This window comes from Ruegeria sp. Alg231-54, from assembly GCF_900143525.1.
In the GTDB taxonomy this organism is placed as follows: domain Bacteria; phylum Pseudomonadota; class Alphaproteobacteria; order Rhodobacterales; family Rhodobacteraceae; genus Ruegeria.
Genome location: NZ_FREZ01000001.1, coordinates 339,760 through 452,341, shown reverse-complemented (window position 1 = coordinate 452,341; position 112,582 = coordinate 339,760). Strand labels below are relative to the sequence as shown.

The 112,582-nt window shown below is 56.5% G+C and carries 117 protein-coding genes and 1 other RNA gene (2 of these 118 running past the window's edge); 67 read left to right on the top strand and 51 right to left on the bottom strand.

The genetic code is table 11. The features are described from left to right. The 3 genes in view from DHN12_RS02315 to DHN12_RS02305 are tightly spaced (each overlapping or abutting the next) and all read left to right on the top strand, a layout consistent with a single transcriptional unit that may run on beyond the window. Window positions 1-600, top strand: the 3' portion of a protein-coding gene (locus DHN12_RS02315) for a hypothetical protein (protein WP_108858710.1). It extends 198 nt beyond the left edge of the window; the window shows 600 of its 798 coding nt (coding positions 199-798); its start codon lies beyond the left edge, outside the window; it ends in the stop codon at window positions 598-600. Next, window positions 600-995 (top strand): cell division protein ZapA, encoded by a 396-nt coding sequence (locus DHN12_RS02310; RefSeq protein ID WP_058277846.1) that lies wholly within the window; start codon window positions 600-602, stop codon window positions 993-995. Before DHN12_RS02315 ends, DHN12_RS02310 begins: the two co-directional genes overlap by 1 nt. Next, window positions 992-1,342 (top strand): MliC family protein, encoded by a 351-nt coding sequence (locus tag DHN12_RS02305; RefSeq protein ID WP_108858709.1) that lies wholly within the window; start codon window positions 992-994, stop codon window positions 1,340-1,342. The genes DHN12_RS02310 and DHN12_RS02305 overlap by 4 nt, the downstream gene beginning before the upstream one ends. Here DHN12_RS02305 and grxD read toward each other — a convergent pair whose 3' ends face one another. From grxD to DHN12_RS02275, 6 genes are all read right to left on the bottom strand, one after another. Then, complete coding sequence (grxD, locus tag DHN12_RS02300; RefSeq protein ID WP_108858708.1) at window positions 1,343-1,705, bottom strand: Grx4 family monothiol glutaredoxin; 363 nt, start codon at window positions 1,703-1,705, stop codon at window positions 1,343-1,345. It abuts the gene before it with no gap. Beyond that, the gene (locus tag DHN12_RS02295; RefSeq protein ID WP_108858707.1) at window positions 1,692-1,982 is read right to left on the bottom strand and encodes a hypothetical protein; all 291 of its coding nucleotides are present in this window, start codon (window positions 1,980-1,982) and stop codon (window positions 1,692-1,694) included. The genes grxD and DHN12_RS02295 overlap by 14 nt, the downstream gene beginning before the upstream one ends. 250 nt (window positions 1,983-2,232) lie before the next feature. Then, window positions 2,233-2,469: a BolA/IbaG family iron-sulfur metabolism protein gene (locus DHN12_RS02290; protein ID WP_108858706.1), complete on the bottom strand. Its 237-nt coding sequence runs from the start codon at window positions 2,467-2,469 to the stop codon at window positions 2,233-2,235. Between the two features lie 136 nt (window positions 2,470-2,605). Next, window positions 2,606-4,765 (bottom strand): phosphoribosylformylglycinamidine synthase subunit PurL, encoded by a 2,160-nt coding sequence (gene purL, locus DHN12_RS02285; protein ID WP_108858705.1) that lies wholly within the window; start codon window positions 4,763-4,765, stop codon window positions 2,606-2,608. A gap of 188 nt (window positions 4,766-4,953) precedes the next feature. Next, window positions 4,954-7,203 (bottom strand): mechanosensitive ion channel family protein, encoded by a 2,250-nt coding sequence (locus DHN12_RS02280; protein WP_108858704.1) that lies wholly within the window; start codon window positions 7,201-7,203, stop codon window positions 4,954-4,956. 277 nt (window positions 7,204-7,480) lie between these two features. Beyond that, window positions 7,481-8,386 carry a LysR family transcriptional regulator gene (locus DHN12_RS02275; RefSeq protein ID WP_058271530.1) on the bottom strand — a complete coding sequence of 302 codons (906 nt, stop codon included), beginning with the start codon at window positions 8,384-8,386 and terminating at the stop codon, window positions 7,481-7,483. A gap of 171 nt (window positions 8,387-8,557) precedes the next feature. On the opposite strand from DHN12_RS02275, the gene DHN12_RS02270 reads away from it, so the two are divergent. From DHN12_RS02270 to DHN12_RS02225, 10 genes are all read left to right on the top strand, one after another. Next, the gene (locus tag DHN12_RS02270) at window positions 8,558-11,977 is read left to right on the top strand and encodes an indolepyruvate ferredoxin oxidoreductase family protein (protein ID WP_108858703.1); all 3,420 of its coding nucleotides are present in this window, start codon (window positions 8,558-8,560) and stop codon (window positions 11,975-11,977) included. Between the two features lie 80 nt (window positions 11,978-12,057). Then, window positions 12,058-12,936 (top strand): lysophospholipid acyltransferase family protein, encoded by an 879-nt coding sequence (locus DHN12_RS02265; protein ID WP_108858702.1) that lies wholly within the window; start codon window positions 12,058-12,060, stop codon window positions 12,934-12,936. Between the two features lie 8 nt (window positions 12,937-12,944). Then, window positions 12,945-13,754, top strand: a complete 810-nt coding sequence (locus DHN12_RS02260; RefSeq protein WP_108858701.1) for a glutamate racemase — start codon at window positions 12,945-12,947, stop codon at window positions 13,752-13,754. Between the two features lie 94 nt (window positions 13,755-13,848). Further along, complete coding sequence (argC, locus tag DHN12_RS02255; protein ID WP_108858700.1) at window positions 13,849-14,877, top strand: N-acetyl-gamma-glutamyl-phosphate reductase; 1,029 nt, start codon at window positions 13,849-13,851, stop codon at window positions 14,875-14,877. Between the two features lie 7 nt (window positions 14,878-14,884). Next, the gene (gene ccmE, locus DHN12_RS02250) at window positions 14,885-15,331 is read left to right on the top strand and encodes a cytochrome c maturation protein CcmE (protein ID WP_108858699.1); all 447 of its coding nucleotides are present in this window, start codon (window positions 14,885-14,887) and stop codon (window positions 15,329-15,331) included. 123 nt (window positions 15,332-15,454) lie between these two features. Continuing rightward, the gene (locus DHN12_RS02245) at window positions 15,455-16,066 is read left to right on the top strand and encodes a holin-associated N-acetylmuramidase (protein WP_108858698.1); all 612 of its coding nucleotides are present in this window, start codon (window positions 15,455-15,457) and stop codon (window positions 16,064-16,066) included. Further along, window positions 16,057-16,635: a holin family protein gene (locus DHN12_RS02240; RefSeq protein WP_108858697.1), complete on the top strand. Its 579-nt coding sequence runs from the start codon at window positions 16,057-16,059 to the stop codon at window positions 16,633-16,635. Before DHN12_RS02245 ends, DHN12_RS02240 begins: the two co-directional genes overlap by 10 nt. Before the next feature lie 74 nt (window positions 16,636-16,709). Beyond that, entirely contained in the window at window positions 16,710-18,674 is a 1,965-nt protein-coding gene (locus tag DHN12_RS02235; protein ID WP_108859081.1) for a heme lyase CcmF/NrfE family subunit, read from the top strand. Next, on the top strand, window positions 18,671-19,126 hold the full coding sequence (locus DHN12_RS02230) for a cytochrome c-type biogenesis protein (protein ID WP_108858696.1): 456 nt from the start codon (window positions 18,671-18,673) through the stop codon (window positions 19,124-19,126). The genes DHN12_RS02235 and DHN12_RS02230 overlap by 4 nt, the downstream gene beginning before the upstream one ends. Before the next feature lie 75 nt (window positions 19,127-19,201). Next, complete coding sequence (locus DHN12_RS02225) at window positions 19,202-19,978, top strand: enoyl-CoA hydratase-related protein (protein ID WP_108858695.1); 777 nt, start codon at window positions 19,202-19,204, stop codon at window positions 19,976-19,978. 5 nt (window positions 19,979-19,983) lie between these two features. On the opposite strand, the gene bmt is transcribed toward DHN12_RS02225, so the two are convergent. Continuing rightward, window positions 19,984-21,000, bottom strand: coding sequence for a betaine--homocysteine S-methyltransferase (gene bmt, locus DHN12_RS02220; protein WP_108858694.1), 1,017 nt, complete (start codon window positions 20,998-21,000; stop codon window positions 19,984-19,986). A gap of 116 nt (window positions 21,001-21,116) precedes the next feature. Next, complete coding sequence (locus DHN12_RS02215; RefSeq protein WP_108858693.1) at window positions 21,117-21,434, bottom strand: DUF1476 domain-containing protein; 318 nt, start codon at window positions 21,432-21,434, stop codon at window positions 21,117-21,119. Window positions 21,435-21,621: 187 nt separating this feature from the next. On the opposite strand from DHN12_RS02215, the gene purC reads away from it, so the two are divergent. The 7 genes from purC to DHN12_RS02180 all read left to right on the top strand — a co-directional run bounded on the left by purC (window position 21,622) and on the right by DHN12_RS02180 (window position 30,724). Next, complete coding sequence (gene purC / locus DHN12_RS02210; RefSeq protein ID WP_108858692.1) at window positions 21,622-22,377, top strand: phosphoribosylaminoimidazolesuccinocarboxamide synthase; 756 nt, start codon at window positions 21,622-21,624, stop codon at window positions 22,375-22,377. 138 nt (window positions 22,378-22,515) lie between these two features. Next, window positions 22,516-23,184 carry a MarC family protein gene (locus DHN12_RS02205; RefSeq protein WP_058271543.1) on the top strand — a complete coding sequence of 223 codons (669 nt, stop codon included), beginning with the start codon at window positions 22,516-22,518 and terminating at the stop codon, window positions 23,182-23,184. A gap of 118 nt (window positions 23,185-23,302) precedes the next feature. Next, window positions 23,303-23,533, top strand: a complete 231-nt coding sequence (gene purS, locus DHN12_RS02200) for a phosphoribosylformylglycinamidine synthase subunit PurS (protein WP_058271544.1) — start codon at window positions 23,303-23,305, stop codon at window positions 23,531-23,533. Between the two features lie 23 nt (window positions 23,534-23,556). Further along, complete coding sequence (gene purQ / locus DHN12_RS02195; protein ID WP_108858691.1) at window positions 23,557-24,225, top strand: phosphoribosylformylglycinamidine synthase subunit PurQ; 669 nt, start codon at window positions 23,557-23,559, stop codon at window positions 24,223-24,225. A gap of 36 nt (window positions 24,226-24,261) precedes the next feature. Beyond that, window positions 24,262-26,040 carry an ATP-binding protein gene (locus DHN12_RS02190; RefSeq protein ID WP_108858690.1) on the top strand — a complete coding sequence of 593 codons (1,779 nt, stop codon included), beginning with the start codon at window positions 24,262-24,264 and terminating at the stop codon, window positions 26,038-26,040. A gap of 12 nt (window positions 26,041-26,052) precedes the next feature. Next, window positions 26,053-27,387 (top strand): sigma-54 dependent transcriptional regulator, encoded by a 1,335-nt coding sequence (locus tag DHN12_RS02185; protein ID WP_108858689.1) that lies wholly within the window; start codon window positions 26,053-26,055, stop codon window positions 27,385-27,387. Between the two features lie 508 nt (window positions 27,388-27,895). Continuing rightward, entirely contained in the window at window positions 27,896-30,724 is a 2,829-nt protein-coding gene (locus DHN12_RS02180; RefSeq protein WP_108859080.1) for an Rne/Rng family ribonuclease, read from the top strand. A 46-nt stretch (window positions 30,725-30,770) separates the two neighbouring features. On the opposite strand, the gene DHN12_RS02175 is transcribed toward DHN12_RS02180, so the two are convergent. Then, window positions 30,771-31,004, bottom strand: coding sequence for a sulfurtransferase TusA family protein (locus DHN12_RS02175; RefSeq protein WP_108858688.1), 234 nt, complete (start codon window positions 31,002-31,004; stop codon window positions 30,771-30,773). Window positions 31,005-31,109: 105 nt separating this feature from the next. Between DHN12_RS02175 and DHN12_RS02170 the strand changes: the two genes are divergently transcribed. From DHN12_RS02170 to DHN12_RS02155, 4 genes are all read left to right on the top strand, one after another. Continuing rightward, on the top strand, window positions 31,110-31,862 hold the full coding sequence (locus DHN12_RS02170; protein ID WP_058271899.1) for a cytochrome c biogenesis CcdA family protein: 753 nt from the start codon (window positions 31,110-31,112) through the stop codon (window positions 31,860-31,862). A 63-nt stretch (window positions 31,863-31,925) separates the two neighbouring features. Then, window positions 31,926-33,140: a hypothetical protein gene (locus DHN12_RS02165; protein WP_108858687.1), complete on the top strand. Its 1,215-nt coding sequence runs from the start codon at window positions 31,926-31,928 to the stop codon at window positions 33,138-33,140. Further along, a complete protein-coding gene (locus DHN12_RS02160) occupies window positions 33,137-34,486 on the top strand; it encodes a cytochrome P450 (RefSeq protein WP_108858686.1) in 1,350 nt (449 codons plus the stop codon). The genes DHN12_RS02165 and DHN12_RS02160 overlap by 4 nt, the downstream gene beginning before the upstream one ends. A 72-nt stretch (window positions 34,487-34,558) precedes the next feature. Further along, window positions 34,559-35,440 (top strand): fructose bisphosphate aldolase, encoded by an 882-nt coding sequence (locus tag DHN12_RS02155; RefSeq protein WP_108858685.1) that lies wholly within the window; start codon window positions 34,559-34,561, stop codon window positions 35,438-35,440. Between the two features lie 3 nt (window positions 35,441-35,443). Here the strand turns inward: DHN12_RS02155 and DHN12_RS02150 are convergent, their stop codons facing one another. The 5 genes from DHN12_RS02150 to fumC form a co-directional block, all read right to left on the bottom strand. Continuing rightward, complete coding sequence (locus tag DHN12_RS02150) at window positions 35,444-36,046, bottom strand: DNA-3-methyladenine glycosylase I (RefSeq protein WP_108858684.1); 603 nt, start codon at window positions 36,044-36,046, stop codon at window positions 35,444-35,446. 63 nt (window positions 36,047-36,109) lie between these two features. After that, window positions 36,110-36,328 carry a ribbon-helix-helix domain-containing protein gene (locus DHN12_RS02145; protein ID WP_108858683.1) on the bottom strand — a complete coding sequence of 73 codons (219 nt, stop codon included), beginning with the start codon at window positions 36,326-36,328 and terminating at the stop codon, window positions 36,110-36,112. Then, entirely contained in the window at window positions 36,325-36,501 is a 177-nt protein-coding gene (locus tag DHN12_RS02140) for a DUF4169 family protein (protein ID WP_108858682.1), read from the bottom strand. Before DHN12_RS02140 ends, DHN12_RS02145 begins: the two co-directional genes overlap by 4 nt. Next, window positions 36,498-37,022, bottom strand: coding sequence for a gamma subclass chorismate mutase AroQ (aroQ, locus tag DHN12_RS02135; protein ID WP_159089948.1), 525 nt, complete (start codon window positions 37,020-37,022; stop codon window positions 36,498-36,500). The genes DHN12_RS02140 and aroQ overlap by 4 nt, the downstream gene beginning before the upstream one ends. After that, the gene (gene fumC, locus DHN12_RS02130; RefSeq protein WP_108858680.1) at window positions 37,019-38,410 is read right to left on the bottom strand and encodes a class II fumarate hydratase; all 1,392 of its coding nucleotides are present in this window, start codon (window positions 38,408-38,410) and stop codon (window positions 37,019-37,021) included. Before fumC ends, aroQ begins: the two co-directional genes overlap by 4 nt. Before the next feature lie 207 nt (window positions 38,411-38,617). Between fumC and DHN12_RS02125 the strand changes: the two genes are divergently transcribed. Then, on the top strand, window positions 38,618-39,181 hold the full coding sequence (locus tag DHN12_RS02125; protein WP_306418387.1) for a hypothetical protein: 564 nt from the start codon (window positions 38,618-38,620) through the stop codon (window positions 39,179-39,181). A gap of 33 nt (window positions 39,182-39,214) precedes the next feature. Here the strand turns inward: DHN12_RS02125 and DHN12_RS02120 are convergent, their stop codons facing one another. From DHN12_RS02120 to DHN12_RS02090, 7 genes are all read right to left on the bottom strand, one after another. Continuing rightward, window positions 39,215-39,676: an SspB family protein gene (locus DHN12_RS02120; protein WP_058271556.1), complete on the bottom strand. Its 462-nt coding sequence runs from the start codon at window positions 39,674-39,676 to the stop codon at window positions 39,215-39,217. A 76-nt stretch (window positions 39,677-39,752) separates the two neighbouring features. Continuing rightward, on the bottom strand, window positions 39,753-41,006 hold the full coding sequence (chrA, locus tag DHN12_RS02115; RefSeq protein ID WP_108858679.1) for a chromate efflux transporter: 1,254 nt from the start codon (window positions 41,004-41,006) through the stop codon (window positions 39,753-39,755). Then, window positions 41,003-41,818, bottom strand: coding sequence for a chromate resistance protein ChrB domain-containing protein (locus DHN12_RS02110; protein ID WP_108858678.1), 816 nt, complete (start codon window positions 41,816-41,818; stop codon window positions 41,003-41,005). The genes chrA and DHN12_RS02110 overlap by 4 nt, the downstream gene beginning before the upstream one ends. 126 nt (window positions 41,819-41,944) lie before the next feature. Beyond that, window positions 41,945-42,376, bottom strand: a complete 432-nt coding sequence (locus DHN12_RS02105) for an ester cyclase (RefSeq protein ID WP_108858677.1) — start codon at window positions 42,374-42,376, stop codon at window positions 41,945-41,947. Window positions 42,377-42,475: 99 nt separating this feature from the next. Beyond that, window positions 42,476-42,821, bottom strand: a transfer-messenger RNA (tmRNA) gene (gene ssrA, locus DHN12_RS02100). Window positions 42,822-42,857: 36 nt separating this feature from the next. Beyond that, on the bottom strand, window positions 42,858-43,220 hold the full coding sequence (locus DHN12_RS02095) for a DUF4345 family protein (protein WP_058277883.1): 363 nt from the start codon (window positions 43,218-43,220) through the stop codon (window positions 42,858-42,860). Between the two features lie 10 nt (window positions 43,221-43,230). Then, a complete protein-coding gene (locus DHN12_RS02090; protein ID WP_108858676.1) occupies window positions 43,231-43,962 on the bottom strand; it encodes a FadR/GntR family transcriptional regulator in 732 nt (243 codons plus the stop codon). An 86-nt stretch (window positions 43,963-44,048) separates the two neighbouring features. On the opposite strand from DHN12_RS02090, the gene DHN12_RS02085 reads away from it, so the two are divergent. From DHN12_RS02085 to DHN12_RS02005, 18 genes are all read left to right on the top strand, one after another. Continuing rightward, the gene (locus DHN12_RS02085; protein ID WP_234416529.1) at window positions 44,049-44,840 is read left to right on the top strand and encodes a DUF2182 domain-containing protein; all 792 of its coding nucleotides are present in this window, start codon (window positions 44,049-44,051) and stop codon (window positions 44,838-44,840) included. A gap of 4 nt (window positions 44,841-44,844) precedes the next feature. Continuing rightward, the gene (locus tag DHN12_RS02080) at window positions 44,845-45,549 is read left to right on the top strand and encodes a DUF1326 domain-containing protein (RefSeq protein ID WP_058271563.1); all 705 of its coding nucleotides are present in this window, start codon (window positions 44,845-44,847) and stop codon (window positions 45,547-45,549) included. After that, on the top strand, window positions 45,549-46,055 hold the full coding sequence (locus tag DHN12_RS02075) for a DinB family protein (RefSeq protein WP_108858675.1): 507 nt from the start codon (window positions 45,549-45,551) through the stop codon (window positions 46,053-46,055). Before DHN12_RS02080 ends, DHN12_RS02075 begins: the two co-directional genes overlap by 1 nt. Then, a complete protein-coding gene (locus DHN12_RS02070; protein WP_108858674.1) occupies window positions 46,056-47,159 on the top strand; it encodes a dimethylsulfoniopropionate demethylase in 1,104 nt (367 codons plus the stop codon). A 58-nt stretch (window positions 47,160-47,217) separates the two neighbouring features. Then, entirely contained in the window at window positions 47,218-48,213 is a 996-nt protein-coding gene (gene acuI, locus DHN12_RS02065; RefSeq protein ID WP_108858673.1) for an acryloyl-CoA reductase, read from the top strand. 186 nt (window positions 48,214-48,399) lie between these two features. Next, entirely contained in the window at window positions 48,400-48,963 is a 564-nt protein-coding gene (gene frr / locus DHN12_RS02060) for a ribosome recycling factor (protein WP_058271567.1), read from the top strand. Between the two features lie 9 nt (window positions 48,964-48,972). After that, the gene (gene uppS, locus DHN12_RS02055) at window positions 48,973-49,704 is read left to right on the top strand and encodes a polyprenyl diphosphate synthase (protein ID WP_108858672.1); all 732 of its coding nucleotides are present in this window, start codon (window positions 48,973-48,975) and stop codon (window positions 49,702-49,704) included. Next, entirely contained in the window at window positions 49,701-50,483 is a 783-nt protein-coding gene (locus tag DHN12_RS02050) for a phosphatidate cytidylyltransferase (RefSeq protein WP_108858671.1), read from the top strand. The genes uppS and DHN12_RS02050 overlap by 4 nt, the downstream gene beginning before the upstream one ends. Further along, window positions 50,483-51,655, top strand: coding sequence for a 1-deoxy-D-xylulose-5-phosphate reductoisomerase (gene dxr / locus DHN12_RS02045; protein WP_108858670.1), 1,173 nt, complete (start codon window positions 50,483-50,485; stop codon window positions 51,653-51,655). Before DHN12_RS02050 ends, dxr begins: the two co-directional genes overlap by 1 nt. Window positions 51,656-51,659: 4 nt before the next feature. Continuing rightward, a complete protein-coding gene (rseP, locus tag DHN12_RS02040) occupies window positions 51,660-53,012 on the top strand; it encodes an RIP metalloprotease RseP (RefSeq protein ID WP_108859078.1) in 1,353 nt (450 codons plus the stop codon). A gap of 90 nt (window positions 53,013-53,102) precedes the next feature. Further along, window positions 53,103-53,231: a hypothetical protein gene (locus tag DHN12_RS25050; RefSeq protein ID WP_255415447.1), complete on the top strand. Its 129-nt coding sequence runs from the start codon at window positions 53,103-53,105 to the stop codon at window positions 53,229-53,231. A 124-nt stretch (window positions 53,232-53,355) separates the two neighbouring features. Beyond that, a complete protein-coding gene (gene bamA / locus DHN12_RS02035) occupies window positions 53,356-55,716 on the top strand; it encodes an outer membrane protein assembly factor BamA (RefSeq protein ID WP_108858669.1) in 2,361 nt (786 codons plus the stop codon). A gap of 7 nt (window positions 55,717-55,723) precedes the next feature. Next, window positions 55,724-56,308 (top strand): OmpH family outer membrane protein, encoded by a 585-nt coding sequence (locus tag DHN12_RS02030; protein WP_108858668.1) that lies wholly within the window; start codon window positions 55,724-55,726, stop codon window positions 56,306-56,308. Between the two features lie 72 nt (window positions 56,309-56,380). Then, window positions 56,381-56,854 carry a 3-hydroxyacyl-ACP dehydratase FabZ gene (gene fabZ / locus DHN12_RS02025; RefSeq protein ID WP_108858667.1) on the top strand — a complete coding sequence of 158 codons (474 nt, stop codon included), beginning with the start codon at window positions 56,381-56,383 and terminating at the stop codon, window positions 56,852-56,854. Continuing rightward, the gene (lpxA, locus tag DHN12_RS02020; protein WP_108858666.1) at window positions 56,851-57,636 is read left to right on the top strand and encodes an acyl-ACP--UDP-N-acetylglucosamine O-acyltransferase; all 786 of its coding nucleotides are present in this window, start codon (window positions 56,851-56,853) and stop codon (window positions 57,634-57,636) included. Before fabZ ends, lpxA begins: the two co-directional genes overlap by 4 nt. Window positions 57,637-57,639: 3 nt before the next feature. Then, entirely contained in the window at window positions 57,640-58,434 is a 795-nt protein-coding gene (locus DHN12_RS02015; RefSeq protein WP_108858665.1) for an LpxI family protein, read from the top strand. Next, on the top strand, window positions 58,434-59,600 hold the full coding sequence (gene lpxB, locus DHN12_RS02010) for a lipid-A-disaccharide synthase (RefSeq protein ID WP_108858664.1): 1,167 nt from the start codon (window positions 58,434-58,436) through the stop codon (window positions 59,598-59,600). The genes DHN12_RS02015 and lpxB overlap by 1 nt, the downstream gene beginning before the upstream one ends. After that, window positions 59,593-60,168, top strand: a complete 576-nt coding sequence (locus DHN12_RS02005) for a hypothetical protein (RefSeq protein WP_108858663.1) — start codon at window positions 59,593-59,595, stop codon at window positions 60,166-60,168. The genes lpxB and DHN12_RS02005 overlap by 8 nt, the downstream gene beginning before the upstream one ends. A gap of 10 nt (window positions 60,169-60,178) precedes the next feature. On the opposite strand, the gene mnmA is transcribed toward DHN12_RS02005, so the two are convergent. Beyond that, window positions 60,179-61,324 (bottom strand): tRNA 2-thiouridine(34) synthase MnmA, encoded by a 1,146-nt coding sequence (gene mnmA / locus DHN12_RS02000; RefSeq protein WP_108858662.1) that lies wholly within the window; start codon window positions 61,322-61,324, stop codon window positions 60,179-60,181. 129 nt (window positions 61,325-61,453) lie between these two features. On the opposite strand from mnmA, the gene DHN12_RS01995 reads away from it, so the two are divergent. From DHN12_RS01995 to DHN12_RS25045, 5 genes are all read left to right on the top strand, one after another. Further along, the gene (locus DHN12_RS01995) at window positions 61,454-61,747 is read left to right on the top strand and encodes a DUF1153 domain-containing protein (protein ID WP_108858661.1); all 294 of its coding nucleotides are present in this window, start codon (window positions 61,454-61,456) and stop codon (window positions 61,745-61,747) included. Window positions 61,748-61,829: 82 nt separating this feature from the next. After that, window positions 61,830-62,546, top strand: coding sequence for a response regulator transcription factor CtrA (gene ctrA, locus DHN12_RS01990; protein ID WP_108858660.1), 717 nt, complete (start codon window positions 61,830-61,832; stop codon window positions 62,544-62,546). A 124-nt stretch (window positions 62,547-62,670) separates the two neighbouring features. Next, window positions 62,671-64,797 (top strand): NAD-dependent DNA ligase LigA, encoded by a 2,127-nt coding sequence (gene ligA / locus DHN12_RS01985; RefSeq protein ID WP_108858659.1) that lies wholly within the window; start codon window positions 62,671-62,673, stop codon window positions 64,795-64,797. Further along, on the top strand, window positions 64,794-66,884 hold the full coding sequence (gene recG / locus DHN12_RS01980) for an ATP-dependent DNA helicase RecG (RefSeq protein WP_108859077.1): 2,091 nt from the start codon (window positions 64,794-64,796) through the stop codon (window positions 66,882-66,884). The genes ligA and recG overlap by 4 nt, the downstream gene beginning before the upstream one ends. 111 nt (window positions 66,885-66,995) lie before the next feature. Beyond that, a complete protein-coding gene (locus DHN12_RS25045; RefSeq protein WP_255414864.1) occupies window positions 66,996-67,118 on the top strand; it encodes a hypothetical protein in 123 nt (40 codons plus the stop codon). A 186-nt stretch (window positions 67,119-67,304) separates the two neighbouring features. Here DHN12_RS25045 and DHN12_RS01975 read toward each other — a convergent pair whose 3' ends face one another. After that, window positions 67,305-67,943, bottom strand: a complete 639-nt coding sequence (locus DHN12_RS01975) for a MarC family protein (RefSeq protein ID WP_108858658.1) — start codon at window positions 67,941-67,943, stop codon at window positions 67,305-67,307. Window positions 67,944-68,002: 59 nt separating this feature from the next. Beyond that, window positions 68,003-68,455 (bottom strand): iron-sulfur cluster assembly scaffold protein, encoded by a 453-nt coding sequence (locus DHN12_RS01970; protein WP_108858657.1) that lies wholly within the window; start codon window positions 68,453-68,455, stop codon window positions 68,003-68,005. A gap of 48 nt (window positions 68,456-68,503) precedes the next feature. Here DHN12_RS01970 and hisI point away from each other — a divergent pair, with 48 nt between their 5' ends. Then, the gene (gene hisI / locus DHN12_RS01965) at window positions 68,504-68,893 is read left to right on the top strand and encodes a phosphoribosyl-AMP cyclohydrolase (protein ID WP_108858656.1); all 390 of its coding nucleotides are present in this window, start codon (window positions 68,504-68,506) and stop codon (window positions 68,891-68,893) included. On the opposite strand, the gene gluQRS is transcribed toward hisI, so the two are convergent. The 4 genes from gluQRS to DHN12_RS01945 all read right to left on the bottom strand — a co-directional run bounded on the left by gluQRS (window position 68,890) and on the right by DHN12_RS01945 (window position 72,834). Further along, window positions 68,890-69,795: a tRNA glutamyl-Q(34) synthetase GluQRS gene (gene gluQRS / locus DHN12_RS01960; protein ID WP_108858655.1), complete on the bottom strand. Its 906-nt coding sequence runs from the start codon at window positions 69,793-69,795 to the stop codon at window positions 68,890-68,892. The genes hisI and gluQRS overlap by 4 nt on opposite strands. After that, window positions 69,792-70,406, bottom strand: a complete 615-nt coding sequence (locus tag DHN12_RS01955) for a class I SAM-dependent methyltransferase (protein ID WP_108858654.1) — start codon at window positions 70,404-70,406, stop codon at window positions 69,792-69,794. The genes gluQRS and DHN12_RS01955 overlap by 4 nt, the downstream gene beginning before the upstream one ends. Window positions 70,407-70,443: 37 nt before the next feature. Continuing rightward, window positions 70,444-71,784, bottom strand: coding sequence for a methylenetetrahydrofolate--tRNA-(uracil(54)-C(5))-methyltransferase (FADH(2)-oxidizing) TrmFO (trmFO, locus tag DHN12_RS01950; protein WP_108858653.1), 1,341 nt, complete (start codon window positions 71,782-71,784; stop codon window positions 70,444-70,446). 264 nt (window positions 71,785-72,048) lie between these two features. Continuing rightward, window positions 72,049-72,834 (bottom strand): enoyl-CoA hydratase, encoded by a 786-nt coding sequence (locus tag DHN12_RS01945; RefSeq protein ID WP_108858652.1) that lies wholly within the window; start codon window positions 72,832-72,834, stop codon window positions 72,049-72,051. Window positions 72,835-72,892: 58 nt separating this feature from the next. Between DHN12_RS01945 and DHN12_RS01940 the strand changes: the two genes are divergently transcribed. Next, on the top strand, window positions 72,893-73,336 hold the full coding sequence (locus tag DHN12_RS01940; protein ID WP_108858651.1) for a PaaI family thioesterase: 444 nt from the start codon (window positions 72,893-72,895) through the stop codon (window positions 73,334-73,336). 58 nt (window positions 73,337-73,394) lie between these two features. Here the strand turns inward: DHN12_RS01940 and DHN12_RS01935 are convergent, their stop codons facing one another. Beyond that, window positions 73,395-73,622: a DUF1127 domain-containing protein gene (locus DHN12_RS01935; protein WP_108858650.1), complete on the bottom strand. Its 228-nt coding sequence runs from the start codon at window positions 73,620-73,622 to the stop codon at window positions 73,395-73,397. A 99-nt stretch (window positions 73,623-73,721) separates the two neighbouring features. Between DHN12_RS01935 and DHN12_RS01930 the strand changes: the two genes are divergently transcribed. Further along, window positions 73,722-75,125 (top strand): PLP-dependent aminotransferase family protein, encoded by a 1,404-nt coding sequence (locus DHN12_RS01930; protein WP_108858649.1) that lies wholly within the window; start codon window positions 73,722-73,724, stop codon window positions 75,123-75,125. A gap of 4 nt (window positions 75,126-75,129) precedes the next feature. Here the strand turns inward: DHN12_RS01930 and DHN12_RS01925 are convergent, their stop codons facing one another. After that, window positions 75,130-75,492, bottom strand: a complete 363-nt coding sequence (locus DHN12_RS01925) for a nuclear transport factor 2 family protein (protein WP_058277912.1) — start codon at window positions 75,490-75,492, stop codon at window positions 75,130-75,132. 242 nt (window positions 75,493-75,734) lie between these two features. Here DHN12_RS01925 and rplM point away from each other — a divergent pair, with 242 nt between their 5' ends. Next, entirely contained in the window at window positions 75,735-76,193 is a 459-nt protein-coding gene (rplM, locus tag DHN12_RS01920; protein WP_058271592.1) for a 50S ribosomal protein L13, read from the top strand. Between the two features lie 5 nt (window positions 76,194-76,198). Beyond that, window positions 76,199-76,684 (top strand): 30S ribosomal protein S9, encoded by a 486-nt coding sequence (gene rpsI / locus DHN12_RS01915; protein WP_058271904.1) that lies wholly within the window; start codon window positions 76,199-76,201, stop codon window positions 76,682-76,684. Between the two features lie 74 nt (window positions 76,685-76,758). On the opposite strand, the gene DHN12_RS01910 is transcribed toward rpsI, so the two are convergent. The 9 genes from DHN12_RS01910 to DHN12_RS01870 all read right to left on the bottom strand — a co-directional run bounded on the left by DHN12_RS01910 (window position 76,759) and on the right by DHN12_RS01870 (window position 86,103). After that, a complete protein-coding gene (locus DHN12_RS01910) occupies window positions 76,759-77,919 on the bottom strand; it encodes an ABC transporter substrate-binding protein (protein ID WP_108858648.1) in 1,161 nt (386 codons plus the stop codon). A gap of 30 nt (window positions 77,920-77,949) precedes the next feature. Continuing rightward, complete coding sequence (locus tag DHN12_RS01905; RefSeq protein WP_108858647.1) at window positions 77,950-79,836, bottom strand: long-chain fatty acid--CoA ligase; 1,887 nt, start codon at window positions 79,834-79,836, stop codon at window positions 77,950-77,952. A 5-nt stretch (window positions 79,837-79,841) separates the two neighbouring features. Beyond that, window positions 79,842-80,615, bottom strand: coding sequence for an ABC transporter ATP-binding protein (locus DHN12_RS01900; protein WP_108858646.1), 774 nt, complete (start codon window positions 80,613-80,615; stop codon window positions 79,842-79,844). After that, on the bottom strand, window positions 80,612-81,376 hold the full coding sequence (locus DHN12_RS01895) for an ABC transporter ATP-binding protein (protein ID WP_058271596.1): 765 nt from the start codon (window positions 81,374-81,376) through the stop codon (window positions 80,612-80,614). The genes DHN12_RS01900 and DHN12_RS01895 overlap by 4 nt, the downstream gene beginning before the upstream one ends. After that, window positions 81,373-82,470 carry a branched-chain amino acid ABC transporter permease gene (locus DHN12_RS01890; protein ID WP_108858645.1) on the bottom strand — a complete coding sequence of 366 codons (1,098 nt, stop codon included), beginning with the start codon at window positions 82,468-82,470 and terminating at the stop codon, window positions 81,373-81,375. Before DHN12_RS01890 ends, DHN12_RS01895 begins: the two co-directional genes overlap by 4 nt. Window positions 82,471-82,473: 3 nt before the next feature. Continuing rightward, window positions 82,474-83,349 carry a branched-chain amino acid ABC transporter permease gene (locus DHN12_RS01885; RefSeq protein ID WP_108858644.1) on the bottom strand — a complete coding sequence of 292 codons (876 nt, stop codon included), beginning with the start codon at window positions 83,347-83,349 and terminating at the stop codon, window positions 82,474-82,476. A 75-nt stretch (window positions 83,350-83,424) separates the two neighbouring features. Continuing rightward, window positions 83,425-84,453, bottom strand: a complete 1,029-nt coding sequence (locus DHN12_RS01880; RefSeq protein WP_108858643.1) for an alcohol dehydrogenase catalytic domain-containing protein — start codon at window positions 84,451-84,453, stop codon at window positions 83,425-83,427. Between the two features lie 183 nt (window positions 84,454-84,636). Next, entirely contained in the window at window positions 84,637-85,098 is a 462-nt protein-coding gene (locus DHN12_RS01875; protein ID WP_108858642.1) for a hypothetical protein, read from the bottom strand. Between the two features lie 435 nt (window positions 85,099-85,533). Then, on the bottom strand, window positions 85,534-86,103 hold the full coding sequence (locus DHN12_RS01870) for a DUF882 domain-containing protein (protein WP_108858641.1): 570 nt from the start codon (window positions 86,101-86,103) through the stop codon (window positions 85,534-85,536). 353 nt (window positions 86,104-86,456) lie between these two features. Between DHN12_RS01870 and DHN12_RS01865 the strand changes: the two genes are divergently transcribed. From DHN12_RS01865 to DHN12_RS01850, 4 genes are read left to right on the top strand one after another with little or no spacing between them, the layout of a single operon-like run. Continuing rightward, window positions 86,457-88,061 (top strand): murein L,D-transpeptidase, encoded by a 1,605-nt coding sequence (locus tag DHN12_RS01865; RefSeq protein WP_108858640.1) that lies wholly within the window; start codon window positions 86,457-86,459, stop codon window positions 88,059-88,061. A gap of 36 nt (window positions 88,062-88,097) precedes the next feature. Then, a complete protein-coding gene (lpxD, locus tag DHN12_RS01860) occupies window positions 88,098-89,189 on the top strand; it encodes a UDP-3-O-(3-hydroxymyristoyl)glucosamine N-acyltransferase (RefSeq protein ID WP_108858639.1) in 1,092 nt (363 codons plus the stop codon). Window positions 89,190-89,221: 32 nt separating this feature from the next. After that, window positions 89,222-89,479, top strand: coding sequence for an acyl carrier protein (locus DHN12_RS01855; protein ID WP_058271604.1), 258 nt, complete (start codon window positions 89,222-89,224; stop codon window positions 89,477-89,479). A gap of 9 nt (window positions 89,480-89,488) precedes the next feature. Next, window positions 89,489-90,697 (top strand): beta-ketoacyl synthase, encoded by a 1,209-nt coding sequence (locus DHN12_RS01850; protein WP_108858638.1) that lies wholly within the window; start codon window positions 89,489-89,491, stop codon window positions 90,695-90,697. A 63-nt stretch (window positions 90,698-90,760) separates the two neighbouring features. On the opposite strand, the gene DHN12_RS01845 is transcribed toward DHN12_RS01850, so the two are convergent. Next, window positions 90,761-91,369: an invasion associated locus B family protein gene (locus DHN12_RS01845; RefSeq protein ID WP_108858637.1), complete on the bottom strand. Its 609-nt coding sequence runs from the start codon at window positions 91,367-91,369 to the stop codon at window positions 90,761-90,763. Between the two features lie 432 nt (window positions 91,370-91,801). Here DHN12_RS01845 and DHN12_RS01840 point away from each other — a divergent pair, with 432 nt between their 5' ends. Then, window positions 91,802-93,343: a helicase HerA-like domain-containing protein gene (locus tag DHN12_RS01840; protein WP_108858636.1), complete on the top strand. Its 1,542-nt coding sequence runs from the start codon at window positions 91,802-91,804 to the stop codon at window positions 93,341-93,343. A gap of 41 nt (window positions 93,344-93,384) precedes the next feature. Here DHN12_RS01840 and DHN12_RS01835 read toward each other — a convergent pair whose 3' ends face one another. The 9 genes from DHN12_RS01835 to DHN12_RS01795 all read right to left on the bottom strand — a co-directional run bounded on the left by DHN12_RS01835 (window position 93,385) and on the right by DHN12_RS01795 (window position 100,772). After that, window positions 93,385-93,636, bottom strand: a complete 252-nt coding sequence (locus tag DHN12_RS01835) for a hypothetical protein (RefSeq protein ID WP_058277955.1) — start codon at window positions 93,634-93,636, stop codon at window positions 93,385-93,387. Window positions 93,637-93,823: 187 nt separating this feature from the next. Continuing rightward, entirely contained in the window at window positions 93,824-95,137 is a 1,314-nt protein-coding gene (locus DHN12_RS01830; RefSeq protein ID WP_108858635.1) for a branched-chain amino acid ABC transporter permease, read from the bottom strand. Continuing rightward, complete coding sequence (locus DHN12_RS01825) at window positions 95,134-96,144, bottom strand: branched-chain amino acid ABC transporter permease (RefSeq protein ID WP_108858634.1); 1,011 nt, start codon at window positions 96,142-96,144, stop codon at window positions 95,134-95,136. The genes DHN12_RS01830 and DHN12_RS01825 overlap by 4 nt, the downstream gene beginning before the upstream one ends. 116 nt (window positions 96,145-96,260) lie before the next feature. Continuing rightward, window positions 96,261-96,614, bottom strand: coding sequence for a hypothetical protein (locus DHN12_RS01820; RefSeq protein WP_108858633.1), 354 nt, complete (start codon window positions 96,612-96,614; stop codon window positions 96,261-96,263). A 222-nt stretch (window positions 96,615-96,836) separates the two neighbouring features. Then, window positions 96,837-97,160 carry a hypothetical protein gene (locus DHN12_RS01815; RefSeq protein WP_058271611.1) on the bottom strand — a complete coding sequence of 108 codons (324 nt, stop codon included), beginning with the start codon at window positions 97,158-97,160 and terminating at the stop codon, window positions 96,837-96,839. 248 nt (window positions 97,161-97,408) lie between these two features. Continuing rightward, window positions 97,409-97,852, bottom strand: a complete 444-nt coding sequence (locus DHN12_RS24330) for a hypothetical protein (RefSeq protein WP_159089946.1) — start codon at window positions 97,850-97,852, stop codon at window positions 97,409-97,411. Then, window positions 97,845-98,675 (bottom strand): ABC transporter ATP-binding protein, encoded by an 831-nt coding sequence (locus DHN12_RS01805; RefSeq protein WP_108858631.1) that lies wholly within the window; start codon window positions 98,673-98,675, stop codon window positions 97,845-97,847. The genes DHN12_RS24330 and DHN12_RS01805 overlap by 8 nt, the downstream gene beginning before the upstream one ends. Then, a complete protein-coding gene (locus DHN12_RS01800) occupies window positions 98,672-99,460 on the bottom strand; it encodes an ABC transporter ATP-binding protein (RefSeq protein WP_108858630.1) in 789 nt (262 codons plus the stop codon). Before DHN12_RS01800 ends, DHN12_RS01805 begins: the two co-directional genes overlap by 4 nt. Before the next feature lie 130 nt (window positions 99,461-99,590). Beyond that, window positions 99,591-100,772 (bottom strand): ABC transporter substrate-binding protein, encoded by a 1,182-nt coding sequence (locus DHN12_RS01795; protein WP_108858629.1) that lies wholly within the window; start codon window positions 100,770-100,772, stop codon window positions 99,591-99,593. A 153-nt stretch (window positions 100,773-100,925) separates the two neighbouring features. On the opposite strand from DHN12_RS01795, the gene DHN12_RS01790 reads away from it, so the two are divergent. Continuing rightward, window positions 100,926-102,023, top strand: a complete 1,098-nt coding sequence (locus DHN12_RS01790) for a PQQ-dependent sugar dehydrogenase (RefSeq protein WP_234416528.1) — start codon at window positions 100,926-100,928, stop codon at window positions 102,021-102,023. 7 nt (window positions 102,024-102,030) lie between these two features. Here the strand turns inward: DHN12_RS01790 and DHN12_RS01785 are convergent, their stop codons facing one another. Then, complete coding sequence (locus tag DHN12_RS01785) at window positions 102,031-103,035, bottom strand: GlxA family transcriptional regulator (RefSeq protein ID WP_108858628.1); 1,005 nt, start codon at window positions 103,033-103,035, stop codon at window positions 102,031-102,033. A gap of 169 nt (window positions 103,036-103,204) precedes the next feature. Between DHN12_RS01785 and DHN12_RS01780 the strand changes: the two genes are divergently transcribed. After that, on the top strand, window positions 103,205-104,575 hold the full coding sequence (locus DHN12_RS01780) for a class II 3-deoxy-7-phosphoheptulonate synthase (protein WP_108858627.1): 1,371 nt from the start codon (window positions 103,205-103,207) through the stop codon (window positions 104,573-104,575). A 60-nt stretch (window positions 104,576-104,635) separates the two neighbouring features. Here the strand turns inward: DHN12_RS01780 and DHN12_RS01775 are convergent, their stop codons facing one another. Further along, on the bottom strand, window positions 104,636-105,256 hold the full coding sequence (locus tag DHN12_RS01775; protein WP_234416527.1) for a PAS domain-containing protein: 621 nt from the start codon (window positions 105,254-105,256) through the stop codon (window positions 104,636-104,638). A gap of 311 nt (window positions 105,257-105,567) precedes the next feature. On the opposite strand from DHN12_RS01775, the gene DHN12_RS01770 reads away from it, so the two are divergent. The 7 genes from DHN12_RS01770 to pstA all read left to right on the top strand — a co-directional run. Beyond that, the gene (locus DHN12_RS01770; protein WP_234416526.1) at window positions 105,568-106,446 is read left to right on the top strand and encodes a YicC/YloC family endoribonuclease; all 879 of its coding nucleotides are present in this window, start codon (window positions 105,568-105,570) and stop codon (window positions 106,444-106,446) included. A gap of 16 nt (window positions 106,447-106,462) precedes the next feature. Beyond that, window positions 106,463-107,104 carry a guanylate kinase gene (gene gmk, locus DHN12_RS01765; protein ID WP_058271617.1) on the top strand — a complete coding sequence of 214 codons (642 nt, stop codon included), beginning with the start codon at window positions 106,463-106,465 and terminating at the stop codon, window positions 107,102-107,104. After that, window positions 107,101-107,625, top strand: coding sequence for a gamma carbonic anhydrase family protein (locus tag DHN12_RS01760; protein WP_108858626.1), 525 nt, complete (start codon window positions 107,101-107,103; stop codon window positions 107,623-107,625). Before gmk ends, DHN12_RS01760 begins: the two co-directional genes overlap by 4 nt. Window positions 107,626-107,656: 31 nt before the next feature. Continuing rightward, window positions 107,657-108,703: an ATP-binding protein gene (locus DHN12_RS01755; protein WP_108858625.1), complete on the top strand. Its 1,047-nt coding sequence runs from the start codon at window positions 107,657-107,659 to the stop codon at window positions 108,701-108,703. Between the two features lie 196 nt (window positions 108,704-108,899). After that, window positions 108,900-109,940 carry a substrate-binding domain-containing protein gene (locus DHN12_RS01750; protein ID WP_108858624.1) on the top strand — a complete coding sequence of 347 codons (1,041 nt, stop codon included), beginning with the start codon at window positions 108,900-108,902 and terminating at the stop codon, window positions 109,938-109,940. Window positions 109,941-110,022: 82 nt separating this feature from the next. Continuing rightward, entirely contained in the window at window positions 110,023-111,495 is a 1,473-nt protein-coding gene (pstC, locus tag DHN12_RS01745) for a phosphate ABC transporter permease subunit PstC (protein ID WP_108858623.1), read from the top strand. Beyond that, a protein-coding gene (gene pstA, locus DHN12_RS01740) for a phosphate ABC transporter permease PstA (protein ID WP_108858622.1) crosses the window boundary here: on the top strand, window positions 111,492-112,582 show its 5' portion. It continues 271 nt past the right edge of the window; only the first 1,091 of its 1,362 coding nucleotides appear in the window; its start codon is at window positions 111,492-111,494; the stop codon falls past the right edge of the window. Before pstC ends, pstA begins: the two co-directional genes overlap by 4 nt.

The following is a 112,582-nucleotide window of genomic DNA, read 5'->3' as shown; positions in this document are numbered from 1 at the left end:
GCAGTCGACGCGATGCGCGCCGACATGGATGCGCTGAAAGCAACGCCAGCCGAAGATCCTGAAAACGGCGCGTTGCGTCAGCAGCTGTCAGAGGCCACTGCCAAATTGGCGGCGGTCGAAGCGGCCAGGGCCGAGTTGGCAGAGGCTAAAGCTGCATTGGAAAACCAGGACGAACTGGTTGTTCTCAAGACAGAAAACGATGAACTTAAAGCGGTTGTGAGCAAAACGCAGTCGCTTGAAGATGAGAATAAAAAGTTGCGGTCCGAATTGGCCGACAGCGAGCGTGTTGCGGAGTTAAGCGCAGAGCTTGAGATGTTGCGAGCGGAACGTGCCAGCCACGGCGCGGCCATGTCGCGTTTGGATGATGATCTTCAACGTATGCGCAAGGCGAACGAACAATTGCGCAACTCGGTGGATGAGTTGCGGGCGGCCAGCAAGGACGGCCTGGCCGATGCCGAGCTGTTGAACCGCGCCACCGTGGCCGAACTTGAGGCGACGAAGGCTGCACAGGCGACGGACGCTGCCGAAGCTCAGGCGGTACTGGCCCGGCTGGAGCCGTTGCTGTCGCAGGCAAAGCTGGCTGAGGGAGAGGTAGAGTAATGCCCGAATTGACCATTCATATCGGTGGCCGCGGTTTTGATGTTTCGTGTCAGGACGGTGAAGAGCCATTTCTGCAATCTGCGGCGAAAATGCTGGATGACGAAGCGCAGGTTTTGTCTGATCAGATCGGTCGGATGCCCGAAGCACGCATGCTGTTGATGGCCGGGCTGATGCTGGCCGACAAGACCGCCGCGACAGATGACAAGCTCAAACGGGCAGAGGCCAAGCTGGCCGAGGTTGAAGCCGAATTGCAAAGCCTGCGCAACCGTCCTGAGCCCGAGCCTGAAAGGATTGAAGTGGCGGTCGTCCCGCCTTCGGTCACGGACACACTGGCCGAACTGGCCGCACGCGCTGAGGCCTTGGCCTCGGTGGTTGAGGAGAATACGGCGAAATGAATGCGTTAAAAACGGTAGCGTTGGCCGGAATGTTCGGTCTACCAGGGGGCTTGGCCTGGGCGGACATGGATATCCTGCCGGTTACCTTCACTTGCCAGAATGGCATTGAGTTGCAGGTTGCGTATTTCAATGCGTCCGACGGCTCTGGTGCGGCGGCGATGATGGTAGACAACCAATTGGTTGCCCTGCAGCAAGTGCCCAGCGGATCAGGTATTCGCTATGAATCCAAAGGAGAGACCGGGTCGTATATCCTTCGGTCAAAAGGGTGGGATGCGACCGTCAGCTTTCTGGCGGCCAGTGGGGCCACCAGTGAGCAGGTTGTTCTGGAGAATTGCAGCAGTCGCTGATCAGGCGTTTGCTTCGCGAATTTTGTCAGCTGCTTCTTTGTTGAATTCGACACCATTTTCGTCAAACAGCGTGTCCAATTCGCCCGACAGGGTCATCTCGGTGATGATGTCGCAACCGCCGACGAATTCACCTTTGACGTACAGCTGTGGCACGGTCGGCCAGTCAGAATAATCCTTGATGCCCTGACGAACCTCTTCGTCGGCCAGAACATTAACATCGGCATATTCAACGCCCATGTAGTTCAGCACGCCGGCCACGCGGGACGAGAACCCACATTGGGGCATCTCTTTGGTGCCTTTCATGTAGAGCACCACATCGTTGGCTTTGACGGTTTCGTTGATCTGAGTCTTAACGTCGGTCATCTTGCTTGTCCTTTTCACCCGCGTCGGGGGCGGTCGTTTCATCCTTTGACGGGTCCGGGACCCATCCTTCTTCTTCTAGTCGCCGATGCTCGGCCTGTGCCAGGGCCAGCGGATCCAGCCCGTATCTTTCAATGCCGCCGACCTTGCTGATCTTGTCCGGGTCCGGGCGCATGTCGGCCAGCTTACGCTTTCTGTTGCGCTTCACATAGGCTTCGATAAGTGCCGCGGCAACTATCAATGCTGCAATGATGCCTATCCAGAAGAGCCAGCCGTTCATTTTTGGGGAGCCATTGTCTTTGCGTATTGCTGCGGATCACGCGGAACAACTATCGCACTCACCGCGCCCCCCCTGCCTCCGTCCATCGTTGAGGCGACCACGCTGGCATTCTGACTGGGGGTCGCCCCTTTGCGTCCACGCGTGATGGGTCTTCGTGCAGAGCGGCTACGCCTGACAATGGCGACGACATAAATTCCGACGATGCCGACAAACACGGCGCCCCAAAGCGAATATGCCCAAAAAGCCGTGCTCACTCAGGCACTTTCGTGGTCAGCGCCAGAGCGTGTAACTCTCCGTCCGCGCCGTCCATCTTGCCCTTCAGGGCCGAATAGACTGCGCGCTGCTGTTGCACCCGGTTTTTCCCGCGAAAGCTTTCGTCCACGACCATTGCGGACATATGCACGCCATCGCTTCCGCCAACCTGAATTTCCGCATCCGGAAAGGTTTCGCGCAGTAGGGCTTCGATTTCGTGGGCGCTCATCGGCATGTAGGTTTCTCCTGAAGGTCTTTCTCAAGATGTAGAGCGCCCGGGCGGGGCGTGCAAGGGGAGGATAGGGGCCCTGAAACGACAAAACCTGCGCCAGGACAGGCGCAGGTTTCATGTTGCAAAGATTGCTTCGGTGTTAGGCGACAGCCTCAGCAAAGCTGGTGCGGAACGTGGTAGCCAGATCCTCTAACGCGGCCTCAGAGCTGCCAACCCGAATGCTGTCGCCAGTGAACCGGCCTACGGACACCAAGGGGACCCCTGCCTGACCAGCAGCGATCATCAGTGCCTCGGCCTGATCAAAGTTGCACGCAACCAGATAACGGGCCTGATCTTCGCCGAACAGGAACTCAGTCGAGGCTTCATCGAGGTGAACGCCGACGCCTGCGGATTCCGCCAACTCAAAGGCTGCCAGCGCCAGACCACCGTCACCCAGATCCGTGCAGGCCTTGATCATCTCGCGGTTGGCCCGGATGAACTCGCCGTTGCGTTTTTCAGCATCCAGATCGACATGCGGCGCGTCGCCGTCTTCGCGGTTGAACACTTCGGCCAGCAGGGCGGATTGGCCAAGATGGCCATTGGTTTCGCCGATCACCAGCGCAACATGGCCCTCGCGAACCTCGTTGCCGATGATCTCGTCCGTGTGGTTTAGCAAGCCTACTGCGCCAATGGTCGGGGTCGGCAGGATCGCCTGACCATCGGTTTCGTTATACAACGAGACGTTGCCCGACACGATTGGCATATCCAGCGCGGCTACGGCTTCGCCGATGCCTTGGATCGCGCCGACGAACTGGCCCATGATCTCGGGCTTTTCGGGGTTGCCGAAGTTCAGGTTGTCGGTGGTCGCCAAGGGGTTGGCCCCAACGGCGGTCAGGTTGCGGTAGGCCTCGGCCACAGCTTGCTTGCCGCCCTCAACGGGGTTTGCCCGTACATAGCGCGGGGTTACGTCGCTGGTGAAGGCAAGCGCCTTGTCAGTGCCGTGCACGCGGACCATGCCTGCGCCCAGACCCGGCGTGCGGGCGGTGTCGGCCATAACCATGGTGTCGTACTGCTCATAAACCCACTGCTTGCCTGCGTAGTTTGGCGAAGCGAGCAGAGCGCGCAGACCGTCGATCGGGTCGATTTGCGGGACTTCGGCCAGCTCTTCGGCTTCCGGCGTGGCTTCCCATGGGCGGTCGTATTCCGGTGCCGTCGAGGACAGCTTGGACAGGACCAGATCGGCTTTGACTTCGCCGTTGTGAAGGATCAGGAAGCGGTCTTCGGCAATGGTTTCGCCGACGATTGCGAAATCCAGGTCCCATTTTTCGAACACAGCGCGGGCCTCAGCTTCAAGCTCGGGCTTGAGGACCATCAGCATGCGTTCTTGTGATTCAGACAGCATCATCTCATAGGCTGTCATATCTTCTTCGCGCTGAGGAACGTTCTCCAGATCCAGACGCACACCCAGACCGCCCTTGTCGCCCATCTCAACGGCGGAACAGGTCAGACCCGCTGCGCCCATATCCTGGATCGAGATCACGGCACCGGTCTGCATCAGCTCAAGCGTGGCTTCCATCAGGCGCTTCTCGGTGAACGGGTCGCCGACCTGAACAGTGGGGCGCTTTTCTTCGATGGTGTCGTCGAACTCGGCCGAGGCCATGGTTGCGCCGCCAACGCCGTCACGTCCGGTTTTTGCACCCAGATAAACAACGGGCATACCGACGCCAGAGGCCGCCGAATAGAAAATCTTGTCGCTGTCGGCCAGACCTGCAGCAAAGGCGTTTACAAGGCAGTTGCCGTTATAGGCAGGGTGGAACCGCACTTCGCCACCCACGCAAGGGACACCAAAGCAGTTGCCATAGCCGCCAATGCCTTCGACCACGCCGTTGACCAGTTGGCGGGTCTTGTGGTGGCCGGGCTCGCCAAATGACAGCGCGTTCATCGAGGCGATGGGGCGCGCACCCATGGTGAAAACGTCGCGCAGAATGCCGCCAACACCTGTGGCCGCACCCTGATAGGGTTCGATATACGAGGGATGGTTGTGGCTTTCCATCTTGAACACCACCGCCTGACCGTCGCCGATATCCACCACACCTGCATTTTCACCCGGTCCGCAGATTACCTGAGGCCCAGAGGTCGGCAGGGTACGCAGCCATTTCTTGGACGATTTGTAAGAACAGTGTTCGTTCCACATGGCCGAAAAGATGCCGAGTTCGGTAAAAGTCGGCTCGCGCCCGATGATCTCGAGGATCATATCGTATTCTTCGGGCTTCAACCCGTGTGCGGCAATCAGATCCGAGGTGATGGCGGGCTCTTGCATCGTGTGTCCTTGTCCAGGTTGGCCGGGATTGCGGGCCTTTTAGGGCAAGGTGCCGCTTGTGGAAAGGGTCAAGTCAGCGCAGGCCAATTGTGAAAGTAAAAACGGAACCGGCGATTGGGCCGGTTCCGTCTGTTGTTTGGACTTTGCGGGTGTCATCCGCTGACTTATCAGCGGATGATCCGATGTCGTTAAGCTGGGTTCTGAGCCTTTCTGGACGCATCTGCAGCCGCAGCGCCAACTGCTGCTTTTTGTTCTTCGGTCAGGTTTTCAGCTTCGTCCAGTCCCGGGATGGCGACACGAACTTCGCGACGGGCAAAGTCGATGCCGTTTTCCTTGAAGGCAGCCTTAACCCGGTTGAAGATCTCTTTGCGCAGGGTGAACTGCTTGCCCGGTTTGGCCATGAACTTGCCGCGGATGATCATGCCGACATCGTCAAAGTCGAACACGCCCTGAGATTTGAAGGGCTGCAAGAAGCCGTCCTTGTGAACTTCGTCCTCCATCATCTCGGCACCGATCTTCTTGAAGATCTTCTTCACCTTGTTCGGGTCTGTATCGAAGGGCACCGTGAATTTCAGCTTCATGATGACCCAGTCGCGGCTGAAGTTGGTGATCTTCTGAATCTCACCATAGGGGATGGTGTGAACCAGACCGCGGTGGTGGCGCAGTTGCATGGAGCGGATCGAGATCTTTTCGACCGTACCCATGGTGCCGCCGATATCGACATATTCGCCAACCCGGAACGCATCGTCGATCAGGAAGAAGATTCCACCGACAATGTCCGAAACAAGCTTTTGCGCACCAAAGCCGATGGCCAGGCCAAGAATACCGGCACCAGCAAGCAGCGGCGTGATATCCAGCCCCAGCGCGCCAAGCGCGAGCAGGACAAAGATAACCGCAATCGCGACCTGAGCGGTCACACGCAGCAGGGGCAGAACCGTCGCCAGACGTGATCCACCAGAACCGCCGCCTTCGCCCGCTTCTTGATCAGCACTTTGTTCAACGGCAGTTTGCTCTTTCGCAAGGCGACGGTTGATCCAAAGCGAAACGACCTCGTTCAGGATGTAGCCAACAGCAATGATGATGAAGAACTGGATGACCTTGCTACCGGATTCATCCCCACCACCCGCGATTTCACTGAGGTCGAGATCCCATGCCCGGGCAATCATCAGGATGACAAGAATGCCGGCCAAAACCCGACCAATCCGGATATAGCTGCGTTTAGTGGACTTGTATGCGCGTTCGGCCACCGGTCCTTCGCCAAGCATCGGCGGTTGCAGATGGCGAACCAGCCCACGTATCAGCGTATCCAACGCAGGTGCGATCAGCAGCCATGCCATGGTGGTGAAATGCGCCCCCTTGACCAGCAGCGCCAAGGACGAAGGATTGCGTTGCGCCACGATAAACTCGACCAGCAGCCAGATTACCGCCGACACGCCGATTGCGAAGTAGGGGTAGTAGTGGGCGACTTCCTCATCAAATTTGGAGTGATCAGGGTCGGTACCCAACATCATCTGAGACAGGCCTTCGCGCGCGGTCCAGGCGATGACGCCGATATAGATATGGATCGCTGCGTTCAGCCAGAAACCAATGCGTGTTTCGCCGCCGGTAATGCCGTTCAGCCTGTTGAAATGAAGCAGGAACAGCGTGAAACCGACCAAAATAAGCAGACCGATCAGGTTGCGGTGTAGGTATTTCGCCCAGTGATCATCAATGTTTACCAGCCGGTAGTGTGGTTTGCTTGGTGCAAGTACGAACCGCGAGGCCGCTGCGCCCAAGCGCGGAATCCAGATCAGGTAAAAAACGAAGGGTGCCGCGTAGGTGATTTGTTCCGGAGTCAGAAGCCCACGCCCGACCGCGCGGATGACGACATAGAACACGACCAATCCTGCGATCTCGCGGCAAAAACGGCGAAACAGGTACCTGACGGCGCCCCAAAGGTCATTTTCATCCCCAACTTCAGCATGTTCGTGCCACCGGCGAGTAAGGAATTCGAACAGCTTTTCCGCGAGGAAGCCGACGACAAGAACACTGAGGATCAGGCCCAGCAGGGTAAACGCGCCGGTTGTACCAAAGGTTGCCGAAAAGTTTTTGAAAGCGTCGGCTTGCGCACTGAAGATGTTCGGGACCGTGACGATAACCTGAGTCCACGACGCCACCATTTCGGCCCAGATCTCATTGATTTCTGTAATTGGGTCTTCGCGCTCTTCCGCTTCGGCGGCGTTTTTTTCCGCAACCGCGTCCAGACGCTCCAGCAAAATCGCGCGGACCTGGTCGTCGGACATACGTGCGACCATGTCATCGACTTGTTCGGGCGTCAGATCCTCGGGGATTGTGACGGTAGCCGGTGCACTAGAGGTACTAGTGACCTGGGCAAGTGCTGGCCCGGATAATAGCGCAATAGAGAGGAACGCCATTAACAGGCGAGTGAGGTGAAACATCGAATCTGTCCTCGACCATAAGTCTTAATGATTTTTTCGTGATCATAGGCTTAAGTGCAGGATTTTCCCAGATGTTTCACCCATTTCAGATATGAATTTAGTGTTGCGGGCAAAAAAAAGGCCGAGCACTAAGCTCGGCCGTAGTCCAACAGGGAGGTGAAGATGATGAGCGTTACAGCATCACCGCCTTCGATTGCTCATTTAGGGGGCGGTTTGTGTACTATCAAGGTTTTATAGACTGATCGCAGATCATTGCCGCTATGCTACTGGTGCATATCTACAGTTTTCCCATCTGCTTCAACTGCTTGCGCTGCGCAATGATCTCATCCTGAACAAAATCGCGGAATGCCGCGACGCGTTTGGAATGGCGCAGTTCCTCGGGGTAGGCGAGATAAACCGGGACATCGGCGGTTTCGATATCCGACAGGATCGACTGCAGATGCGGAAAGTCATGGGTCACGTAATCCGGCAACACGCCGATGCCGAGGTTGTGTAAAACACCCTGCAAAACGCCGAAATAGTTGTTCACCGTCAACAGAGAGGTCGGATTGTAGGTCATCAGGTGCCGGACCATCATTGCGCTTGCGCCGACCTGCGGGGCCGAGGGTGTCTGGCAGATCAACCTGTGTTTCGAGATGTCTTCGGGACTTTCCGGGCTGCCGCGTTCTTCCAGGTATTCCGGCGTAGCGTAAAGCTGCATTTGCACGGTCATCAGGCGTTTTCGCACCAGATCGGCCTGGCTGGGCTCTTTCATGCGGATGGCAACATCAGCCTCGCGCATCGGCAGGTCGAGAACACGCTCCTCCAGCATCAAGTCGATGTTCAGATCGGGGTATTGCTCGTACAGTTTTGGTAGGCGCGGCGCCAGCCACAGTGTACCGAAGCCAAACGTGGTGGTGACGCGCAAAACTCCGAACACTTCTTCTTCGCTGTCGCGAATGCGGGCAGCGGCGGCGTCCAGACGTTTCGACATGGCCGAAGTTGCGTCGAACAACAACTCACCCTGTTCGGTTAGAATCAGGCCGCGGGCGTGGCGATGAAAAAGTGTCGAATCAAGCGACTCTTCAAGCGCGCGGATCTGCCGGCTGACCGCGGATTGGGACAGATTCAGCTTGTCCCCCGCATGAGTCAGGCTGCCCGCATCCGCAACCGCGTGAAATATCCTTAACTTGTCCCAATCCATCGCCGCAACTTTCGTTATCCTTCCGAAGCCCTATATGAAATAGGTAACAAGTTCTACATTCAAACTGTTGAAACGTTACAATAACAGACTGGTAGGTCCTATACAGGTCAGCTTTTTTGACCTAAAATGCGTATGAATGAAGCACACTGATCTGACGAGGGGAGGCGTCCGATGAGTCAGCCACAAATATCGCTAAACGACCGGTTCGATCTTGAGAAAAACCCCGTTCTTTTGAACGGCACACAGGCGCTGGTGCGTCTTATGCTGATGCAAAAGGCACGGGACAATGAGGCGGGTCTGAATACTGCGGGTCTTGTGACCGGATACCGCGGCTCGCCCCTTGGGGCTGTAGATCAACAGATGATGCGAGCCCAGAAACATCTGGCTGAAAGCGATGTGACCTTTCAGTTCGGGCTGAACGAAGATCTGGCCGCCACGGCATTGTGGGGCAGTCAACAGGCCGGGTTGCGCGGCGACGGCAAGTTCGACGGAGTCTTTGGACTTTGGTACGGCAAGGGGCCGGGCGTGGACCGTTCCGGCGACGTGATGCGTCACGCGAACATGGCTGGGACCGCCAAACATGGCGGCGTTCTGATGGCAATGGGCGATGACCATACCGGCGAAAGCTCGACCGTTTTGCATCAGTCCGAGTGGTCTTTGGTCGACATGTATATGCCCGTGGTTAGCCCCGCTGGTGTGCAGGAAATCTTGGACTATGGCATCTACGGGTTCGCCCTCAGCCGGTTTGCAGGCGTCTGGGTCGGCCTGAAGACGATGAAAGACACGATCGAGGTTACTTCGGTCGTGGATGGCAGCCCGGATCGCATGAATGTTGTGGTTCCCGAATTCGACATGCCCGAAGGCGGTTTGAACATTCGGTTGGGTGATACACCGCACCTGCAGGAAGCACGGGTCATCGACTATAAGCGGTTCGCGGCCGAGACATTCTCGCGTGCCAACAAGATGGACAAGCGCGTATGGGGCAAGCCGGGTGCGAAAATCGGGTTTGTAGCGGCCGGCAAGAACTGGCTGGACCTGACGCACGCCATGTCACTGCTGAATATCGATGAGGCCGAGGCCGAGCGCCTGGGCATTACGACTTACAAGATTGGTCAGACATTCCCGCTGGATATGGCAGGGTTTCATGACTGGGCCGAGGGTCTGGACCTGATTGTAATCGTTGAAGAAAAACGAAAGCTGATCGAGGTTCAGGTCAAAGAAGCCATCTTTGACGACCGCCGCGGGCGTCGCGTCTACGGCTGGTACAAGGGCGGGGCCGGGACCTTGCATCGGGAAGAGCTGTTCCCGACACGCGGCGCACTGGACCCGATCATGATCGCCGAAAAACTGGGCGATATCCTGATCGAGGAAGGGCGCGATACGGACGGGGTGCGCGCCGGGATGGCCAACCTTTCCGAGGCGCGCCGGGCGGATAATGCAGAAGAGATTGCAACGCGTTTGCCGTATTTCTGTTCAGGCTGCCCGCATAACAGTTCGACCAAACTGCCCGACGGCAGCCGGGCCTATGCGGGGATCGGCTGTCACTACATGGTGCAGTGGATGGATCGGGAAACCACCGGGTTCACCCAGATGGGCGGAGAAGGTGCAAACTGGATCGGCGAAGCGCCGTTCTCGACGACCAATCACGTGTTTCAGAACCTGGGCGACGGTACATACAACCACTCGGGCGTTCAATCGATCCGAGCGGCGCTGTCGGCAGGCGCCAACATCACCTTCAAAATCCTGTTCAATGATGCCGTCGCCATGACGGGCGGACAGGACAACGAAGGAGACCTAAGCGCAGAGCGGATCGTGGCCGAGGTCAAGGCCATGGGCGTTCAGCACGTTGCGGTGGTCTACGACGAAAAAGAAGATGTGAACTTCAAGGCGATGCCGTCGGGCGTGGAAACCTTTGAACGCGCCGAACTGATGAACGTGCAGAAGAAATTCCGCGAGATTGAAGGTGTTTCGGTCATCGTCTATGTTCAGACCTGTGCGGCAGAAAAGCGTCGTCGTCGCAAACGGGGCACTTTCCCCGACCCGGACAAGCGCGTGTTCATCAACTCGGACATCTGCGAAGGATGCGGGGATTGCGGCGTGCAGTCGAACTGTGTCTCGATCGTTCCGAAAAAGACCGAACTTGGGCGTAAGCGCGCTATCGACCAGTCCAGCTGCAACAAGGATTTCTCTTGTCTGAAAGGATTTTGCCCGTCTTTCGTGACGTTGGAAGGGGCAAAGATCCGCAAGGAAGCCACGACCGAGATCGATTTGCCGGACTTGCCGATGCCCGTTCTGCCGACGATCAACGGTACACATAACGTGGTTATTACCGGTATTGGCGGGACCGGAGTGGTCACTCTGGGCGCTGTGATGGCGCAAGCGGCTCAGATCGACGGCAAGGGCGCCGGGATGATGGAGATGGCGGGTCTGGCCCAAAAAGGTGGCGCAGTGCACATCCACTGCCGTCTGGCCAACCGACCCGAAGATATCAGCGCCATTCGTGTGGCTACCGGCGAGGCGCATGCGCTGATCGGGGGCGACCTTGTTGTGTCCGCTGGGGCCAAAACCCTGGGTCTGACCCGCACGGGTCAAACCGGTGCCGTGGTTAACAGCCATGAAACCGTCACGGGCGACTTTACCCGCGACACAAACTTTCAGATCCCCGGCGATCGACTAGAGCTTGCGCTGCAAGCGCGGCTGAAAGAGGGCCTGTCGCTATTTGACGCCACTGATCTGGCGCGCGCGGTTATGGGCGACTCGATCTATTCGAACATGATGGTCTTGGGAGCGGCCTGGCAACGTGGCCTATTACCGATTAGCCATGAAGCGATGTTACAGGCGATCGAGTTGAACGGGACCGCGGTTGAGCGCAACAAACGCGCCTTTGATATCGGCCGTTGGGCCGTTCTGCATCCGCAGGACGTCACCGCGATTTTGAACCCTCAGGTGACTGAGCTGCCAAAAACTTTAGAACAGCTGATTGATTTCCGTGCGCAGCACCTGACCGACTACCAAGGCGCCCGTCTGGCAAAACGTTATCGTAAGCTTGTCGATAGCTTCGAGGATGAATCCGTCAAAGAGGCCGTCGCAAGAGGGTATCATAAGCTGTTGTCCTACAAGGACGAATACGAAGTTGCGCGTCTGCTGCTGCGTAGTCGCGAACAGGCTGCGGCCGAGTTTGACGGCGACTTCAAAATGACCCTGCACCTTGCGCCACCGATATTGGGTGGAAAAGACGCAGAAGGCCGGCCACGCAAGCGCGCATTCGGAGAGTGGATGTTGGGTCCGTTGAAGCTGCTTTCCTGGTTGAAAGGCCTGCGTGGTACTCCTCTGGACATCTTTGGCTACAGCACCGAGCGACGGATGGAGCGCGCCTTGATCCGGCAATATGAACATGATCTCAAAGAGATAACGCCCTTGGTTACACCACAAGCTCACGATGCGGTTGTCGCTTTGGCCAAGCTGCCGCTTGAGATTAAGGGCTTTGGCCCGGTTCTACTTGAAAACGAGGCTAAGGCCGCAAAAAGGCGCGAAGAACTGTTGGCGACCATTCGAAATGGCGGTCCTGAAATACAAGCCGCCGCTGAATAATCCGTCACAAGCCTGTCACGATAGCTAGGCAAAATTGTTACTTGGCACTATCTAGCAGGTGCCAAGTATCGGAGTTCGAAATGCCCTCGCGCCGCCATGTTGCTCGTGACATCTCTTATGCCTATTCCGCCGAAACCAAAGGCGGGCGTATGGTCATTAAGTTGATGGAGAACACAACGGGCCGCATGCGCCTGATCAAGCGTGCAGATGGGTATGAAAAAGTGGTGGCCGACGGGCGTGATTTCTGGTCGGTCATGGTTGAGAGGTACGGGCTTTCGCTGGATGTGGTCGGCGGGTCGTTGTCGAACATCCCCCGAACCGGGCCGCTGATCCTGATTGCCAACCACCCGTATGGCATTTTGGACGGAATGATGATGGGTCACATTTTGTCCGAAACGCGCGGCGATTTTCGCATTCTGGCAAACCATGTGTTTCGCAAGGCTGAAGACTTGGACAACATTGTCTTGCCGATATCGTTTGAAGAAACGAAAGAGGCGATGAAGCAGAATATTGAAACCCGGAAAACCGCGCTGAACTATCTTGGAAATGGCGGTGCAATAGGAATTTTTCCGGGTGGAACGGTCAGCACGGGTCTAAAGCCGTTCTCCCATCCGATGGATCCGGGGTGGCGTGGGTTTACTGCAAGAATGGTGGCCAAATCTGAGGCTGCCGTAGTGCCCGTTTTCTTTGACGGTCACACCTCGCGCCTGTTCCAGATTGCCAGCCATCTGCACAACACTTTGCGTATGGGACTGCTGATCAAAGAGTTCAAGAAACGCGTCGATACGCCGGTTAAAGTGGTCATCGGAGAGCCGATTTCCCGCGACGTTTTGGACCCGTTAGCCACCGACAAACGCAAGATGATGGATTTCTTGCGCAAAGCCACGTATGAGCTGTCCCCAAAGCCGCTGAAGTCCTATGACTACGGCTATGAATTTGAGGAACGGCATCGCGCCTGAAGGAGTAAATGGCAGTAGGCATCTTTGATTCCGGGTTGGGCGGTCTGACCGTCTTGAACGCCGCGCAGAAACGTCTGCCGGACGTGGATTTTCTGTATTTCGCGGACAGCGCACACGCGCCCTATGGGGTGCGGGACGCCGAAAACATCTATGGCCTGACACGCAAGGCTGTAAACGATCTGTGGAACCGGGGCTGTGATCTGGTGATTCTGGCCTGTAATACTGCAAGTGCGGCTGCATTGCGCCGGATGCAGGAAGAAGGTGTGCCCGAGGGCAAGCGCGTGCTTGGTGTGTTTGTGCCGCTGATAGAGGCGCTGACGGAACGTCAATGGGGCGATAACAGCCCGCCGCGGGAAGTCGCCGTCAAACACGTGGCCCTGTTCGCAACGCCTGCCACAGTGTCCAGTCGGGCCTTTCAGCGGGAATTGGCATTTCGAGCCATCGGTGTAGATGTCGAGGCGCAGGCCTGTGGAGGTGTCGTGGACGCCATCGAAGACGGTGACATGATCCTGGCCGAAGCGCTGGTGCGGTCGCATGTAGATGCGCTGAAACGCAAGATGCCCGAGCCGCAGGCGGCGATTCTGGGTTGCACCCATTACCCGCTGATGGCCGAAACCTTCCAACGAGCCCTTGGGCCGGATGTTCAGGTGTACAGTCAGGGTGATTTGGTCGCCGAAAGCCTGGCGGATTACTTGCAACGGCATCCGAGAATGCAGGGTGACGGCGACGGCGGCTTTCTGACCACCGGCAAGCCCGCGTTTGTCAGTGACAGGGCGACGCAATTCCTCCGACGAAAAATCACCTTCGACGCCGCCTGACTTAGGTCAAGGACGCAACCTGTTTGATCCCGTAGTTCAACGACCGTCACACCGGCGATCGTATCCTGTGACACACTGAAACAAGAGGTCTCACATGACCCATAGAATCGCAATTCTGGGCGCATCTGGTTATACCGGCGCTGAACTGGTGCGGCTGATCGCCGAACACCCGAATATGGACATCGTCGCGCTGGCCGCCGAGCGAAAGGCTGGTCAGTCGATGGCGCAGGTCTTTCCGCATCTGCGGCACATGGACTTGCCAGATCTGTGTAAAATTTCCGAGATCGATTTCTCGCAAGTCGACCTGTGTTTTTGCGCGCTGCCGCATAAAACCAGCCAAGAGGTCATTCGGGACTTGCCCAAAACCCTAAAGATCGTCGATCTGTCCGCGGATTTCAGGCTGCGCGACCCCGAAGAGTACGAGAAGTGGTACGGAAACCCGCATGTGGCAATGGAGCAGCAGGAAGAGGCGGTCTATGGCCTGACCGAGTTCTATCGCGATGAGATCCGCAATGCGCGCCTTGTGGCCGGAACCGGCTGCAATGCGGCGACTGGTCAGTACGTGCTGCGCCCACTGATTTCGGCCGGCGTCATTGATCTGGACGATATCGTGTTGGATCTGAAATGCGCTGTGTCCGGGGCAGGGCGGTCGCTGAAGGAAAATCTGCTGCATGCAGAGCTTAGCGAAGGTTACAACGCCTATGCGATTGGCGGCACGCATCGCCATCTGGGTGAGTTTGATCAGGAATTCTCGGCTCTGGCCGGGCGGACTGTTCATGTGCAATTCACACCACACCTGATCCCGGCCAACCGGGGTATTCTGGCAACGACTTATGTCAAGGGTGATCCGAGCAGCGTATATGAGGCGCTGGCAAAGGCTTACCTAGACGAACCCTTTATCCAGATGCTGCCCTTTGGCGAGGCACCCTCGACCCACCATGTGCGGGGATCGAACTTCTGCCATATCGGTGTGGTGGCAGACCGGATAGAACGCCGGGCCATCGTGATCGGCGCGCTGGATAACCTGACAAAAGGTAGCAGCGGGCAAGCCTTGCAGAACGCCAACCTGATGTTAGGTGAGGATGAAACCCGGGGTCTGATGATGGCCCCCTTGTTCCCGTGAGGACGGTATGAAAACGCTCAAGAAACGTCGTAGAATTCAGGTTATTGTGCTGGCAGCTGTCGCTTTGGCGCTGTCGACGGCGTTGATTGGGTATGCCATGCGGGACGGCATCAATTTCTTCCGTTCACCCAGCCAAGTGATCGCCGAGCCCCCTAAACCGACCGAAGTATTTCGGATTGGCGGGCTGGTCGAAGAAGGCTCGATAGTGCGGGGGCAGGGCAAGACGGTACGCTTCGTCGTGACCGATGGTGGCGATAGTGTTCCCGTAGCTTTTACCGGCGTTCTGCCGGACCTGTTCACAGAAAATCAGGGAATGATCGGCACCGGATCTTACGTAAATGGCGTTTTCGAAGCCACTGAAATTCTTGCCAAACACGATGAAACCTACATGCCGAAAGAGGTCGTTGATGCCCTGAAAGAACAGGGCGTCTACAAAGAGGTCGACGGAGGCTGATCCGGGACCGATACCTAACTTCAAACAGGGGCGTTGCGTGCACATGGCACACAGCGCCCATTTTCATTGCCACGGGTTAACTAATTTGCCCGAGCCTTTGCGCAATCAAAGGCGGAGGGTGCGATGCAAACGGTTCGGCAAATTGCGACTGAGATCGTAGGGCGAGAGGTCGGGTTCGTAGATGACCCGGATGATCCAAGCGGCGCAAGGAACTATGGTGTGACCGTTCATACCATGCGGCGTCTGGGTCTGGATTTGTCTAGTGATGGGGTGGTGGACCAAGCGGATGTGCGAAGGCTCACCAAAGCGCAGGCCATTGATATTTTCGTCCGACATTATTTTGAGCTTCCGCGCCTGAGACTGTTGCCCCAGGTGGTCCAACCCTCGGTTTTTGACATGTACGTCAATGCCGGTGCGCAGGCAGTCCGCAATCTGCAGCGATTGTTGTGCGAAATGGGATTCGACGTAGTCGTTGACGGTGTTGTCGGGCCACAGACAGCTCGGGCATGCCAAAGCGCGGCCAAGCCCGACCCGGTAACGTTCGCAGATGCCTATGGGGTCGCGCGCCGCAACTATTATTTCCGTCTCGCGGACCGAAGGCCCGCGTCCCGCAAATACGCGCGTAGCAGGGCGGGCGGTAAAGGGGGCTGGATCCGACGAGCGGAAGAGTTTGTTTCGCCCTCCTATCATCTGACGGATGCAGAGTTCCAAAAGAGGGTTTCACGATGGGATTGATCTCGGGCATTTTGGGTTTTCTGTTTGGAAACGAGCGCAACATCATACGCGAAACTGTCGAAGTCTTTCGGGAAAATGCCGAAAGCGGCGCCGAGAGGGGTTTGCAGGTCCGACAACAGGCCGTCAGTCAGTTCGCGGCAGAATTCCATGGCGCTGGAAAAGCTCCGTTTGATCGGTTTATCGACGGTCTTAACCGCCTGCCCAGGCCCGCGATGGCACTGGGAACGCTTGGTCTTTTCGTGGCAGCCATGGTCGATCCGGTCTGGTTTTCGGCGCGTATGCAGGGGATCGCCCTAGTACCCGAGCCGTTGTGGTGGTTGCTGGGGGTGATTGTGTCCTTTTATTTCGGCGCGCGGCATCAGGCCAAGGTGCAAGAATTGCAACGCGAAATTTCCGCCACTATGATGCGCACTCCGCAAGTGGTTGGGAACCTAAAGGCGCTGGCGGCGATGCGTAGCGACAGCGTGGGTGTGGCCAAACCCGGCCCGGACGCGGCACTGACAGCAGACACAATAAAATCCGACGAAAACCCTGCGTTAGAGACATGGCGGCGCAAAAGGGCCGGCTGACCCGCGACACTATGTTCGCGGCAAGAGGGCGAAAGTGATTGGTGCTTGTCACGCAACAGGATTATATCCGGGGCATGATTACAGAACTTGGCCATTTCGCCCTGATCCTCGCCTTCCTCGTCGCAATCGTGCAGTCGATCGTTCCCTTGATCGGCGCAGCCAAACGCTGGGTCGGCTGGATGGGGGTCGCGGAACCCGCGGCAATCGTCCAGTTCTTGCTGGTTTCTTTCTCGTTCGGAGCCTTGGTCTGGGCGTTCGTGACTTCGGACTTTTCCCTGCGTGTGGTCGTCGAGAACAGCCATTCGGCCAAGCCGATGCTGTACAAGATCAGCGGGACGTGGGGAAACCACGAGGGCTCGATGCTGTTGTGGGTTCTTATCGTGTCATTGTTCGGAGCGATGGCTGCGTTTTTCGGAGGTGGCTTGCCACCGACATTGAAAGCGCGGGTTCTGTCGGTTCAATCGATGATTGCGGTGGCGTTTTTTGCGTTCATCCTGTTCACCTCGAACCCCTTTGATCGGCTGATCGTCGCCCCGTTTGACGGTCGCGACCTGAACCCGTTGTTGCAGGATCCCGGCTTGGCCTTCCATCCGCCGTTCCTGTATCTGGGTTATGTGGGGCTTAGCATGGCATTCAGTTTTGCTGTGGCCGCCCTGATCGAAGGGCGTGTTGATGCCGCATGGGGCCGCTGGGTGCGTCCGTGGACCCTGGCCGCGTGGATATTCCTGACCATTGGCATCGCTCTGGGATCATGGTGGGCCTATTACGAGCTGGGTTGGGGTGGTTTCTGGTTCTGGGACCCGGTGGAAAACGCCTCGTTCATGCCATGGCTTTTGGCCGCTGCCCTGTTGCATTCCGCCATCGTCGTGGAAAAACGCGAAGCGTTGAAAAGTTGGACCATCCTGTTGGCCATCATCGCATTTGGCTTTTCGCTGATCGGGACATTCATCGTGCGGTCGGGCTTGCTGACTTCTGTGCATGCCTTTGCAAATGACCCGGAACGCGGCGTCTTTATCCTGATCATTCTGGTGCTTTTCATCGGTGGGGCACTGACCCTGTTCGCGGCCCGCGCACAAGCGATGGAGGCAAAGGGTGTGTTCAGCGTGGTCAGCCGCGAAAGCGCGTTGATTCTAAACAACATCCTGCTGGCGGTCAGCTGTTTCGTGGTATTCTTCGGAACGATGTGGCCGATGGTTGCCGAGATGGCGTTCGACCGTAAGCTCTCGGTCGGGGCGCCATTCTTCAACGCGGCCTTCACGCCCTTCATGGTGGCCTTGGGAATTGCTTTGCCGATAGGGTCCATGTTGCCATGGAAACGGGGCAAATTGGGCAAGACGGCCTATTCCCTGCGCTATGTGTTCATCTTGTCGGTCGCGTTGGCCCTGTTGGTCTGGGTTATGCAGACTGGGCGCAGCGCCCTTGGGCCAATCGGACTGTTTCTTGGGGCCTGGATCACTTTAGGTGCGGCTGTGGACTTGTGGAGCCGCACCGGTCGCAAGGGCAGTATCCAACGTCTGTTCCGCTTACCTGGCGCGGACTGGGGTAAAGCTGTGGCTCATACCGGGCTTGGCGTGACCATCTTTGCCATTGCCGGTCTGACCGCGTGGGAAGTTGAAGATATCCGCGTTGCGCAGCCCGGTCAGCCGTTTGAAGTTGGGCAGTTCACATTGACGCTTGAAAATGTCCGCGACGTGCAAGGGCCGAACTATTTTTCAACCACTGCGGATGTTCAGGTTGAAAAGAGCGGTCGGTCTATGGGCACGCTGCATCCCGAGAAACGCAATTACCCCGTTGCCCGGATGCCTACTACCGAGGCGGCGATCGACTATCGCTTTTGGGGCGACCTGTATGTCGTGATAGGGGACCAGCAAGCCGATGGTGGTTGGGTCATGCGGACTTACATCAAACCTCTGGCCAACTGGATCTGGGGCGGATGTATCCTGATGGCATTGGGCGGGCTTCTGAGCTTGACTGACCGCAGGTTCCGGGTGGCAGCGGGGGCGCGCAAAGCACCTTCGGGTGGAGTACCGGCGGAATGAAGCGTCTGATCCTGATTTTAGCCCTGATCGCGTCGCCCTTGTTTGCGGTGCAGCCAGACGAGGTACTGGAAGATCCGGTCCTGGAGCAACGCGCGCGTGACCTGAGCACCGGTCTGCGCTGCCTTGTCTGCCGTAACGAAAGCATCGACGAAAGCAATGCCGAACTTGCCCGCGACCTGCGTCTGTTGCTGCGCGAACGGCTGGTCGCGGGTGACACGGATGAAGAAGCCGTCGATTTTATCGTGGATCGTTACGGTGAATACGTTCTGTTGAAGCCGACGGTAACGGGGGCGAACCTGATGCTTTGGCTGGCCGGTCCGATCATGCTGTTGATCGCCGCCGTGATAGGCTGGAGTTTTTTACGCAACCGATCTCAGGCGGTGGGCACGGAAGTCAAGGACGGCCTCAGCGAAGCTGAGAAAGAACGCCTGCGCCAGATTCTTGATGACTGACCCACCGTATTTCTTTCCCTTCGTCTTGAATTGAGTCAGGGTTCCCTAATGCCGTGAGCATGGGGAGAGGACTACATGGACTATGAGGCTATACTGCTGGAAATCACTGACAATCTGGCAGTGGTAACCCTGAACCGGCCCGACAAGATGAACGCGTTGACCGCGCAGATGCGGGCCGAGGTCACCCATGCGATGACACATGCAGCCCGGCATGCGCGGGCAATCGTGGTGACAGGGGCAGGGGGCGCCTTCTGCTCGGGTCAGGACCTGGGCGATTCTTCCAGCACTGGCCGGATTGATCTGGAACGCACACTGCGCGACGAATACGATCCCATGCTGGAATCCATCTACAACTGTCCGGTCCCAACTATCGCAGCCGTCAACGGACCAGCTGCCGGGGCCGGGGCGAACATTGCGCTCAGCGCTGATGTGGTGATTGCGACTGAAAGTGCGTATTTCCTGCAGGCGTTTTCCCGTATCGGCCTGATGCCAGATGCGGGCGGCACATGGTTCCTGCCACGCCAGATGGGGTTCGCCAAAGCCATGGGTGCGGCGCTGTTTGCCGACAAGATCAGCGCTAAACAGGCGGATGAATGGGGCATGATCTGGGAAGCGGTGGCCGACGACAATTTCGACGCGCATTGGCGCAAGAGGGCCGCTTATCTGGCCAACGGTCCAACCATCGCATTTGGCGCGATCAAACGGGCGATCCGCGGAACTTACGACAACACTCTGCCGCAGCAACTGGAGATAGAGGCGCATTTGCAGGGTGATTGCGGCCGGTCGCGCGACTTTGCCGAGGGCGTCGTAGCCTTTATGGAAAAACGCCCCCCGAAATTCGAGGGGCGCTGAAGGCTTTAAGCGCGACGCCTACGGCGATTGCGCCGTTCGGGCACTGCCGCATCGTCTCCGGTACCGTCCGAGGCTGATGAGAACGGGCCCAAAGCATCCGTGATCTGATCCAGTGTCGGGCGCGTGGCGCGGCTAGTTGTATCCAGTGCCTCGCGCATTTTGCGCAGGTGATCTGGCATGGTGCCACAGCACCCGCCGATGATCGTGGCACCCGCATCCCGTGCCATCGCGGCGTACTGCCCCATCAATTCAGGTGTGCCGTCATAGTGGATATGGCCATCGACATATTTTGGAATGCCCGCATTACCTTTGGAAATCACCGGGCGTTCCGTGCCCTGCGCCGCAAATCCAAGCACAGTACGCAGGATGTCTGACGCACCGGTGCCGCAGTTGGCCCCAAAAGCGATCGGCGGATTAGGCAGGGTCTCGACCAGTTGGGCCAGTTCAGCAGAGGTCACACCCATCATGGTACGTCCGGCAGTGTCAAAGCTCATAGTGCCGCACCAGGGCATGTCGGCCAGCGCAAAAGCTTCTGCCGCCGCTCTGAATTCTTCGGGTGCGCTGATGGTTTCGACCCATAGAACGTCCGCGCCGCCAGCTTTGAGTGCTTCGGCTTGCTCGTGAAACATCTCAACAGCGCCGGCATGGGACAGGCTGCCAATCGGCTCCATGATCTCACCGGTGGGACCAACCGAACCTGCGACAACAACGGTGCGTCCAGACTTGTCCGCCACTTCACGGCCCAGTTCGGCACCGATCCGGTTCAACTCACCAACCCGGTTATGGGCGTCGTGCAGTTTCAGGCGCGCGGATGTGCCGCCGAAGGTGTTGGTCAGAAACAAGTCGCTGCCGGCGTCAACCGAACCTTGGTACAAAGCGCGGATTTTATCCGGTGCTTCGACATTCCACAGTTCGGGCGCGTCACCTGATTGCAGGCCCATATTGAACAAGTTCGTGCCCGTGGCACCATCGGCCAGCAAAGCATCATTTGTTTCCAGAAGTTTATTGAGCGCATTTGTCATGGGGGTATTCCCAAATAGCCGAATAGGGCCGTTATAAATTGAGACGCCCCGTGTCTCATGACCGGGGCATCAAATCAAATTCATAAAACTCATGAAGATCATGAGCCGAGTGTTTTTTATTCGGTTTCGCTCAGGACCTGTGCTTTGGCTTCAGGCAAAAGCTCGGCCATTTTTGCGCGGATTTCCTCGTCGGACGATAGCGCGCCCAAATCACCGGAAACCTTGCGCACAACATCTTCGTGCCCGGCCTCTTCGAAATCGGCGATTACTACGGTTTTGGCATAGGCTTCGGCGTCCTCGCCGGACTTGCCCATCTTTTCTGCGGCCCAGAGGCCCAACAATCTGTTGCAGCGCGCTTGTGCTTTGAACTGCATTTCTTCGTCATGAGCGAATTTTGCTTCAAAAGCGTTTTCGCGTTCGTCAAAAGTGGTCATTGTTTGCGGACCTCATAGCTTACATCTTCTTAATTGATGATATGACTATAGCTGAGCGCCTGTGCAAGGGAATTGCGCTGCGTCAAAGCCTCTCGGTCCGCTGAACTTGCGGGAAAGGGGGGCTTGGACTATGAGGGCGCCAACGCGAAGGGACTCATTCCCTCGCCCCGGACTGGAAAGGTCGCTCATGGCGCGTCGCAAAAAGATCTACGAAGGTAAGGCCAAAATTCTGTATGAAGGCCCAGAGCCTGGCACCATTGTGCAGTATTTCAAGGATGATGCCACCGCGTTCAATGCGGAAAAGAAAGACGTCATCGACGGTAAAGGTGTGCTGAACAACCGTCTGAGCGAGTTCTTCATGAACGGCCTCAACCAGATTGGTGTTCCGACCCACTTCATCCGTCGCCTGAACATGCGTGAGCAATTGGTGCGCAATTGCGAGATTGTTCCGCTTGAAATTATCGTTCGCAACTATGCCGCGGGAACAATGTCGAAACGTTTGGGCATTGCCGAAGGTACACAACTGCCGCGCCCGATTGTCGAATATTGCTATAAAGACGACGCGTTGGGCGATCCGCTGGTTACCGAGGAACACATCGCTGCCTTTGGTTGGGCCAGCCAACAGGACATGGACGATATCCTGAGCCTCGCGCTGCGCGTCAATGACTTTATGAGCGGCATGATGCTGGCTGTCGGCATTCGTCTGGTCGATTTCAAGATCGAGATTGGCCGTGTTTATGACGGGGATTTCCAGCGTTTGATCGTAGCCGATGAAATCAGCCCCGACAGTTGCCGTCTGTGGGATATCGAAACCGGTCAAAAACTGGACAAAGACGTATTCCGCCGCGATCTGGGCAGTCTGACGGACGCCTATTCCGAAGTCGCACGCCGGCTGGGCGTTTTGCCGAAAAGTAACGTCGCTAAGCCTACGCTGATCAACTGATCACACAGGCGAACCGCATATTGTTAAAAGCACCGCTTTACCCAAAGCGGTGCTTTTTTCTTTGTATCTAGCGGTTTGACAGGGTTACCGGTTGTCCGGCATTGTCGGGCAAATACGAAAACGAGGGTGGCGCTATACATGGCCGAATTGTTTGATCAGGCAGTTTTTCTAAAATTCCTTGCAGCCCTTCTGGCTATTTTCAACCCGCTCTACGGAATCCCGATTTTTCTTAGCATGACAAAAGGATATTCGGCCCCCGAACGTCGGCGGGTAGCGTTTATCGTGACAGGGACGGTGATTATAGTCGGTTTGATAGCGGTTGTGATCGGAGAAGAGATCCTGGCTGTGTTTGGGATCGACATACCTTCGTTCCGTATTGCCGGGGGGCTAATCATCTTCGGAATTGGTATGTCGATGCTGAACGCGTCGGACAGGCCGCAAGGGGATCAGCAAGCTGTAGAGGATGGGCATAGGAAAAAAGAAAACATCGCCGTTGTACCACTTGCTATTCCGTTGACTATCGGGCCTGGCACTATTGCGATAACAATCGTTTACTCTCATACGCTTAGCGATGGTGCCGAAGTAGTAACCCTTGGAACGGCAATCGTGATCGCCTGTTTGATCGTTGGCCTTGGCTTGTTGTTCGCCGATCCGATCTCGCGCCTATTGGGTATGACGATGATTAATGTCATCACCCGGGTCATGGCTCTCATACTTGTGGCGGTCGCAATCGAGATGGTTTTGACAGGCACGTTCAATGCAATCGACGCGCACTATCCCGGTTTGAATTCCGGTGGTGGCGGGTAGCGGGTGTAAGTGCGGTCATCTGCCCACTTCAAGAAGGGTTGTCGAACGCCTTCCAGCGCGTTATCCCCCGCGCAACGGAACGGGCCGACAACATCGGCCCTCAGGTGGAGTTGCGCGAATGAAAGCACGTGTGCATGTAATGCTCAAGAACGGGGTCCTCGACCCGCAGGGTGAGGCGGTGCGTCACGCATTGGGTGCCATGGGCTTTGATCAGGTCGAAGGTGTGCGGCAGGGCAAGGTGATCGACCTTGAGCTGGCCGAAGGCGCGACCGAGGCGGACATCACCGAGATGTGCGAAAAGCTGTTGGCCAACACGGTCATCGAACGCTACGAAGTCGAACTGGTCTGAACCTTATCCCCGGAGGCCCCGCCATGCGCGCAGCTGTCATCGTATTCCCAGGGTCCAATTGTGATCGGGATCTTGCCGTCGCTTTCGAACAGGCTGGTTTTCAGGTCGATATGGTCTGGCACAAGGACGCCGCGCTGCCCGAAGGTGTGGATATCGTCGGTGTTCCGGGTGGCTTTTCCTACGGCGACTACCTGCGCTGCGGTGCCATCGCCGCACAGTCGCCGATCTGCAAGGCCGTGGTCGATCATACCAAACGTGGCGGTTATGCCGTTGGTGTTTGCAATGGGTTTCAGATCCTGACAGAAACCGGCATCCTGCCGGGTGCGTTGCTGCGAAATGCCGGTCTGAAATACATCTGCCGAACGATTGGCCTGAAGGTGGAAACCAGCGACAGTGCCTTCACCGAAGGTTACAATGCGGGCGATGTGATCGGTATTCCGATCGCGCACCATGATGGTAACTATTTTGCGGATGACGCCACACTGGCCAAACTGCAGGATCAGGATCGGGTCGCGTTCACCTATACCGAGAATCCGAACGGCTCGGTTGGAGATATTGCCGGTATCCTGTCTGAAAACCGTCGGGTGCTGGGAATGATGCCACACCCTGAACGTGCGGCAGACGACGGCCATGGCGGAACGGACGGAACGGCATTGTTCCGCGCATTGTCTGGCATTCTTACTCCGGCGTGACTTGAGCTTACGATCCAGCCCGCGTAACTTTCCGGGATGAGTTCCGAAGTTCGCTCTGGCTGGTCCTTTCTGACAAAACCGTTTCGTGGTGCGCCATTGGGTTGGCGGCTGCGCTTGGCGGTTATCTTTCTTTTGATCGCAACGGTTACCACGGTTTATGTAACCAACCGTCTACTGACGGACCGGTTTACCGAATCCACACGAAACCGGGCCGAAGTGCGACTGGCGCTGTATTCAGGCAACTTGCTGAGCGAACTGCGCCGAAATGCAATTGTTCCGCAGCTTTTAGCGCGCGACCCCACATTGATTTCCGCGCTGCAGTCCAGTGATTATTCGCTGTCCACCCAGCGTTTGATCTCGTTTGTTGAAGAGATCGGCGCGGCCTCGCTGATGTTGCTGGACGGTGATGGCCGTACTGTTGCGGCCACTGATCGCGCGCGTTTGGGAGAGCCACACCGGAGTTCGCCGTATTTCATTGATGCGGTGAGGGCGAATTCGACAATATTCACGGTGATTGAAAAAGATTCGGGCGGCTACAGCTTTGTCTATTCAAGACGAATGGAGGCAAACGCCGAGGTTCTTGGCGTTATCGTGGTCGAAGTTGACCTGCAGAAATTCGAGCGCGCCTGGGCAGGTATTTCCGACGCTGTGATGGTGACGGACAGCACCGGGACGATCATTCTGTCGACTGAACCGCAATGGCGCGGGCTTGAAGAAAACGCCGCATTGCTGCGCCAGCCGGCGCAAGGTGCTATCCAGCGTGCAATTCGTGCCACGACCGACTGGACCGCCTTGCCGCCAGACGCCTACCTGCAGGGCGAGGCAGTGATGCGGATGGAAACGCGCATCCCGTTTCGCGGTTGGAAAATGACCTCGTTCACCACCTACGAGTCGATTCGGGAAAAAGTGAACAGTGTTATCGCGCTTGAGATCATGGGTTTTGCGATTCTTCTGGCCTTGGCCTTCTACGCGCTTAGCCGCCGAGCCACGTTCCGCATGGCGTTGTTCCAACGCGAGTCGGCAGAGCTTCGCGCATTGAACTCAAGGCTAAAGCGGGAAATTGCTGAGCGGGAACGGGTTGAAAAAACACTGGAAGTTGCCGAACAGACGCTGGCGCAAAGCTCGAAACTGGCCGCTTTGGGCGAGATGTCGGCGGCCGTGAGTCATGAGCTAAATCAACCTCTGGCTGCAATGAAGACCTACTTGGCTGGCGCGCGTCTTTTGCTGCGTCGGAATAGGCCGGAAGAGGCGCTGGCAAGCTTTGGTAGGATCGATGGTCTGATCGAAAGGATGGGGGCGATTACCCGCCAGCTCAAATCTTATGCGCGGAAGGGTGCGGATACGTTTTCCCCAGTAAATCTTAGTGAAGCACTGGCATCGTCTCTGTCCATGATGGAGCCGCAGCTGCGCCAGCGTCACGTCAAGATCACCCAGATTCTGCCCGACGAACCAGTGTCAGTTATGGGCGATCGGATGCGGATCGAGCAGGTAATGGTGAACCTCTTGCGCAATGCGCTGGACGCCACCAAATCAGTATCCGAACCGGATATCGAAATCATACTGGCAGCGGGCGATACGGCGGTGCTGACAGTCCGCGATAACGGCTATGGAATCGAGAACATCGAAAATCTGTTCGAACCGTTCTATACTACGAAACAACCCGGCGACGGGGTCGGTCTGGGGCTTGCCATCTCATCCGGGATCGTAAACGACCATGGTGGACGGCTGACAGCACGAAACAGCCCGCAAGGCGGGGCCGTGTTCGAGATGCAGTTGCCGATACTGGGAAGCGACGGCCTTGAGGCCGCGGAATAACGAGGAATGACTATGGCACAGGCCATGAAGATCGCCATTGTGGATGACGAACAGGACATGCGCCAGTCGATCAGCCAATGGCTGGCACTGTCGGGATATGACACGGAAACCTTCGCCAGCGCAGAGGACGCGCTGAAAGTGTTGGGACCGGAATATCCGGGTATCGTGATCTCGGACATCAAAATGCCGGGCATGGACGGCATTCAGCTCCTGAAAAAGCTGATGGGGGCTGACAGCACGTTGCCGGTCATCATGATCACTGGTCATGGCGATGTGCCAATGGCAGTGGAAGCGATGCGCGTAGGGGCGTTTGATTTCCTTGAAAAGCCTTTTAACCCTGATCGCATGTCGGAACTGGCCAAACGCGCCAGCAACGCGCGCCGACTGACCTTGGACAACCGTGCCCTGCGGCGCGAACTGTCAGGTGGAACCCAGATCATGAACAAACTGATCGGGGCCAGCCCGGTCATGGAGCGTCTGCGCGAAGATATCCTCGATCTGGGCCAGGCCGATGGCCATGTACTGATCGATGGTGAGACCGGCACCGGTAAGACACTCGTGGCCCACGCGTTGCATGCAGTTGGCAGCCGGGCTGGCAAGAAGTTCGTTCTTGTATCCTGTGCCGCGCTTGAGGAAGAGGCGCTGTCGAAACGCCTGTTTGGCCCAATGATGCCGGAAGATGCGCAGTTGCCTGCGATCGAAGAGGCGCGGGGCGGTACACTTGTGCTGGAAGACGTAGAAGCACTGAGCGATACGCTGCAGGCCCGCCTGTTGAGCGTGATGAATGATCAGGGCACCCCGGCTGAAACGCGGATCATTGCGATTTCCAACCTTCAAGAAGCAGGAAAGACCAGCGAAGACGTTCTGCGCCCGGACCTGTTCTATCGCCTTGCGGCGCTGCGGATCACGATGCCGCCATTGCGTCAGCGTGGCGAGGACATCCTGACGCTGTTCACCCGTCTGAGCGAGCAGTTTTCTGAAGAGTACGGCTGCGAAGCGCCGCAGGTGAGTGCTCAAGAAGCGGCGCAGCTGTTACAGGCGCCATGGCCGGGAAATGTGCGGCAGTTGATCAACATCGCGGAACGGGCTGTTCTTCAATCGCGGCGTGGGTCGGGGACGATTGCGTCGCTGTTGATGTCTGATCACGAAGAGATGCAGCCCGTCATGACGACCGAAGGCAAACCGCTTAAGGAGTATGTTGAGGCGTTCGAACGGATGTTGATCGACAATACAATGCGGCGGCACAAGGGATCGATTGCGTCTGTGATGGACGAACTTTGCCTGCCACGCCGGACCTTGAACGAGAAAATGGCGAAATACGGGCTGCAGCGCTCGGACTATTTGTGAGAAAGAGTGGGGGCCAGCCCCCTCTTGAGCCTGCGGCTCAAATTACCCCCGGGATATTTCTGGCCAGATGAAGTGATCCCGGGGCTTTGTATTGTTCTTCTCGCAGTTTGCCCATTGTGTTTTCCACAGGACTGCTTTTATTGTATCTGGACGGGCAGGGCTAATTTGCGCCCAAAAGTCCCGAATCTTTGAGTTTCGCTGCTCTGCCGTTGATGGTGATCAATCCCGCAAGGCAGAGCAGACCGATTATGCCCCATAGGGGCAGATGAACGCCTGAGCCCGCATCAGCGGGCGAAAGGAATAAATGGGCAGGCGGCGGTTAGATCTGCGCCTGTCGGAGAAGAACCGCGATGACGCGCGCGCAACGATTGAGTATACGGGCAGGGGGCCACAGCGCCAGACCCTGCCGCGCGCCGTCCGAAATCGCCCTGACAAGACACCACCCCAAAAGCGCCTGTCCCCCCGGACGGGTAAGGACAACGCGTTTGGCGCGGTGCACCAAGGACACATGGCTAAGAAAATGCTTATCGATGCCACCCACGCGGAGGAAACCCGCGTCGTGGTGGTTGACGGAAACAAGGTCGAGGAATTCGATTTTGAATCCGAAAACAAACGCCAGCTTGCTGGCAACATCTATCTTGCAAAAGTAACCCGGGTCGAACCGTCACTTCAGGCGGCCTTTGTGGATTATGGCGGGAACCGGCATGGGTTCCTGGCGTTTTCGGAAATCCATCCGGACTACTATCAGATTCCGGTTGCTGACCGCGAAGCGCTGATGGAAGAAGAGCGCGCCTATGCAGAGGCAATGAAAGCGCGTGACGAAGCCGAAGAGGCCAAGCCGAAGAAACGCCGGGCACGGTCGCGGTCGAAGGCTGCGGACGTTAAGTCTGACGATGCGGTCGAGTCGATTGAAGTATCGAACGAACCCACCGGTATGGAAACCATTGATCTCGACGAAAGCGAAGACGGCGCTGATGGCCCGGACCTTGAGGGCACATCCCCGGCAGATCGCGTTTCTGAAACACCGGTGGAAGAGCCTGTTGATGATGCGGGGGCGTCTGAAGCAGACGCTGAAGGTGCAGCCGAAGGTGTGTTGTCGGAAGACGATAGCGAGGCAGCGGATAGCTCTGATGCGCCTGCTATCGAGGCGACAGAAGCCAAAGATGAAGAAGCTGCCGACAAGTCCGATGACGCAGTTAACGAAGCAGAGGCACAAGATGCACCTGAAGCTTCGGAGGACGCGACCGAAGAAAACGAGGGCAAGTCTGAAGAAGAAGCGCGAGCCGATGCCACCGCGAAGGACGATTCGATTGAATCAGTCGCCGACGAGGATGACAGCGAAGATATTCGCCCGGTTCGCAAGCCGCGGCCACGTCGCTATAAGATTCAAGAGGTTATCAAGGTCCGTCAGGTCTTGCTGGTGCAAGTCGTCAAGGAAGAACGTGGCAACAAGGGCGCTGCCCTGACCACCTACCTGTCTTTGGCGGGCCGCTATTGCGTTTTGATGCCGAACACGGCTCGTGGCGGCGGGATCAGTCGCAAAATCACCAACGCACCTGACCGTAAAAAGCTCAAGGAAATTGCTGCGGAAATTGACGTTCCAACCGGTGCAGGTTTGATTATCCGGACAGCCGGTGCCAAGCGGACGAAATCTGAGATCAAGCGAGACTATGAATACCTGCAGCGCATGTGGGAGCAGATCCGCGAGCTGACGCTGAAATCCATTGCGCCCGCGAAAATCTATGAAGAAGGCGATCTGATCAAACGGTCGATCCGTGATCTCTATAATCGCGAAATTGATGAGGTTCTGGTCGAAGGTGAAGGCGGTTATCGCATCGCCAAAGACTTCATGAAGATGATCATGCCGTCACACGCGAAGAACGTGAAACGGTACGAGGATGCGCTGCCGCTGTTTGCACGCTATCAGGTCGAAAGCTATCTGGCGGGCATGTTCAACCCGACCGTTCAGCTGAAATCGGGTGGTTACATCGTGATCGGTGTGACCGAAGCGCTGGTTGCGATCGACGTGAACTCGGGTCGGGCGACCAAAGAGGGCTCGATCGAGGAAACCGCGCTCAAGACCAACCTTGAGGCCGCGGAAGAGGTGGCCCGCCAGTTGCGTCTGCGCGACTTGGCCGGTCTGATCGTCATCGACTTTATCGACATGGACGAGCGCAAGAATAACCTCGCCGTCGAAAAGCGTATGAAAGAACGGCTGAAAACAGACCGTGCGCGTATTCAGGTCGGCCGTATCTCGGGCTTTGGCCTTATGGAGATGAGCCGCCAGCGTCTGCGTCCCGGCATGTTGGAGGCCACGACTCAGCCATGCCCGGCTTGCCACGGAACGGGTCTGATCCGGTCGGACGACAACATGGCGCTGTCGATCCTGCGTCAGATCGAGGAAGAAGGCACACGCCGTCGTTCGCGCGAGGTGCTTGTTCGTTGCCCTGTCAGCATCGCAAACTTCCTGATGAACCAGAAACGCGAGCATATCGCACAGATTGAGGCCCGTTATGGCCTGTCTGTACGTGTTGAAGGCGACGTACATCTGGTCAGCCCGGATTTCTCGATGGAGAAATTCAAGACGGCAAGCCGGATCGTTCCCGAAGCCAGCGCGCCCGTTGTTTCCGTGGATGCGTCCCTGATGGATCTTGTCGACGCCAGAGAGGATGAGCCGGCCGAAGAGGAAACCACCGTTCAGGCCGAAGAGGAAACCAAGCCTAAGCGCAAGCGTCGCCGCCGCCGTCGGAAAAAGAGCAATGGTTCTGACGAATCTCCCGAGTTGAACGCTGAAGAGGGTGACGCGGCGGCGTCCGAGGAATCGGATGAAGCCAAAACCGAAACGGCGGATGACGCAAAACCCGAGGGTGAAGCATCTGAGCCTGCCGAAGAAGAAAAAGCGGCCAAGCCCAAGCGTCGCCGTGCACCGCGCCGCAAGAAGAAGGACGCGGAACCTGTTGAAGCTACGAAGGAAGTCGCCGCTGAAGCTGTTGTGAGCAAGGATGCCCAGGCCGCAAGCCCTGAAGCACCGGCCGAGGAAACTGGTGCGACAGACGCACCTGTTGAAGCTCCTGTCGAAACCGCCGAAAAGGCTGAACAGGCCGAAACGGCAGCAGAGCAACCCGTGCCCGAGGCGGAAAGCGTCGTTGAAGAAAAGGTTGAACCTGCAGAGGCCGAACAACCCGAACCTGTGGCCGAAGTGGCCGCAGAAGACCCGCAGGAGCCAGTGGAAATCATGGTTGAAGAAGCCCCTGAGCCGGTTCTGGAGGTCGTAGCCGAAGAGCCGGAGCAGCCCGCCAAACCCAAGCGGCGTGGTTGGTGGTCACTGGGTCAGTAACAAGAAAAGGCGGGCCAGGTGCCCGCCTTTTTCTTTTTGGCCGATCTTAGTGAGATTTCTGGATCAAATAGACCTGATAGCCGTCCGCGTCTTCCTGCGACAGCAATTGGTGCCCGCTCTCAGAGCAGAAATGCGGGACATCAATTATGGCGGCAGGATCATCTGCCAGCACGCGCAAAACAGCCCCGGCAGGCATGGATTTCAAACGCTTGCGCGCTTTCAGGACGGGAAGAGGGCACAACAGACCCAGCGCATCGAGTGTTTCTGACGAATTTGACATAAGGTTCAGATATTTCCACTTTGGCGGGGTGTCCAGCGTGCAACCACGAGGATGTGACCGATTGGCCCCGTGACGTTGGTCGCCTCATACCATATGTGCTTGGACATGTTCGGAATAGATATCATAGACGCGGGTCTGCTGCCTGCCATGTTCATCGCGATGCTGGGCGGGCTGATCAGCTTTCTGTCGCCCTGCGTTCTGCCCATCGTTCCGCCGTACCTGGCTTATATGAGCGGTGTGACGATCAACGAAATGCAAGATGAGGCGAAAGCACGCCGCAAGGCAACCTTAGCCGCTCTGTTCTTTGTTCTGGGCCTGTCTACGGTGTTTTTGTTGCTGGGTTTCACCGCTTCTGCCTTCGGGGTGTTTGTCCTGCAGAACCAGGTGTTGTTCGCTAAGATCTCTGGCGCAGTGGTCATCGTCTTTGGTCTGCATTTTCTGAACGTCTTCCGTATCCCGTTTCTGGACCGCGAAGCGCGGATTGAGACCGGTGATTCCGGTGGATCAGTTTTTGGCGCTTATATCCTTGGTCTGGCCTTTGCTTTTGGCTGGACACCGTGCATAGGGCCGCAGCTGGGGGCGATCTTGTCGCTGGCCGCGTCCGAGGCCTCGGTCGCGCGGGGAACCCTGTTGTTGGGCGTCTATGCTGCGGGCTTGGGTATTCCATTTCTGCTTGCTGCAATGTTCCTGAACCGGTCTATGTCGGTGATGAACCGGATCAAGCCTTACATGGGTACGATCGAAAAGGTGATGGGGGGCTTGTTGCTCTTCGTGGGCATCATGCTGATCACAGGGCTGTTCACTGAATTCAGCTGGTGGCTGTTAGAGACATTCCCGGCGCTGGCGAATTTCGGATGATCTGCTGAACTGACTTACCTTGACGCTTAGCCTGCGTTAACCTGCGCTGCAGAAGGTAAGGCCATGAGCAGTCAGAATAATCAACCTCGGGTGTGTAAACGCCGGGTATTTTATATTCCCGGCTATGACCCGATACCGCCGCGGCGGTATCGTGAGCTTTATCGTACCGAAGGCTCGCTGCAGGCGGAGATATCCGGTTATGAGATTTCGGTGTCCGCCAAGTCAGACGATGGACCATATGGATGGCACGTTACTTCCCGGCAGGATGATGATGAAGTTCAGGCCGATGTGAGTGTTTTGGTCTGGTCGGATCTGGTGCGTGACAGCATGTCCAACTCAATCCCGGCGACCTATCTGCAATTGGTGCAGACCGCATGGACCTATATGTCCTCAGGAACGCTGTGGCGCCTGATGCAGCTGCGCAAAGGACCGGTGATTGCTGCACTGTACCCGGTTGGAATGTTGGTGGCTCAAATGCTGTTGGCGATCTTGCTAGCCGGGGCCATGACATGGGTTTTGACGCCGTTTATCGATTGGTTGGGCGTAATACTTGCAGTTGGTGCCGGCTACGGTCTGATGCGCTGGTTTCGCCAGCAAGACGGCCAACTTTTTGCCTATTACCTGATGCATGATTATGCCTATTCCGCGAAACTCAAAGGGGCGACGCCAGTTGAATTACGCAATCGCCTGCGTGCATTCAGTGCATTGATCCAAGAGGCGCTGAATTCAGACGCAGACGAGGTGCTGGTCGTCGGCCATAGCTCAGGGGCCCATCTGGGTGTCAGTGTTCTGGCCGATGTTATCCGAGACAGCAGGCAGCGCGACAATAGCCCCGCGTTTTCGTTCCTGACATTGGGGCAGGTCGTGCCCATGGTGTCCTTTCTACCCGAGGCGCAGGGTTTGAGGGCGGATTTGCAATTCTTGTCCACGCAGGAAGGCCTGACCTGGGTCGACGTCTCGGCCCCCGGCGATGGCTGTTCTTTTGCGCTGTGCGATCCGGTTTCCGTCAGCGGTGTAACCACCGCCGAAAAGAAATGGCCTCTGGTTCTGTCTGCGGCCTTCACACAGACCCTGTCCCCCGAACGTTGGAAGAACTTGCGATGGAAATTCTTCCGCCTGCACTTCCAGTATCTCTGCGCCTTCGACAAGCCCGATCGGTATGATTATTTTCGCATCACTGCCGGGCCTCAAACCTTAGGTCAGAGGTTTGATGGGCGGGCACCGTCGAAATCGCGGATGGATAAGCCAGTCTCAAAATACGTTTCGGTGAAGGCATGACGCCGCCCAAGCCAACTTCGCGCCCTGATAAAGTATCGCTTTGGCGGTATTTGAGGTTGTTTCGCAAGGACATTCTGTCAGCTCAACCCCATAGGCTGTACCGTGCCTGGATGGCTGAATTTCGCACGCCGTTTTTTCGATCATACTTGGTGAATCAGCCAGAATTGATCGACACAGTTCTGAAAAAACGCCCTGATGATTTTCCCAAATCTAACCGCATAAGTGAGGGGCTGCGTCCGTTGCTGGGGGACTCTGTCTTTCTGACCAATGGGGACACCTGGAAGAGGCAGCGCAGGATCATTGATCCCGCGTTCGAGGGCGGTCGTTTGAAAGATACCTTTCCGGCGATGCATGCGGCTGGTCAAGCAGCGGTGGATCGGTTGCGTCCGCAGTCAGGTGGTGTCATTGAGCTTGAAGAGGTCACCAGCCATATCGCGGCGGATGTCATCTTTCGCACCTTGTTTTCGGTGCCCATCGAACACGAAATTGCCGCTCAGGTTTTTGACAAGTTTCGCAGCTATCAGCGTGAACAACCCATTCTGAACATTGCGGCCTTTGTCCCTCTGCCAAAGTGGTTGCCGCGGCTGCATTCAAGACGCACCAAGAAGAATGCAAAGGATATCAGGGCGCTAATCCAGCGACTTACGGCGGATCGGGCTGAACTGATCGCTCGTGGTGGCGCGCCGGATGATCTGGCAACCAAGATCATGACCACGCGTGATCCCGAAACCGGGCGTGGGTTTGACACGCAGGAAATGGTCGATCAGGTGGCGATCTTCTTTCTTGCCGGGCACGAAACCAGTGCGTCCGCACTGGCCTGGACGTTGTACTTGATGGCCATGTATCCCGAATGGCAGGACAGTCTGGCCGAGGAAGCTGCGGCGCTCGACACGCCCGATTTTTCTGTAATGTCGCGGCTAAAGCTTAGCCGGGATGTGTTCCGCGAAGCGCTGCGGCTTTACCCGCCCGTGCCGATGATGGTTCGTGAAGCGAAATGCCCCGAACGTTTCCGCAACAGGGCTGTCCCCGAAGGGTCGCAAATCGTGATCAGCCCGTGGCATTTGCATCGGCAGGAAAGGCTCTGGGAACGTCCCGACGAATTTGATCCGACCCGGTGGGGAACTGAGAATGGAAAGACCTGTCAGCGCAACGCGTACATTCCATTCTCGACAGGGTCCCGCGTATGTCCCGGTGCCGGGTTCGCCATGATCGAGGGGCCGCTTCTGTTATCCATGCTGTTGCGACACTTCCGGTTCGAGTTGGTCGCGGGACAAACACCGGTTCCGGTCGCGCATTTGACCGTCCGATCGAAAGACGGAATTTGGTTGCGCTTGGTTGAGCGCTAACAAACTACCATCCTATCACGCCTTGCTGTATGCGGTTTGAAATCGCGGAATCATATTGAACGGGAAAGTCTTATGTCATCAGCAGAACAACGCGCACAAATGTCCAACGGCGCAGGATTCATCGCAGCATTGGATCAAAGCGGTGGCTCGACCCCCAAGGCGCTGGCGCTTTATGGCGTGGACGCATCTGAATACAGCTCGGACGAAGAAATGTTCGGTGAAATCCAGAAGATGCGCGCGCGGATCATTCTGGCGGATGATTTCACCAAGGACAAAGTGATCGGCGCGATCCTGTTCGAACGCACTCTGGGCGAGCAAATTGATGGTCAAAAGGTCGCCGACTATTTGTGGTCAGCGAAGGGTATTGTGCCTTTCCTCAAGATTGACAAAGGCTTGGAAGACGAAGCGAATGGCGTTCAGATGATGAAACCCATCCCGGGTCTGGCCGCAACACTGGCCAAAGCCGACGGTGTTTTCGGCACCAAGGAGCGCTCGGTCATTCATGAGGCAAATGCTGAAGGCATCGCAGCCGTTGCTGCACAGCAGTTTGACGTTGCGCGTGAAGTCTTAGCCGCAGGAATGGTTCCGATTGTTGAGCCCGAGGTGAACATCAACTCGGCGACAAAAGCCGAAGCAGAAGACATCCTGAAGGCTGAAATCCTGAAAAACCTTGATCAATTGGTTGACGGGCAGGACGTCATGCTCAAGCTGACGATCCCTAACCAGGCTAACTTGTATGACGAATTGGCCGATCATCCGCGTGTTCTGCGCGTGGTTGCACTGTCGGGCGGTTATTCGACGGAACAGGCCTGCGATCTGCTGGGCCAGAATGGTAAGATGATCGCGTCCTTCTCGCGCGCGTTGACCGAAGGATTGTCAAAAAAGCAATCAGATTCCGAGTTCAACGCGGCCTTGGGCGGAAACATCGACAAGATTTTCCGCGCGTCAATCTAAACACTATTGGGGTTTGGTGAATTCGCGGCGCAACTGCGCCGCTTTTTCACGCATGACGCAACCTTCGGCGTGATCATTCACCAGCCCCATTGCTTGCATAAAGGCAAACACGGTCGTCGGCCCGACAAACTTCCAGCCCCGTTTCTTCAGGTCTTTCGACATCGCCACAGATTCCGGCGACGTTGAAGCGGTTTGCGGGGCAGGCGGTGTATCCGCCTCGTACCGCCACACATATGCGGCCAAAGACCCTTCGGCTGCGATTAACTCTTGCGCGCGGCGTGCGTTGTTAATCACGGCCTCGATCTTTCCACGATGTCGCACAATTCCTGCATCTTGTAACAAGCGCTTTGTATCTGCATCATCAAACACGGCTACTGCGTTGATATCAAAAGCTTTTAAAGCTTTCCGAAAGTTCTCGCGCTTGGACAAAATCGTGCGCCAGCTTAGACCGGATTGAAAGCTTTCGAGGCATAGCTTTTCGAATAGGCGTTGGTCGTCACCAACCGGATACCCCCATTCCTGATCGTGGTAGTCAAAGAATTCGGGCGCGGCCTGACACCACGCGCAGCGTGGTTTTCCGTCTGGACCTAGAACTGTATCAACCACCGCTTCGTACTCCTTTTGTTCCTTTTACTGTAAGCGGTTTCAGGATGTCAGAGCAAGACTGATTTACTTGGATTGATACCAGTTCAGAATGAAAACCCTTATGGCGGATGCAAGTCCGATTTCCGGATCACGCTCGACATCAATTTCGGCTGCCAAAGCGTTGATTGGTAATTTTTTTTCATTGGCAATAGCTCGGAACGCCTGCCAGAATTCATCTTCCAGCGATACGGATGTCCGATGGCCTTTCAGCGTCAGGGATCGTTTGACCGGGCGTCCGCTCATTTGTCCAACTTACGGCCTTCGTGGTTTTGGTTCAGCTTGTGTTGCTGCTTTTTTGCCAGATCCTTTTCGGCCTTGGTGCGGCCAAAGGCAACGGCATTTTGATCAGCGCGGGCCTTGTTTTCGGTCCGCGCTTTTTTTTTTCGAAATTTTTTCAGATTGACCGGTTCCGTCATTGCGCATGTCTCACTTTGATCAGACTATCGAACAATTCCGCACGGCTGTCATCTGAAAGGCACTCGACATTCACGGTGTCCAGAAAATCAGCCTGCGACGCAGTTGAGACCGGTGGTTTATCTGACAATGTGTCAAGGATTTGCCCGCCCAAATCCAACAGAGCGGGGCGCACCTCGGTCGTCAGATCCGCATAGCTTTCGGGAACAGAGGTTTGGTCTTCGGTCCACCGTTCAATCCAACAGGATTGAATCTCTTTCGCGGCTTCGATCTGCGCTTCGAAAAACAGCTGAGCGCTGTCCGGGTCAACGCCCGCAAGCGCTGCTTGTTCCAAGGTTTTGTCAATCACGACTTTTTCACGCTCAAGGTCTTCGACCGGGCGGTCATTGGCGTGTTTGAACGCAGCAACGTCCTGCATCCATTCCAACCGAGAGTCGATCAGGTCGAACAGGTCAGCCTGAGCTGAGTTCGCTGTGCCCGCAATAAGCAGGCACAGGCAGGCAGGCTGACGCCACCCGATCACTTGGGGCCGATCATGTGCTCGGGCCGCACGACCGCATCGAATGTCTCCTCATCAACAAAGCCCAGCGCAATGGCTTCTTCCTTGAGGGTCGTGCCGTTCTTATGCGCCGTTTTGGCGACAGTAGTGGCGTTGTCGTAACCGATGGTCGGGGCCAGCGCCGTGACCAGCATCAGGGATTCCTTCATCAGCTTATCGATGCGTGGTTCATTGGCCTTGATGCCCAGCAGCATACGCTCGGTAAAGCTGTCGGTGGCATCACCCAGTAGCTGAATGGATTGCAGCAGATTGTACGACATCATCGGATTGTAGACGTTCAACTGGAAATGACCCTGTGAGCCAGCGAACTTCATCGCCGCATCGTTGCCTATTACATGCGCGGCCACCTGTGTCAGTGCCTCGGCCTGTGTTGGGTTCACCTTGCCGGGCATGATCGACGAACCCGGCTCATTCTCCGGCAGGATCAACTCACCCAAGCCAGACCGCGGGCCAGAGCCCAGGAAACGGATGTCGTTGGCGATTTTGTAGCAAGAGCCCGCAATCGTCGCCAACGCGCCTGACAGGAAGACCATAGCATCATGGGCAGCAAGCGCTTCGAATTTGTTGGGCGCGGTAACGAAGGGCAGGCCGGTGATGTCAGCCATGTTCTTTGCGACGGCCTCATCCCAGCCATCATGCGTGTTCAGACCGGTGCCGACGGCGGTGCCGCCTTGCGCCAGTTCATAGATGCCGGGCATTGCAGCCTCGACGCGAGCGATCCCTTGGCGGATCTGGTGCGCATAGCCGCCAAACTCCTGTTCCAGCGTCAAAGGGGTCGCATCCTGAGTGTGTGTGCGGCCGATTTTGATGATTCCTGCGAACTCTTTCGCTTTGGCTTCCAGTGCTGACGCAAATTTCTCAAGCCCGGGCAGCAATATGTCGCGCACGCTCATGGCGGTGGCGATGTGCATTGCCGTCGGGAAAGTGTCGTTTGACGACTGACCCATATTGCAGTGATCGTTCGGGTGCACAGGCTCTTTCGAGCCGATCACACCGCCCACGATTTCAATCGCGCGATTGGCGATCACTTCGTTCGAGTTCATGTTCGACTGAGTACCCGAACCGGTTTGCCACACGACCAGCGGGAAGTTGTCGTCAAACTTACCCTCAATCACTTCACCCGCGGCCTGGATAACGGCGTCTGCGATCTTGGCATCCAGCTTGCCGATGGCTTTGTTCTCCATCGCACAGGCCTTTTTGATGACGCCCAACGCACGCACGATAGCGACAGGTTGCTTTTCCCAGCCGATCGGAAAGTTCATGATCGAGCGTTGAGTCTGTGCACCCCAATATTTGTCGGCGGGAACTTCCAACGGGCCAAAGCTGTCGGATTCGGTGCGGGTCTGGGACATCGGTCACTCCGTCTAGTATGCAGTCGTATGCCGTTTACCCGTGACGGCGTCATCGCGCAATCGGCCAGTTGCGCGCACCATAAGCGTAAGCAGACCAAAGGTATAGGCGTTGGGGTGGGGCATTTTTCTTTGATACACAGGTACTAGGACCATTGTGTGCGCCTGTGACTGGGGTAGAATAGCAAGATCAAAACGCTGGAGGGTCAGGTGCTGCAATTTAACCGGGTTAATCCGCTGCGGCTTATCGCATTCGCGGTGGGTGCCGTATTCTGGCTTGTCTTTGCTAATCTTCAGGCCCAGGCCGGGGACATCACGCCCTTTATCGGGGATTACGTCGGTTCAGCCAACTTAGTTGACGATGATGGTACCGAAACCCCACGCGATATGAGCGTTTCGATCCATGAAACAAAAGAAGGGTTCAACGTCAGTTGGAAGACCACGACCTATAAGCCGGATGGCCGGGTCAAAGATCAATCCTTCTCGATCGATTTCAAGCAATCTGACAGGTCAGACGTGTATTCAGCGGCGATGAAGCGCAATGTGTTTGGTCACGAGGTGCCCCTGGACCCGATGCAGGGTGAACCGTTCGTCTGGGGCCGGATCGAGGGCGAGACTCTGACGGTGTTTTCGTTGTTCATTGATGAAAACGGTGGCTATGAATTGCAGCAGTTCGATCGCACGCTGGCCGACGGTGGGCTGAACCTGTCCTTTTCGCGGTTCCGTAACGGGATTAAATCCCGCTCGGTCGATACGTTCCTCAAAAAAAAATAAACCCCGCGAGAGGCGGGGTTTGTAAGTCTGAGCCTACTTTCTGAAGCTGTCCAGTGAAACGACATCCGCGTCTTGCTGGACCGGAGTTTCCTCAACCTCAATCGATTCTTCGACGATATGGGTCGCAACCTCTTCTTCGTCTTCCGGACTTTCGAAACGCAGTCCGAATTCAACCGACGGATCCACGAAGGTTTTGATCGCATCATACGGAATATAAAGCGGTTCTGGTGCGTCACCGAAATTCAGCGTGATCGCGAAACCGTTGTCGCCGACATCAAGGTTTTCGAACCAGTGCTGCATGACGACCGTCATTTCTTCGGGGTAACGTTCGCGCAGCCAATCGGCCAGTTCAACACCGTCCTGCCGTGTGTCGAACGTGATGAAGAAATGATGCGCCCCAGGCAGACCGTTTTCAGAAACGTTGGTCAGAACCTTCTGAATGAGGCCGCGCATGGCGGTATGCATCAGGGTTCCATAGTCAATGTCCTGCGACATGTTTCATCCTCAAAAGTGGTTATCTCAAGCATAGGGGATTCGTTCGGAAACGAAAGACCGGGAGTTGGTGGATTGTTCAAAGAAAATGAAATACAACTCCGGCCATGGCCATCAGAGCCAAGGTCATTCCCATGCCGAATTTTAGCTTGAATATCAACACCCCGGCCATGAACGTTAAAAGCAGTGCCTTTATGTTCAGTGTTGCAAGTTCGGGCCATGGGATGGTTAGGGGTCCCCATGCCAATTCCGGGATTGTTCCGAAAAGAACGTTAAGAGCAAACCACACGGAAAGGTTGAGAATCACACCGACAACCGCCGCTGTAATCCCGTGCAGGGCTGCGGATAGCCGTGGACGGGCGGCCAGTTGGTCCAGATAAGGTGCGGCAAGGAAGATCCACAGGAAACACGGAACAAACGTGGCCCAAAGGGCCACCGCACCAGCGGCAAGTGCTAAAGGGATCCCGCCTGAGATCTGCCCTGTCAGCATGGCCACAAACTGTGTGACCAGGATCAGAGGACCGGGTGTCGTCTCCGCCAGCCCCAGCGCATCAATCATCTGATCCGTGCTGATCCACTGATATTTGTCCACGACGGTTTGGGTCATATACGCCAGAACCGCATAGGCGCCGCCGAACGTAACAACAGCCAGGCGGGCGAAGAACCACCCGAGATCGCTCAGCAATTTCTGACCAGTAACGCTCAGCAACACCAATGGGCCAAGCCATAGGGTCAGCCAGATGGCACAGGTGCGCAGCGGGAGCGTCGCACTTGGGGCAGGGGGCGTTTGGGCGGTGTTGGCCTCACCCTTGAAGCTCAGATACCCCCAAAGCGCTGCAGCCAGAATGATCAAGGGAAAAGGCAGGTTAAAGGCAAAGATTGCGACAAAGCCCAATCCGGCGATTGCCCGGTGCTCCACATCGGTCAGGGCTTTGCGCGACAGGTTTCTAAGCGCCTGAAGGACAATGATGATTACCGTGGCCTTCACACCAAGGAAAGCGGCCTGAACCAGAGGCAGGTCCCCAAAAGCTGCGTAAAGCCCGACCAAAACGGCGATGATCAGCGCGCCGGGGATGACGAACAGGCCGCCGGCGATCAACCCTCCGGTCACGCCGCGCAACCGCCAGCCGGCATATGTGGCAAGTTGCATGGCCTCGGGTCCGGGCAATAGCATGCAAAGAGACAGCGCCCGCAGATACGATTGTTCGTTAAGCCACGGGCGTTTTTCCACCAATTCCTGATGCATCAGTGAGATTTGCGCCGCAGGCCCCCCAAAGGACAAAAGCCCGATGCGTCCAAAGATACGAACCAGCTCCGATAGGGTCGGGGTCATGATTTGCGATCCATTGGCCAGTCGTGTTGCTCTTCAAACCCGTCGCGCGCCCAGCGATACAGCGCATCATACAGGTGCATTCCTGCCGCGAGGTTTTCGTGATCGTCGCGGTATTGCCGGGACAACCCGACAGAGACCGCAAGCAACCCGGCAGCTTCCGGCGCAAGGTCATGGCGATTGGTGTCTGCAGCCCGAACGATCGTTGCAAGCCGATCCAGCGCGGGCGTGTGCAGTGCGAATTCGTCCAGCATAGTGTCAAAGGTGCATTTGTCTTGCCGGTGGCTCCAATGAGCGCCTTCGATGTCAAAAGGGGTCGCGTCAAATATTGCAGCGGTGGCGTCGACTTCCGACGGGGCAACAAACAGGAACTTGGCATTTGGGTCCACAAACCGCCGGATCAGCCAGGGGCAGGCGATGCGATCGATCTTTGGTCGGTGTCGGGTTACCCAAAGGGATCCTTTGGGCTGCAGCATCGAAAACGCTTTCGTAGGCACACGCGGAGCGTCTGGCATGTCTCGCCACGCAAACATGCCACCCTCCAGATACTCGGCCTGCACACCTTCGCCCTGCAACCAAGAAACGACGGCCTGGCTGAGTTTCTTGCCTTTCTGGCAAATCACGACTGCAGGTCGGTCACCTATCAGGTTGACCAGCCCCTCGATATCCTTCGCAGGATGGCGCACAGAGCCAGGGATAAGATAGGGGTCAGCCTCAAAATCCGGATCCATACAAATGTCGATCAGTATGGGGGATTGCGGCGTGCCTATCAGTCTTAACAATTGCTTTGGGGTGATCGAGTTTGGTGCGGGCACAGCATGTCTCCTGGTTTTGTCGGATACATGCGAAACTTGGGCTGACGCCTCACGGGGTGTTCGCAATCTTACCCCATAGCACTTGCTACCGCGTTAGCGCCGAGGGGGTCAAGATTGCTTAGGCGATCAAGCCCAACCCAGCCTTTGACCGGTCATACACACGGGCAATGTGTCCTGCGGAAACTGGCCGAGTTGTTCGAAGAGTGAGATGAAATCGAACTGGTTATACGCCCCAACCATCCGGCCGTTTTTGATCCGTCCCATGACGCTGCCAGTGGCCTGAAGCGGAGCACCATTGTCGGCGCGTGTCGTACGCAAGTGAATGATGGCGGATACCCTATCGCCGTTTTCGATGATTTTGGGAATGTCGACCTGAATGTCACCAAGGATATGACGGAAGGCCATGACCAGATCCCGGAAATCATCCGCACCGACCTGCATGTCCGGAATAAGCCCTTCGGCCATGGCTTCGGGGGCAAAATACTGGTCAATCGCGTCTGTATTGCCTTTTTCCCAAACCTCGGAATACCACTCTCTGAGTAGATCTGCGTGCGACATCCCAGCTCTCCTTATTCTGCTGGGGTCAGCATGAGACCAAATAGTGAAAAAACTCTGAACATGAACATGCTCAGCGAAAAATTCAGACTTTAAGTGGAAAGTGCAGGTTTCTGTTGCCAGGTACCTGCGAACCCCGCCTTACGCGGCTAGGCGCAAGGGCTTAAGTTTCGGTCTTGCTACTGCTTACGCAGCAACTGCAACCGGAGCACGATTGTCATTTGCAATTGTACTTTTCGGGCCGATACGGTGGCACCCCGCCGAGACAAAGCTAACCCCTTTAGACGTTCGTCGATCCTATTTCGGCCCCATAATCCCCAAATGAAGGATGTTGGTGGAGCCGCCGGGTACCGCCCCCGGGTCCGATCCGCTTATTACGAGCGCGTTTATGTCCATAGTCCCGAAGGACATACCCTATATAGGTGAGCCAGCGGCCGGATGCAAACCGGGAATCTTGCCGGGCGTTGGAAATAATTACAGTGGGTTAGGCGGCCCTATTGATGTTGGCCAGTATCAGCCAAAGTGCAAGGACCAGTTCGATTCCACCAAAAGTAGCCGCCTTGACCAACGGTGGGTTGTCCAGAAAGACCGAAACGAACCGGCCCAATGCCGCGCCCGCATAGACAACCCCCAGCATGGCGTAGGCCATCGGGTTGTTGAGGAACAAAACAGCCACGCCAGTGACAACGAATAGCCCGCCGACCGAAGCGCGCATCTCGCTCAGCCCCATGTTGCTGTTGGTGGTGCTCAGATCCAGCGCGCCCAAGGTAAAGCTGGGCGCCAGAAACCCGAATAGGCCGAACCCAATGGTCATGAGAGCTGCAATCACGTTCAAAGCGGTGGTCATTTCATTTTCCTTACGCCGGATTACGTCGCTGCTGCGCCACGTCTTGCGCCAATCGTCTTGTGTAGCTCTCAAGCTCAACTAGCGTAGCGTCCACTTTGGTCGAGTCTCGGTCTTCCAGCGCGTCAGCGATCTGGTTGTGCAGAGCAATGATTGCCTCGCGGGATCGCGCCGTGAAGGTGATCATATTCATCAAAGGCTGCATGGCTTCAACCGCTCCGGCCAATTGATAGGACAAAACGGGATTGCCGGCACCATCAACAAGGGCGCGGTGAAGCGCAACGTCTGAGGCGCAGAAGGCCTCATCTGTGAGGCCCGGTTGTGACTGCCGGTGTATCTCGGCACGCATTGTTGCCAACTGATCGGCTGTCCGTCGCTGAGCGGACAACGGGGCGCAGGCGCGCTCTAGAGCAAAGCGCGCTTCGCAGGCGGTGTCGAAACTGACCGCATTCATTGATAGCAACAGGGTCGAGGTCGTGATCTGTTGGGAATACGCGCCCTCAAAACTCAACCGGTTCACAAATGCACCACCGCTTGCACCGCGTTGCGTGCGGATCAGGGATTGCGCCGCAAGACGCTTCAAAGCCTCGCGCACGGTTGGGCGAGATACCTGGAATTGCTCGGACAATTCCGCCTCGGAGGGCAAACGTTCATCCACGATCAATTCGCCCGAGATGATTGCGTCACGAATGGCCTGAGCGATCTGCGCAGACAGATCAGCAGGTTTTTTTGGGTCGATTTTCATATTCCGGGGACCGTCGGTGAATTTTTATTTGTCTGACATTTAAAAGTCTGACATTTGAAAAGCAAGGACTGAGTCGGGAGGAGCGCGTGAGTCGCACAGTTCTACGCACCGTATTTTGGCTAGGGTTTTATGCCCTGATCCTGTCCGCGTGGTGGGTCATGTTCACCATGAGCCGCGACATGGATCTGGATTGGATCGGTCGCCCCGGCCCAATGGGTCAGGCCATGGCGGCCATGGACCCGCGCATGGACATGTATATGCCCATGGCCGAGTTTGGCCCGCTGTTCTGGATGTGGGCTATCATGATGGCGGCGATGATGCTGCCGACGCTCGTGCCGACTTTACGCAGCTATGACGATCTGATCCACAGCGCCAATGGCTCGCGCGCTGGTTGGTTGGGTGTTCTGTCCGGGTATCTGGTCGTCTGGGTTGGCTTTGCAGCTTTGATCACCGGTGTTCAGTTGGCGCTATTGTTTGGTGGAGTCGTAGACATGCTGGGCATTGGCAAATCCGGGTATTTCACAGGAGGCCTAATGATCGCCGTCGGCGCATTTCAGTTCACCCGCGCGAAAGAGGTCTGTCACGGAGTCTGCCACGCCCCTATGACCTATTTCCTGGGGCACTGGAAAACCGGGTTCACTGGCGGATTGCGCATTGGGCTGGGACTGGGCGCATTCTGTGTGGGCTGCTGCTGGGGCTTCATGGCGCTTGGTTTTGTTGGCGGTGTCATGAGCCTGTTGTGGATGGGTCTCGCGACACTGTTCATGGTTTTTGAGAAACTACCCCAGATCGGGCACGCAGTGACCCGACCGATGGGATTTGCATTGATTGCGGGCGGTCTTGTTCTGCTCGTCTATCCAATAATCTACGGAGGATAAGCCTATGGCTAAGAACAGAAAACCCGAGGCCGACAAGCTGCCGATCAGTCAGCGCATTGACAGCCGTATGCCCAATCCCAAGCGGCGCGAGATGAGCCCGACAGATTGGGCAATCAAAGGCGAATTGATCCTGAACTGCTCGTGCGATGTGTTTTGCCCCTGCGTGGTTTCATTGGGCGCGCACCCTCCGACCGAGGGGCATTGCCACGCGTGGATGGGTATTATCGTTGATGAGGGCCACTATGAAGGCGAAGACCTGTCCGGTCTGAACGTCGGGTTGCTGGTCGATATTCCGGGCCGAATGGGCGAAGGGCAGTGGAAAGTGGCCGCTTATGTCGATGAGCGTGCCAGCGGCAAGGCCTACAACGGGCTGTTGCAAATCTTCAGCGGTCAGGCAGGGGGGACCACCGGTTTGTTTACCATGCTGGTCAGCGAGATTATCGGGGCCGAGCGCGCGCCGGTTCAGATTGAGCGCGACGGCACCAAGCGCCGAATCGCGATCGGCCGCAAGATTCAGGGTGAAATTGAGATGCTGGGCGGCAAGGACCCCGAGCATCCGGTCATGGTGTCAAACTCGAAATATTGGATGGGTCCGGACATCATCGTGGCCCGCGGCACCAAGTCCAAGGTACGCGACTACGGCCGTGTCTGGGACTTTGGCGGTAAATCTGCCGAAATTTGCCCAATTGACTGGCATGGGCCAAAGTGATGATCACCGCCGCCTATGCGCAAGAAATGGCCCGATATAATCACTGGCAAAACAGCCAGTTGAAGGGGTTTCTTGCCGCACTTTCGAATGAGGAACTGACCCGCGAGCGCGGAGCGTTTTTTGGTTCGATCCTAGGCACGGCAAATCATTTGCTTTGGGGGGACTGGATATGGATGTCGCGGTTTGACAAGGGGCAAGGTCCCGGCGGCGGTATCCCGGAAAGCCCGTCACTGTGTATCGATCTGGCAGAATGGTTGCCCCTGCGCGATCAGATTGACCAGCGGACAACCCAATGGGCCGCGTCCTTGAAGGACGAGGACCTGCGCGGCCCGTTCACATGGTTCTCGGCCGCCAAAGAAGCCGATGTCACGAAACCGTATGCGCAATGCGTCATTCATTTCTTCAACCACCAAACACATCACCGGGGCCAGCTGCATCAAATGCTGACCGAAACAGGTTCTGCTGCACCGGTGAGCGATCTGGTTTTTCTGCCTGAGGAGGCTTAAGTGGCTCAGATCTCACTCTCGCGTCGCCTGCGCCGAACACCTTTTTCTGATGGTGTCGAAGCTGCTGGGGTTAAAGGATATACGGTTTATAACCGTATGTTATTGCCTACTGTTTTTGAATCCGTCGAAGCGGACTACAGGCATCTGAAAACCCATGTGCAGGTGTGGGATGTATCCTGCGAACGGCAGGTCGAACTGCGTGGGCCGGATGCCGCGCGGCTGATGCAAATGCTGACGCCACGGGACCTGCGGAGGATGTTGCCCGGTCAGTGCTTTTACGTTCCCATTGTCGATGAAACAGGCGGAATGCTGAATGATCCTGTGGCGGTGAAGCTTTCGGAAGATCGGTGGTGGATTTCGATTGCCGACAGTGACTTGCTGCTTTGGGTCAAGGGCATTGCCAACGGATACCGTCTGGATGTGCTGGTCGACGAACCCGATGTGTCTCCGCTGGCGATACAGGGGCCGAAGGCGGATGACCTACTGGCCCGTGTTTTTGGCGACCGGGTGCGTGACATTCGTTTCTTTAAATTCGACAAGTTCGAGTTCGAGGGACGTGAACTCGCAATCGCACGGTCTGGTTATTCCAAACAAGGTGGTTTCGAAATCTATGTCGAGGGTTCGGACATCGGTATGCCGTTGTGGAACGCCCTTTTCGCGGCGGGCGAAGACCTGCACGTCCGTGCGGGCTGTCCCAATCTCATCGAACGGATTGAGGGTGGGTTACTGTCATACGGCAACGATATGACCGACGACAACACGCCGCATGAATGCGGTTTGGGCAAGTTCTGTAACACCCATACGGCAATCGGTTGCATTGGCCGAGACGCTCTGCTGCGCGTGGCCAAGGAGGGCCCGGTGCAACAAATCCGTCCGATTGCAATCGACGGCGACGCTGTACCACCATGCGACCGCCCTTGGCCAGTAGTGGCTGCAGGCAAGCGGATTGGCCAGATTACGTCGGCCGCTTGGTCCCCGGATTTCGACACCAATGTGTCAATCGGTATGGTCAAGCTGAGCCATTGGGAACCCGGCACACGGATCGAAGTTGAAACACCGGACGGAATGCGTGGCGCAACCGTGCGAGACAAGTTCTGGATATGAACGGAAATTATCAGTTCAGCAAAGGCTGGTGACTGGTTAAAAAGAAAGGAAAGTTGAAATGTTCAATGCGTTGGTAATGGATAAGGACGAAGACAGCGGACTGGCAAGCGCTTCGGTCAAACAGCTTTCCGTTGGGGATCTGCCCCATGGCGAAGTGACAATCGCTGTTGAGTATTCAACTGTAAACTACAAGGACGGCCTTTGCATGTCGCCGAAGGGCGGCGGGCTGGTGCGCAGCTATCCGCACGTACCCGGCGTCGATTACAGCGGCACGGTCGAGGCGTCCTCGGACGATCGCTATAATCCCGGCGACAAGGTCGTTCTGACTGGCTGGCGTGTGGGTGAAGCGCATTGGGGCGGGTATTCCCAGAAAGCCAACGCTCTGGCCGACTGGTTGGTTCCATTGCCCGAAGGTCTGGACACACGTCAGGCCATGGCTGTGGGCACGGCCGGATTCACAGCGATGTTGGCGGTTATGGCGCTTGAGGATCAAGGCATGCAGCCGGGACATGGTCCTGTACTGGTGACCGGGGCCGCTGGCGGTGTTGGTTCGGTTGCGACCGCCATTCTGGCCAATTTGGGCTATGAGGTAGCTGCCGTGACAGGTCGACCAGAGGCGGGTGATTATCTGAAATCACTCGGCGCCACCACGATAGTCCCACGCGAGGATTTAAATGAAACCGTGAAACGCCCGTTGGAAAGCGAATCCTGGGCCGGGTGCATTGACGCGGTGGGGGGCGAGATGTTGGCCCGAGTGCTGGGTCAGATGAAATACGGTGCCTCAGTCGCAGCCGTTGGTCTGGCCGGAGGGGCAGGGCTGCCCGCAAGCGTCATTCCGTTCCTGTTGCGCGGTGTCAACCTGCTTGGCATCGATAGTGTGATGCAGCCCTATGACAACCGGGTGCGCGCATGGCAACGCGTCGCAACCGACCTGCCGATGGACAAGCTCGAGGCAATGGTTCATCCCGCGACCCTGGGCGATCTGCCTCAATTGGGTGCGGATATCCTAAAAGGGCAGGTCAAAGGCCGTGTTGTTGTCGATGTAAACGCCTGATTCCTATGCACATGATCGAACCGGCTGACATCAATGTTGGCCGGTTCAGTTGCCATTGAAAGAACCCGAAAATGCCAGAAACACCTCTGGTCATTGGCTCAATTCCAGATCATCATTGCTATACATCCCAATTGCGATGGACTATGAGCCATGCAAAACAGCACCTGAAGACGGGGAGTGAGCAGCATGTCTGACGATTTTGAACTGGACACCGACGATCTGAAGCGCCGTATGGATGGCGCCATGGGCAACCTTAGAACTGAATTCGCTTCGCTGCGAACGGGCCGTGCGTCGGCGTCAATGCTGGAACCAGTTATGGTTGATGCCTATGGGTCGATGACCCCGATCAACCAGGTCGGCACCGTGAACGTCCCCGAACCGCGTATGGTGACGGTGAATGTTTGGGACAAAGGCCTGGTGGGCAAGGTTGAAAAAGCGATCCGCGAAAGTGGTCTGGGTATCAACCCCCAGCTGAACGGCACCATCATCATGCTGCCGATCCCCGAATTGAACGAAGAACGCCGCCGCGAGCTGGGCAAGGTTGCCGGGCAATATGCCGAGCACGCCCGTGTTTCGATCCGTAACGTCCGTCGCGATGGCATGGATCAGATCAAGAAAGCCAAGGCTGACGGTATGTCAGAAGACGATCAGAAGTTCTGGGAAAGTGAAGTCCAGGACCTGACCGACCAGATGATCAAGAACGTAGACGCCGCGCTTGAAACCAAGCAGGCCGAGATCATGCAGGTCTGAGCCCGCATCATGCCTGACACAACTCAACCCTCACCCGCTATCGGGCCACGCCACGTAGCCATCATCATGGATGGGAACGGGCGTTGGGCACAGGCGCGCAACCGGCCCAGGCTGTTTGGGCATCAGGCCGGTGCCCGGCGGGTACGAGAAGTGGTTGAGGCCTGTCCGGAATTGGGCATCAAGTATCTGACGGTCTTTGCCTTCTCGACCGAGAACTGGAAACGAACTCAGGTGGAAGTCGCCGGTTTGATGAGCCTGTTCCGACGGTACATCATCAAGGAAGCGCGCAACCTAACCAAAGCCGGTGTGCGCGTACGCTTTATCGGCGATCGGGTTCGTCTGGATTCCAAGCTGACGGAACTGATGGACACTTTGGAGGTTGCAACCCAGCACAACGATCTGGTGCACTTGACCATTGCGTTGAATTACGGCGGTCGGGATGAGGTTGCCCGGGCGACCAAACGGCTGGCGCGTGACGTGGCCGAAGGCCATCTGCTCCCTGAGGACGTGGATGAAGAAACTCTGCCCAAGTATCTGGATACGCACGTTCTTCCCGATCCGGATCTGGTGATCCGAACCAGTGGCGAAGCCCGAATATCCAACTTTCTTTTGTGGCAATCCGCCTATTCGGAATACGAATTCATTGACACGCTCTGGCCCGACTTCACCTCGGCTGAACTTGAAAGGCTATGCCGAAACTTTGGAAGCCGTGACCGGCGGTTCGGAGCGGTTCCGGCATGAGCGAGGGCCGATGGTCTGACTTAACCGCCCGTGTTCTGTCTGCCGCGGTGCTTGTGTGCATCGGTTCGGTCGAAGTGTGGCTGGGCGGGCTCTGGTTCGAAGCCTTTATCGCAATCGCCTGCGGATTAATGACCTGGGAACTGGTGCGGATGATCGATCCCGACCGCAATGGTGTCGCGATCCAGTTGGGCATTCTCACCGGTGTTGCGGTCGTGCTCAGCTATCATCTTCCGCCGCTTTATACGCTGCCATTCCTACTTGCACCGGCCTTGGTCGGGGCAGGGCAAATCAGTCGCTCCAAGGGGATCTATGCGCTTTTCGCTCTCTGGATCGCTGCGTCGGGTCTGGGCTTCATCTCAATCCGCGAAAACATGGGGTTCGGCTGGATGGTCTGGCTGATCTCGGTGGTCGTGGCAACGGATGTTGCGGGATACTTTGTTGGCAAAACCTTTGGCGGCCCTAAGTTCTGGCCAAAGGTCAGCCCAAAGAAAACATGGTCGGGCACCGCAGGCGGGTGGGCAGCAGCAGCTGTAGTTGGCACGATCTTTGCCGTGCATGCCGGTTTTGGCGTCATGTTTGTGGTGGTTTCGGTGCTTGCGTCGATGGCCAGTCAGGCCGGGGATATTGTCGAAAGCGCAACCAAGCGCAAATTTGCGGTCAAGGACAGCTCGAACCTGATACCAGGTCATGGCGGGTTTCTGGATCGCTTTGACGGCATGATGGGTGCGGCCCTGTTCGTTTTGATAGCCGGGATTCTCTATTCCCCCGGAGCGATGTGATGCGCAAAATCTCAATCTTCGGCGCGACCGGATCAATTGGGCAAAACACGATTGATCTGATTGATCGCGACCCCGCCGCGTATGACGTCGTCGCTCTGACGGGCGGGGCGAATATCGAAAAACTGGCAGATGATGCCCGGCGTTTGAGCGCCGATGTGGCAATTACGGCCTATGAAGACCGTCTGGATGATCTGCGCACGGCCCTTGCAGGTTCGGGTGTCGAAGTGGCCGCCGGTCAAAATGCGCTGACCGAAGCTGCGGCCCGGCCTGCCGATTGGGTTATGTCGGCCATTGTGGGCGCCGCCGGTCTGGAACCGGGCCTTGAAGTGCTCAGGCAGGGCGGCACGCTGGCGTTGGCCAATAAGGAAACGCTTGTCTGCGCCGGTGCGTTGGTTCTTGAGACGGCCAAAGCGAACAATGCGCGGCTTTTGCCGGTCGACAGCGAACACTCAGCCGTATTTCAGGCGCTTGTCGGCGAGGATATCGCCGCGGTCGAGCGAATCATCATCACAGCAAGTGGCGGCGCGTTCCGCGATTGGCCGTTAAGCAAACTGGCACATGCGACAGTCGAGCAAGCCTCGAGCCACCCGAACTGGGATATGGGGCAGCGGATCACGATCGACAGCGCGTCGATGTTCAACAAGGCACTGGAGCTGATTGAAACCAAAGAATTCTTCGGTGTATCCCCGGATCAGATCGAAGTGTTGGTGCACCCGGAATCCATTGTTCACGCCCTGGTCGGGTTCCAGGACGGCGCTGTCATGGCCCATATGGGCGCCCCGGATATGCGCCATGCCATCGGGTACGCTCTCCACTGGCCCGACCGGAAGGGTTTGCCGGTCGAACGGTTGGATCTTGGAAAACTTGGGCAGCTTAGGTTCAGTGAACCTGATGAGGCGCGGTATCCCGCGCTGCGCTTGGCACGCGTCGTGATGGAACGCGGTGGCCTGTCAGGTGCTGTGTTCAACGCCGCCAAAGAACGGGCGTTGGATCGATTCATTTCGCGTGAAATCGGTTTCCTTCAGATGGCCGACATAGTCGAGACCGTTCTGGAAAGGTTCGAGGCCGCAGGCGACCTTATTGATGCCCCTTTAACCCTTGATAACGTGCTGCAAACGGACCATTTGGCACGTATGTGGGTCGATGACATCGTCATCCAACGAGCAGGATAAAATTTTGGACGTACTTTCTCTGATCCCTCAGTTCGGCAATTTGCTGTATACGATTATTGCCTTTGTCATCGCGCTTTCGGTGATCGTCGCGGTGCACGAGTACGGCCATTACATCGTTGGACGCTGGTCCGGTATTCATGCCGAGGTGTTCTCGATCGGGTTTGGCCCGGTTCTTTGGAGCCGCATCGACAAGCGCGGCACGCGGTGGCAGATCGCCGCGCTGCCTTTTGGTGGGTATGTCAAATTCCTGGGCGACGCGAACGCGGCGTCGGGCAAAGACGAAACCGCGATGGAGGAAATTACCGAACAAAGTCCAGAGGATCTGCGCCGCACTATGCACGGGGCGCCTCTTTGGGCCCGGTCGGCCACGGTTGCCGCAGGTCCGGTTTTCAATTTCATCATGTCGATCCTGGTGTTTGGTATGATTTTCCTGACCCAGGGCGTGACTAAAGACCCACTGACCGTTGGGACCTTGCATCCTTTGCCCGGCACTGTTCAGCAATTGCAGGACGGTGACGAAATCGTCGCGATTGGCGGCGTCGCGGTGCCCGATTTCGACGAGGAGGGCGCATGGACCGACTTTGTTGACGCGCTGCCGGTGGAACCGGTTCTGGATTATACGGTCTTCCGCGATGATCAGACCATGGATGTGACCGGTCCCTGGTTGTTTCCGCCTCTGATCCAGCAAGTTAGCCCCCGCAGTGCGGCCATGGATATCGACCTTCAGCGTGGTGATGTCATCACGTCGGTCAATGGGGACCCAATCTTTGCTTTCGATCAGCTGAAAGAGCATGTCGAAGGGTCCGACGGGAAAGTTCTGCTGTTGAATGTCTGGCGCGACGGGGCCGATCTTGAATTCGCCCTTGCCCCGCGCCGCACCGACGAACCACAGGCAGAAGGCGGCTTTGTCACGCATTGGCGCATTGGTATCGTTGGCGGCATGATGCTGGAACCTGCGACTGAGTCTGCCGGTGTTCTCGAATCCATATCGGGCGGTGCACGTCAAACCCTGCGTGTCATAGACGGCTCACTGTCAGGTATCTGGCACATGATTACCGGTGCCATCAGCACCTGCAACATGTCCGGCCCGATTGGGATTGCCGAAACCTCGGGTGCCATGGCCAGCCAAGGTGCGCAAAGCTTCATCTTCTTTATCGCCGTGCTGTCTACCGCTGTTGGCCTGCTGAACCTGTTTCCAATACCGGCCTTGGACGGCGGCCATCTGGTGTTTTATGCCTATGAAGCTGTAACAGGCAAACCTCCTAGCGATGGCGTGCTGAAGGTTCTGATGGGGGTAGGGATTTCGTTGATTCTGGGTTTGATGGTCTTTTCTGTGTCCAACGATCTGTTCTGCTGATTGTGGTGATATGCGCCAATAAAAGCCGCATTTTCGCCCCAATCCGCAGATAGTCTCACCTCGTCTCAATTTTATGTGGCAGATGTTAAAATGTCCAAGGCACTTCGAAAATCGTATCAAAGCTTTAGCTTCCTGTTCATGTTGAACTGGGACTTTTTGCTGTTTTTCGGTGCGACTGCACTCGCCATCGGCGGCTGGACCTTCTTGGCCAGCATGTGATTCTTACCAAAAATTGAACACGATTAGCAGCGGCCCACTGGGTCGCTTTGTGTTTTCGTCTTTTGACAAGGAAACCTAATCTCGCTACTCAACAATAAAGTCCTAAAATTCGGGTAGAAAAAAAATGACTGATAGGCGAGGCGCAGGCACATCCTGCGGGGGGCAGAAGCCAGCAAACAATATTTTGTGGCAGACGCTACGTATTTTTTCTTTTGTTTTTGTAGCAAGCTTTACCTTCCTGCCGGAGGTTGCGCGCGCGCAAAGCTACACTATCAATTCGTTCGATGTTGAGGGTAACAGGCGGATCGAAAGTTCGACAATCATTGCCCGGACTGGAATCCAACCCGGCCAGACAGTGACCGCCGGACAGTTAAACGATGCGTTTCAGCGTTTGCTTGACAGTGGTGTTTTTGAGACAGTTGATCTGACGCCGCGTGGAAGCACACTGGTGATTGAGGTCGAAGAATATCCGACGATCAACCAAATCAGCATCGAAGGCAACCGCCGCTTAAAGGACGACGTACTGCTTGAGGCGATCAATTCTCAGCCCCGCCGGGTTTTCACTCCACAGCTTGCTGAAGCCGACGCGGATCAGATCGCCGAAATCTATTCCGCGCAGGGCCGCGTTTCCGCGACCGTCATCCCACGCATCATTCGCCGCAGCGACAACCGCGTCGACCTTGTCTTTGAAATTGCAGAGGGCACCACGATCGAGGTCGAGCGTGTCAGCTTTGTCGGCAACCGGGCATACTCGGATCGCCGCTTGCGCCGAATTCTTGAGACTAAGCAGGCCAACATTCTGCGCACGTTCCTGCGCGGCGACACGTTTATAGCTGACCGGATCGAATTTGATAAACAAGTCATCCGCGACTTCTATCTGTCGCGCGGATACGTCGATTTCCGTGTGAACAGCGCAAACGTTGAATTCACCCGCGAACGTGACGCGTTCTTCCTGGTGATGAACATCACCGAGGGGCAAAAGTTCTCGTTCGGCAAGATTTCGACCGTCAGTGAAATTCCTGGGGTGGATCCTGCCGCTTATCAAGCAGCGTTGAAAATCCGTCCGGGCGTGACCTATTCCCCGTCTCTGATCGAAAGCTCGATCGCCCGCCAGGAACGGTTGGGTTTGAAACAGGGTGTTGATTTCCTGCGGGTCGAACCGCGGGTCACGCGTAACGCACGTGATCTGACGCTGGACGTTCAGTTTGTTCTGACCAGAGGGCCGCGGATCTTTGTTGAACGTATCGACATCGAAGGCAACACAACGACACTGGACCGCGTGATCCGCCGCCAGTTCGATACGGTCGAAGGTGATCCGTTCAACCCGCGCGAAATCCGCCAGAGCGCCGAGCGTATCCGTGCCCTTGGGTTCTTTGCCGTGGCAGATGTTGAGCCGCGCGAAGGGTCCACGCCCAGCCAGGTGATTGTGGATGTGGATGTCGAAGAGCAGCCCACCGGCTCCTTGAGTCTTGGTGGTAGCTACTCGATTTCCGATGGTTTCGGGATTGCAATTGGCCTGAACGAATCCAACTTCCTGGGTCGCGGTCAAAACCTTGGGTTGACTCTGTCGACGGCGCAGGATTCCGAGCAATACATCATTAACTTCACCGAACCATATTTGCTGGGTCGCCGGTTGCAGTTCGATCTTGGTCTTGGCCTGGCATCGACGAATTCGAGCTTTGCAAGCTACGATACCAAGCGCGTCTTCTTCGAGCCGCAGCTGAGCTACGCAATCAGCGAATTGTCTTCGCTCCGTCTCCGCTATGGTTGGAACCGCAGCGAGATGACGCAGCAAGATGATGAAGTGAACGGTGCTGTTATCGCTTCGGAAATCGAGCAGGGTAAGCGGACATCCAGCACATTGGGCGTATCTTACCTCTATGATAGCCGACGCGGTGGTCTGAACCCCAATGCGGGCGTTTTGTTTGAGGTGGGCGTTGATGCGGCCGGTCTTGGCGGCGACAACGAGTTCTACAAAACCACAGCGCGCGGCATCGCGCAGACACGTGTCCTGAACGAGGAAGTTGTTCTGCGGGCATCGATGGAAGTAGGTGCACTGCATTGGCAGGGCGACGACTTCAGCCGTGTAATCGACCGCTTCTTGATTGGTCCGAACACGTTCCGTGGCTTTGAACCTGCGGGTCTGGGTCCGCGTGACCTGTCGAACGGTCAGGACGATGCGATCGGTGGTAACTATTACTGGGTTGCCCGCTTTGAATCTGACTTCCCGCTTGGCTTGCCCGAAGAACTGGGTCTGCGCGGCGGTGTGTTCTACGATGTTGGTAACGTCTACAACATCAACAACGTGAACACTGCTGGTGCCGACATTGTGGGCGCGGACGGATCTATCCGCCACGTGATCGGTGTGTCCGTTCTGTGGGAAACGCCTTTTGGCCCCCTGCGGTTCAACTTCTCGAAAGCTTTGAAGAAAGAAGACTTCGACAAGGAACAGAACTTTGACCTGACCGTTCAGGCGCGGTTCTGATCGCCAGATGCGGAACTTGATAAAATTAATTGCACAGGGCCCATTTTGGGCCCTGTGCGTTTTTCTGGCGCTGGCCTGCGTGTCGACCGCTCAGGCGCAGCAATTGGGCGTTCCTCAGGCGAATGTTCTGACCCTGTCCAGTGACCGGTTGTTTTCCGAGTCGCAATTCGGTCGGCGCGTCATGCGCGAGATCGAAAGTGAAGGCGCATTGCTGGCCGACGAGAATGAACGAATTGTCGCTGAACTGAGCAAGGAAGAAAAAGACCTGACCGAAAAGCGCGCAGAACTGCCAACCGAAGAGTTTCGCCCGCTGGCCGAGGCGTTCGACAACAAGGTTCAGACACATCGCGAAAGTCAGCGCGCCAAACTGGACGCCCTTGCGCGCCGAAGCGAAGAAGCGCGGCAGACCTTTCTGGTTCTTGTGCAGCCGATCCTGATCGAGTTGTTGCGCGAATCCGGGGCGTCTGTGGTTATCGAACGTTCCAATGTCTTTCTCAGCTCGGACCGAACCGATGTGACGGACACGGCAATTGCGCGGATCAATGAACAGATTGGCGATGGCAGCCAACTTGAAGACGAAAGCAAAGAATAGGTTTGCTTGCCCTTAAGGCGCGGTGTTGCTAACCACGCGTCAAAGAGAAATCCAGAACGGGACGACTGCACTATGACAACGGAAACCAAAAGCGCTGACATTCAGCTGATCCAGCGGATATTGCCTCACCGCTATCCGTTTCTGTTGGTCGACAAGGTCGTCGATATCTCGGGCTTTCAATCGGCTGTTGGCATCAAAAACGTCACCATGAACGAACCGCATTTCCAAGGGCATTTTCCGGGAACCCCGATCATGCCGGGCGTGACCATTGTCGAGGCGATGGCACAAACCGCAGGGGTCATGCTGGGGGTGGGCATGGATGTAATCGACAGCGAACTGCTGATCTATTTCATGAACATCGACAAATGCAAATTCCGTCGCAAGGTGATCCCGGGCGACGTGCTTGAGATGCATGTCGAAACGGTTCGCGGTAAAAAGGGTGGCAAGGTCTTCAAGTTCAGTGGCCGTGCCACGGTCGAAGGAGAGGTCGCGGCCGAGGCCGAGTTTTCGGCCTATGTCGACTGGGATATGGAAAAGACCACATGAGCGGCATCCATCCTAGCGCAATCATCGAAGACGGCGCGCAGATTGGTGAAGGCTGCGTCGTAGGTCCGTTTTGCTATGTGGGTCCTCAGGTCAAGCTTGCGGATCGGGTCGAGCTGAAATCGCATGTTGTGGTGACCGGTGATACTTCGGTTGGTGAAGAAACCGTGATCTTCAACTTTTCGGTCATCGGAGAGATCCCGCAGGATCTGAAGTTCGGCGGTGAGAATACGCGCCTTGAGATCGGCAAACGCAATCGGATTCGCGAACATGTCACGGTGAACACCGGGACCGATGGCGGCGGTGGCGTAACGCGGATTGGGGATGATTGTCTGCTGATGGCGGGCGTGCATGTGGCCCACGATGTCCAGATCGGCAATCGTGTGATCATGGTAAATCACTCGGGAGCTGCGGGGCACTGCATCATCGAGGATGACGTGATTGTCGGTGGTATCTCTGGATTGCACCAATGGGTCCGAGTTGGGCGCGGCGCGATCATTGGCGCGTTGACCATGGTTCCGAATGACGTGATCCCATATGGCCTGGTTCAGGCGCCGCGTGGCGAACTTGATGGTCTAAATCTCGTCGGCCTCAAACGGCGAGGTGTCTCACGTGAGGATATTGCCGCTTTGCGGGCGGCCTTCCGCGAATTGTCGACTGGCGATGGCACTTTCATGGAGCGCGCGCACCGTGTCGGCGCGGATAACGAAAGTGAATACGTTCAGCGGATCGTCGATTTTGTCACCGGACATTCGGATCGATCTTTCCTTACACCGGGGAAATAAACAATGCTGGCGCTGATTGCTGGAACAGGCGTTTTGCCGGGTGAAATTGTCGCGCAGTTGCCCGACCGCCCGGTGGTCTGTGCGATGGAGAGCTTCCGCCCGGATACTCTGACCCCGGACGTAGAGTTTCCATTGGAACAGGTTGGAACCTTTATCGCCGACATCAAGGCGCGGGGTGTGACCCAAATCTGTATGGCAGGTGCGGTGGGGCGCCCGCCCATTGATCCCGCAAGGATCGACGCGGCAACAATGCCTTTGGTCCCAATCCTGCAACAAGCCATCATGTCTGGCGATGATGCGGCGCTGCGCGCCGTTATCGGCATTTTTGAGGATGCAGGTCTGGAGGTTAAGGCTGCCCATGAAATCGCACCCAACCTTCTTCCGAAACTTGGGTGTCTGACGCAGGCGCAACCGTCCGAGGCTGATCTGGCTGATGCCGACCGCGCCGCGGGCATCGTACGGGCGATGGGTGCTGCGGATGTGGGGCAGGCCTGCGTGGTTTCAAAACGGCAGGCGCTGGCCATCGAGGGTATTTTTGGCACTGCATGGATGTTGCAGTCTCTGACTCAGCGCCCCGATGCGGGCGGCGGCGTATTGTTCAAAGCCCCGAAACCGGATCAGGACGTTCGTGCAGATCTGCCTGCGATCGGGCCTGATACTGTGTCTGGCGCAGTTGCGGCGGGGCTGTCGGGAATTGTGATCGAAAAGGGCGGCGTCCTTGTGCTTGAGAAAGACCGCGTGATTGCGGAATGTGATCGGCTGGGCCTGTTTTTGTATGTCCGCGAGCGGACGAACTGATGCGGGTTTTCGTCGTCGCCGGTGAACCTTCGGGGGACCGGCTTGGCGGGGCTTTGATGGAAGGCCTGCGCGCGCTGGTACCCGGAGTTGAATTTCAGGGCGTTGGCGGCCCGCTGATGAAGGCACAAGGGTTGGACAGCCTTTTTCCCATGTCCGAATTGTCGGTTATGGGACTGGTCGAGGTTCTCCCCAAGTTTTTTCACCTCAAACGTCGGATTTCTGAGACAGCGCAGGCTGTTCTGAATAGCAATCCAGATGTTCTGATCACCATCGACAGTCCCGATTTCTCATTGCGGGTTGCCAAGCTGGTCAAAGCGCAAAGTACTATTCGCACAGTTCATTATGTTGCCCCCAGTGTCTGGGCATGGCGTCCCGGGCGTGCGGACAAGATGGCCAAGGTTATCGACCATGTGCTGGCCCTGTTGCCATTCGAGCCGCCCTATATGCAGCGCGCGGGGATGGAATGTAACTTTGTCGGGCACCCTGTTGTCAGCGAACCAGTGGCGACCGAACAAGACATTCAGGCCTTTCGCGAGGCGTACGGCCTAAGCCAAGCGCCCATCGTTCTGGCCTTGCCCGGTTCGCGGCGGGGCGAGGTGGATCGACTGGCCCCGGTCTTTGGTCAGGCGTTAAGCCTTTTTCTGAAACAGCGCCCTGACACGCGCGTTGTCGTGCCAGCAGTGACCCATATGGTTGATGCGATCACCGAACATGTTCAGGATTGGCCAGGGTCGCCCGTCGTGGTTGACCCTCGAGATTTGCCCTCGGACCAGGCTCAGGCGCAGAAAAGGGCGGCTTTTGCTGCGGCTGACCTTGCGCTGGCAGCGTCTGGTACAGTTTCGTTGGAACTGGCGGCACAGGCCACTCCAATGGTGATAGCCTACAATCTGAACTGGCTGACGACACTGATCGCAAAGCGCATGGTGAATTTGGACACAGCGACGCTTGTCAATCTGGTGTCTGAAACGCGCGCGGTTCCTGAATGCCTGCTGGATGATTGCGAGCCGGATAGGATAGCCTCGGCACTCTCAGACGTGGCCACCAGTCCGGATGCGCAGCGCAGCGCGATGGACGTGACCATGGACCGTCTGGGGCGGGGTGGTGAAGCGCCGGGTCTGCGCGCCGCCCGAGCGGTTTTGAACAGGCTGCCCAATCGCCATGATTGAACACATCCTGTTCGTATTTTCCGCTGCGATCGTGACCACATCAACTAACCTGGACAATCTGGTCATCCTGTTTGGCCTAATCATGGTGATGGAAACGCGCCGTGCCGTCTTTGGCTTTGCGGCGGCGCAAATGATAATTCTGAGCCTGTCGCTTGTGATTGCCAGCGGCTTGGATCACAGCCGGTTTCTGAATTGGGTCGGTTATCTTGGGGTTATCCCGTTGTCTCTGGGCCTTTATGGCATCTGGCAACAACGGAAAGGCTCGGGCGGGCGTCAACTGCCCGACACTGGGGCTATCACCTCAGTCGTCGCGCTGTTTTTGACGCTATCGATTGACACGCTTGCGGCTATGACTCCGCTGTTCGCGGATTCGACGTCAGCGTTTCGGTTGACGGCCATGATCGGGGCCGGGTGCGCACTGGCAACGCTGATCGGGATTGCAAGTTGGGGCGCACCACGCGCTCAGGTTTTAGGTCCGCGTTTTGCCAGGTTGGACAGGATCGCACCTTACATCATGGTAGCAGTCGGACTGTATATTCTGATGAACAGCCCGACCGACGTCTTGTGATCCGGACGCCTCAGTAACCGCGCCAGATCCAGCCGCCGCCGTATATGCGGCTGCTTTCATTGGAATAGAACACGCAGGCCTGACCGGGCGAAATGCCTTCCTCGGGTGTCAGCAATTCGACTTCGGCAGTCGTTTCAGACAGAGGTCGGATAATCGCCTCACGCGGCGGGCGGGTCGACCGCACCTTGACCGACAGATGCCATTCGTCGCGCGACGTAAAAGGCTCATCCCCTAGCCAGTTGATCTCGCGCACCGGAACGGTCCGGGTCGCCAGCAGCTCTTTCGGGCCAACCACAACCTGCTTTTTGTCTACGTCCAGCTTCACCACATACAAAGGCTCGCTCAGCCCCCCGATACCCAGACCACGGCGCTGACCGATGGTGTAGTGGATGACGCCGTTATGCTGTGCCAGCACCCGCCCGTCTGTATGAACGGTCTCACCCGGTTCCGCCGCACCGGGGCGCAACTTTTCGATCACGCTGGCATAGTTGCCATCGGGCACAAAGCAGATGTCCTGACTGTCGGGCTTGTCCGCCACCGACAGCCCGTATTGCGCGGCCATCTCTCGGGTCGCGTCCTTCGAGGGCAGGTGGCCCAGAGGAAAACGCAGAAAGTCCAACTGCTCGGGCGTGGTGGAAAACAGGAAATAAGATTGATCCCGGTTCGCATCCTCGGCGCTGTGCAGCTCTGGCCCGTTCGCGCCCATCTTGCGCTGGATATAGTGACCGGTGGCCATGCAGTCGGCTTCAAGGTCCTTGGCTGTTTCCAGAAGGTCCTTGAACTTCACGCGCTCGTTGCACCGGATACACGGGACAGGAGTCGCGCCGGCCAGATAGCTGTCGGCGAATTCGTCGATCACGGCATCTTTGAAGATGTTCTCGTAATCCAGAACGTAATGCGGAAAGCCGCGTTCCTCGGCCACACGCCGCGCGTCATGGATATCGATCCCCGCGCAGCACGCGCCTTTCTTGGCCAATGCCGCGCCGTGGTCATACAACTGCAGCGTCACGCCAACCACGTCATAGCCCTGATCGGCCAGATAAGCGGCAACAACTGAGCTGTCGACGCCGCCGGACATGGCAACAACCACCCGCGTCTCTGACGGGGGTTTGGCAAAGCCAAGCGAGTTCAGCGGTGTCTCGGTATCGAGGGCCATGACGATTCCTGTGCGCGTTAAGAAAGACCGGCAGAATATAGGAAAATTCTACACACTCTCAAGGGGCGGTTTCACGCGACATTAAGTAGGCTGTTGTCAGCTTTGTCGCAGCTGAAAAAGGGTCAAGAGATGTATTTGCACAAAGTCGAAGGGCCAAGGTCCGTAACCCTGCCAGATGGAACGGTTTTATCGCGAAACGATCTGCCACCTGCAGAGACGACCAGATGGGTCGCTTCGCGCAAGGTCATTGTGGTGCGCGGCGTTCTATACGGGCTGATTTCGTTGTCGGACGCCAAAAAACGCTATGGGCTAAGCGATGAAGAGTTCAATTCTTGGGTTTCTGCGGTCGCTGAACACGGCGCGGATGCTCTGAAAGTGACGGCATTAAAAAAATATCGACAACCTAAAGATGAAAGTGAATAAATGATTCAACGGTAACGTCAGGTTAACCATTTTTGAGCAGTCTCAATTTGAATTGTTAAATTGACCCAAATTGGAGCAGTAAATGCGTATACTTCTTGTCGAGGATGATCCAACCACGTCGAAAAGCATTGAGCTGATGCTGACGCACGCCAACCTCAACGTCTATGCGACGGATCTGGGCGAGGAAGGCATCGATCTTGCCAAACTGTACGACTATGACTTGATCCTTCTGGACCTGAACCTGCCGGACATGAACGGTCACGAAGTATTGCGGCAGCTGCGCATTGCGCGGGTTGAAACACCCATCCTGATCCTATCGGGCGCTAATGACACCGAAAGCAAAATCAAGGGCTTTGGTTTTGGCGCAGACGATTACATGACCAAACCCTTCCACCGAGAGGAGCTGGTTGCCCGCATCCACGCAATCATTCGTCGGTCCAAGGGGCATTCCCAATCCATCATTCATACAGGTCGGGTCGCGGTGAATCTGGATGCCAAAACCGTTGAGGTTGAAGGCAAGGCTGTTCATCTGACTGGCAAGGAATACCAGATGCTCGAACTGCTCAGCCTGCGGAAGGGCACAACGCTGACCAAAGAGATGTTCCTGAACCATCTTTATGGCGGTATGGACGAGCCCGAGTTGAAAATTATCGACGTTTTCATCTGCAAACTGCGCAAAAAGCTCAGCAATGCGACCGGCGGCGAAAACTATATCGAAACCGTCTGGGGCAGGGGCTACGTGTTGCGCGATCCCCAAAGCAACAGCTTGGACGAACGTCGGATCGCTGTTGGAGCCTGACTTAAAATGAAATCTAGTCGCTGTAGGTTCAGGGCGACCCCCTCACTCATGGAACAGCACATCTGGACCTAGCCATGGCCTCGCCCTATCACTGGGTTCAAAGACTATGTGACAGGGCGAGGCCATGAGCGATTCAATTGCGGTAACAGAGCTGACGGAAGATCAAGCACGTGCCGAGCTGGCGCGACTTTCGGAATTGATTGCGCGGGCCAACACGCTGTATCACGCCGAGGACGCCCCAGAGATCTCGGACGCCGACTACGATGCGCTAAAGAGGCGAAACGCGGACATCGAAGCGCGTTTCCCCAAGTTGAAACGGCCCGACAGCCCCACAGATCAAGTGGGCGCAAGACCGGCGGAGGGATTTTCAAAACTCGTACACGCTGTCAGAATGATGTCCCTGGGCAATGCGTTCAACGATGAGGACGTTTCGGATTTTGACAGGTCAATCCGCAAATATCTGGGATTGAGCGACACGGCCGAGCTGGATTTTACTGCTGAACCCAAGATTGACGGTCTGTCCCTATCGCTAAGATATGAACAGGGGAAGCTCGTGCAGGCGGCAACCCGAGGCGACGGCGAGATTGGTGAAAACGTGACTTCGAACGCGCGGACGATCTCGGACATTCCGCACAGCGTCCAAAACGCTCCGGATGTTCTGGAAGTACGCGGTGAAGTTTACATGTCGCATGAAGACTTCGACAAGCTGAACGCGCGACAGACAGAACTGGGCGAAAAGGTATTTTCAAATCCACGAAACGCTGCCGCGGGGTCGTTGAGACAGCTTGACTCGAAAATAACACGCTCCCGTCCGCTGCGGTTTTTCGCTTATGCCTGGGGTGAGTTGTCAGCCCCCTTGGCCGATACACAAATGGGTGCCATCGAACGGTTGGCGGAATTCGGTTTCTCAACCAACCCACTGACAGCATTGTGCGAAACGACAGATCAGATGATCAAGCACTACCGTAGCATCGAAGCGCAACGCGCAACGCTTGGCTATGACATCGATGGCGTTGTCTACAAGGTGAACGACTTGGCGCTGCAGGCCCGGTTGGGGTTCAGATCCACGACTCCCAGATGGGCCATCGCGCATAAGTTTCCCGCTGAACTGGCATGGACAAGGCTGGAGGCTATCGACATTCAGGTCGGCCGCACGGGTGCGCTCAGCCCGGTTGCCCGGCTGCACCCGGTAACTGTTGGTGGCGTCGTAGTGTCCAATGCCACGCTGCATAACGAGGACTATGTCGCTGGTCGCGACGCAAAGGGCGGCGCGATCCGGGATGGGAAAGATATTAGGGTCGGCGACTGGGTGCAGGTTTATCGCGCGGGCGACGTGATCCCAAAAGTGGCGGATGTCGATGTTTCGAAACGTCCAGATGGCGCGCAACCTTATGATTTTTCCACAACCTGTCCAGAATGCGGCAGTGATGCGGTTCGGGAAGAAGGCGATGCCGTTAGACGCTGCACCGGTGGGATTATTTGCCCGGCGCAGGCCGTTGAAAAACTGAAACATTTCGTATCTCGGAAAGCGTTCGATATCGAAGGGTTGGGCGCCAAGCAGATTGAAATGTTCTATGATGACCCGGACTTGCCAATCAAAACCCCGGTGGACATCTTCACGCTGCAGACCAGAGATGCGGCCAATCTCAACAAGCTCGCCAACCGTAAGGGTTGGGGCGCGCAAAGTGCCGGGAACCTTTGGGCTGCAATTGATGAAAAACGCCAAATCCAATTCGGACGCCTTCTTTTTGCTTTGGGCATTCGACATGTCGGAGAGGCGGCGTCGAATCTGATCGCGAACCACTATGGCGCTTGGACAGAATTTGAGCGCGCCGTCACCGCAGCCGCTGGTTTCGAAGGACCTGAGTGGGACGAGCTTTTGGGCATAGATGGCGTAGGTGATGTCATGGCGCGCGCGTTGGTTTCTGCGTTTGCTCAGGACGCAGAACGCGCCAGCATCGACGCTTTGGTCACGCAATTGGACGTGCAGGACACCAAACGACCCGACACATCGGGCAGTCCGGTGGCTGGCAAGACGGTTGTCTTTACAGGGTCACTTGAAAAGATGACCCGCGCCGAGGCCAAAGCCCGCGCCGAAGCGCTGGGGGCCAAGGTCTCTGGGTCGGTCAGCAAGAAGACTGATTTGCTGGTGGCAGGCCCTGGTGCTGGGTCAAAAGCCAAGAAGGCAGCAGAGCTTGGGATAGAGACGCTGGACGAAGATGAATGGCTGCACCTGATCGGCACCGCATGAGCGGTCGCCCTGAAATCCTGTTTCCCCTGTTCGCGGGGCTGGAGACGCTGGAAGGCGTTGGCCCCAAAACTGCGCAGACAATGGTGCAGGCAGGGATCGAGTCGCCGCGTGATGTGCTGTTCGGCTTGCCCTATGCTGTCGTGGACCGCAGGCGGCGCGATACAATCCAGGGGGCTGATCTGCCAACGACATTGACAGTAGAGGTCACGGTCGGCACCCACAGGCCGTCGCGAAGCAAGGGCGGGGCATACCGCATTCACGTCGAAGACACGCAGACCGAGTTTCAGTTGGTCTTTTTCCACGCGCGTGGCGACTATTTGAAAAAAGTTCTACCGCAAGACAGCCGTCGTGTGATCTCTGGCAAGCTCGAACTTTTCGACGGCATGGCGCAGATGGTTCATCCAGATCACATGCTGCCCGTGGAAAGCGCGGATGACATACCAGAATTCGAGCCGGTTTATCACCTGACGCAGGGCATCACCCAAAAAACGGCGTACAAGGCGGTACGTAGCGCATTGACCCGCGCGCCACAGCTGGCTGAGTGGATTGACCCTGCGCAAGCGTCAAAACAGGGCTGGCCGGATTGGGCCACGGCTGTGTCCGCGGCGCACAACCCACAAGGGGCGGATGATGTGGCCGCGCACGCGCCAGCCCGGGAACGCCTTGCCTACGACGAACTGTTTGCGCATCAGGTGACACTGGCTCTGGCGCGACAACGCGAGCGGAAGGCCCGGGGCATCGTGAGCGTCGGCACTGGTGCTCTGCAAGCTAAAGTTCTTGCTAATCTGCCTTACAAACCCACCGGGGCTCAGACGCAGGCGATCAAGGAAATAATCGCCGACATGGGCTCGGACGCACGGATGAACCGATTGCTGCAAGGCGATGTGGGCGCAGGGAAAACTTTGGTCGCCTTCATGGCACTTCTGGTCGCGGTCGAGGCTGGTGGACAGGGTGTCATGATGGCGCCGACCGAGATTCTGGCCAGGCAGCATTTGGAAGGCCTGCGCCCGCTTGCCGAAGAGGCCGGAGTCGTTCTGGAAATCCTGACTGGGCGGGACAAGGGCGCCGAACGGCGTGCAAAGCTGGCCGCCCTGAAACAGGGCGATATTCACATCCTTGTCGGCACCCACGCGGTGTTTCAAAGCGATGTGGAGTTCCACGCCCTGCGACTTGCCATTGTGGACGAACAGCACCGGTTTGGGGTCCGCCAAAGGATGGAGCTGTCCGAAAAAGGGCAGGGCGCGGATGTTCTTGTGATGACCGCGACACCGATCCCGCGCAGCCTGGCCTTGGCGCAATATGGGGACATGGACGTCTCTGTTCTGGATGAAAAACCACCGGGGCGGAAACCAATCAAAACGGCGATTATCAGCACCGAGCGTATGGATGACGTCGTGGCGCATTTGCGTCGGGCTATCGATGAAGGACGTCAGTGCTATTGGGTCTGTCCGCTGGTCGATGAATCCGAAGTCTCGGACCTAACGGCAGCGGAAGAGCGGTTCAAACGGCTGCGTGCCATACTGGGCGAAGGTATTGTCGGCCTGGTTCATGGCCAGATGCCCGCGTCCGACAAGGATGCCGCAATGGCCGCGTTTCAAGAGGGCCGAACAAAAGTACTTGTTGCCACGACTGTAATCGAGGTTGGCGTGAATGTTCCGAACGCCTCGATCATGGTGATCGAACGGGCTGAGATTTTCGGGTTGGCTCAACTACACCAGCTGCGCGGCCGCGTTGGTCGGGGTGAAGCGGACTCGACCTGCTTGCTGATGTATCAACCGCCCCTTAGTGAAGGTGGGCGCAAACGGCTGGAAGTACTGCGTGAGACCGAAGACGGGTTCCGGATATCAGAGACTGACCTGCAGATGCGCGGCGCAGGTGACCTGATCGGTACAGCCCAATCCGGGTTGCCGAAATTCCGGATTGCGGACCTGGAACGCCAGGCCGGATTGATGGCTGTAGCACAGACGGACGCACGCAATTTGCTTAGCAAAGACCCGACTCTGGCCACGGACCGTGGGCAGGCGGTGCGTGTTCTACTTTGGCTCATGAAACAGGATCAGGCAATCCGTTTAATTTCAGTGGGTTAGCAACTTTGTTCCACAAAGTTTACAAATGTTCTCTAAAAGTTCTTTACCGACTCGGTAAAATATGAGAACAAAAGGTCAACAAAGGATTAAAACCAGACCGGAGGTGAGACCATGCTGACCCAGATCAAGACCGCCATAAGCCGTTCGCATTCCACGCTATTGCAGGATGCGGCAGGTGCGGTGTCGTTGGTGGTGATGCTGGTGGTTGCCCTTCACCTTCCCGGAGCGTTCTGACCCTTTCTGCCTGCGATCTCGTGCCGAAAACTCCGCGCCGTCGTCCCCATTTCTGTCAAGGGTGACCTGCCTGTCCCAATTCCCTTGAAAGGGCCATGCCTCGGCCCTGCGCGGAAATACGGATCCCACGCGAGACACGCATTGCCTACCGCCGCCCTTTCCGCCCGGAAGGAGCGGCGGTTTTTTTTACAACTGTCCGGTTTTGAAGATTTCGAGCATCGCCGACAGCACGGAATTCACTGCAACCGATGCCAGGATCATCCCCATGATGCGGCTGATAATGGCGGCACCGGAATGGCCAATCAGTCGAATGATCGGCTCGGCCAGCAGCATCAAAACAAAGGCGATGGCCACGACAGACAACATAACCAGTGCCGTGATGCCTTGATCCGCCACGCTGAACCGATTGTTGTCAGTCAGGATAACCACGGCTAGCATTGCACCCGGCGACGCCAGTGAGGGCACCGCCAATGGAAAGATCGCGGGGTTGGGCTTGTGGAATTTGTCTTCCTGATCGTCTTCTGCTGCGCGTTGTTCAACCTCTTGTTTGCTATCGCCAAAGATCATCGTCAGGGCGAACAGGAACAGGATGATCCCTCCGGCCACTTGGAACGAGTTCAACCCGATATCCAGCGCCTCGATCAGCAGTTGTCCAAAGACAAGGAAGAACAGTAAAACCCCGGCACTTATGAACGCCGCCAACAGGGCTGTTTTGCGCCGGGCCGCAGCCCCAAGCCCGGCTGTAACGGCGATAAAAACGGGAATTGTTCCAATCGGATCAATGACGACCCACAGGGTAACAAAATGTTCCAGCAAACTATTCAAGCGAAATTCTCCCCAAAACTATGGCGGAGGTTAGATGGGTTTGAATTGAATTACCATCTTCAGGCGCAGTTGGCCTGTTCGGCTTGTTCCATAGCTTCAGCAGTGGCATCCAACGCCAGCAGAATCGAAGCGTGCCGGTTCTTGTAATCACGCGCAGGCATGAGAACTTCCAGCCCGTCAAACGGCGCGTCCGGAGCAGGGCCGTCTTTCTTCAGCATAGCCGACAGCTGATCCCGCGCGGTTTCAATTTGCGCGCGCGTGGTTCCGATTACAGCGGATCCAACGACCGAGGCCGAGGCCTGACCCAGGGCGCAGGCCTTAACGTCCTGACCAAAGTCGGATACGTGACCGTCCTCAACCTTGACGTCCACGGTCACGGTCGACCCGCACAATGGCGAGCGTTTCTTGACGGTCGCATCAGGGTTTTCCAGTCGTTCCAGATGCGGAATGTCCGCAGCCAGGGCCAGAATGCGCCCGGAATACAGCTTTATCAGGTCGTTTTCGCCAGACATGGCTTTCCCTCGTTGCGTGTTCCCCATACATAGTGGCCATCCACCGGGATGCAAAAGGTTTTTACAATGTCCGAGACCGTCACTTTCGATCCGTCGAGCCTGAAGTTTAACGACGCCGGTCTGATCCCGGCGATCGCACAGGATGAAGCCTCTGGCGAGGTCCTGATGATGGCGTGGATGAACGCAGAAGCGGTTGAAAAAACTCTTGAAACGCGCCGCGTGACGTATTGGTCGCGGTCACGCCAGTCGTTCTGGATCAAGGGCGAAACCTCGGGGCATGTTCAGGAACTGATCGATTTCCGCGTCGATTGTGATCGCGACTGCCTGCTGGTCTTGGTGAGACAGACCGGCGCGGCCTGCCACACCAACCGACGCACTTGCTTTTACACCGCTGTGCGAGATGGCGGCGAAGTCGAACTGATGGGTCCAATGGACTAGGGCGATCTCAGCCCAACTATGGCCCGAACCTGTTCTGCGGAAATCCCGTCGGCGCGATACTTGAAAATTGCTCGCGCATCGTCGCGTTTTGCCAAGCGTTTTCCTGCATCATCTCGGATCAGTTTGTGATGGTGATAGACGGGTGTTGGCAAGCCAAGTAGGGCTTGCAGCAAGACGTGGATGCGCGTCGCCTCGAACAGGTCCTGACCGCGCACGACATGAGTTACTCCTTGCGCCGCGTCATCCAGAACCACGGATAAATGGTAGGAGGTTCCCATATCACGCCGGGACAATACCACGTCTCCGATTGTGTCCCGTAACTCATCAGCAGTGAAAGTGACGGGGCCCGTTTCCCCTTCCGGTCTTGCGCCTGTTTCTTCGAAAACTGCCGATTTTGCATACGGTTGAGCGGCAGTCCTAAACAAATCTGGAACTACACGTGCAGCAGTTTCAATATCCAGTCGAAGGGGCATATCTTGTGGAATCGGCCCCGTTCGATCTGAAACATCCCTGCACGTGCCCGGATAAATGATCCCATCCGGCCCGTGCAGAGGTACTCCTTCCTGCGGCGCTCCGGCGGCGGCGGCAATGTCCCGACGGTTGCAGGTGCACGGGTACAACAGACCTTGCGACCACAACGTTTTCAGCGCGTCTTCATAAGTCGACACACGAGACGATTGCCGCATCACGGGTTCTGGCCAGGTCAATCCAAGCCAGGTCAGATCGTCATAAATCTGCTCTTCCCAATTTGCCCGGCAGCGGGAGCGGTCGATGTCTTCGATCCGCAATAAAAATTGACCGCCCTCAGCGGCGGCCATATCACTGGCAAGAAGTGCAGAATAGGCATGGCCAAGATGAAGCGGCCCTGTAGGAGATGGGGCAAATCTGGTAATGAATGTCACGTCTTCTCAACAACATATACGTCAGATTTAAGGTCCATCCCGGGAAGATGCGGCCCGTATTCCCGAAACAACAACCGCGCAGCGCCCATGTCCAGCCAATCGTTCAAACGGGTGGTGAAGGACGGGTCGTCAAGTGTGTGATCGTTGAAGGAAAAGGCCAGTAAGCCACCTTTGGGTAGCGCCTTCATCAACAGGTCGAATGTCTCTGGCGGTGCGGCGCCGGTTCCGATCACGCCAATCGCTGTGATTGCCTTATAGGCATCTTGCTCCAGCGGTTCCGGATCGGTGATCTCAAACGTCGTGAGGTTTCTGTAAACCTCCTTGGCGGCTGCCCCTTCAAGCATCTTTGGCGTGGGATCCACACCATCGATTACCTGAAATCCCGTATCGTGAAGGGCTTTGCCGGACAGACCCGTGCCACAACCGTAATCCAGAACAGGCGTCTGCGGTTCGGGCATCTGGGACCAAAGCGCCTCGGCCACGCGGCCAGGCGTGGCGTAGCCATGTGACCCAACTTCGGCGTCGTATGACGAGGCCCATTTCTGATAATGCGTACGGGTCGCCTCGGGCGTATCAAGCCCGTAGGCGTCTTTGAGGTATTTGTCGCTCATACCCGTATATTAGGCCGGGTGGACGCAATGCGTCCAGTCAGCAATGTGCCAGCCAGTCTGTCCATTCCGTCTTGGCCCGGTCGGTGTAGGCCTTGTACCGGTCCTTACGGCCCCGGCGACCCCCTTTGATGCCATCAACCGGGCGAAACAGACCAAAGTTGACGTTCATGGGTTGAAAGGTTTTCGCCTCGGCCCCGCCGGTGATGTGGTGTATCAACGCGCCCATGGCGCTGTCCTGCGGGATCTCTGGCAGGGAACGCCCCAGGATCTCGGCAGCAGCCAGCCGCCCAGCCAACAAGCCCATTGCAGCGCTTTCCACATATCCTTCGACGCCGGTGATCTGGCCGGCAAACCGAATATTCGGCTTTGATTTCAGCCGCATCTGCCCGTCCAGCAATGTCGGAGAGTTGATGAACGTGTTGCGGTGAATTCCGCCCAAGCGCGCGAAACTGGCATTCTCAAGTCCGGGGATCATGCGGAATACGTCAGTTTGTGCACCATATTTCATTTTGGTCTGAAAACCGACGATGTTGAACAACGTACCCAGCGCGTTGTCTCGGCGCAGTTGAACAACGGCATGAGGTTTGACGTCAGGCTGATGCGGATTGGTCAGACCGACCGGCTTCATCGGTCCGTGGCGCAGCGTTTCGCGGCCCCGTTCCGCCATAACCTCGATGGGTAGGCAGCCGTCAAAATACCCGGCAGTTTCACCTTCGTGAAATTCGGTTTTGTCAGCGGATAGCAGGGCGTCAATGAAAGCCTCGTACTGATCGCGGTCCATTGGACAGTTCAGATAGGCCGTCCGCTCCTCTTCGGTTTCGCCCTTGTCATAACGTGACTGCATCCACGCCTGGCTCATGTCGATGCTGTCGGCATAGACAATGGGCGCGATGGCGTCGAAGAACGCCAGAGCTTCAGCACCTGTCTGAGCCCTGATCGACTCGCCCAGCGACGAGGACGTCAACGGACCCGTCGCAATGATCCATTGGCCGTCGTCGGGCAGGGCGGTGACTTCTTCGCCCGTCACCTCGACCCGTGGATGGGCTTGCAGCTTGGCGGTTACTGCTTCGGCAAACGGATCACGATCCACGGCCAATGCGCCACCAGCGGGCAGGCGATGCGTATCGGCGGTGCCCATGATGATGCCGTTGGCTTCGCGCATTTCCCAATGCAACAGACCGACGGCATTCTGTTCGTCGTCATCCGAGCGGAAGGAGTTCGAGCACACCATCTCGGCCAGATTGCCGGTCTGGTGCGCAAAAGTGCCCACTTTGGGCCGCATTTCGTGGATTACAACATCCACGCCCATTTCCGCTGCTTGCCAGGCCGCCTCGGACCCTGCCATGCCGCCGCCAACTATATGCAATTTCTGTGTCATGAGGTGCCACATAGGGCACAGCATCGCGCAACGCAACACACGCCAGATTTCGCGTTGATTAGCCAGTAATTTAAGGAGGGTACTTGGGGTCGCCGCAGCGGGAATGTCAGCGCCGGTGAGAGAAACCAGCTTGGAGGGACCTTCCGCCTACAGCGACCCAAAAGCGTATTTGGGCCTAAGCCATGTCTCAGCTTTGCCACAGTGTGGCCCTTTTGAAAAGGACTAAATTGCGAACAGTCGCGAAAATTACTTAAAATAATCTCGTTATTGTTCCCAATTTGGCGGTCTTTTTTCGATAAATGCAGATATTCCTTCTTCGGTATCCCGATGCATCATATTCTGCGCCATTACCTCTCCGGTATAGGCGTAGGCCTGTTCGATCGGCATATCCAATTGCTTGTAATAGGCCTGTTTGCCTACTTTGACCGCTGATCCAAGCTTGTCGGCCAGTTGTTCGGCCAGTGCCGTCGTTTCATGTTCCAACAACATTTCCGGTACGGCGCGATTGATCAGGCCTAGCTCTGTCGCGCGCTCCGCCGAGATAAACGCGCCAGTTGTCAACATTTCAAAAGCCTGTTTCCGGGGGATATTCCGGCTGAGGGCCACCATAGGGGTCGAGCAAAACAAACCGATATTGACCCCGTTTACACCAAAGCGCGTGCCTTCGGCTGCAATCGCAAGATCACAAGTGGCCACCATTTGGCAGCCGGCGGCCGTGGCGATGCCGTGGACTTGCGCGATCACGGGTTGCGGCAGGGATTGAATCGACAGCATCATTTTGGCGCACTGCGCGAACAAGTCCTGGAAGTAGGCTTTTCCCCCATCCTCGCTCTGACGTCCCGCAGTCATCTGTTTCAGATCGTGACCTGCGCAAAACGCCTTGCCTTCGCCGGACAGGATCACGGCGCGAATACTCGAGTCGTTGCTTAAGGCGTCGAATTCAGCCTGAAGTGCTGCCAGCATCTCTTCGCTCAGGGCATTCAGGCGCTCTGGCGCGTTCATTTTCAACCGGGCAACGCCGTTCATGTCGTTACGTTCCAGAATTCCCATCTTGCTCTCCGATCTGATGTCGGGCCAACTCTAGGGTGGCAATTCGAGGAGGGGAAGTATGTCGTTGGTTTTGAACCGCGAACAACTGTCAGATTATCTGGTCGAGGTTTTTCCACAGGTCGAGAAGGACTTTGTCATCGACAGCCTGGATGAAAACTCAATCACCATGCGGCTGAAGGTCGGGGACAGGCATCTGCGGCCAGGGGGGACAGTTTCAGGCCCGTCGATGTTCGGTCTGGCCGATGTCAGCGTCTATGCAATGATCCTTGCATTGAAAGGACGTCAGTCGCTGGCGGTGACGACGGGGTGTTCGATGGATTTCATGCGCAAACCCGATGGGGCCAACGATATGATCGCGCGCTGCAGCTTGCTAAAACTGGGCAAGACGCTTGCGGTAGGCGATGTTCTGATGTTCTCGGAAGGCTCAGACAAACCCGTGGCGCGGGCTACGATGACCTATTCATTGCCACCGGCGGGGTCTGCAGCTGCGGCATTTGGGTAAAAAAGGGCCGGGTATGAAACCCGGCCTAGGAAGAGGTCCCGATAGGGACTGGGGATAATTAATACTGCCAGAAATAGCGTTTGATCTCGCGGTCGGCCGCGGGGCGGGTCAGGCCGACATCTTTAAGCATGCGATCATCCAGCTTTGACAGGTTAACTCTGCTGCGGCGCTGTCGTTCCCACTGTGTGACAGTCGCCGCAAACCGCACGGCCAGCGCGGCGATCATCGGCAGCCGAGGGCTATCGTTCAGCAGCATGAGGGCGGGGTTGTGCATATGGCGTGTCATCTTGGGTATCCCTTCAAATTGTATTGACACAAAGTACTAATGTTCGGTACATGTGTGTGATACATTCGGGATTGTGTCAAAAGCAAAGGAAGAATTGTAATGGATACAATTTGGCCAGAGGCGTTACCAAAATCCAAAGGTCCCAAGTACACACTGGTCGCCGACACAATACGAAAAGCGATTGAGAACAAAGCGCTGGAGATAGGGTCTAAACTGCCTCCAGTCCGGGAGCTTGCGTATCGGTTACAAATAACGCCCGGCACGGTTGCCCGGGCATATACGATTCTGACGGAAGAAGGTTTGCTACAAGCCGAGGTTGGACGTGGTACATTTGTCGCCCCTCCAAAATCACCTTTGCTGGACGATGTGTGGGCAAGACAACTTCACCTGCGCGACGACAAGTACAACGCCGATGTCAGCCTGTTCAGCCCCAGATTACCGGACGTGGGGCAGGTGGCATTGATCAGGGAATGTCTTAAGAAAGTGTCCCAAGCCGATCCGCGTTTGCTGATGAATTACCCGACGCGCGATGCGTACCAACCCATGCGGCAGGCGGTCGTTGAATGGCTCTCAGATCTGCCGCTTGGCGCAGTGACCCATGATGATGTGGTTCTGACGCATGGTGGGCAAAATGGTCTTTGCCTTGTGTTTCAGACGATCCTGCGCGGCCCCAAGCCGGTCGTTCTGGTTGAAGATCTGTCATATGCCGGTTTCCGTCGGGCAGGTGAGTTGATGCGAGCCGAGGTTGTCGGCGTGAAGATGGACAAGTGGGGCGTTGACCCTCAGGCTATGGATCACATTTTGCGCCAGACCCAGGCGCAAGCAGTTTGCGTCTCGCCCGAGGTGCAAAACCCAACCGGTACACATACGCCGCTGGAACGTCGAAAAGAGGTTGTGGAAGTCGCCCGCCGCCATGATTTGCAGATCATTGAAGACGATTGCTATCGAATGGGGGACGCACGCGAGCCCAGCTATCGCGCTTTGGCACCTGAACGGGGTTGGCATGTTTCGTCGATCTCAAAGATCCTGACGCCAGCCCTGCGGGTCGGGTTCGCCATCGCCCCGCGCGAACGCAGCGTCGATCTTCGGCGCTCAGCCGAATACGGCTATTTCGGTTTGGCACAACCGCTTGCAGAACTGACCCGGCTGTTGCTGTCTGATCCACGGACACGGCAGATCGCCAGGGACGTCCGTGCCCGGATGGGCGATTATGTCCGGGTGACGGTCAATGCGCTTGGCGGCTTTGATCTGAACTGGGCGCCGGACGTGCCGTTTGTCTGGCTGAACCTACCGTCGGGTTGGCGTGCCGCCGCATTCAGCCGTGCTGCTGAACGCGAAGGCATTCAGTTACGGTCTGCCGACGAGTTCGCGCTGCGGGACGGGCGTGCCCCCAACGCCGTACGCATTGCGATGAATGGGCACGTGTCGTTGGAGCGGTTCGAGGCCGCAATGCAGCGCCTGCGTGCACTTTTAGATAATCCGCCGGAACAGATCAGCGTCTAGGCCCCTAGCTCAATGGGGCGGGGTCACCAAAGAACCCGGCCAGATGTGAAATCTTGCCTTGTTCATCCAATCGAACGAAATCGTGGCCGGTCACCATTACGGTGCCGTCGGGGTCAACCATATGCCAAGTAAAGTGGACGACATCGTGATGATTATTGGGGTTGCTGGTCAGCTCAACCCGACCGCCAGAGCTTTGGAGGACTTCCCCGATATGATCGCACAGGTTTGACCGTCCGTTCACTTCTGCCGTCGGGTCTACATAGACGCCATCCGTGGCGAAACACTTGGTTAATAGGTCAAGGCGTTGACCTTGGTCCGCCTGTTGCCAGGCCGCCCCGTAATCGGCGATGGTTTGCTGCCAATCCATTCTCTGGCCACTCCTTTTTTGATCGCTGGTCTACGACAGTATATCTGGTCGGGGATATTTGCGGAAATTGATGGCGATTTCATGGGGTAAAATAATACCTATTTCGTAATATGTTGTAATTGCTAGATTATTTTTGATTTCACGTTCTTGACGCGCCACAAGGGTACATCTAAATACGCAACATCGAATTCGGGCCGCTCCGTATGTGGGCGGTCTTTCACATCAAACAGGACTATCCTGCCATGAAAACCTTTTCTGCAACACCTGCAGACATCGACAAGAAATGGATCCTGATCGACGCCGAGGGCGTTGTTCTGGGTCGTCTTGCTTCGATCGTCGCCATGCGTCTGCGTGGCAAGCACAAAGCGTCGTTCACCCCGAACATGGACATGGGCGACAATGTCATCGTGATTAACGCTGACAAAATCCAGATGACCGGCAAGAAGCGCGAAGAAAACTTCTACTGGCACACTGGCCACCCGGGCGGCATCAAGTCGCGCACCAAGCAGCAGATCCTTGAAGGCAAGCACCCCGAGCGTGTTGTGACCCAAGCGGTCAAGCGCATGCTGCCTGGCAACCGCCTGTCGCGTCAGGTTATGACCAACCTGCGTGTTTATGCCGGTGCTGAGCACCCGCATGAAGCCCAGTCGCCCGAAGTTCTGGATGTTGCATCCATGAACAAGAAAAACACCCGGAGCTAATGACCATGGCTGATCAGATCAATACTCTCGAAGAGCTGAGCGCCGTTGCAGGCGTTGAGGTTGTGGCCGAAGAAGTCATCGTGCGCGAACCCGTACGTGACGAACTGGGTCGCTCTTATGCCACCGGCAAGCGTAAAGACGCTGTTGCCCGCGTTTGGATCAAGCCGGGTTCCGGCAAGGTCACCGTAAACGGCAAGGATCAGGACAAGTATTTTGCGCGTCCCGTTCTGCAGCTGATCCTGCGCCAGCCGTTCCAGGTTGCCGGCGTTGAAGGTGAGTTCGACGTTGTTGCAACCGTCAAAGGCGGTGGCCTGACCGGTCAGGCCGGTGCGGTCAAGCACGGCATCTCGAAAGCGCTGCAGTTGTACGATCCGTCCCTGCGTGGCGCACTGAAAGCCGCTGGCTTCCTGACCCGCGACAGCCGCGTTGTTGAACGTAAGAAATACGGTAAGCGCAAAGCGCGTCGTTCGTTCCAGTTCTCGAAGCGTTAATTCGCCACCGAGTACAAAAAATCAAAAGGGCTCGCATGTGCGAGCCCTTTTTCGTTTGAGATGCGTGTTGGGGGTTATTCTTCGTACATCATCTTCCAGGCACCGTTTTCGACAACATTCACATAGACTGAATCAGCCCCCTGATGGTCATCAGGTCCAAAAGTCATGTGGTTGCCCACCAGTTCATCCTGATAGTCCAGCGTTTCCATCGCGGCGATAAAGCTTTCATGCGTCAGATCGGGGCCAGCAGCCTCAAGCGCTTTGACCATCGTTTCGGCCGCAGAATATCCCAGCATGGCAAATCCGACGGGGTCTTCACCGGTTGCCGCTTTATATTCTTCGATAAAGGAGGCAGGGGCGGGGTCTTCTGCGCGGGACCACAGATCCTGCCACGACGCGGCGGCGTAGAAACCGTCTGTCACTCCGCCGGGCACCTGCGCAACAACAGTCAGGAAACTGGCCGATGTACCGAGAAACTTCATATCAGTCAGGCCCATCTTTTTGGCGGTGCCGACAACGGTAATGGCCTGACGCACACCCAAAGCGATCGTGACGATATCGCAGCCTTCTTCCTTGAGCTTGCTCAGCGAGCCCACGAAATCCGTTTCATCCGGCTTGTGCGTGGTCTCGGCGACGAAAGTGATCCCGGCTTCTTCGGCACCGGCCTTGGTACCTTCGACGATTTCGGCACCAAAATCGGTTGGCAGGTACATCGAACACACTGACTGGCCACCGAACTCGCCCGCCAGATACGTCACTCCAACACGGCTTTGGTCAAAGTAGGTCGAAAAGGCCGTGAACTTGTTGTCCATCGGTTCCTGCAACATTTGCCGAGCGGCGGACAGAGGGGCGACATTGGGAATACCTTTTGGATCCAACAACTTGAAGCCCGCGACGTTCATCGGAGTTCCCAGCGACTGTAGCATCGCAAACACCTTGTCGCGGTTCAGCAGCTTGTTGTAGCCCTGCATCGCGCGCGGCATCTGATATCCGTTGTCCTCGACCACATAGCGGATCGTACGCCCGTGCACGCCGCCATTTGCGTTCACCCGGTCAAACACCACATTTGCACCTTTAGTGGCCGGAACACCGACGGCCGCGAAGATACCGCTCAGATCGTTGACCGATCCGATGACGATCTCATCATCCGTGACACCCTGTGTCTGTGCATTGGCAAGGGTCGCCGAAGCCGTCAAGGCGGTGGCCGCCGCCAGCCGCATAATCACATTCTTCATCTTTCTCCTCCCTTTGGGTTATCTCTTTTTCTAATCGTACATGTCTTCAATAAGATGGCCGTGTTTCTTTTCGACAAAACTGCGTTTCAGCTTCATTGTTGCGGTCAGTTCATCGTCATCTGCGGTCAGAAGTACATCAATCAGGCGAAAGTCCTTGATCTGCTCGACCCGCGCGAAATCCTTGTTCACGGCATCGATTTCCGCCTGAATCTGATCTTTGACTTCAGAGGCCGCACATAGGGACGCGAAATTCGAAAACGGGATCTTCCGATCTTGTGCGAATTTTTCAACGTTTTCCTGATCAATCATGATCAGCGCTGTCAGGTACTTACGCTTGTCGCCGATGATCACCGCGTCCGCGATATAGTGGCTGAATTTCATTCGGCTTTCGATCTCGGCAGGGGTGATATTCTTGCCACCGGCAGTGATGATGATGTCTTTCATGCGTCCCGAAATAGTGACGTAGCCGTCATTATCGATATGCCCCAAGTCGCCGGTTCGCAGCCAGCCATCGGCGGTAAAAGTCTCGGCCGTTTTAGCGTTGTTACGCCAATACCCCTGAAAGATATTAAGGCCCTTTAGCTGAATCTCACCGTCTTCGGAGATACGGATGTCATTTCCGGGCACAGCGCGTCCGATGGTCCCGACCTTATTGCGTTCAATGGTGTTTAGCGTCGCCAGACCCGAAGTTTCGGTCATCCCGAACCCTTCGACCAACGGGACTCCAATAGCCCAGTACCATTTCAGCAGATCGGTCGAAATCGGGGCCGCGCCTGAACCGCCGCGCCGCATCTTGTCCATACCCAGCATGCGGCGCAGGTTGCGCAGAACCAGCCGGTCCCACAGCCAGAATTGCGCGGCGACGCCGGCTGGGACGGGTTTGCCAGCCAGAATGTACTCGGCCCGCGCAAGCCCTGCCTTCAGGGCCATGCCAAAGGCTACGCGGCCCGTGGGCGTCGCATCCTGCGTCATGATCTGAACGTAGGAATAAATCTTCTCCCAAACACGCGGAACAGCCGTGAAGGTCGAGGGTGAGATCTCTTGCAAGTTCGCAAACACGGTCTCCGGGCTTTCGGCAAAATTTACGATGCATTTGGCGGCAAGTGGGAAGTAGATGGATACATCACGCTCTAGAATATGGCACAGCGGTAGAAAGCACAGCTGTTCGTCCGTCTCTAAGGCAGGCAACGCATGTGCCCCACATTCTATTGCCGCAAGGATGTTCTCATGGCTCAGCATCGCGCCTTTCGGCATTCCCGTGGTGCCCGAGGTGTAGATCAACAGCGCGGTATCCTGCGGCGACGCCAGCGCGATTTCAGCCTCGAAACGATCGGGATCTTCAGCCTCGGCTTGTTTGCCCAAAGTATATAGCGCGTCGATCATCATGCAGCGCGCGTGGTCCAGATCGTGCAGCCCCTCATCGTCAATAATGATGACATTCAGCAGCCCGGGAACCTCGTCTTCGACCTGCAGAAATTTGTCCAGTTGCTCTTCATTCTCGACGATCAGAAAGCGGCTGTCGCTGTCATTAATCAGGTATTTTAGCTGGTTAGCCGAGTCGGTGGTGTAGACACCAGACGCGATGCCACCAACGGCCTGAATGCCCATATCGAACCAAGCCCATTCCTTGCGGTCCTCTGACAGGATCGATACAACATCGCCGCGCTGCATCCCCAGTTTGCGCAGGGCAAGGCCAATCCACTTTGCGTGCTGCCAGTAATCTGCCCACGAATACGACCTCCAGATGCCGAGGTCCTTTTCACGGTGCGCTGTGCGATCGCCAAGCTCGGCGCAGCGTTTCCTGAACAGCTCGCAGATTGTCGTGCACTCATCGACACAGACCGGGCGCTGGCCGGGGTTTGCGTTCAGGCGAACGCCGTTGACTGTGATCTGAGGGGGCAGGGTTCTGATATTCATCTGTCTCACCTCCACGTCTTTTTCCGCTTCCAACGGCGGTTTTCCCGCGCGCCTTCTTCCTGAACGCCCAGATAGAAATTCTGGATGTCCTCTGACCGCATCAGAACATCTGCTGCGCCGTCCATGACGATGCGTCCGACCTCCATCACATAGCCATGGTGGGCCAGTTCCAGGGCGGCGTTGGCGTTCTGTTCGACCAGCATCATGGTCATGCTCTGTTCGTCATTCAGTCGCTTGAGGATGCCAAAAATCTCCTGAACCAGCAGCGGTGACAAGCCAAGCGAGGGTTCATCCAACAGCATGATCTTTGGGTTGGCCATCAAGCCACGGCCGATTGCCAGCATCTGTTGCTGCCCGCCAGATAATGTTCCCGCCTCTTGGTTGCGACGTTCCTTGAGGATTGGAAAGTATGAGAACACCAGATCCCGATCGTGATCGATCTGACCCTTGTCCTTCAGGGTATAGGCGCCGAGGCTGAGGTTTTCGTCGACCGTCAGCAGTGGAAACACTTCACGCCCTTCGGGCACGTGAACGATGCCTTTCTGCACGACCTTGTGTGGCTCGGACCCCTGAATTTCGTTGCCTTCAAACGTGATCTTGCCCTTTTCCGGATCAATCACGCCAGAAACGGTTTTCATCAGCGTGGTCTTGCCCGCGCCATTGGCGCCAAGGATCGAGACAATTTGGCCCTGATGAACATCCAGAGAAACACCCCGGATTGCCATGATCGGACCGTAAAAGCTTTCGATGTTGCGGATTGTCAGGATGGGCTCGCTCATGAGGCTTTCCCCAAATAGGCCTCGACCACCGCCGGGTGCGACTGAACCTCAGCAGGTGTTCCCAGCGCCAGTTTTGCGCCGTCCGCCATTGCCAGAACGCGATCCGAGACGCCGGAAACCAGCCCCATATCATGCTCGACCATCAGTACCGTGATCCCCATCTGCCGCCGGATATCGTCAATCCACCAGCGCATGTCCGTTGTTTCTTCGACTGACAGACCCGAGGCCGGTTCGTCCAACAACAAAAGCTTGGGATCGGTGGCCAGTGCGCGGGCCACCTCGACCACCTTACGCACGCCATAGGGCAGGCCAGAAATCATCTTGTCGCGGAACGCCTGCAGGTCGAGGAAGTCGATAATCTCTTCGACCTTTTCGCGGTTCTCCAGTTCCTGTCGTCGTGCGGAGGGCAGAAACAACACCTCGGACAGCATGTTCGATTTGCGGTGGCGGTGCCGTCCGACAAGCAGGTTCTGCAAGACCGTCGCATGCTCGAAGAGCTCGATGTTCTGAAATGTCCGCGCCACACCATATGCAGCCACGCCGGACGGTTTGGCTTTAAGCAAGTCGTGCCCGTCGTAACGAATTTTGCCTGCGTAGGGGTCGTAGAAACGCGAGATCAGGTTGAAGACCGTAGACTTCCCTGCACCATTAGGGCCAACGATGGCGAAAACCTCGCCTTCCTCGACTTCGAAAGATAGATCATTGACGGCAGTCAACCCACCGAACTTCAGAGTGACGTTTTCGAACTCAAGAAGGCTCATCTCAGGCGCTCCGTCTTGAGGTAGGATTTCTGCCGCTTGAACATGTCCTTGCGATAGAAGGGAAACAGCTCGAACCAAGTGCGAATTTTCAGCCAGCGCCCGTACAAGCCCATCGGTTCAAACAGGATGAAGGCGATCAGGATCATACCGAAGATACCGAATTCCAATCCCGGGATGGCGACGGTATTGCCACCAAACACTGCGCCCACATACTCCTTTGATATCGACAGGAACTGGGGCAGAAACCCGATCACAATGGCACCAAGGAACGCGCCGTGGATGGACCCCAGTCCGCCAATCACGATCATCATCAGTAACTGGATTGAGATCAGGACGCTGAACGTCTCATTGTTGAAAGCGCCCGAGTACATGCCCATCAACGCGCCCGCCCATCCGCATACAGCGCAGGACAGTGCGAACGAGATCATCTTTGTCCGGGCAATGTCCACGCCCATGGCCTGCGCCGACACTTCGGAATCCCGCACAGCGATAAAGCTGCGCCCCAAAGGTGCGCGCAACAGGTTGATGTAGCCAAGCGTCACCAGCATCGCCACACCAAGAACCAGCCAGAAGAACTGAACCGGAGTGCCCCAGCGGTCGACCAGGAACCCGAAGATCTCGACGCCGCCTAGGTATTTACCCGCGACCCCGCCAGTGATCGGCTCGGCCAGAACAATGACGTCATCCATCAGGATGGACAGGGCCATTGTGAAGATCGCGAGATATATCCCGTGCAGTCGCAGTGCAGGGATGGCGACTGTCACTCCGGCCAACCCGGTCAGAATACCAGCCAAGGGGAAGGCAATCAGGAACGGAACGCCAGCTTCAAGAAGAATGACGTTGGCGTAGCAACCAAAGGCTAAAAACGCGGCATGACCCAGACTGACTTGACCTGTGTGACCCGTCAGGATCATCAACCCCAGGCCCGCGATGGCCCAGATCAGCACGTTTGTCAGTTCACCCAGGTAGAAGTCGTCCAGCCACCACGGAGCGGCGGCGACAACCGCCAGCAAGATCAGGTACAGGCAAAGCTGATACGCATCCTTCCATGGTCGGATATCCTGCATGTAGTTGGTTTTGAACACAATCCGCATGGCTTAGACCTTCTTGACCCGAACCTGACTGAACAGCCCATTCGGGCGAAAGATCAGCACCGCCAGCAGCAGCGCATAAGGCGCGATCTGGCTGTACCCTGCTGCAATGTAACGGCTGGCAAAGGGTTCAATCACGCCGACGATCAGCCCGCCAGCCAATGCCCCCGGCAGGCTTCCAAAGCCACCGATTACGGCTGCGGCGAAGGCCTTGATGCCGAGCAAACCGGTGGTTGGATCGACAGACCCCTTGGCCGCGAACAAGATGCCTGCAATCCCCGCGACAACCCCCGCCAAAGCCCAGATAAAGCCCTGCACACGCTTCACCGGTATTCCCATGTAATACGCCGCCAACTGGTTCTGCGACGCGCCCTGCATCGCAAGACCCAGCTTGGTTCGACTGAAGAAAACATACAGCCCCCAGGTCAGCAAGATGGTCACGACGATGACCGCGACGTCCTCCATCCCCAGCACCAGTCCGCCAAAGCGGACTTCCTTGCCGGCCAACGGGTTTTGAAGCGTCTGCGGCTCGTGCCCCCAGATCAACCCGGCTGCGAACCGGATTACGAAACCCAAAGCGATGGTCAGGATAACAACTGCCGTTTGGCTTTCTCCAAACAAACGCCGGATGATCAGGCGATCAAGCAAGTAGCCCAACGCGCCCATGATCCCCAATGAAATAGGCAAGGCCATCCAGAAGGGCAGCCCCATATACTCCGTATTCGTAAGCCCGATCGTCACGAAGGCGCCCAACATCATGAAGTCGCCCTGCGCGAAATTCACTGCCTCGGCGGCCTTGTAAATCAGCACAAAGCCAAGCGCGATCAGGCCGTAGACACAGCCATTCGCCAGCCCGCTGATCAGCAGCTGTGCGTTATCCAAGTTTGTCCTCCCATGCCGGTTGGCCCGGCGTTCCTTACGCCCCGGACATCCTCCTTCGTCCGGGGCTTTGTTCTACTATGGCGTGATAATCACCTTCCCGTCACTCTTTTTCAGAGCATTGGCCAGATTTGCCACCACATCGCGCAAGCCAAGCCGTTCAGAAACATCCGTTTTCCAGCGTCCGTCAGCAAACCGGGCCTGTACTTCACCAACAACTCTCATCTGGTCCGCCGGAGGCGTTGACGTCATCCACTTGGTCAACCAGAATCCCTCGATCCGCTTGCCCATAAAGATCAACTGACCGGTCTGTGTCAGTTTTGGCAATTCGGGGCTGAGCTTGCCGTAGATGACCCACCGCGCACCGTTGGGCATCGAACAGAAAATCTGCTCGGAAACCTGATCCGTCACGGCATCCAGAAAGACACGTGGCTTCAGTTCCATGCTGAGCGCTGCGAATTTCTGCATCATGTCCGGGTCGGACGTGACCAAGACCTCATGAGCGCCAAGTTCCTTCAAGGATTCAACTGCCTCGGCCCGACGCACGATAGCGATGGGTTTCAGTCCCAAATCGCGCCCCAATGAGCACATGAGTTTGCCCAACTGGCTGGTGGCCGCCGAAACGACAAAAGCATCGCCCGCACCCCGCGCGATGTCCACCATGGCCATCGCAGTCATGGGATTGATGACCTGGGCGGAACCATCTTCGTCCGAGATATCGGGTCGCAGTGGGATACACATCAGCGCCTGCGTCACGACATACTCCGCCCACGCCCCGGAACCAGCCGCCACAAAGGCGACCCGTTGACCCTGCAATGCTTCGGCACCGGCGCCGGTGGCCACCACGTCGCCACAGCCTTCGAACCCGGCGGGCGTGCCTTTGACACGCGGTTGTCCGTATTCTCCCTTGATAAAGTGGAGATCGGATGGATTCACCGACGCCGTCCGTAATTTGATCAACACTTGACCGGGACCGGGTTCGAGCACGGGAAGCTCGGCCTCGGCCAGCCAATCGGCGGCATCCTCGATAAAAGGACCTGTAGCCGATCCAGAATAGCCGTCATGGGTTTGAATGACGGCGAACATGTTTGGGGGCAGGGTGATCATTATGTCTCCTATCTCCTGTGCGGACACAGCACAGAACAGGTCTGTTGCAAGTGGTATTGCGTTGGATTTAGGGGCAGCCAATCAAACGGGTGCTGAGACGTCAATCAGAGTTGCGCCTGACGTAACGGGAATGCGCGCCCGGTAAAGAAAAAGGGCCGCTCAAAATAGAACGGCCCCCAGAAATTATTGTTGTCCAGTCAGAAGCGTGCGCAGCTCTTCGATCTTCTGAGCAATCAACTGAGGGGATGCCTTGATTTCATCCAGGATACCCAAGGCTTTTGTTTTCAGGTCCTGTGACAACTGGCTATCCTGAACCGAAGCTACCATGGCGTCATAGTCAAAATTCTGGACGGAAAGCGTACCTTCTTCGATCCAGGAATTCAGCAAGTCTTGCCCCTGATTGGCTAGGGACGCGACCTGATCTCCGGCCTGGTCGGCCGCTTCGGTGGCCTGGTCAGCAATGGAAGATGCAGCTTCGCTCGCCTGTTCGGTGGCGGCATCCACGGCATCATTTACGGCCGCACCTGCGTCCTGGGCTGCCGATTGCAGGCTTTCGGCAGGCGTGGGTTCGGGTTGATTGAGGTAATAGTAAGCTCCGGCGCCAAGTCCGGCGACGATGACAGCTAATATGAGAGTACGCGACATGGGATTCTCCTTGAAATATGTGTCGCTTAGATGAGGGTAAATTATCAGTGATCAAAGGGGAATTCCCAGAAATTCATTTCAATTCGGGGGTTTGAGCCAGCCTGCGCCGATCTGATGGAACCAGGTGGCAATAACACGCCGTCATGCGGAATGCATGGCCCAAAAGCTTGATTACTTGTCAAAAACCGAGGTGGGTTATGAACCCACAAGGACAGAGGCAGCGCGGATCTCTTTTGATCCTGCGATGATCTGGTCGTCGCCTTCAACCGGAAAACGTGGCTGCCAGCAGCACCTAGAAACCCACAAGCACCGGCGTCATTGCTCGGATTGAAGCTGTTCGTGCGATCCGATTTTTAGGCAAAAAATGTGATCGATAAGCCCAAAAACAAAGAGCGCCCAAGGGCGCTCGTCGTTTAGAAACAGTTTTGGTGTCTTTTAGCCGCCCCAGCTGCGAACCTCGCCGCAATCCATATGGACGAAGTTCGAGCGGTGATACCTGCCGACACCGCCAGCGCGGCAGGACATAGCTGCTTTGGCCATCTGGGACACGGAACGGGACGACAGGCGCAAGTCAGCAGCCTGACCTTTCATGTGCAGCGAGTTCTTGGCCACACGGCGCGAACGTGACCGCAGCATTGCATTAGTTTGGGGGGAGCGGTAGCCGGACAAAAGAGTGTAGGGCTCATTCACGTCCAGAAGATTATGAGAGGCTGCCATGATGTCGATGGTACGCAGGTCCATGGACTTGGCCTGGTCAGTGCGCCAGTCTCGCATGAAGTGATTCACTTCCTTGACGGCGTCCTTGATGTATTTTCCGTCGACCCAATAGATCATATCAAGCCGTTCGCCCGTGCGGCCCGAATACATACGGATACGACGGATATCGCCGCCACCGCGCAAAAAACCTGCTGCATTGGAATAAGTCGGTGCTGCTACAACTGCTGTTGCAGCGAATGCGCCCAATAGGGCACGCCGGGTCAAGCCCGATGTACTGCTCGTGGTCATTTCGTTTCGTCCCGTACTGTTCCTGCCTGCACACGATGTTACGCGCGCGATCTTAATTTTTTCCGTCCCAGATGCGGGATTTATGACACAGTACGAAAAGCCAGCCAAGAAATCTTTCACACTCACCTTTTCAAGGGGGAATTTTCGGCGATTTTTTGCGCAGGTGATGTAAATCAGTATACTATTGAGGCAATTAGGCGTTCGCGCAATATAGCCGATGCAAACGCGCATCAGGCTCGGATCGATGCTTTGGATTGATGCATTTGTGAATGGACAAAACGTCCAGCTGAAAACCATATTCGTTCGGAACGCGCCTCAGAACGCGCAAAGTATTGAATAATCAAGGTCATCCCATGCGAGCACTTTATCGGTTGCCAAAAAGTCTTATCTTCGCCGCTTGCATTACGGCGTCAGCCTCTGTGGCAAGTGCCCAGTCTGCACCCGGAACGGCATTTCAAATGGCTGTTGCCGAGTTTGCGCCTGCTGGGTCGGGCCTGGCTGAGTTTTATCGCGCCAACGCGTTTGCGCCAATCTGGGTCGGCGACACGCCCGAGCACGAGGCACGTAGGGCACGGTTGATCAAGGCATTAACTTTCACAAGCCTGCATGGCCTGCCCGAAGGGGCCTATGACGTGAAGTCGATCGTATCAAAAATGCAGGACGCCAGCTCGCTGCGGGACTTGGGTGCGGTTGAAATCGAACTGAGCAAGGCGTTTGTCAGCTATGCAAGTAATCTGTTTTCGGGCGCATTACGTCCTTCTCAGATCGACGACGGGCTGGTCCGCAAAGTGTCGCGTCGGTCGGCCAATGACCATTTGGAAGGTCTGCTTGCTGCGAAGGGTGGCGCATATTTTGATCAGCTCGCGCCGCAGTCCACCCAGTACCGCGCATTGATGAAACAGAAAATCGCGCTGGAAGCTTTGGTCAACCAAGGCGGTTGGGGTGCTGGCGTGCCTGTGGATAAACTGGAATATGGGGATACCGGACCAAATGTAGTTAAGTTGCGTAACCGTTTGATTGCAATGAGGTATCTAAGTCCAACCGCAAGCCCCGAATTTGATGAGGCAATGCTGGCTGCTGTCAAAGATTTCCAGCAGGCGCACGGTCTGGCCACCGATGGTGTCGCCGGTGAAGGCACGATCACCGAACTTAACCGCACTGCGTCCGAGCGTTTGAAGGCCGTGTATGTTGCACTGGAACGCGAACGCTGGTTGCCGCGTGAACGGGGTGAGCGGCACATTCTGGTTAACCAGGCCGACTTTTCGGCCAAGATCGTGGACGATGGCCGGATTACCTTTGAAACCCGCGCCGTGATTGGCAAGAATGTGCATGACCGTCGCAGCCCGGAGTTTTCGGACGAGATGGAGCATATGGTCATCAACCCCAGTTGGTATGTGCCACGCTCGATCATCACTAAGGAATATCTGCCAAAACTGCAGTCAAATCCAAACGCCGTAGGTCACATCCAGATCACGGATCGCAGCGGCCGCCTTGTGAACCGGGGCGCCGTGGATTTCACTCAGTTCAACACCCGGAATTTTCCGTTTGCGATGCGCCAGCCTCCCAGCAAGAGCAACGCGCTGGGGTTGGTAAAGTTCATGTTCCCCAATAAGTACAACATCTATCTGCATGATACGCCTCAGAAATCTCTGTTTGCACGTGAGGCGCGGGCGTTCTCGCACGGATGTATCCGTTTGGCGCAACCTTTTGAGTTTGCCTATGCGCTTTTGGCCAAGCAGGAAGAGGATCCGAAGGCGTTTTTCCACCGGATATTGGCGTCCGGCAAGGAAACGACTGTCCCATTGGAACAGCATGTTCCGGTTCATCTGATCTATCGCACCGCCTATATCGGTCCGAAAGGTGAGGTTCAGTATCGCCGCGATGTCTATGACCGGGACCGGAAAATCTGGGACGCTTTGCAGAAAGCAGGGGTAGCCCTGCCGGACGTTCAGGGGTAATCACCGGGGGCAGGTCCTTAATTAGGGAAGCCCATCATGCAGTACACTATTCAGCAAATCGCCGAAGCTTTGGGCGCGGACTGTCAAGGTGATCTTGGCCTTGTCATAGAGCGCGCCGCAGAACCGGCCGACGCTGGGCCGTCTGATCTGGCAATGGCGATGTCGCCGAAATACGCGGACGCGATTAGCACGGGTGCCGCTCGCGCCGCCGTCTTGTGGGAAGGCGCGGATTGGCAGGCTCTGGGGCTGGCGGCCGCGATTTTTGTACCGCGTCCACGGATGGCGATGGCAGGTATCACGTCGATGTTGGATCGCGGGCAGGGGGTTGAGCCGGGCATTCACACCTCGGCCGTAATCGACCCGACAGCGGAGATCGGCGACGGCGCCTCGATCGGTCCATTGGCAGTTGTTGGTGCCGGTGCGCGTATCGGCAAAAATGCGGTCATCGGTCCACATTGCGTGATCGGTTTGGATGCTGTTCTGGGCGACGACGCGTTTCTGCGCGAGATGGTGAGTATCGGAGCACGGGCTCAGATCGGTGACCGTTTCATTGCGCAACCCGGCGCTAGGATCGGCAGTGACGGTTTCAGCTTTGTGACGCCCGAGATATCAGGCGTGGAAAACGCCCGAAAAACCATGGGTAATCAGGGTGAAGCCCGCGCCCAAAATTGGCTTCGTATCTATTCATTGGGCGCCGTCGAGATTGGCGATGATGTCGAAGTCGGTGCCAATTGCACCATTGATAATGGGACCATCAGGAACACACGTATCGGCGATGGCTCAAAGCTCGATAACCAGGTTCATATCGGGCACAATACACGTGTAGGACAGGATTGCCTGCTATGTGGGCAAAGCGGTGTGTCCGGATCAGTCGAAATTGGAAATAACGTTGTTTTGGGCGGACAAACCGGAGTGTCGGACAATATCTTTGTCGGCGATGGTGTGATTGCGGGCGGGGGCTCAAAAATCTTGTCCAACGTGCCCAATGGGCGTGTGGTTATGGGCTATCCAGCCGTCAAAATGGAAACGCATACAGACATTTACAAAGCACAGCGCCGGCTGCCGAGATTGGCACGTGACGTTGAGGCGCTGAAAAAGGCTGTTTCCAAACAGCCGCCGAGCGATTAAATCAACCACAACATGATAATTAGAGGATCGACATGAGCATCAGCGACCGCGTCATCGCAATCATTGCAGAGCAGGCCGTGCTGGAGCCGTCGGATGTGACACCCGAAAGCACGCTCGAAGATCTGGGTATCGACAGCCTCGGATTGGTCGAGAGCATTTTTGCCATCGAGGAAGAGTTTGATATCTCGATTCCGTTCAACGCAAACGAGCCGAGCGCCAGCGACTTTGACATCTCGAACGTCGCGGCCATCATCACCGGCATCCAAAAGCTGGTGTCGGAAAAGGTCTGACATAATCCTATGAAACGCGTCGTTATCACCGGGGCCGGTACAATCAATTCACTGGGTCATTCGGTGCCTGATACGTTAGAGGCTATGCGCGAAGGGCGTTGCGGTATCTCTGCGCTTGAATTTCGCGATGTAGAAAGACTGGCCATTCAGATTGGCGGTCAGGTCCGCGGGTTCGAGGCCGAGGGGCGGTTTAACCGCCAGCAAATGACCCTGTATGACCGGTTCACACAATTCACTCTGACAGCGGCCAAAGAAGCGATTGATCAGTCCGGGATCGAATTCCACGGAGATATTGCCGCCCGTTCGGGCGTTGTTCTGGGCACGGCTGGTGGCGGTGTTTCTACATGGGATGACAATTACCGCTCTGTTTATGAGGACGGCAAAAACCGGGTGCACCCGTTTGTCGTACCAAAACTGATGAACAACGCGGCGGCCAGTCACGTTTCGATGGAGCATAATCTCAAAGGGCCAAGTTTTACGGTGTCGACGGCGTGTGCCTCGTCCAACCACGCAATGGCGCTGGCGTTCCAGATGGTACGTAGCGGTGCTGCTCCGGCGATGCTGACCGGTGGGTCGGAGTCGATGTTGTGTTTTGGTGGTGTCAAAGCCTGGGAAGGGCTGCGTGTCATGTCCAAGGACGCCTGTCGCCCGTTCAGCGCGAATCGCAATGGCATGGTGCAGGGCGAGGGCGCAGGTGTCTTCGTGTTCGAAGAATACGAGCACGCCCGCGCCCGTGGGGCTGATATCCTGTGTGAAATCGTGGGTTTTGCGATGTCGTCAGATGCGTCGGACATTGTCATGCCCAGCAAACAGGGCGCTGCGCGTGCCATGTCGGGCGCGCTTGCGGATGCAAGGTTAAGCGCGGACAGTGTTGGATATATCAACGCGCATGGAACCGGCACTGCGGCCAATGATAAGACGGAATGCGCTGCCGTGGCCGGTGTCTTTGGTCCTCATGCGGACGAACTGATGATATCTTCGACCAAGTCGATGCACGGCCACCTTATCGGTGGCACAGGCGCGGTCGAACTGCTAGCCTGTATCATGGCACTGCGGGATGGCGTGATCGCTCCGACCATCGGCTATGAAGAGCCGGACCCCGAATGCGCGCTGGATGTTGTGCCAAACGAAGCCCGCGAGGCGAAAGTGGACGTAGCACTTAGCAACGCCTTTGCTTTTGGCGGGCTGAATGCGGTAATTGCCCTAAAACGCATATAAATGCTGATTTCTAACAAAGACGCCGCCGGTAAAACCCGGCGGCGTTTTTAGCTTAGCGAAACCTCAGTTCTGCAGAACTTTCAAGCCTTCAAAACCTGCTGTAAAGCCCGACAGCGATACTTCCAGTTGCAGCAGTTGGTTTGGTGCGAGAACCGACACAAGCGACAAGGTCGCTTTGGTTCCGACCTTCATTGCTTCCACGTCGCCCTCGGTAAAGCCCATCTGCGCGACACAGCCAACGGGGTTACAGTGGTGGTAGTCATAGCGCTTGCCCGGAGCACCATCGATCGAAAGCGCCAGCTGCGCCTGTAGCATCGTTTCCAGCGGGACAACCACAGTTGCTCCGGCAACCGCGGCCACGCCCTCGGGCAATTTTTCCAGAGTAATTTCCGCGATCGGCTGGCCTTGCTCGCCGGTCAGGATCTGACGCATCGCGCAGGGGTCTTCGTCGGCATCGGTCTTGATGCACAGGATCGCCCAGTCGCCTTTTTCTTCCTTGACGTATTGTTCGCCGTTACGCGGACCGGTTTCACCCAGGTCCAGATCGTTGCCGATCTGAGTTTGCGAGGTCTGGGGTTGCTGTTCGGTTTCCTGCGTCGTTTCCTGAGCGTATGCGACTCCGCACCACAAAGAAGCGGTCACCAGGCTGATTGAAAGGGTGTTCTTGATCATGATTGCCTCGGTCTTATGTTGGACTTTTTCACTCGTCTATCACCCTTGTCCCACACTGTCAGGGGCTAAGGTGGGTCATTTCAACATGTGAACGGTTTTTCGCCGGGTTATCGGAAATCTAGCGCGACGGCAAAAAGAACAAAGGGAGCCGGTGGAGCGGCTCCCTTCTAAAAATTTTCTCCCCGTCGGACTGGCCGACTTATTTATGCGCAGACGTTACGAAAGGCAGGGGCATCGGTCAACTGAAAACCTGAAATTTTAATGTAACGGCCATGATTTGTGAAAAAAACCGCGCCCGAAGGCGCGGTCAGTCGACAGGGAGGAAATATGCCGCCCCGTCACCTTAGCGACGTGGGCAGCAATTAGACTTTCGCAGTTAAAGGTTAACTTTGTATGCTGGCCGCAGATCGGTGGAAATAAGGCCTTACATTCATGGACCAAAACATATTCTTGGGCGGCGGTGGCAACGACTACAGCCAGCCACAGTCGCTGACGCTGAAGTATGCCAACCGTCACGGCATGATCGCGGGGGCGACGGGAACAGGTAAAACGGTGACACTGCAAATTCTGGCCGAGGGGTTTTCCCAAGCCGGTGTTCCGGTATTCCTGTCTGACGTCAAAGGGGACCTGTCCGGTCTGGCCAAGGCGGGGAGCGAAGGCCACAAGCTTCACCAGGCGTTTCAGGATCGCGCCCAGCGGATCGGCTTTGCCGACTATGCGTATGGCGCGTGCCCGGTTACGTTTTGGGATCTGTTCGGGCAACAGGGACATCCCGTTCGTACGACAGTAACCGAGATGGGACCTCTGCTGCTGTCGCGCCTGATGGATCTGAGCGAAGCACAAGAGGGCATTCTGAACATCGCGTTCCGGGTGGCAGACGAAGAGGGCTTACCGCTATTAGACCTCAAAGACCTTCAGTCCTTGCTGGTCTGGATTGGGGAAAATAGGGCTCAGTTGTCTTTGCGCTATGGCAATGTCTCAACCGCTTCGATCGGGGCCATTCAACGCCGCCTGCTGGTGCTGGAAAACCAGGGCGGCACCAAACTGTTTGGTGAACCCGCGCTGGAATTGGCCGATCTTATGCGCGTTGATGAAAACGGGCAGGGCGTCGTGAACATCCTTGCTGCCGACAAGCTGATGGGGTCACCGCGTCTGTACGCAACATTCCTGCTGTGGCTGCTAAGCGAGCTGTTCGAAGAACTGCCCGAAGTTGGCGACCCGGACAAACCCAAACTGGTGTTCTTCTTCGACGAGGCGCATTTGCTTTTCGATGATGCGCCCAAGGTTCTGGTGGACAAGGTCGAACAGGTCGCCCGCCTCATTCGCTCCAAAGGTGTGGGCGTCTATTTCATCTCTCAGAACCCGGCGGACGTTCCGGAAGACATTCTGGGTCAGCTAGGCAACCGGGTGCAGCATGCCTTGCGCGCATTCACGGCGCGGGATCGCAAGAACCTGCGGCTTGCAGCAGAAACCTATCGTGAAAACCCAACCTTCGACACCGAAGAGGCGATCCGTGAAGTTGGTGTCGGTGAGGCCGTGACCTCGATGTTGCAGAAAAAAGGCGTGCCAGGGATCGTAGAACGCACTCTGATCCGCCCGCCTGGAACGCAACTGGGTCCAATCACCAAGGCCGAGCGGAAAGCGCTTATGGAGGCGTCAGCGATGAAAGTGAAATACGGGCAGTTGAAGGACCGGAAATCTGCCTTTGAAATCCTTCAGTCCCGCGCAGATGCAGCAGCGCAAGCCGCGGCCAAGGCCGAGGAACAGTTGGAATCCCAATCCACGGCCGAGCGTGAATTTGCGACAGCAAGACGCTATTCCGGCAGCCGGGTTGGGCGGTCATCCTCTCGCGTGATGCGTAAGAAAGACACGTTCGCAACCGCGATGAGCGAGGCCGTGATCAAAGAACTGAAAGGGACAACCGGACGCCGCATTGTGCGCGGCATTCTTGGCGGTTTGTTCAAAGCCAGATAGGGGTAGTACCGGGCAGGAATCTTCTGCCCGGCGCGCGTATTTTACTTCAAACGGCGCTGGCCTTCTTGTTTGCAATAGGCGTCCGCTTCGGAGACCGACATTTTGGTGGCCGGGAAGTTGGTTGCCCGATCCCAGATCACACGGTCTGGACGATACAGTTGGCAAGTAACTTCACCCTTAGGCGTCTGCACTTTTACCGGAGCCGTCTCCAATTCTTCCGGCGACGGGATACATCCAGCCAGCATGGCGAACAGAGGGACGATAAGGGCTATTTTAGTGAAGGAAGTATTCATGTGCACTCTTTTTAAACTCGTAGGTTTCCCGAATGATCGCGGGCCAAGCATCAATTTGGCGTAAATACTGGCCAAAAAGACGGCTGGATCAAGGCGGTACTGGGATTCGTCTAATCCGTATACCGTATTAAATCAAGAAACCGCACCAGTCAGTTGGCGCGGTTTCATGAATTGATGGATTGTGATCTTACTTTTCCGGAATCAGACCCCTTGGACTGAACCTGAGAACAATCAGCAGGACTAGGCCCATGGTGAACAGCCGCATATGCGCGGCGCTGTCGATCAAATGAGATTTGAGCGCGCTGCCATCTGGCATACTGGATGTGATCAGGCTCATGAACCACAACCCCATTGGTTCGACCTGAACCCACAGGAACCAGATCAGGAATGCGCCCAGAACAGCGCCGAAATTGTTGCCTGAACCGCCCACAATGACCATCACCCAGACAAGGAACGTAAACCGCAGCGGATTGTATGTGCCCGGCGTAAGTTGCCCGTCCAGAGTTGTCATCATCGCACCGGCGATGCCACAAATGGCCGAGCCGAGCACGAATATCTGCAGGTGGCGGCGGGTGACATCTTTGCCCATAGCCTCTGCCGCGACCTCATTGTCGCGGATGGCGCGCATCATGCGGCCCCACGGGCTTTTCAACGCCATTTGGGCCATCCACAGCAAAGCAAGCAGAACGATCATGAACAGCAGCGAATAGCCCAGTTTGACCGAAAGCGTCGATGCGATGACGGGGTCCAACCCGAACCAATCGGCACGCGCGACAAAGCCGGGATCGTTCTGCAGTTCGACCTCGTAGCCTACCACGGGGGCAGGGCGCGGGATGCCGTAGACATTCTTGACGCCCCGGGCTAGCCAGTCTTCGTTCTTCATGATCGCTATGATGATCTCGGCAATGCCAAGCGTTGCAATTGCGAGGTAGTCCGAACGGAGACCCAGCGCCGTTTTTCCGATCAGCCACGCCGCACCAGCAGCCAACAGACCACCCGCAGGCCAAGCCACAAGGACCGGCAGGTTCAAACCGCCGAGGTTGCCGGCAACTGCCGGGTCGATTGCTTCAACACCAGCCACGCTGGGATCGAATACCGCGCGGTAAACAAAGAAGCCTACAGTAAGAATGGCGACAATCGTCAAGGTTTGGGCGCGGCCCTTTGGCATCCGTGTCGCCACCAGCACCGCCGCCACAACAGTCGCAGCCCCCAAAAGCAAGGAAAGAACGATGCCGTACCCGCCCGAAGACCACGCACCGGGTGTTGGAGCGGTCGATACCAACACAACAGCCAGACCACCCAGCGCCACAAAGCCCATGACGCCGACATTAAAGAGGCCAGCAAATCCCCACTGCAGGTTTACCCCGATCGCCATGATGGCCGAGATCAACCCCATGTTCAGGATCAGGATTGCGGAGTTCCAGCTTTGTGTGAAACCAGTCAGCAGGATCAAGCCGCCAACGACAACAAAAAGCAGCGTGTTTTTGACAGACTCGGTCATACCGCTTTCCCTTTAAACAGGCCGGTAGGCTTGAACAGAAGCACGATCAGCAAGATGGCAAAGCTGACGGCGAATTTGTAATCGGTGGACAGGAATTGCACCAATCCAGATGGCGCCAGGCTTTCAGGCGCGACGTAAGTCAGTACCTTTTTCCAGGCATAAGTAACGGTGACTTCAGAGAAAGCGATAATGAACCCGCCCGCGATGGCGCCCAGCGGGTTGCCAAGACCGCCGACAATGGCCGAAGCGAAGATCGGCAGCAGAAGCTGGAAATAGACAAACGGCTTAAAGCTTTTGTCCAACCCATAGAGAACACCGGCGGTGGTCGCCAGTGCTGCCACGATAATCCAAGTGATCATCACAACGCGCTCGGGGTTGATACCCGAGAGCAGCGCCAGATCCTCGTTATCGGAATAGGCCCGCATCGATTTACCCGTGCGGGTCTTGTTGAGAAACCAGAACAGCAGCGCCACCGCGACAACGGCAACTACCAGAGTGATGCCCTGAGAGGTCTTGATCGCAAGCCCTTCACGCAATCCGGTCATCGCTTTGAAATCACGGGCGGAAATAATGAACCGCGCGCCGTCCGAAAACCTTTGGTCATCCGGCCCGATGATAAAGCGAACAAGCCCGTTCATGATGAACATGACACCCATCGAGACGATCACAAGGATCACTGGTTTGGCTTTTTGTTCCCGGTAGAACCGATAGACTAACTGATCGGTTATCAGAACAAGTACGATACAGCCCAGGATCGCAAAGGGCAGGGCCAGCAGCGCGGTGGGTAGCGGTCCGAAACTCACTCCAGCGGCTTGCAGGCCCCAAGTTACCAGCACGGCAATCATCGCGCCGAAGGCCATCGTGTCGCCATGGGCAAAATTCGAAAACCGCAGGATTCCGTAGATGAGCGTTACACCCAGCGCCCCCAGAGCCAACTGGCTGCCGTAAGCAACCGCAGGCACGATCACAAAGTTCGAAAGCGCAACAAGCGCGTTTAGTAAGTCCATCAATTCTTCTCACTGTCCGGGTGCGGCTTTATGGCACAACGTTTATGACAGACACAACAATTTGCGCCCCCTTTTTTGGTCTGAAAGGGCCGGAAAGTGAGAGAGTTGTCGCTTTGTCAGCCTACAGGGTCTTCGCAAATGCCACGGTCGTTTGCACTGTGCTCTCCCTTGATGGTCATATCATAGTTTAGGTCGTCGAAATCGACGACAAAAGTGACCACGTCCTTGTCCATGATGTGGAGAAACGTCAGCGAGTTAACACCCGATAGAATTTTGGCCTCACCTCGAATTGTGTCCGTTACGATGAAGCCAGTGTCGGTGGCACCAGAACGGGCCAGCGTAACGCTGCCACCATCGGTGCCGGAGACGCAGGTCACGACAAAACCAGCGCCGTCTAGCGGGCCGGAACCAGCAGCCAAACCAAATGAGGGGGCGAGAAGGGCGAGTGTGAGTGCAGTCAGATTTTTCATGGTGTCCCTTGGTGGTTTGCTCCGCCTTCCAGATTGGGGTTTCTGCTGGAATGCGGGTGGTTGAGAATGAAGAGCGAACGGAGATCCGTGACGCCCTCATCTGACCTAGACAATATCATTCGAAAAAAAAGAGGAGTGAGCATGTGCTCACATCCTCTTGATATTTATTGAGATATTAACCTCAATTGCCCCGAATTGTTTCGGGACTCGCTGAGAGAACACTTAGACTTCTTTACATGTCCCGTGATCGGTACCGGCATGCGGGCCTTTGACTGAAAGATCATAAGACATGTCGTCATAGTGGACGACAAAGGTCATGACATCTTCGCCTTCGATATAGACAAACGTCATGTTGCCAACGCCTTTAAGCACCATGGCATCGCCGGAAATGTTCGCAGTTTCGATGTTGCCCTTGTCTCCTTCTGGTGCCCTGTTGAGGCGCACTTCGCTACCGTCGCGGTCTGAGACGCAGACAAAGTGGCGCTCTTCCGCCGTTGCGGCAGTTGCGCACAAGGTGGCGACGGCCACACACATCCATTTTTTCATTTATGGGTCCTGAATAGAGTTTTTCATTCAGAAGGTTCGCTTGATTTCACGGAGCTAACTTTGGTTGACCGGGAAACCGTTTCCTTCACAAAGCCCGGCGCTAAACGCACAATGTGACCGGATTGCAGCCGAGGCGTGGAAATCTTGGGATGGTAGGAGAATTTCGGGAAACTTCGGGTATTGATTTCAGACAATTTCGGGAACAAGGATGACGTTGGAGAGCGCCATAATGGCATTGAGGAACTCCATTAAAACTCCAGTCCGCATTTTCCGGAGAATGCGCGTCTTGCTTGGCCTGCTTGCGCATAATCGACATAGCGCATTGGCGGGGTAAGAAGTGTCACTGCCACTTCGGTGTCTGAGGTTTTCGTCACATACATGTTTATGTGTTTGTCGTCCTGTGTCCGAGATGCGGTCAGCAAGTCGTTTTTCGCGGTGGCGGTCCACTCTTGTCCATTTGATAAACGGATTTTCGAAGTGATTTCGCCTGCCCTTGCTATCTGACCCACAGAAAAGTCACCAAAATTGCTTTGAACAAGCTCTGGTGGAGTACCCAAAAGTTCGAGCGTGAGTTCAGCGCCCTCGCAGTCTTCCACATACGCGCAGGTTTCTTGCAAGACGCAGGGAGATGAAAGCGCTGTACTGCCAATTGCGGTAAACGCGAGCGTCGACACGGCCTTCAACTCACCCACCCAAGAAACTCTTCCGAACCTCCGGATCAGCCAACAGTTCCTTGCCCGTACCGGTATAGGCATTTCGCCCCTGAACCAGCACATACCCCTTGTCCGCGATCTCCAGCGCTTGGCGGGCGTTTTGTTCGACCATCAGGATCGGCAGGCCGGTGCGGGACACTTCGATGATCCGATCAAATAGCTCGTCCATCACGATGGGCGAGACACCGGCAGTTGGTTCGTCCAGCATCAGAACCTTGGGTTGGGTCATCAGCGCGCGGCCGACGGCGACCTGCTGACGCTGACCGCCCGACAGCTCTCCGGCCGGCTGGTTCCGTTTGTCACGCAGGATGGGGAAGAGGTCATAAACCTGCTCCATCGTCTGGCTGATATCGTCGCGGCGAATGAAGGCACCCATCTCGAGGTTTTCTTCGACTGTCATTGACGTGAAGATATTCGAGGTTTGCGGCACAAAACCCATACCGCGGATTACGCGGTCCTGCGGGGTGAGGTTGGTGATATCCTCTCCATCCAGCCGCACAGCGCCGGAACGGACATCCAGCATACCAAAGACAGCCTTCATCGCTGTTGATTTGCCTGCGCCGTTGGGGCCAACGATGACCGCAATCTCTCCCTTGTCGACGGCGATAGTACAATCGTGCAGGATGTCCGGCCCTTTGCCGTAACCGCCGATCATGGTGTCGCCGATCAGAAAAGGGCCGCCCTCTACCTTATGCGTTTCGCCGCTTTTCGTATGCGCAGGCGTCATGGTGCCAACCCCGTGGGTATTGGTGATCGAGGCATCCTTGTTGCCCTTGTCATCCTGATAGGGATTGTCGCTCATGCCCCGGCCTCCAGCTTGTCTTTGTTTTTTAGGCCGGTGCCCAGATAAGCCTCGATCACGTGCTCATTCGCCTTGATCTCGTCCAGTGTACCCTCAGCCAGAACCTTGCCCTCGGCCATACAGATGACCGGGTCACAGATCTTGCCGATAAAATCCATGTCGTGCTCGATGACGACGAAAGTATAGCCGCGTTCCTTGTTTAGACGCAGGATCGTGTCGGCGATGGTCATCAACAGGGTGCGGTTCACGCCTGCGCCGACCTCGTCCAGAAACACGATCTTGGCGTCGACCATCATGGTGCGGCCGAGTTCCAGCAGCTTCTTCTGACCGCCCGAGACCTGACCCGCCTTGTGGTCGGCCAGATGTTCGATAGTCAGAAACTCAAGCACCTCATCGGCCTTGGCCTTCAGGGCTCGTTCTTCGTCGGCAATGCGCTTGCGACCAAACCAGGTGTTCCAAAGCGATTCACCTGATTGCGTGCCGGGCACCATCATAAGATTCTCGCGGCAGGACATCGAAGAGAACTCGTGCGCGATCTGGAAGGTGCGCAGCAGACCCTTGTGAAACAAGTCATGCGGAGGCAGGCCGGTGATCTCTTCGCCGTCCATGAACACTCTGCCGCTTGTCGGAGGCAGAACGCCCGCGATCACGTTGAAAAGGGTGGTCTTTCCCGCCCCGTTCGGCCCGATCAGGCCTGTGATCGAACTTTTTTGGATTTCCAGCGACGCCCCATCCACCGCGTGAAACCCGCCGAAATGCTTGTGCACGTCCTCGACGACGATCATCTTTTCCCCTAGCCACCCTTGTCGGTGTTTCTGCTTCCTCGACCCCAAAAGGTGAGGTGCGGCCTTTTTTCATTGAAACAGCCCGGACACAAGGCCCGGGCTGCTTGATTTTATGACGTTTAAGACCGGATCAACGGAAGTTGACGGTCTTGTTTTCGCCGTCGGTCACTTCGATCTCGCGATAAGAACCCGCGCTTTCACCGGGGCCGATCAGCTCAACACCCGACGCGCCGACATAGTCGATGTCCTGACCAGCGGCGAGAAGCTCCAGACCTTTGGCCAACTCACCCGGATAGATCTTCTCACCCGGGGCGTTGGCGACATCCAAGATCTTGGCGCCGTATTCAGCCGGGTTAGTGGAACCTGCCGCCTGCATGGCCAGCATGAATAGCGCGGCAGCGTCATAGGATTCAGGCGAATAGGGCGACGAACCGTCAAAGCCTGCGGCTTCGGCCATGGCAAAGTACTTTTCAGCACCTTCACCGCCCGAACCGGCGATCTGACCGAACGAGCCGTTCAGGTCGGGACCGACGTTGGAAGGCAGCGAGTCACCGATCATACCGCCCGGCAAACCGAATGTGTCAAAGGCACCGCTGTCCAGCGAGGACTGAATGATGCCCAGACCGCCCTGGTCCAGATAGCCTGCGACAACCAGAATATCGCCACCAGCCGAGGCCAGCGCACCAACTTCAGCCGAGTAGTCAGCCTTGCCGTCTTCGTGCGCGGCAACGATGGTCACTTCACCACCGGCTGCCTCGAACGAGGATTGGATCGCGTCGGCCAGACCCTTGCCGTAGTCGTTGTTGGTGTAGGTCAGGGCGATCGAGTTGATGCCGCGATCCTTCAGGATGTCAGCCATCACTTCGCCTTCACGTGCATCCGACGGGGCGGTACGGAAGAACAGACCATTGTCTTCCATGGTCGACAGACCGGGCGACGTTGCCGACGGCGAAATCATGACCATACCGTTCGGGATTGCAACGTTTTGCAGGATCGCGCCGGTCACACCCGAGCAGTCGCCGCCGACAATACCGGCAACGCCGTCCGCGATCATGCGTTCGCCGTTTGATGTCGCCAGACCGTTGTCGATACAGCCAGTGTCAGCGCGCGACGCGGTGACCTTTGACCCGTCCAGCAGTTTGCCGGATTCGGTGACTTCGGCCATCGCCATTTCAGCACCGGAACCCATTGCAGGTGCAAGCGATTCAATCGGGCCGGTAAAACCGAAGAGAACGCCCAAAGTGACGTCTTCGGCCAGTGCCGGACCAGCCAGCAGAGCGGATGCTGCAGTTGCAGTAAGCAGCTTTTTCATATGGTTACTCCCTTATTGGAACGTATTCGTTCTGGGCAAGACCCTAGGCAAGCTGTCTGGAAAAGAAAAGTCCTAACGCAAATGTGTTTTTACTAGGAATAAACCTATTTGTTTTGATGAGTTTGTTACGTTTTGCCAGAGTTGGAGATTCTCTTGTTTAGGGCTGCCGCGATTCTGGTCCTGTCGGTTTTTGCTGGCCCCATCAGCGCCGATACCCTTCAAACCTCTGCCGGGACGGTTCAGGTCACGGCGATGGTTACCGGGCTGGATGCACCTTGGGCCATCGGGTTATTGCCCGGGGGCGGCACATTGGTGACCGAACGGGACGGCGATCTTTTGTTTGTCTCGCAAGGTGAGGTCAAACGCATTGCCGGGGTGCCCAAGGTGGCTGCGAACGGGCAGGGAGGGTTGCTCGATATCACCGTGGCACGGGATTTTGCACAGACCCGCGAGGTGTTCCTCACCATTTCTAAACCCCAAAGCGGCGGTGCGGGGACTGCGGTTGCCGTCGCACGTCTGTCAGAAAACGGGATCCGCTTGAACAACGTTCGGGTCATATTCGAAGCAGTTCCGGGCGGTTCGACCAGCCGACATTTCGGTTCGCGCGTGGTCGAGGCGCAGGACGGAACGCTGTTCGTGACAATAGGCGATCGCGGCGACCGCCCGTCAGCGCAGGACAGGTCAAACCACTTGGGGACCGTCATTCGTATCAATCGGGATGGTTCAGTGCCCGCCGACAATCCATTTGTCGGGCAAGCCGGTCTTCGACCCGAGATTTGGTCATTTGGTCATCGCAACCCGCAGGGCGCTGGGTTGGACAGGCAAGGACACTTGTGGATTTCAGAGCATGGTGCGCAGGGCGGGGATGAGGTTAACCTGATCCAACGGGGGCTGAATTTCGGATGGCCGGTGATATCCTATGGCGTCCATTATTCGGGGCAGAAGATCGGTGAGGGCACTTCGAAACCCGGTATGGAACAGCCTGAACACTATTGGGATCCGTCCATCGCCCCGTCCGGTTTGCTGGTCTATTCCGGCAAGCTTTGGCCAGAGTGGCGGGGCGATATCTTTGTCGGGTCGCTCAAGTTTGACTACATCTCGCGCCTTGAAGGAACACCGCTGCGCGAGGTCGAACAGATCAAGGGACCGGAAACCGAGCGCGTTCGCGACATCGTCGAAGCCCCGGATGGGGCGATCTGGTTCATTTCGGTGGGACAGGGAGCCATCTATCGCATGACCCCCAAAAAATAGGCGCGGATCAGACCGAAAGCCGCCCGCTTTGAGCACCACGCTCACGGTAAGGCGTTGTGTTGTAGTGGGCACGGTAGCATTTTGAGAAATGGCTGGGCGAGGCAAAGCCGCAAGCCAGAGCCACGTTGATCACGCTCATATCTGTCTGCATCAGCAGGTTGCGCGCTTTGTGCAGGCGCAGCTCCATATAGTATCGCTTGGGCGAGCGGCTGAGGTAACGACGGAACAGGCGTTCCAGTTGGCGCGTGGACATGCCGACATCCTTGGCAAGAATCGAGGGTGAGATCGGCTCTTCGATGTTCTTTTCCATCATCAGGATGACCTGGCTCAGCTTGGGGTGGCGTACACCAATCCGGGTCGGGGTCGACAGGCGCTGTGTGTCCTGATCGGTGCGGATCGAAGAATAGATCATCTGATCCGCTACGGCATTCGCCAGATCCTCACCATAATCATCGGCAATGATCTTGAGCATCAGGTCGATTGAGGACGTGCCGCCCGCAGTAGTCATCCGGTTACCGTCGATCTGGAAAACCGATTTGGTAAGCTCGACCTCGTCGAACTCTTCGATAAAACTGTCCGAATTCTCCCAGTGGATCGTTGCACGTTTTCCGTCCAGCAATCCGGCCTTGGCCAACGTAAAAGCTGCTGTACACAGACCGCCGATGCGCAAACCGCGCCGCGCTTCACGGCGGACCCAGTTCAGCACTTTCTTTGTTGTCGCCAGTTGCACGTCGACGCCGCCGCAGATCAAGACCAAGTCATCGCGTTGCAGTTCGACCAAGTCGGTTTCAACGTTAAAAGTAGTTCCAGCAGAACAGCTGACCGTATCACCACCTTCACCAGCTAGGGTCCACGTGTAGAGTTCTTTGTCTGCCATGCGGTTGGCAATCCGCAGGCTGTCCAGCGCCGAGGCAAAAGACAGCAAGGAAAACTTGTCCAAAAGGACAAATACGAAATGCCGAGGATTGGCCTCAGCGCCTTCCACTGTGACAACTTGGCGTTGCTCTTGCATGGCTTGGTGTCCTTGATTCGGCGCGTTGTTACGTCGCGTCCGGCGTCGTTGTTGCCAGCCACCATGATCAAAGCTTGTTTCCCCCGTCAAGAGGCGCAAATCGTATATGGTCACTCTTCAATGCATTTTGTATAGAGACGACCTGACTACTTCAGCGGAGATCAAAGCTATGACCGAATGGCAAAAAACGAACTGGCGCAACAAGCCCCGGGTTCAGATGCCAGACTATATCGATGCGGCCGCGTTGGCCAAAGTCGAGGCTCAGCTTTCTCAGTATCCCCCGCTGGTCTTTGCTGGCGAAGCACGGCGTCTCAAGCAACATCTGGGTGCGGCCGGTCGCGGCGAGGCTTTCCTGTTGCAGGGCGGGGATTGTGCTGAAAGCTTTGAACAATTCAGCGCGGATGCAATTCGTGACACCTTTAAGGTGATGCTGCAGATGGCGATGGTACTGACCTATGGTGCCAAGGTGCCCGTGGTCAAAGTGGGCCGCATGGCGGGCCAGTTTGCCAAGCCGCGCAGTGCGCCGACCGAAGTTCTGGACGGTGTTGAGCTGCCCAGCTACCGCGGTGACATCATCAACGAACTGGCATTCACCCCCGAAGCCCGCATCCCGAATCCCAGCAAGATGCTGCAGGCCTACACGCAGGCTGCCGCAACCTTGAACCTACTGCGCGCCTTCTCGACCGGCGGATTTGCCGATATGAGCATGGTGCATTCGTGGACGTTGGGCTTCACGGATGAACAGGATGTTCAGAAATACTCGGAAATCGCCGACCGTATTCAAGACACGATCGACTTCATGGATGCCGCCGGAATCACAGCGGACACTACGCATGAGTTCTCAACCGTGGAGTTTTACACCAGCCACGAAGGCCTGCTGCTGGAATACGAAGAGGCGCTGACCCGTCTCGATTCGACGTCTGGCAACTGGTTGGCAGGATCCGGTCACATGATCTGGATCGGCGACCGTACGCGTCAGCCGGACGGTGCGCATGTCGAATTCTGCAGCGGCGTACTGAACCCGATTGGTCTGAAGTGCGGCCCGACCACGACAGCCGAGGATCTCAAAGTTCTGATGGCCAAGCTGAACCCGGAAAACGAAGAGGGTCGCCTGACCCTGATCGCACGGTTTGGCGCAGGCAAGGCAGGCGAACACCTGCCGCGTCTGGTCAAGGCGGTTAAGGAAGAGGGCGCCAAGGTGACCTGGGTTTGCGACCCGATGCATGGCAATACCATCAAGTCGGCAACCGGGTACAAAACCCGTCCGTTCGACTCGGTCCTGCGTGAGGTACGCGACTTCTTTGGCGTTCATCAGGCCGAAGGCACGGTTCCCGGCGGTGTGCATTTCGAGATGACCGGTCTGGACGTCACCGAATGCACTGGTGGCGTGCGCGCGGTGACCGAAGAGGACCTGTCAGATCGTTACCACACAGCGTGCGATCCACGCCTGAACGCATCGCAGTCCTTGGAACTGGCATTCCTGGTCGCAGAAGAACTGACCAACCTGCGCCGCGACCGCAAGAACCGCGCAGCCGGTTAAGGTTATTGAAAATCAACGGAAAAGGCGGGCTGCAAGGGCCCGCCTTTTTTTGTTTGCGACTTAGTCGTCGCGCGACACAACCAGCCTCAGATGGGCGCCGGGACGATCAAACCTTTGCTGATCTTCAGCGAAGCCCGCCTCAACCGTTTCCGACGGTTGTTGAGGAACCTGCACATCCGACACCGGGCGCAAGCTGGTTTCAGAGATTGTGAACCGTCGGGGTGTTGCACCGATTACGCCGTCGCTGACCATTACGCCCAGAATGCGGCTGACATCACCCAGATCACTTTTCAGCGGCAATAGAAGCATGCGGGCATGTAATTGAACACGCCCCAACCGGCCCGATGAACCCAGGGTCAGATTGGCAATAGCTGGCTGTGCAAATACCTGCTCCGACACGGTTTTGATCTGGTCTCGCGCGCCGGGCTCAAAGAAAGAGGTCAGCGGCATGCCGCGCACTTCCATCCCGGCCAGTTGGTTCAGATGCCTCCCGGCCAGACGGAACCGGGTAAGCCCGGGGGCGATGCGTTCCAGAACGAAAGTGTATTCCAAAATGTTCTCAAGCCCGCGCGGGTCGATGTGCGACCGCATGGGGACCCCGTCACCTGTCAAAAGTGCCGTCCAATACGCCTCGGCCTGCCGGATGGGCGAAAGGCTGCGCCCGCTGTCAAAACGATCCATAGCGACGATCTTTCCAAAACTTGACCCGAAACCGTTCCCGAAAAAGGTTTTCATCATTATCACCCTGGCGCCTATCGACCGTCATTTTCCTAAAATGCGAAATACTGGGGACCTCTATACGAGACCAGTGTTCCCAGGTGTAAGACTGACGCAGGTTGATTCAATTTTGGAGCAAATCTTTAACGAATGGTTAACAACTGGCGGGCAAAGGCAGAGTCAGCAAACTCTTGCCCTGTGCGCGCAGTTCGCATTAGGTGCGCCCAGCAAACTGAAAACGGGCAGTTATGGAAAGGGCAGGCATGATAAAATCCATGACGGGTTTCGCCTCGGGCAAAGGGGCGTTTGGGCCGCATAGCTGGACGTGGGAGTTGCGCAGCGTGAACGGCAAGGGGCTGGACATGCGCCTGCGTGTTCCTGATTGGTTGACCGGGCTTGAGGCTGCGTTGCGTGCCGCCCTGTCAAAAAAACTCAGCCGGGGCAATGTGACATTGTCCTTGCGCCTCAGCCGAGATGAGACGCAGGCAGACCTGGTCCTGAACGAAGCTGCGATGGTTGCCGTTCTTGAGGCTGTGGTGCGAACGCAGGAAATGGCCATTGCGCGGGACGTAACCCTTGGGCCCTCGACGGCCGCTGATCTGATCTCGATCAAGGGTATGTTGGATGCGGGCAGTGATGGGGATGACCCCGGCCCGTTGGTTGGCCAATTGACGACAGAGTTCAGTGACCTTTTGAGTGAATTCATAGAAATGCGCCAGTCCGAGGGGCGGGCGCTGGCAACTGTTCTGGATGATCAACTAGGCCAGGTTGCTTCATTGACGGTCCAGGCGGCAGAGCGGGCAGAGCAGCGCAAGGACAAGATGGCCGAGGCGCTGCGGGATAATCTGGCGCGGGTAATGGACAACGCGCAGGGGGCTGATCCGGACCGCGTTGCTCAGGAACTGGCGTTGATTGCCGTCAAGGCGGACATCACCGAAGAGATTGATCGCCTGAAAGCGCATGTCGTGGCAGCCCGCGATCTGCTGGCGCAGGACGCGGCGGTCGGGCGCAAGCTGGATTTCCTGATGCAGGAGTTCAACCGCGAGGCCAATACCTTGTGCTCAAAGGCGCAAAGCGCGGAATTGACAGCGGTAGGCCTTGAGTTGAAGGCCGTAATAGATCAGATGCGCGAGCAAGTGCAGAACGTAGAATAACCACAGGAGCGCCCAAATGGCGGATCGACGCGGCCTATTAATCATTCTGTCCTCGCCTTCGGGCGCCGGTAAATCGACCCTTGCGAAACGGCTGATGCAGTGGGATTCTGAGCTGGAGTTTTCGGTCTCGGCCACCACCCGCGCACCACGCCCAGGTGAGGAAGACGGGCGCGAGTATTACTTCCTTAGTGAAGATGCGTTCCGGCAGCAGGTGTCCGAGGGACAAATGCTGGAACATGCGCACGTGTTCGGCAATTTCTACGGCTCACCTGCGGGTCCGGTACGCGAGTCCATTAACAGTGGCAAAGACGTTCTGTTTGACGTGGACTGGCAGGGCGAGGTGCAAATCCGCAATTCGGACCTGGGCAAACACGCTTTGTCGATCTTTATCCTGCCGCCGTCGATCCCCGAGCTGCGCCGCAGGCTGGAAAGCCGAGGTCAGGACAGTGAAGACGTGATCGCCAAACGTATGCTGAAAAGTTGGGATGAGATCAGCCACTGGGGCTATTATGACTATGTTCTGATCAATGACGATCTGGATGCCACTGAAGAGAAGCTGAAAACCATCGTCAGTGCCGAACGCATGCGCCGCATCCAGCAGCCCAGCCTACAGAACCATGTCCGCACGCTGCAAAACGAATTTGAGGGCTTGGCATGACCATTTACGCTTTGGGTGACCACGTGCCGCAAATCCATGAAGACACCTGGGTTGCGCCGGACGCAAACCTGATTGGGAAAGTCGTTCTGGAACAGGGTGCCTCGGTCTGGTTCGGTTGCACGATCCGCGCCGACCACGAAGAGATCCGCGTGGGCGAGGGCAGCAATGTCCAGGAAAACTGCGTCATGCATATCGACGCCGGGTATCCGCTGACCATCGGTAAGAACTGCACCATCGGACACAAGGTCATGCTGCATGGCTGCACGATCGGGGAAAATACGCTGATCGGAATGGGCGCGATTGTCCTGAATGGGGCGAGGATCGGGAAAAACTGCCTGATCGGTGCCGGCGCCCTGATTACGGAGGGCAAAGAGATACCCGATAACTCTCTGGTCATGGGGTCGCCGGGCAAAGTTGTGCGGGAACTGGATGAGGCTGCGGCGCAAAAAATCACCTTCAGTGCGCTGCATTATCAGCAGAATATGCGCGCGTTTCGCAAAACTTTGAAACCTGTGTCCTAGGTTGATTCCAAACGCATCAAGAGTGACGGAAATGCCAAACGACCTGCTTGCTGAAATTGTGTCGGCCATTCCGATGCCCACGCTTATGGTTGATCAAACCGAGCGCATCATAGCGGCCAACACCGAAGCCAAAACCATGCTGGGTCAGAACATCGAAGGCCGTCATTTCGCGACGATCCTTCGGCAGCCACAAGTTATCGACGCGATAGAGCAGAGCCTGCGTAACAAGGGCTCGACCAAAACGCGCCATTTGTCCAATGATGGTGCCCAAGACACCACTTTCGAAGTGCAATGCCGTTACATGAACGGTGTGGGCGCGGTGGAGGGCGGTGCCGTGATGGTTGTTTTCCAGGATGTCACGCATCTGGAACAGGCCGGACAAATGAGACGCGACTTCGTGGCGAATGTCAGCCACGAACTGCGTACGCCTCTGACCGCTCTGATGGGCTTTATAGAAACATTGCGCGGTCCAGCGCGAGACGATGCAGCCGCCCGTGAACGGTTTCTGCAGATCATGACCGACGAAGCCAATCGGATGAACCGGCTGGTCGGCGATCTGCTATCCCTGAACCGGGTCGAGAGCGAAGAGCGAGTTCGCCCTAAAGAGCAGCTTGATCTGACAGGCCTGTTGCAATCAACGCTTACAACGCTTCGTCCCCTGGCCGAGGCTGCAAATGTGGACCTGACACTGGATACGTCTTCGGGACCAATCTCGGTGATCGGAGACAGCGACCAACTGCGCCAAGTGTTCACGAACCTCGTTGAGAACGCCATCAAATATGGTGGGAGCGGCGGTAGTGTTGATGTGCGCATTCAGGCCTCGGAGCGCGACACCGCCATGCGCGGTCCTGCGGTTCGGGTACAGATCGCAGACAAAGGCCCAGGCATTGATGCCGTACATCTGCCGCGCCTGACCGAGCGATTCTATCGCGCCGACAGTCACAGGTCCCGCGAATTGGGCGGTACAGGGTTGGGCCTTGCGATTGTAAAGCACATCGTCAACCGCCATAGGGGCCGGTTACGTGTCGAAAGCACCCTGGGCAAAGGTTCTGTATTTACAGTGATTTTGCCACGCTGATCTCGGACTTCCAGCACGGGTCCATTTCGAACGCGAACGGTGTTCCGCGGGGTCAAGTTAAGAAAACGTAAGAAAATCGTTACGTGTCATAAAACCGTTACGAACTTGTCACAAAAGGCTTACCGACGCCTCTTAGGGGTTCGCCCCAAGATCATCATGGGGGTGATCAGAATTTACCTTTCTCAAGGAGACTGTAATGTCCTTTGTTAAACTGTCGGCTTCGGCTCTCACCATCGCTGCTGTATCGGCCACCACGGCCGCCGCTCGTGATCAGGTTCAGGTTGCAGGGTCGTCGACCGTTCTGCCTTATGCCTCGATCGTGGCTGAAGCCTTCGGTGAAAACTTTGACTTCCCGACGCCAGTTGTTGAATCGGGTGGTTCCTCGGCGGGCCTGAAGCGTTTCTGTGAAGGTGTTGGCGAAAACACCATCGACGTTGCAAACGCCTCGCGCGCGATCCGTGAAAAAGAAATCAAAGCCTGTGCCGAAAACGGCGTTACCGACATCATCGAAGTTCAGATCGGTTATGACGGCATCGTTTTCGCATCCGACATCAACGGCAACTCGTTCGAGTTCACGCCGGAAGACTGGTACAAAGCGCTGGCCGCGAAAATCGTTGTAGACGGTGAAGTTGTCGACAACCCGAACAAAACCTGGGCCGACGTGAACCCGGATTTCCCGGCGCAACCGATCGCAACCTTCATTCCGGGCACCAAGCACGGCACACGTGAAGTGTTTGAAGACAAGGTGATCCTGGCAGGTTGTGAGCACCTCGGCGATTTCGAAGTGTTCAAGGCAGCCGCCGGCGACGACAAGAAAGCAGCTGAAAAGCAGTGCATCGCCATCCGCACCGACGGCGTTTCGGTCGACATCGACGGTGACTACACCGAAACTCTGGCCCGTATCGACAGCAACAAAGACGGCATCGGCGTCTTTGGTCTGGCGTTCTACGAGAACAACACCGACAAGCTGCAAGTCGCAACCATGTCCGACGTTGTTCCTTCGACCGAGTCGATCGCAACTGGCGAATACCCGGTTTCGCGCCCGCTGTTCTTCTACGTGAAGAAAGCACATATCGGCGTGATCCCCGGCCTGAAAGAATATGCTGAGTTCTTCGTCGCTGACGAGATCGCAGGTCCCGACGGCCCGCTGGCAGAATACGGCCTGGTATCCGACCCTGAGCTGGTCAAGGTACAGGAAGCTGTTGCCAACGAAACCGTTCTGGGCGGCGGTTCCTAATCACACATACGAACGGAACCGGGGCGGTTTTTCTCGCCCCGGTTCTTTTTGACTCCATCTCTGCCATCCCCACGGAGTTCTCATGGCGTTATCCTGGCTGTTGCTTATCCTGCTTGCGCTGGCAGTGATCGGATTTTTTGCGGGTCGGTCCCGCGCTCTGGCAAGTGCGGGTGGTAACGTCCGCGATTTGCATTCTTTACCGTCTTACTACGGTTACAACGTTGCGTTGACGGCTCTGGTTCCCGCAGTAGGGGTGCTGATCGTCTGGCTTCTTGCCCAGCCGATGATCGTAAACAGCACGGTATCCAGCCTCATTCCTGATCAGGCAGTGCCCGAAGGGTCGGAGCGTGGCCTGATCATGAGTGAAGTGCGCCGCGTCGCATACGGCCTGGACGGCGCTGTCGCCAGCGGCGCGATGACCGAAACTCAAGCCCAGAACGGCAATGCGGATATTGAAGCGCTGACAAAAACGCTGAAAGACGCAGGCCAGGTTCTGACACAGGACATCACACAGCCGATTTTGGTCGCGGCACAAAAGTTCCGCAGCATGACGTCCACAGGGACAGTTGCGATGCAGGTCGTGGTTTTGGCCTTGGCACTGCTTGGGGCCGCCTTTGCTTATGTGCGTACGCACAAGGAGTTTAGGGCCCGTAACGTGGTAGAGCAGGGGGTTCTTGCCCTGCTTTTACTGGCCGCGTCAATTGCGATCCTGACAACCATCGGCATTGTTCTTTCGATGCTGTTTGAAACGATGAACTTCTTCCAACTGCATTCGTGGAAGGACTTCTTCTTCGGCAGCACATGGGCACCGAACTTCCGCGGCGGCAGTGAGCTGTCGATCCTGCCGCTGTTGTGGGGCACACTGTACATTTCGGTGATCGCGCTGCTTGTGGCGGTCCCGATTGGGCTGTTTGCCGCGATCTATCTGTCCGAGTATGCCTCTGGTGTGACGCGGTCCATCGCCAAGCCACTGCTGGAAATCCTCGCCGGTATTCCGACCATCGTTTACGGTCTGTTTGCTCTGCTGACCGTGGGTCCGGCGTTGGTGTCGATGTTCGGCGACGGTGGCATGCTGGGTGTGGGTTGGATGGCCAGCTCAAATGCGGTTCTGACTGCCGGGTTGGTTATGGGGATCATGCTGATCCCGTTTGTCTCGTCACTGTCGGACGACATTATCAACGCGGTGCCACAAACCATGCGCGACGGCTCGCTGGGTCTGGGTGCGACGCATTCGGAAACCGTGCGCAACGTGATCTTACCGGCCGCGCTGCCCGGTATTGTCGGCGCGATCCTTCTGGCCGCAAGCCGCGCCATTGGTGAAACGATGATTGTTGTGATGGCCGCCGGAGCGATCGCCAAATTCTCGGGCAACCCGTTCGATGCGATGACCACCATCACCACGCGGATTGTCAGCCAGCTGACCGGCGATACCGACTTTGCCAGTCCCGAAACGCTGGTGGCTTTTGCGCTGGGTCTGACCCTGTTCATCATCACACTGGGGCTGAACATCTTCGCCCTCTACATCGTGCGCAAATACCGGGAGCAGTACGAATGACCGATATTTCCCAAACGCCTGACGCTGCTCCGACCACGAAGCCCAAGGGCGGCTCGCTGTTCGAAAAGGACGCGCGCACCAAGCGGCGCAATGCGGCCGAAAGCCGGTTCAAAATGTACGGCATCGCCGCCATCGGAATCGGCTTGTTGATGCTGATTGTGCTGGTGACCAATATCGTCACAGCCGGAACCGGTGCCTTTCAGCAAAGCTTTCTTGAACTGAATGTCGAGCTGAAGGCCGACAAGCTGGACAAGAAGGGCAACCGGAATATCGAGGATATCAAAAAGGTTTCGACCTTTGGCTATGCCCCTCTGATCGCGTCTGCGCTGGAAAGCGAAGTCGAAAAGCTGGGCATCCAGACAGACCTGAAATCCAAGGCAATGGGCAAGATCCTGTCTAAGGCAGCGCAGGCTGAGTTGCGGAACTATGTGATCGCCAACCCAGATGAGATCGGCAATACCGTCAGCTTCCGCTTTTTGGTCAACAGCCGTGTCGATGGATACATGAAAGGCCGCGTGACCCGCGAGTCGATTGCCAACGACAAAAGCATCTCGGTCGAACAGTTGGATTTCGTGGATCAGCTGCGCGATGCGGGCGTGCTGTACAAGGCGTTTAACCCCGATTTCATTCTCGGTGCAGATGCCTCTGACCAACGGCCTGAAGCGGCTGGGATCGGTGTCTCCATGCTGGGTTCATTGTTCATGATGTTGGTGGTTCTAGCGCTGGCCTTGCCCATCGGTGTGGCGGCTTCGATTTATCTTGAAGAGTTCGCGCCACAGAACCGGTTGACCGATATCATCGAAGTCAACATCTCGAATCTGGCCGCTGTGCCGTCGATCGTGTTCGGTATTCTGGGTCTGGCTGTGTTCATCAACTACATGCACCTCCCGACGTCAGCCCCGCTGGTGGGTGGTCTGGTGCTGACACTGATGACGCTGCCGACGATCATCATCTCGACCCGCGCGTCGCTGAAAGCTGTACCGCCATCGATCCGAGATGCGGCGCTTGGGGTAGGGGCCTCGAAAATGCAGGCGGTGTTTCATCATGTTCTGCCGTTGGCCGCGCCCGGTATTTTGACCGGCACCAT

Bases quoted from the DNA above. Each gene is read 5' to 3' on its own strand.
- DHN12_RS01855 (WP_058271604.1), top strand. From the start codon at position 89,222: ATGAGCATCAGCGACCGCGTCATCGCAATCATTGCAGAGCAGGCCGTG.
- DHN12_RS01805 (WP_108858631.1), bottom strand. From the start codon at position 98,675: ATGAGCGACAATCCCTATCAGGATGACAAGGGCAACAAGGATGCCTCG.
- DHN12_RS02215 (WP_108858693.1), bottom strand. From the start codon at position 21,434: ATGACCACTTTTGACGAACGCGAAAACGCTTTTGAAGCAAAATTCGCT.
- DHN12_RS01905 (WP_108858647.1), bottom strand. From the start codon at position 79,836: ATGAATATCAGAACCCTGCCCCCTCAGATCACAGTCAACGGCGTTCGC.
- DHN12_RS02290 (WP_108858706.1), bottom strand. From the start codon at position 2,469: ATGCCGATGAGCGCCCACGAAATCGAAGCCCTACTGCGCGAAACCTTT.
- DHN12_RS01940 (WP_108858651.1), top strand. From the start codon at position 72,893: ATGTCGTTGGTTTTGAACCGCGAACAACTGTCAGATTATCTGGTCGAG.
- DHN12_RS01755 (WP_108858625.1), top strand. From the start codon at position 107,657: ATGCCAAACGACCTGCTTGCTGAAATTGTGTCGGCCATTCCGATGCCC.
- DHN12_RS02015 (WP_108858665.1), top strand. From the start codon at position 57,640: ATGCTGGCGCTGATTGCTGGAACAGGCGTTTTGCCGGGTGAAATTGTC.
- frr (WP_058271567.1), top strand. From the start codon at position 48,400: ATGTCTGACGATTTTGAACTGGACACCGACGATCTGAAGCGCCGTATG.
- acuI (WP_108858673.1), top strand. From the start codon at position 47,218: ATGTTCAATGCGTTGGTAATGGATAAGGACGAAGACAGCGGACTGGCA.
- DHN12_RS02180 (WP_108859080.1), top strand. From the start codon at position 27,896: ATGGCTAAGAAAATGCTTATCGATGCCACCCACGCGGAGGAAACCCGC.
- DHN12_RS01900 (WP_108858646.1), bottom strand. From the start codon at position 80,615: ATGAGCGAGCCCATCCTGACAATCCGCAACATCGAAAGCTTTTACGGT.
- DHN12_RS02075 (WP_108858675.1), top strand. From the start codon at position 45,549: ATGATCACCGCCGCCTATGCGCAAGAAATGGCCCGATATAATCACTGG.
- DHN12_RS02265 (WP_108858702.1), top strand. From the start codon at position 12,058: ATGCCCTCGCGCCGCCATGTTGCTCGTGACATCTCTTATGCCTATTCC.
- purQ (WP_108858691.1), top strand. From the start codon at position 23,557: ATGCGCGCAGCTGTCATCGTATTCCCAGGGTCCAATTGTGATCGGGAT.
- DHN12_RS02280 (WP_108858704.1), bottom strand. From the start codon at position 7,203: ATGTTTCACCTCACTCGCCTGTTAATGGCGTTCCTCTCTATTGCGCTA.
- uppS (WP_108858672.1), top strand. From the start codon at position 48,973: ATGCCTGACACAACTCAACCCTCACCCGCTATCGGGCCACGCCACGTA.
- DHN12_RS01865 (WP_108858640.1), top strand. From the start codon at position 86,457: ATGCGAGCACTTTATCGGTTGCCAAAAAGTCTTATCTTCGCCGCTTGC.
- gmk (WP_058271617.1), top strand. From the start codon at position 106,463: ATGGCGGATCGACGCGGCCTATTAATCATTCTGTCCTCGCCTTCGGGC.
- DHN12_RS01945 (WP_108858652.1), bottom strand. From the start codon at position 72,834: ATGGGAATTCTGGAACGTAACGACATGAACGGCGTTGCCCGGTTGAAA.
- DHN12_RS01760 (WP_108858626.1), top strand. From the start codon at position 107,101: ATGACCATTTACGCTTTGGGTGACCACGTGCCGCAAATCCATGAAGAC.
- DHN12_RS02165 (WP_108858687.1), top strand. From the start codon at position 31,926: ATGAGCAGTCAGAATAATCAACCTCGGGTGTGTAAACGCCGGGTATTT.
- bamA (WP_108858669.1), top strand. From the start codon at position 53,356: ATGACTGATAGGCGAGGCGCAGGCACATCCTGCGGGGGGCAGAAGCCA.
- mnmA (WP_108858662.1), bottom strand. From the start codon at position 61,324: ATGGCCCTCGATACCGAGACACCGCTGAACTCGCTTGGCTTTGCCAAA.
- fabZ (WP_108858667.1), top strand. From the start codon at position 56,381: ATGACAACGGAAACCAAAAGCGCTGACATTCAGCTGATCCAGCGGATA.
- DHN12_RS01890 (WP_108858645.1), bottom strand. From the start codon at position 82,470: ATGCGGATTGTGTTCAAAACCAACTACATGCAGGATATCCGACCATGG.
- trmFO (WP_108858653.1), bottom strand. From the start codon at position 71,784: ATGACACAGAAATTGCATATAGTTGGCGGCGGCATGGCAGGGTCCGAG.
- dxr (WP_108858670.1), top strand. From the start codon at position 50,483: ATGCGCAAAATCTCAATCTTCGGCGCGACCGGATCAATTGGGCAAAAC.
- DHN12_RS02170 (WP_058271899.1), top strand. From the start codon at position 31,110: ATGTTCGGAATAGATATCATAGACGCGGGTCTGCTGCCTGCCATGTTC.
- DHN12_RS01815 (WP_058271611.1), bottom strand. From the start codon at position 97,160: ATGAAAAAATGGATGTGTGTGGCCGTCGCCACCTTGTGCGCAACTGCC.
- DHN12_RS01910 (WP_108858648.1), bottom strand. From the start codon at position 77,919: ATGAAGAATGTGATTATGCGGCTGGCGGCGGCCACCGCCTTGACGGCT.
- DHN12_RS02090 (WP_108858676.1), bottom strand. From the start codon at position 43,962: ATGAAAATCGACCCAAAAAAACCTGCTGATCTGTCTGCGCAGATCGCT.
- DHN12_RS01935 (WP_108858650.1), bottom strand. From the start codon at position 73,622: ATGACACGCCATATGCACAACCCCGCCCTCATGCTGCTGAACGATAGC.
- DHN12_RS02095 (WP_058277883.1), bottom strand. From the start codon at position 43,220: ATGACCACCGCTTTGAACGTGATTGCAGCTCTCATGACCATTGGGTTC.
- DHN12_RS01780 (WP_108858627.1), top strand. From the start codon at position 103,205: ATGACCGAATGGCAAAAAACGAACTGGCGCAACAAGCCCCGGGTTCAG.
- DHN12_RS01775 (WP_234416527.1), bottom strand. From the start codon at position 105,256: ATGGATCGTTTTGACAGCGGGCGCAGCCTTTCGCCCATCCGGCAGGCC.
- DHN12_RS01785 (WP_108858628.1), bottom strand. From the start codon at position 103,035: ATGCAAGAGCAACGCCAAGTTGTCACAGTGGAAGGCGCTGAGGCCAAT.
- DHN12_RS02145 (WP_108858683.1), bottom strand. From the start codon at position 36,328: ATGAGCGGACGCCCGGTCAAACGATCCCTGACGCTGAAAGGCCATCGG.
- DHN12_RS01955 (WP_108858654.1), bottom strand. From the start codon at position 70,406: ATGAGCGACAAATACCTCAAAGACGCCTACGGGCTTGATACGCCCGAG.
- ctrA (WP_108858660.1), top strand. From the start codon at position 61,830: ATGCGTATACTTCTTGTCGAGGATGATCCAACCACGTCGAAAAGCATT.
- DHN12_RS01750 (WP_108858624.1), top strand. From the start codon at position 108,900: ATGTCCTTTGTTAAACTGTCGGCTTCGGCTCTCACCATCGCTGCTGTA.
- DHN12_RS02140 (WP_108858682.1), bottom strand. From the start codon at position 36,501: ATGACGGAACCGGTCAATCTGAAAAAATTTCGAAAAAAAAAAGCGCGG.
- DHN12_RS02295 (WP_108858707.1), bottom strand. From the start codon at position 1,982: ATGAACGGCTGGCTCTTCTGGATAGGCATCATTGCAGCATTGATAGTT.
- DHN12_RS02080 (WP_058271563.1), top strand. From the start codon at position 44,845: ATGGCTAAGAACAGAAAACCCGAGGCCGACAAGCTGCCGATCAGTCAG.
- DHN12_RS01995 (WP_108858661.1), top strand. From the start codon at position 61,454: ATGTATTTGCACAAAGTCGAAGGGCCAAGGTCCGTAACCCTGCCAGAT.
- DHN12_RS02005 (WP_108858663.1), top strand. From the start codon at position 59,593: ATGATTGAACACATCCTGTTCGTATTTTCCGCTGCGATCGTGACCACA.
- hisI (WP_108858656.1), top strand. From the start codon at position 68,504: ATGCAAAAGGTTTTTACAATGTCCGAGACCGTCACTTTCGATCCGTCG.
- DHN12_RS02155 (WP_108858685.1), top strand. From the start codon at position 34,559: ATGTCATCAGCAGAACAACGCGCACAAATGTCCAACGGCGCAGGATTC.
- rpsI (WP_058271904.1), top strand. From the start codon at position 76,199: ATGGCTGATCAGATCAATACTCTCGAAGAGCTGAGCGCCGTTGCAGGC.
- DHN12_RS02245 (WP_108858698.1), top strand. From the start codon at position 15,455: ATGCAAACGGTTCGGCAAATTGCGACTGAGATCGTAGGGCGAGAGGTC.
- DHN12_RS02270 (WP_108858703.1), top strand. From the start codon at position 8,558: ATGAGTCAGCCACAAATATCGCTAAACGACCGGTTCGATCTTGAGAAA.
- DHN12_RS01830 (WP_108858635.1), bottom strand. From the start codon at position 95,137: ATGACCGAGTCTGTCAAAAACACGCTGCTTTTTGTTGTCGTTGGCGGC.
- ligA (WP_108858659.1), top strand. From the start codon at position 62,671: ATGAGCGATTCAATTGCGGTAACAGAGCTGACGGAAGATCAAGCACGT.
- bmt (WP_108858694.1), bottom strand. From the start codon at position 21,000: ATGACAAATGCGCTCAATAAACTTCTGGAAACAAATGATGCTTTGCTG.
- chrA (WP_108858679.1), bottom strand. From the start codon at position 41,006: ATGACCCCGACCCTATCGGAGCTGGTTCGTATCTTTGGACGCATCGGG.
- DHN12_RS01970 (WP_108858657.1), bottom strand. From the start codon at position 68,455: ATGTCTGGCGAAAACGACCTGATAAAGCTGTATTCCGGGCGCATTCTG.
- lpxA (WP_108858666.1), top strand. From the start codon at position 56,851: ATGAGCGGCATCCATCCTAGCGCAATCATCGAAGACGGCGCGCAGATT.
- argC (WP_108858700.1), top strand. From the start codon at position 13,849: ATGACCCATAGAATCGCAATTCTGGGCGCATCTGGTTATACCGGCGCT.
- DHN12_RS01880 (WP_108858643.1), bottom strand. From the start codon at position 84,453: ATGATCACCCTGCCCCCAAACATGTTCGCCGTCATTCAAACCCATGAC.
- DHN12_RS02225 (WP_108858695.1), top strand. From the start codon at position 19,202: ATGGACTATGAGGCTATACTGCTGGAAATCACTGACAATCTGGCAGTG.
- DHN12_RS02120 (WP_058271556.1), bottom strand. From the start codon at position 39,676: ATGTCGCAGGACATTGACTATGGAACCCTGATGCATACCGCCATGCGC.
- lpxB (WP_108858664.1), top strand. From the start codon at position 58,434: ATGCGGGTTTTCGTCGTCGCCGGTGAACCTTCGGGGGACCGGCTTGGC.
- recG (WP_108859077.1), top strand. From the start codon at position 64,794: ATGAGCGGTCGCCCTGAAATCCTGTTTCCCCTGTTCGCGGGGCTGGAG.
- DHN12_RS02050 (WP_108858671.1), top strand. From the start codon at position 49,701: ATGAGCGAGGGCCGATGGTCTGACTTAACCGCCCGTGTTCTGTCTGCC.
- DHN12_RS01800 (WP_108858630.1), bottom strand. From the start codon at position 99,460: ATGATCGTCGTCGAGGACGTGCACAAGCATTTCGGCGGGTTTCACGCG.
- DHN12_RS02190 (WP_108858690.1), top strand. From the start codon at position 24,262: ATGAGTTCCGAAGTTCGCTCTGGCTGGTCCTTTCTGACAAAACCGTTT.
- DHN12_RS02175 (WP_108858688.1), bottom strand. From the start codon at position 31,004: ATGTCAAATTCGTCAGAAACACTCGATGCGCTGGGTCTGTTGTGCCCT.
- DHN12_RS02260 (WP_108858701.1), top strand. From the start codon at position 12,945: ATGGCAGTAGGCATCTTTGATTCCGGGTTGGGCGGTCTGACCGTCTTG.
- DHN12_RS02240 (WP_108858697.1), top strand. From the start codon at position 16,057: ATGGGATTGATCTCGGGCATTTTGGGTTTTCTGTTTGGAAACGAGCGC.
- rplM (WP_058271592.1), top strand. From the start codon at position 75,735: ATGAAAACCTTTTCTGCAACACCTGCAGACATCGACAAGAAATGGATC.
- DHN12_RS01870 (WP_108858641.1), bottom strand. From the start codon at position 86,103: ATGACCACGAGCAGTACATCGGGCTTGACCCGGCGTGCCCTATTGGGC.
- DHN12_RS01820 (WP_108858633.1), bottom strand. From the start codon at position 96,614: ATGAAAAATCTGACTGCACTCACACTCGCCCTTCTCGCCCCCTCATTT.
- DHN12_RS02185 (WP_108858689.1), top strand. From the start codon at position 26,053: ATGGCACAGGCCATGAAGATCGCCATTGTGGATGACGAACAGGACATG.
- DHN12_RS25050 (WP_255415447.1), top strand. From the start codon at position 53,103: ATGTCCAAGGCACTTCGAAAATCGTATCAAAGCTTTAGCTTCCTGTTC.
- DHN12_RS02160 (WP_108858686.1), top strand. From the start codon at position 33,137: ATGACGCCGCCCAAGCCAACTTCGCGCCCTGATAAAGTATCGCTTTGG.
- DHN12_RS01845 (WP_108858637.1), bottom strand. From the start codon at position 91,369: ATGATCAAGAACACCCTTTCAATCAGCCTGGTGACCGCTTCTTTGTGG.
- purL (WP_108858705.1), bottom strand. From the start codon at position 4,765: ATGCAAGAGCCCGCCATCACCTCGGATCTGATTGCCGCACACGGGTTG.
- DHN12_RS02230 (WP_108858696.1), top strand. From the start codon at position 18,671: ATGAAGCGTCTGATCCTGATTTTAGCCCTGATCGCGTCGCCCTTGTTT.
- DHN12_RS25045 (WP_255414864.1), top strand. From the start codon at position 66,996: ATGCTGACCCAGATCAAGACCGCCATAAGCCGTTCGCATTCCACGCTA.
- DHN12_RS01835 (WP_058277955.1), bottom strand. From the start codon at position 93,636: ATGAATACTTCCTTCACTAAAATAGCCCTTATCGTCCCTCTGTTCGCC.
- fumC (WP_108858680.1), bottom strand. From the start codon at position 38,410: ATGTCCCAGACCCGCACCGAATCCGACAGCTTTGGCCCGTTGGAAGTT.
- DHN12_RS01925 (WP_058277912.1), bottom strand. From the start codon at position 75,492: ATGGATTGGCAGCAAACCATCGCCGATTACGGGGCGGCCTGGCAACAG.
- DHN12_RS02310 (WP_058277846.1), top strand. From the start codon at position 600: ATGCCCGAATTGACCATTCATATCGGTGGCCGCGGTTTTGATGTTTCG.
- DHN12_RS02305 (WP_108858709.1), top strand. From the start codon at position 992: ATGAATGCGTTAAAAACGGTAGCGTTGGCCGGAATGTTCGGTCTACCA.
- DHN12_RS02105 (WP_108858677.1), bottom strand. From the start codon at position 42,376: ATGTCGCACGCAGATCTACTCAGAGAGTGGTATTCCGAGGTTTGGGAA.
- lpxD (WP_108858639.1), top strand. From the start codon at position 88,098: ATGCAGTACACTATTCAGCAAATCGCCGAAGCTTTGGGCGCGGACTGT.
- DHN12_RS01895 (WP_058271596.1), bottom strand. From the start codon at position 81,376: ATGAGCCTTCTTGAGTTCGAAAACGTCACTCTGAAGTTCGGTGGGTTG.
- DHN12_RS01795 (WP_108858629.1), bottom strand. From the start codon at position 100,772: ATGAAAAAGCTGCTTACTGCAACTGCAGCATCCGCTCTGCTGGCTGGT.
- DHN12_RS01850 (WP_108858638.1), top strand. From the start codon at position 89,489: ATGAAACGCGTCGTTATCACCGGGGCCGGTACAATCAATTCACTGGGT.
- DHN12_RS02275 (WP_058271530.1), bottom strand. From the start codon at position 8,386: ATGGATTGGGACAAGTTAAGGATATTTCACGCGGTTGCGGATGCGGGC.
- DHN12_RS02030 (WP_108858668.1), top strand. From the start codon at position 55,724: ATGCGGAACTTGATAAAATTAATTGCACAGGGCCCATTTTGGGCCCTG.
- pstC (WP_108858623.1), top strand. From the start codon at position 110,023: ATGGCGTTATCCTGGCTGTTGCTTATCCTGCTTGCGCTGGCAGTGATC.
- DHN12_RS01840 (WP_108858636.1), top strand. From the start codon at position 91,802: ATGGACCAAAACATATTCTTGGGCGGCGGTGGCAACGACTACAGCCAG.
- DHN12_RS02205 (WP_058271543.1), top strand. From the start codon at position 22,516: ATGGCCGAATTGTTTGATCAGGCAGTTTTTCTAAAATTCCTTGCAGCC.
- DHN12_RS01770 (WP_234416526.1), top strand. From the start codon at position 105,568: ATGACGGGTTTCGCCTCGGGCAAAGGGGCGTTTGGGCCGCATAGCTGG.
- purC (WP_108858692.1), top strand. From the start codon at position 21,622: ATGGCGCGTCGCAAAAAGATCTACGAAGGTAAGGCCAAAATTCTGTAT.
- DHN12_RS01930 (WP_108858649.1), top strand. From the start codon at position 73,722: ATGGATACAATTTGGCCAGAGGCGTTACCAAAATCCAAAGGTCCCAAG.
- purS (WP_058271544.1), top strand. From the start codon at position 23,303: ATGAAAGCACGTGTGCATGTAATGCTCAAGAACGGGGTCCTCGACCCG.
- ccmE (WP_108858699.1), top strand. From the start codon at position 14,885: ATGAAAACGCTCAAGAAACGTCGTAGAATTCAGGTTATTGTGCTGGCA.
- DHN12_RS01825 (WP_108858634.1), bottom strand. From the start codon at position 96,144: ATGGACTTACTAAACGCGCTTGTTGCGCTTTCGAACTTTGTGATCGTG.
- DHN12_RS01875 (WP_108858642.1), bottom strand. From the start codon at position 85,098: ATGTCGCGTACTCTCATATTAGCTGTCATCGTCGCCGGACTTGGCGCC.
- DHN12_RS02235 (WP_108859081.1), top strand. From the start codon at position 16,710: ATGATTACAGAACTTGGCCATTTCGCCCTGATCCTCGCCTTCCTCGTC.
- grxD (WP_108858708.1), bottom strand. From the start codon at position 1,705: ATGACCGACGTTAAGACTCAGATCAACGAAACCGTCAAAGCCAACGAT.